Genomic DNA, 111,396 nt, shown 5'->3' on the forward strand with positions numbered 1-111,396 from the left:
CATATAAAAACCTATATAAAATCATCCAGTTACAAGCGGCTCGAATTGCCTGTCCGCAAAACAAGCAAAAATCCGCCAATTAAACCCCCTCCCTCTGTCGGCAATGCTTCGCCTGTAATATTTTATATGTTTTCGCATCACTCCAGCACATAAATTATATGTTTAAGAATGACCTTCCATGCCTAAAGTCAATGGCGCGCCGTGATCAATCGTTCACTCAAGTCTATAAGTGGTAATTTATTCCTCTATCAAAGTATAAAAATAATAATATATGTATTTTCTGGATATATATTAGTAAAATATTCCAAGCGCAAATACCCTACAAACATGATTGCCACGATCCCTGTCGAACGTTCGAAAACTGTTTTGCCAGACGGCGCAAATGTCGAGATCGTTGTGTGGAAGGTGCCCGAACCCGTTAGCCCCCACCTGTTCAAGTATCGACTGTTTTATGGCAAGGACGGCAGGCGCTTCGTCGGGTTCGACAACAAACGCGGCAAAGGCGATCATCGTCATCTTGACGGCGAAGAGCATCCCTACATGTTCACAACGACCCATGCCCTCCTGTCCGATTTTCGGAAGGAGATAATCACGAGGAGGCAGAAACCATGAGAGAAGCCTTGATTCAAATCAGAGCAGACAGCGAAGCTTCACTCGATGAGGCTTTCGACAGGGCAACCAGCGCCATGCGCTCAGGTAATCCCTCAGACCCCGTGGCAGTCTTCACCTTCTCGTCGCCCGCACAGCTTTTTTCTGTCATCACACCCAAAAGGTGGGAGTTGATTGAACATCTCCAGAAGATCGGCCCATCCAGATACGCGGACTTGCCCGATCCGTCGAACGTGACGTCAAGCGTGTGCACGAGGACGTGTCCGCGTTGTCCGACTGGGGTATCTTCGAACAAACCGAAGACGGAAAGGTTCACGTACCCTACGACGTGATCCACGCGAATTTCGACCTCAGAGCGGCAGCCCTGATCAGGGACCATACCGCAAAGCACCTATCACTTTGTGCGCCTTTCAAGGGAGGCCCGCAGCAATTCAACCAGGTCGGATCGTTGGTCGGGATTGAGTTTATCCAGATTGCGCTGCCGCCAGCGGATCGCCGGAAGTTCCGCGACATGGCTGATCCTCAATAGTGACCAGTCCGGTTCACCGAGCTCAAAGCCGATCAAAAATGCACGGTGATGATCAGGCATTCCTCCGATCAGTGTCTTTATCATTTCATGCTGCGTCTTGATAAGTTCTTCTATGGCAATGACCTCCTCGGTCATGCCCTCAAAGCCGTTGCGGTATTCATTCGCAAGGTCTTTGACGCGGCCCGACAGCACTTCACCCATCGGGCGATTGTGGCTAAGCAGATAAATAATGAACGCTTCGCGAAGTTCATCGCTCAGGCCCTCATGGGTAAGCAAACCCCGCACATCGAAAAGGTCGCGCGGATGTTGGCGGTCCAGCGCGGCAACAAGCTTGCCCGCAAAAAGGTCTTCGAATGAAACGACATTGGTTTCCGCAAAGCCGAACACCTCTTCAACGGCTTCGGTGACGGGGGCGATGAACGGTTCGTGAACGACACCCCGCAGGACGGGTGAGACTTCGATCTTCACCTGCGTTCCCTCTGCCATCACAAGAAGCCGCAAGACAGCGCCATCATGCACATTTTCGGTGACGCGTGCGCCGCGCAGATCTGCCAATGCGGAAGTCTTGATGCGTTTCATGGCAGCGTCGATTTCCACCAGCGCCTCAGACCTTTCGTGCATGGGCAAATACATCAGGTCGATATCAACGGAGAGACGCGGCAGGTCTCGCACAAACAGATTGATCGCCGTACCGCCCTTTAGAGCAAAGCATGTCTCACGGGCAACGATGGGAATGAGGCGCATCAGCAGCCGGACCTGGGCTTGGTACTGGTCACGAAACGGCATCGAGGTCCTCTGGTACGGTGATGAGATAGGCCGGATCAAGCTTGCCGCCAGGGACAAGCATACGTTTACCCTTGCCCATATCGATTGCCGTCTTATCCAGACGCTTGAGCCAGGCATGGCTGTGGCGATCCGCAAAGAAGAAGAAAAGCCGCTTGACCTTCACGCTGGTGCAATCCTTCAGCAGCTTTTGCAGCCGCCTTGGACTGAAATTTGCAGCATTTTGCATGATCATGTCGGCCTGATGAAAACTCTCGTGGCGCGGCAGTTCGTCGAGCATTTCGAGATAGGCCCGTTCGGGCCGTGAAAGCATCAGCGGCCAGTCCCAATGCCCCCACGCAACAGTGGTCAGGCCACTTCCTTGTCCATCGACGGTATGACATGCAAGGCCGCCTGGCCCTTGGCTGGTCGGATCGTTGGGGAACAAGGTCGCGCTGTTGTGATAAACAAAGCGCTGGGAAAGGTTCAGCTTGCCCAGCCAGGCAGGTGGCTTTTCAACACCGTAAAGGTGGACGGTCTTCATCTCATAAGAGAGGTAATGCGCATAGCCCTGTAGCTCCAGCGCAGTGCGGCCGCCAACGTAAAGCGGCATTCTCGAAAGCAGAGTCTGGAGCGATATGACCACCTGCTGCCAGTTCAGTTCGCCGCGCGGTTTTCTATAGACGCTGCGCACTGGCTGTTCCAACCAATCGTTCTTGACATAATAAGCGCGCAGATTGCTGGCTATGCCGCGCTCCTCAAGCCATGCGGCATCTACGACCAGTCCCTCGGGAAGATCTCGTTCAAGTCGGTTTAAAAGTGACGTGCGTTGCTCAGCCATACTGAGTATAATAATGCATATTCAAACCTGATTCAAGTTTACGAAAAACATCATAAACTCAATCAAACTGACTTAATAACCAAAATGTCAAACTAACCTGTCTTTGCCTCGCACCGTGCTGCAAGCCCTCTGTTCCCTACCCCAAGCAAGCATACCAGGTCTCCTCCGGTTACACTCAGCTTCAGATTAAACACTCAATGCTGGATTGACCTGTTATCTCCGGCGCACCCGCTGCTTGAGATGACATCATCGATATTCTGGATCGTGTCCCGCCGCGTGGTGTAGCTGACAGGGTGGTCACCGGCGTTTTCCGCTAGGGTCGGGTTGCTTAGAGCCAACCTGAGGGACACCACCGATGACCGACGACATGATGAACCTGCGCTCGCTTGTTGAGAAGAGTGCTGATGCCGATTTGCTGCGCGAGATGATCGGCTTTGCTGCCGAGAAGCTGATGGCGCTGGAGGTCGGAACGAAGACCGGCGCGGGCTATGGCGAGAAGAACGGCTTCCGACTTGCCCAGCGCAACGGCTATCGCGACCAAGATTGGGAAACACGGGCTGGCACAGTCGAGCTGCGCATTCCCAAGCTTCGCACAGGCAGCTACTTCCCGAGCTTTCTTGAACCACGCCGGATGGCCGAGAAGGCGCTGACGGCGGTCATCCAGGAGGCTTACATCCGGGGCGTTTCGACCCGATCCGTCGACGACCTCGTCAAGGCGATGGGTATGTCGGGCATCTCCAAGAGCCAGGTGTCCCGCCTGTGCGAAGAGATCGACGAGAAGGTGAAGGTCTTCCTCGACCGTCCCATCGAGGGCGAGTGGCCATACCTCTGGATCGATACCACCTACCTGAAGGTTCGTCGTGGCGGTCGTATCGTCTCTGTCGCGGTCATCATCGCCGTGGGCGTCAACACTGATGGTCGGCGCGAGGTGCTTGGCATGGAGATTGGTACTTCCGAGGCCGAGGCGATCTGGACCGAGTTTCTTCGAAAGCTGACCAGGCGGGGTCTGCGTGGCGTCAAGCTCGCCGTTTCCGATGCGCATGAGGGCATCAAAGCCGCAGTATCGAAGGTGCTCTGCCACTTGGCAGCGCTGCAGAGTCCACTTCATGCGCAATGCGCTGGCTCATGCGGGTAAGAGCGGACGGCGGGTCGTCTCCGCCTTCATCGCCACGGTTTTCGCTCAGGACACGCCGGACGCGGCAAGCAGCCAATGGCGCAATGTAGCAGACCAGATCAGGCCGAAGGTGCCGAAACTCGCCACGCTGATGGATAGTGCCGAACAGGATGTGCTCGCATACATGACCTTTCCCAAGCAGCACTGGGCAAAGCTTCACAGCACAAATCCAATCGAACGCCTTAACGGCGAGATCAAGCGACGCACTGAAGTCGTCGGCATTTCCCCCAACGACGATGCCATCATCAGGTTGGTCGGAGCATTGCTGCTCGAGCAGAATGATGAGTGGGCCGTTCAACGATCTCGCTACATGACACTGGAAACCATCGCCACGATGAGCGATGATCCACTCATCAGCCTGCCAGCAGCAAGCTGACACTCATCCGGCCCTTTGGGATAAGCCGTGGTCGTCTAAGCTACACCACGCCCTGGGACATGATCATATTCTGTGGTGGCCGACCTGGAAACAGGCGTTCAAATTCCGCCTCCGCCTCAAGCATCGGGGTTGTTTTCCACCCATCGGTTTACAGGTCGCGTCTTTCGTTTCAATACGGCCAGCCAGCACCAAAGAAAGATCCGTTCCGAGTGCGCGGACGCTCAAACAACAGCAACTGCAACAACAAAACATTCGGCGCCGCATAGGTAACGGTAACCGGACTGCGCCAATCACTACCGGAAACCGATTGCCGGCATTTCGGCAATCGACGTCTGAACAATCACCCTTGCCACGGATCGACAACGATCGCGCCGGCGCCATCGAAATCCCGAACATTCCGCGTCACAACGGCAAGAATACGGCCCTGCACGACTGGTCCAGAACGGCGACAGCATCCAGTGTGGAGACATAGCGGCTTGCAGAGATAAGGGACATCTTGAATGCCTGTAATTTTGACGTTATATTGCGTCAGTATCTTTGGCAAATTTGAGGAGGCGAGCATGGCTCTCGCACAATATGCTGACAACGGGCTGTTCGCGCCGGGAAAAATCGCCGACGTTCTCCATACAACAAGCGACGATATCGCGCGCAGTGCCGGGTTGGGCAAAGATGCGGTACAGCGCAAAGAACGCATCAAGTCGGACAAAACCCAACGGCGACTGCGCGAAATGATCGAAGTCATCAACAAGGTTGAGGCCCGTTTCGGTTCTGCGCTCATGGCATATGCCTGGTATCGTTCAGAGCCTCTCTCAGGCTTTTCTGGCCACACAGCAATGCAGCTTGTTCGAGACGGGCGCGCTCACGAAGTACTCGAATACATCGACGCGATCGACGCTGGCGTACATGCCTAACCCCTGATGAACTACCAGGGCAAGCTCTACCGAGCCCTTAATCCGGTTTACGCTCGTGAGCCGCTCTCCGGACGAGGTGCCGAGCTTTATGGCGGCAGATTCAATCCAAAAGGCATGCCTGCACTCTACACGTCAGTGACAGTCATCACGGCATTGAAGGAAGCAAATCAGGCAGGCAGCTTACAGCCCACAACTCTCGTCTCCTACGATGCGGCCATCACACCGCTGTTTGATACTCGCGATGGCGCCCTGCTTCATGATCATGGTATTGACGCTCAAACTCTCAGCACCCCGACTTGGCGAGACGACATGAATGTGTTCGGTGAAGCCCCCACACAACGTCTTGCCCGGTCTCTGAAAAACGAGGGCTTTTGCGGTTTGATCGTCAGGAGCTTTGCTCCGGGGGCGACTGATATCGACCTCAACGTCGTCCTTTGGACATGGGGAGACACCGTCCCACATCAGTTGATCCTGATTGATGATGAGCAGCGCTTGTCACGCTGAAATCGCTGTGAAATCTCCGCGGGCGGCAAGAATGCGTCTAAAACACCCATTATAATGGGTCAATTAATTGAAAATCCGCCGTAAATGACCCACTGAAATGGGCCAATATAGGCAGGCTGACGCTCATGCTGCGCGACGGCGGACATCTAGTCCGGCTCGCCACTGCATCCGATGACAGGAGCGAAGATGACGGCGCGGAAACGAGGCTGGCGCCGCCTTGCCCCGTTCTATCAAGACTTCATATTCAATAACTCAGGAAATTCGTAATACCTCAGCCGCTTGTCACGGCAGCGGTAATCGTTCTTTGAGGAGTCCACGCTCACGTTGTGTTTTAAGGCTACGCCGATATAGGACCCGAAATGCGGAGCACTACGTTCGCAGTATCCGCTCACCTTCGGCATCGAGCTCATCATGCCGCGCCGGTAAGTAAGCGAGTGAGGCGAGAATTTCGCGGTCTTCACGTTCAGTTCTCGCTATCATTTCCCCACCGGCCCGCCGTCGTCGCACTTCAATCGTCCAGGGCACGCAGGTCAGAACCCCGCTGGATAGGGTCTCCGTCTGCAGCCAATGACTCTTTCACACGCAGCATGGGGGTATTCCCGTCACCGTCACCGACCTCGATGTGTCCCGGGCATCTTCGCCAAAGAGAATGCTGCGGCGCGCAGCGTATGCGTTGACACCGCGAACCGCGTCAACCGTTGAACCGAGCGCACATGCCAGGGATTACCGGGGTCTTAACCTCGGACTTGCGCAGCCAGCTGTTCAGGCGATCTCGAAATTCAGATCTGCCCAATAGTCGAATAAAGCCCTGACCTGCCTCTTAGGTTCGACTGTGCCGCTGCGCACGAGGGAAGAATATGTCTTTCCGCAACGGGCCGATTTTTCAGTGATATACCGATGCGACGCGCCATTGCCGAGACACTCGCTCCAGGCTCCATCGCCTCAGCCACCGCTCGCTCCTTGAAATCATCGGACCAACGCCGCCGAAACTGCCGCGGCGCGCCCTCGAAACGTTTCGGAACGGCCTCGATCATATGAAAGTTTCTAGTTCCAGAGATAGGCGCAGATAGAAGCTCACAGCTGGCGGATAGTCATTACGCAATAGCTGTGCTAGCGCCACTGACGCCAGATGGGGTCAGCTTGCCGCTTACCGTCGAGATATGCAAGCCTTGGCTTCCCGAAGGCGAGCAGTGGCTCGCGAACAGCCCGTATTTCTCACGTATCACGGTCACGCGCTGCGATCGGCGGAACCTCAGACCTCAAAAATGGTTGAATTCGTGATGTAAGAAAAGGATTGACCAATGAAAATAAGCGAGCTCTCCAGAAAACTCAGCAAGATCGACTTCTGCATGTTCAACACACACGATCCCGCCGGGCAGATCAATAGTCGACCAATGAGCAACAACGGCGATGTGGAATATGATGGTGACTCATGGTTCTTCTCCTATGAAGACACGAAGAAAGTCCAGGATATAGTCAAAGACTCATCGGTTACACTGACGTTCACTGCTCCGCCCGGTATTCTTGGCAAACCTGGAATATTTGTTTCTGTCAACGGTCAGGCGAGCCTGATCAGAGAAAGGCCCGAGTTCGACGCCCATTGGACTAGTGGACTGGACAGGTGGTTTCCGCAGGGCGCCGACACACCACGTATAGTCCTGATTAAGGTGTCGGCTCGCACGATCGAGTTCTGGGATGGCGAGGAAAATGGAAAAATCGAACTGGCAAGCGATGCCGCCATGAGAGGTGCGATATGAGTGACGCAGCTTGTCGAGCTCGACCCGGGATCTCGGTAACTGAACGTCCTCAGTTGGGTTAGAGCCTGTCTACGACTAATATAGCCTGTCCGCCAACTTTCTGGGCATCCAGATCCGGGTCCGAGGAGCTTTCCCGAGCATGCCGGGTCCACGCGCCGTGATGCATCGGCGTCACATCCTGGTGCCAACTTTGGGGCCAAAAGCTCACCTTCAGGGTCTTCCGTTGACGCCCGTCAGCCGACCCGGCAACCTCACACAATGACCGCGACGGACAGTTTCATTGCCGAACTAGTCCGCGACGCCTACAGGCTCGATCACCTCGACAGCTGGCAGAAGCGTCGTATGCTCGAACGGGCCGCCATGACAATTCGCGACATGCGGGAAACAATCGGTATGCCATCCGGCCCCGGCCGTGACAGTCTCGTCGACCTCCACACCGTTGCCCTCTCCATCGAACGCGGATGGCGCGGCGATGAAGAAATTCGGAACGCACTGCTGCAACCGCCGTGATCCAGCAAAACCGAAATCAGCCTCGTCAAACCTGCCGATTGAATATCCCCTTGCTCCCAGACTTGCCCTGCTTCGTCAGCGACGCGTCATCGCCATGATCCCCGTGTCAAGGCCGTCACCAGCATGGCTGCGCAGTCTGCCAGAGCGCTGCCGTTTGCTGCACGCTCTCGCCAGCCTGAACCGTCGCGCAGACCGCGAACAAAACCGGCAGACCCCTCCCGCACAACCCTGCGAAGTTCCCGTGCGGCGGCCGGAATGGTCGCATGCCCTTTGTCGGTGACCGCCCTTTGTCATTCCGTCGGGCCCTCTGCATCGGTGCCGGACATCCGCTGGCGTAACACGGTGGATGCATGAACGCTTTTCAGGCACGGGCGGCGACAGCGATTTTAGAACCAGGGGTACGGGAGGTCGCTATGCTGGCTAAAGTCACACCGAATACCGTCAGTCGTGTAGAGCGAGACGAAGCGGACGCTCGAGGTGCGCAACCTGTCACCATCGAAGCGATCAAACGCGACTACGAAGAGCGAGGGATCGTTTTCCTCGGCGAAGATCCCATACCGTATGGTGTACCCGGGGTAAGGCTCAGCAAATAGTGAAAGGTTGAAGTTCCGCCTCTTCCCAAGTCAGACTACCGGGACTGTTTTATCGAACTGACATAAGCTCACAACCCGCGCGCTATGACGAGCCTTTCACGGAGATCAAACGGCGGAACAAAATCCGACACCCCGTCGACCTTCGACTTTGTTACCATCCAGAAAACAATTACCAGATTGCCTTGCCCTGATGTTTGCCTTCTCTGAACACTACCCGCACCTGCAGTTCAACTTTGGAATGTAGTGACCCATCCAGGATTGCAGACGTGTAGCGGCATAACGTACCATTGATGCGCACGCATTTCGACCAGAATGGCGTTCGCCGTTTAATATGGCAGGATAGGCTATTGGTATACCGCCCGGACCGGGCGCCAACTTATGTACGAACCGGACATCAATGGGGGACCGTCCTGACTCCTCTCAGCACATGAAGATGAGCCATCATGCATACATCCGCAGCGTGTGGAACGGTCTCTCTTTCCGCCCCGATAACCGCTGCTCCCAAAGCATTGCTCGACATGTTACCGCGCAAAATAAAAGAGTGGGAGAACAGGCGATTAGGCGGACTGGAGAACAGGTGAATAGGTAAACAAGAGAACAAGAGAACAAGAGAACAAGAGAACGAGAGAACGAGAGAACGAGAGAACGAGAGAACGAGAGAACGAGAGAACGAGAGAACGAGAGAACGAGAGAACGAGAGAACAAGTCAACGGGCGGACAGGTGATTAGGCAAGTAGCGTCTGGAACAAACTTTGAGAAAGCAAAGAACCCGAATTCCGGTCATCACGGCAGCCTCGACCGCTCCAGGCTCAAGGATCCCACGCTGGACTACCGGTACTTTTTCCGAACGGCGCGGGCTGAGGGAGCGAGCCGACGTGATCGGCCAGCGGTCGACGAAAAGACAAACCTCCCCGCGACAGGCGTTGGAGCAAATCGCAAACATGGAAGCGCGAGAGTCGTGATGTCGTTGAGGGTTACTCTCCCAACCTGAACCTCGTGCTTCGCTCGATTAGACTCGACCCGTCGGGACATCCCATTAGTGAAGTCCGATTTGACCGGTTTCAGACTGGTTGGAGCAACTGACACTCTAGTGGCCGTAGAACAGGACTGCGTCGCCGGATGTCCGAGGCATTCGCCTACCCAATCTTGTCGAGTTAGGATTTATCACCAAAGCCTGCTTTCTGCACAACGGCCATGCCTGCTTCGACGCGTGGGCCCAACGCGCTCGACTACCGCGATGGCCGGACGAGAAGCAGCGGCGTCGCGCCTCCAAATCGGTCGTTCATGCGGTTCCGAAACCGTCTTGAAAGAAGTCGTCCGTACGCGCCAACGCGAAGGACCAAGAAGGGCGGGCGTTTTCATGCGTGACCAGAGAGGAACTTTTCGGTAGACGGACCATATAGCTATGCACTCAGAAAACGAGCGAATGGGCTCGGGTCGGGCTCCAGCTCATCGACCACCTAATCGATCCTGAATTCTTCGACACCGCTTTCGAACGCTGTGCGTAAGCCGCTCGAACACCCTCGTCGGATCGCTGGCCGAACCAGAAATCTCCTGTGCCACCGCATCGCATCCGACGCTGACCAGTTGTGCGAGCTCCTCCACCCGTTTCAACGTTGATGCACCGCTCAGTCCAACGTCATCAGCCAGTGCCTGCCAATCGGCACGTCGCAGATCAGGCGCATGGAACCGGCCAGAAATCCCCTGAGGCAGACTTTGATCGACCTGCCGATAAGCGGCTGCGCACATAAGGTCATAGAGAGGAGCCATCTTCGCGGACCCACCGGCACCGATCAGGATCGAGTAATTTTTCGCATGCGAATCTGAATTGCAGATCAGGACATTCAAGATCACCGCGTCGAGAAGTTTCAACCGCTCGCCAGGAGAAACAAGATCGCTGACGGCGTCAAACATCATCTTCATGGTCACGCCGCGGCCGGTCGAGGATCGCTCGTATTTCTGCGACGGGAAATGTCCCGTTAACTGGCAAAGATCCTCCTGATGCAACCTGCGGATCTCCCCTTGAGGGTCGGTAAAGCGAGCACAGCGTTTCACGAGAAGATAACGTCGCTTGCCAGCTACTCCGATCGTCGCCTCGGCAGCCTCCAGACCGCAGGCACGCGCAAGCGACAGGCAAAAGGCTTCGTTCTCCACGCTCCCCGCAAGGCGTTTCGTATCAGGCTTGAGAATATGCGTTGATGGCGTCCCATCAACCGGAACTGAAATATGGCCGTGCCCGTCGACAAACACCGGCAGTTTCTCCTGGACGCCCGCAAGCGACATGGAAACACCGCGCTCTCCGACCAGAAAAGTTTGGCAGGAAGTTCACCGAGAATACGCTCCAGCGCCTGCTCATCCGGCACGGGCTGGAGGTTGACACCCGCTTTACGCGGTTCGCCGATCGACAGCGCTCCCGCCGTGTCACGTCCGATATGACCAAGCACCGACAATGTCCTGTGGAGAAACCTTGAGGCGTTGTCCGATCTAGGCAAGATGTGTTTCTGGAAGCAGATTGGCAAGCCAGGGCAGCAGCTTGGCAGTACCCACGGGCCCGGAGCGCAGCGGCATGGTGAGCGACACCGGAAAGGCCGTGCGGCGCGCTTCCCAGCCCGGATCATAGTCCAACGTCCATTCGCCATCAAAAGTCAGATGGGCGACAGGCAAGGTCTCGTAGTAGATGGTTGTCATCGATCAGCACCAAACATCGGCAAAAAGCCAAGGTCATCGTCCGGCGCGGCTGGCACAGCCTGGACCGTCTTGAGATCGCCGATCTCAATGCCGACGGTGCGCGCGACGATCAGGGCATTTTCGAGCTGGCAACTCGGCTTGCCCGATTCAAGCTCGACGATGAAGTCGTTCACCCGTTCCGGAACGGGCAGCAAGCCCGGTTTGCGTCCAGCCAAGAGATTTGCGTTTCTCCTTGATAGCATCGCCGAAATCGCGTGCGGACCTGAACATCGTGAACCTCTATCTCTTATCTTACCGTACAACTATTGTTTTCATCAACATTGCCAGATAAATTACTACACCGGCACTTACAGTAACCTTAATTATATACATTAGAAATATCGCATAAATACATAATATTCCATCCATAATCTATTATGAGTATAGCGGATAACCCTGTTCACCCCGCGTTCCGCCCTTTGGGACTGGCATCACAGTAAAGCCCCAAAACCGCAGTCCAAGGCAGCGCTGCAGGACTTCTGTTGACGCCAGCCGGCCGTCCCGGCAACCTCATACCATGACCCAGACCAACTGTTTCATTGCCGAGCTCATCCGTGATGCCAACCTGCTCGACCATCTCGACGGCTATCAGAAGCGCCGTATGCTCGAACGCGCGCTCACAACAATTAGCGACATGCGCGAAACAATCGGTATTCCATCCGGCGCCGGCCGTGACAGTCTCGTTGACCTCCACGCCGTTGCACTCTCGGTAGAACGTGGATGGCGCAGCGATGAGGAAGTGCGAAACGCTCTGCTGCAGGCAGCCGGCATGATCCGCGACCTGCATATCGTCCTCGACAGCAAAACCGAAATCAGCCTTGTCAAACCTGCCGGTTGAATGCGTTGCAGCTCGCCTGACCGGCGGCACCAGAGCCGAAACCGCCCCTGAAACCGGTGAGTAATCACAAATGCTAAGGCTCGCGCATTCCTACGCTTCAGGCGAGATCAGAGCGACCGTTGGAAAATACGATCGGTAACGAGCCACATCTCGCGTCAACAAGGGAAGGTTTTGTATTGCCGCGTGGGCGCCTATAAAAAAGTCAGGCAAAACACCGTTACGGGTACCGCCACCGCGGCGATATCGGTAAAGGCCTTTCCCGCCAGAAATAACGCCGCGCGAGGGAAAAGGCTGAACTTCAACCCCGCCTGATCAACAAAAGCATCAAGTTCTTCTATCCGCTCATATCGAACAGACAGTTCCGCGTAGACAACGTCATTGATGAACAGCGGACCCGAAACGCTCGCCAGTTCGAGCTGCTCAATCGACCAGTCGGCCCAAACCGGGTCGTCCGTCACAAGATCAAGCAGGACATTTGTATCGACAAGCGTCACTCGTCACCACGGGTCAGCGCCATGATGGCGTCGGTACCCAGACCTTCACCAGCATGTCCGCGCAGCTTGGCGAAACGCGTGAGTGGCTGTTTCTTGTCTGCCCTGACGAGAACTATCCTTCCATCGGGGGCCCGAACAAAATCGACCGAGCTACCTGGCGAAATCCCTAAAAGCTCACGTACGGCTTTTGGAATGGTGACCTGCCCTTTGGCCGTTACCGTTGTTGCCATCTCAAACTCCCGTAATACCGGCGTAGAAGATGGTATTACTTCTGTGCCTCTGTTTCAACCAATCTCGCGATGAAATCAGTCACCAACGCCCAGCCACCAAATCATACCCGACAACATTCAGCCTATCGCCGTTAGGATTACATTAACCATGCCGGACCACTCTTCCGTTAGCAACGATGGAGGTTGGCTATGGCTTACGACTGGGACCGCAATGAACGCGACGGCCGGTTCGATGAACTGGCGGCAGGACTGATATTCTTCACAATAATCACCCTGCTTCTGGCGTCAGCTTATCTCGTGACAAGCCTTGCCAGCTAGGGCGGTTCATTGCCTGCGTGCCGGCCAATATAGAATACGCCAGATTGGCAACATCGATAGCACAATGATCACATCATCATCCGCTTTATGCCTGCCAAAGGTCAGTAATGGAACATGACGGACGATCTTGGCGGCCATATCCTGCTTCTCTCCGGCCATCCCGGCTCTGGCAAGTCGACAATCGCCGGAACGCTGGCTCACTTGCCCGGCGTGCCAAAGGTGCATTTCCATAGCGATGATCTGTGGGGATATATCAAGCATGGCCGCATCGATCCCTGGCTGCCGCAATCCCATCAGCAGAACCAGATGATCATGCAGATTGCCGCCGACGTTGCCGGTCGCTACGCGAAGGCGGGCTACTTCGTGATCCTCGATGGCGTCGTGCGACCGGACTGGCTTCCGGCCTTTACGGCACTTGCCCGGCCGCTGCATTACATCGTCCTGCGCACGACAGCGGCAGAGGCGGTAGAACGCTGTCTAGCCCGCGGTGGTGACAGCCTCAGCGATCCTGATGTCGTCGCCGATCTTCACTCGCAGTTCGCCGATCTTGGTGCCTTCGAGCACCATGTCCTGTCAATGTCAGGCATGGACAAGGGTCAGGCTTTGCAATCGGTCATCAATGCGCTGCAATCGGCACGTTTCCGTATCGATGCTTTGGATGAAAGCAATCGATAACGAATGTGCAGGATGAAACAAGCGTGGCTCTACCGACCATCTACCTCCTTCGTCACGGCGAAACCGTCTGGAACTCTCTTGGCCGGTTTCAAGGACAATTGGATTCACCTCTCACGCAGCGTGGCATCGAGCAGGCGGATCATGTAGCTCACTTGCTCCGCGAAACGCTCTGCAACGATGACCAGTTGTTCCAGATGCAGATCAGTCCGCTTGGGCGCGTGCGCCAGACCGCGGACCGCGTACAGGCCAAGGTGCCACTCCCGTATATAGAAGATGACCGACTGGTTGAGGTTACGACCGGCTCCTGGGACGGGATGACGCGATTTGAGATCGACAACGAGTTTCCCGGCCATCTTGACGGGACAAACGCGTTCGACTGGTATTTCGGGGCGCCAGACGGCGAAAGTTTCGATGACGCCTGCAAGCGCGCGACGTCATGGATCTGGGATATCCGGCATCCGACCATCGTCATTTCCCATGGTCTGTTCGGGCGGATCCTTCGCGGCGTGTTTCTCGGACTTTCAAAGCGGGAGATGCTCGAACTGCCCGTTCCGCAGGATGGATTTTACCGGCTACACGATGGCAGGTGCGATCTCGTCACCGGTTCCCCGTCCATACCTGCACCTGTTCAATGACGGAGCACAGTTCGCTGTCCCAACGGACCGCGAGCAACGCGCAAACTGCTGACATCGACCTCGGCGCCGAAGCAGGCTCGACCCTTCGATCGATACGGAGAAACACATGCCGACACTTCAGGATATCTATCTTTCCTATCTCGACTGCCTCAACCGTCAGGCTTTCGATGAACTCGGAACCTTCGTCGCCGACAATGTCGAACACAACGGCCGACCATTCGGATTGTCGGGCTATCGCGACATGCTGGAAAACGACTTTGCCGACATTCCCGACCTGCGGTTCGAGGCAGAGATCCTTGTCATCGAGGCGACACGGGTTGCCGCCCGGCTTCCGTTCGATTGCATGCCCAAATCCACCTTCATGAGCCTTCCGGTCAATGGCAGGAGGGTTCAGTTCTGCGAGCATGTGTTCTACGAATTTGAGCACATGAAAATCCGCAGGGTCTGGTCGGTCATCGACAAGCCCGCAATCGAACGTCAGCTTGGCTGAGAGCCCTGGCCTTGCAAAGACATCGGCGGCCGGCAAAGGTCCGTAAAATTACCCTGACGCGCGCGAGCGCAAGCGACTTCCCACCGCGCCCGGGCAGCCTCGAATTTATGCAGACCGCTGCACGGATCGCAGGCGTTGCACAAAAGTTACATCATTTTTCAGGCAAAAAGCATATGAATGATCTCTCATGTAAGGGAGTTCAGAGACTATGAAGAAAATCGTATCGACTATCGCATTCGTGCTCGCGGCATCGACTGCAATGGCGGCCGATGCCGTATCAGAAGTTCCTGCAGCCCCGGCAGCAGAGGTTGCGCCGCTGTTCAGCTGGACCGGATTTACCGCCGGTGTCCAGGCAGGTTACGGCTGGAACAACAATGACGCTTCGATCGTCGGCCTTCCCGGCGAAACGTCCGCAGACTTCGACGGCGCTCTCGCCGGCGGTTTCGTCGGCTTCAACTATGACCTTGGCAACAGCTGGGTCGTTGGCCTTGAGGCTGACTTCGAAAAGAACTGGGGCGATGATTCCGCCACCATTCTCGGCACAGGCTTCGACTACGGGTTTGACTGGCAGGGTTCGGTTCGCGGCCGGGTCGGATACGCATTTGACCGTGCACTGGTATACGGTACCGCAGGCTGGGCCTATGCTCGCGGCTATGCGGAAGTCCCGGGCATTGCCGACGTGAAGGAAACCTTCAATGGCTACACCGTCGGCGTTGGTCTCGACTATGCATTTACCGACATGGTGTTCGGACGCGTTGAGTACCGTTACACCGACTTCGGCGACAAGGATTTCAACTTCGGTGGCGCTGCAATCAACGCGGATGTCGACCAGCATGCAATCCGCGTCGGCCTCGGCGTAAAGTTCTGATCCACCTGGACAGCAACAACAAAAGCCCGGCCTTCGTGCCGGGCTTTTTCCTGTACCTTTTTAAAAGCGGCAGCAAGGAACCGGGGCCGGCAAGTGCGGGCAACCGGTTCGTCAGCGTATCCGCAGCACAATTACTGAACATGCCGACCAGGACCGAACGCGGACGGACACGTTCCTTCTTCCGCCAGCAGACGCTCAGCCGGTCTCATCCATGATCTTCCCTTTGAGCGAATCCTCAAGCAGTTGACGATCGGCACCACGCAGCGCCATCCGCGGCAATTGACGCCGCAGCAAGTCCCACAGCATCTGCGCATCCGTCCGCCGATTTTTGCAGTTGGTAGAGCATTCTCATGCCACGCAGCACCTCCAGCAGCACCTAAAGTTCCCGTTCCTTCAAGGCCTTCTCGGAAACCGACCAGACCGAGAACCTGAAGAATCTCCGTTCCGACGCTTGTTCTGCACGGTGAAGACGACCAGATCGTTCCGATCGCCGACCTGCTGGCCCTCATCAAGGGCTGATACTTTTGTGACATCAGAATGTGGCCGATCATTCGGCCGCATTATTATTTGGGCGAGGCCAGATGGTGCCGCCAGGCGGTGCGACGGGAACCAAGGGTCAACTCGGAAGTTCACAAAACCCGCAGTGGCGTTCCGTTCAGCCATGCGACGAGATTGTCCACGGTATCTCGATAGAAAATCCGATATGAGTTTTCGGTAACAAACCCGATATGAGGCGTCGCGATCACATTGCCAAAAGTCCGAAGCGGATGATTACTGGGCAAAGGCTCATGATCAAACACGTCCACTGCAAGACCTGCGATCCTCTTGGTTTCCAGGGCAGCGATCAAAGCTCCTTCATCGACAAGCGGACCTCGTGACGTATTCACGAGCCAGGCTGTTGGCTTCATCAAAGCCAGCTGCTCCTGACCGATTACGCCCTTCGTTCGCTCCGACAGAACAAGATGCAACGTCACCCAGTCGGACTCGCGAAGAAGCGTCTCTTTTTCAACCCGTCGCACACCGGCAGCTTCTGCCGCCTCATCGGTCAGATTCTGGCTCCAGGCGATCACGTCCATACCGAAAGCAAGCCCGACCTTTGCGATCTGGCGGCCGATCCTGCCCAGACCGATGACACCCAGCGTGCTGCCCGAAAGGTCGCGCCCGACCGTGGTTTGCCAGCCACCACTCCGAAACGAGGCAATTTCTGTGGAAATATGGCGTGCCGCCGCAAGGATGAGTGCCCAAGTCAGCTCCGGGGCGCCCGATCCGTTCGCACCCGTCGCCGAAACAACGATGCCAAGATCACGGGCCGCGGCAAGGTCGATTGAGGCGTTGCGCCCTCCAGTCGTTGCGATGAACCGCAGGTTCGGCAGGCGCTTGAGAACACGTCGCGGCAGCGGCGTCCGTTCGCGCATGACGCAGACAGCATCGAACGGCAAGAGACGATCAACCAGGCGTTCTTCGTCCGCGATGTGGTCATTGAAGATCGTGATTTCGGCACAGTCTTTCAATGGCGACCAGTCGGCGCTGGTGATCGCCACATTCTGGTAATCATCCAAAACCGCGATATTTCTTACGTCATGGCGGCTCATGAGACGACGCCACCGATTTTGACGATAAGCTTACCGAAATTCTTGCCTTTCAGCATGCCGATGAAGGCGTCAGGAGCATTCTCCAATCCATCGACGACATCCTCGCGGTACCTGATCTCGCCGCTAGCGACCCTTGGGCCAATCTCCGCGAGAAAGTCATTGAAATGATCGGCCGCAAATTCGGTCTGGATGAAACCTCGAACGAGAAGGCTCTGTCTCAGGATCGCCGACATCGTTGCCGGAAGACGGTCTGCCTGCGACGAGTTTGCACCGTTATATTGAGAAACGAGGCCGCAGACGGGAACACGCCCGAACTGGTTTAGAAGAGGCAGTACCGCATCCCAGACGCGTCCTCCGACATTCTCGAAATAGACATCAATCCCGTTTGGAGAGGCCGCGTTCAGATCGCTGACAAAATTCTCCGAGCGATGATCAACCACGCTGTCGAAGCCAAGTTCATCCTTCACGAATGCACATTTGTCGGGCCCACCGGCTATACCGACTGCCCTCGCCCCGTAAAGCTTTGCAAGCTGTCCGACCATGGAACCAACGGGGCCAGAGGCTGCAGCGACAGCAACCGTCTCACCCTGCTTCGGTTTGCCAATGAACTTCAGACCACTCCATGCAGTAAATCCCGGCATGCCAAGGACGCCGATCGCGGTCGTGACCGGCGCGCCGTGCGTCTCGACCTTTCGTAGCAAGTCCCCATTGATGACCGCCCCCGTACACCAACCGGTCCGCCCGCGCACGATGTCGCCGGGCGCAAAACCGTTGTGCCGTGACTTCACCACCTCGCAGATCGTCTCGCCTTCCATGATACCGTCGATGGGTACAGGCGCCGCGTACGATTTGGCATCGCTCATACGCCCACGCATGTAAGGGTCGAGCGAAAGATAGAGAACGCGGACCGTGACATCGCCCTCGGCTGCTTCGCGCAGCTCGGCATCCTCAAGGCGGAAATTTTCATGCGATGGTTCTGCCAAGGGTCGGCTTGCCAGCACAATACGTTTTATCGTCATCATAAGGTTCGTTCCTCGTTTATTAGCCCAAGTCTTGGGCCGCCCTCGGCTTGGATATTCCACCGCTTCTCGAACTCCACGGGTGGCGGCATCCCATTCCTGATGTGCTTGCGTTTTGGGTTGTAGATCATTTTGATGTGCGGCGCTGCCTAAAGAACCGGTGATAATTGCCGGAACTCAGTCAAACCAGCAAAAATGACTGCGTTGCTTTTTCGCAAATCTCGTCATTTGATGTGAGTCCGACGCGGATTGGGGGCGCATATGGACGGTACGCATCTCTTCGAACTCGTGATCGCGATGTTTCTCGCCATCATCGTGCTGCACTACATCGCACATCGCATGGGCCTGCCGCCATCGGTAGCGCTACTGGTGGGCGGGGGAACGCTGGCGTTCCTTCCCGGCTTGCCCACGATCGCTGTCAATCCGGAACTGGTTCTTGTTATCTTTCTACCGCCACTGCTTCTCGACGGAGCGTGGTCGATCGCCGTCGATCGCCTGAAACGACACGTCTTCGGAATTGCATCTCTCGCGATCGGTGCAGTGCTGTTCACGACAATCGTCATCGCGGTCGTTGTCCACCTCCTGATGCCGTCTCTGCCATGGGCGGCCTGCGCAGCCCTTGGCGCCATCGTCTCACCTCCGGACGCCGTGTCAGCCCGTGCCGTGCTGGAAAGGGTTAAGATTCCGAGGCGTCTGCAAATCCTTCTTGAAGGTGAGAGCCTTCTCAACGACGCCAGCGGGCTCGTGCTCTTTCGTTTTGCTGTAGCGGCTGCGGCCGGAAGTACATTCAGCACCACCGACGCGATCGGCACCTTCATTTTTCTGGCCCTTGGAGGCGCCGCAACCGGCGTGGTCGTTGGCTTCGCATGGGTAAAGCTCGTCCGGCACCTTGGCGACGAGTACCTCATCATTGCCGCCACCGCAATCTTGTCATGGATCGCCTATCTTTTGGCGGAACAGATCCATGCGTCCGGTGTAATCGCCACCGTAACGGCCGGGCTGATAGCGTCATGGCATCAGCACACCGTCTTTTCTGCGGCGACGCGAATGCGCGGCACCTCATTCTGGAACGTCCTTGTTTTCCTGATGGAGGCTATGGTTTTCATCCTGATAGGACTATCGCTGCGGGACGTCGTTGAACGTGGCGGCGGCTTTGGCTCACTGGTTGGTTCGATGGCACTCCCCGCGGCCGCAATCCTCGTTTCGCTCGTCATCGCGCGGTTCGTGTGGATATTCACATCGGATCTGGTCATCAGGTTTTTTCACGGGGTCAAGGTCGCTCGCTCGACGCCCCTCGGAGCAGGAGGGGTGACGGCGCTCGGCTGGGCAGGCATGCGCGGCGTCGTGACGCTGGCACTTGCGCTCAGCCTGCCGGAGGATTTTCCCGGACGTGACTTCATTCTGGTCATGGCATTCGCGGTTATCGTGGGAACCGTTCTCATACAGGGAACGACGCTTGGGTGGATTATCGCCTGGGCGGGGCTTGGCAATATCGAACCGGAGCGCGCACCGATGACGATGAGTGAGGCTGAAGCCGCCATGGCGCAGGTCCAGCTCGCAGCCGTTCAGGGGCTTGCCTACGACGAAAGTGGGGAACTCATCCATCCCCAACTCCTGAAGAGATACGAACACCGGCTGGCAGCAAGTGTCAGATACGCCGAAAGCACCGAGAAATATTCGCCACTTCTTCATGCCCACTTCGATGTCGTTCTTCAGGCTGTCGCCGCCGGCAGAAAGGAACTTATTCGTCTGCGACGCGAAGGAAAGATCGACGATGAAACTCTAAGGGAGCTTGAGCATGATCTCGATCTTGAAGAGCTCGGCGCAATTTCTGCGAAGGCGTGACTGGCTGGATGCTTTCCAACTTAAGGAAACCAGCACCTATAAGCAGCAGGAAGCCAAGGAAAGCATCGCAACGGTAGTGCCGCGTCAGGATCAGCCCTGAAGAACACCATAATCAATGCAACCATTCGCAACGATAGGCTAGGACCGGCTTGGCGAAGCCTTTAAGCCTGTATCGATGGCCATATACGGGGACATCGGCGCTGCCATATTCCTGCAGGGTCTTGTCCGATATCAGGATCTGATCGCTATGGGCGGCAGCACAAAGCCTTGCAGCCAGTTGAACGGTCGTGCCGAAGAAATCATTGCTGTCTTCAACCGGCTCACCACAATCCAGCCCGATGCGGATGTGAATGGGTTCGCCCCTGTCGCTGTTGTAGCGATGGAAGGCGCGCTGAATATCGATTGCACAGTCGACTGCAAATGGCGTGGAGGAGAACACTGCCATTATGCCGTCCCCGGTGTGCTTTACCTCCCGTCCTGACCGTCTTACCAGACAGCCACGCACGAGCGCATCATGCGCGCGGACGAGTTCAGCTGCCATACGATCGCCCAGGCGAGCGGTCATTTCGGTTGAACCGACGATGTCAGTGAAAAGTATCGCACGGTGGCCAGCATCCATGTGTTTGGGGGCAGGCTCGAGCGGCGTCGGGTCCTGTATTCGCCCGAGAAACGCCTCCACAGCCGACAGAGCGACTTCCACAACTTCGCTGGCGACGAAACCGTGCGCTTCGCGGTGCACGCATTGCGCGGTTTCAGCATCCGGCGCATCCATGAGGCAGAAGGCGGTACCGCGCCTTTCATCGAACCAGTAGGTTAAAAACCTGACGCCATACCGGTCCTGAATGTCGATATCCTTAAGATGCGCGGCGGCAATATCGGCCGCAGAAACTCCGGCGAGCTCATGCCGGTCCATGAAGATAGGCATTGTTTCCTCCCGAGAGTATGTCGTTGCCTCATCTGGCGGCCAGATTACGACGTCACCGATTGACCGTCCACCGTTCATACGGGTGACGTGGAAAACATAGAAGCACCGAAAGAGCGATACTCATTCGCATTATATCAGGGGGTGGAGGTGCTGCGCGACTTTCGTCACCTGCGTTTGACCATGCGGCGGAGCAACGAGCCGGACCGGGCCTTCCTCGGAATGAGGTGGATATCGCTGACCAGCTTCGCGCCACCTTCCCGGCGTTCCAGCGTAATCTTGCGGCTGTGGAAGGCCTCCAGCTCAGCGCGATGTGCCACGCTGATGATCGTAGCATCTGGTAATTCGTCGATGACCGTCTGCATCATCCTGTCCTGGCTTTTTTCATCCAGGGCGGCGGTCGCTTCATCCATGACGATGATATCGGGATCGTTCAGCAGCAGGCGGGCAAAGGTGAGACGCTGTTTTTCACCACCGGAGAGCGTCTGGTCCCACGGCGCCTCTTCTTCCACCTTGTCCTTGAGGTGGCCGAGACCGACCTTGTCGAGAGCTGCGCCGATCTCGTCGGCAGTCCAGCTCTCCGCTGCCTGCGGATAACAGACCGCCCGACGAAGCGTTCCGGACGGAATATATGGCCGCTGCGGCAACATGAACAGCCGGCTACCGGCACGAAAACTGACGCTGCCGCCGCCCCATGGCCACAGGCCGGCGATTGCCCGCACGAGCGTGCTTTTTCCGGATCCGGATTCACCTGCGACGAGCACCCGCTCGCCGGGTCCGATTTCGACATCGGTTTCCTTAACGACAGCAGTACCATCGCCCAGCGAAACGGATACATCCTTGAGGCTCAGCATCGTCTCACCCTCCGTTTCACCGCGCACGATCCGGCCGAGCGTATCGCTCTGTTCGGCCCGCTCGAGGCCGTCAAGCGACATCATCAGCGATGCGACACGCCTTGCGCAGGCATTCCAGTCCGCCAGCCGGGGATAGTTATCGACCAGCCAGCCGAAGGCGGACTGAACGATGGTGAAAGCCGATGCCGCCTGCATGACCTGGCCCAGCGACATGCTTCCGTCGAGGAACTTCGGCGCGCACAGCAGGACCGGAACGACGGGCGCAATCAGCATCGATCCATGCGACACGACGGTGGTACGCATATATTGCTGCGCCATTCGTTTCCACTGATGCCGGACATTGCGGAACCTGCTGTCGAGATCGCTTCGCTCTTCTTCTTCGCCACCCAGCAGCGCAATGCTCTCGCCATTTTCCCTCACACGGGTCAGCGTATAGCGGAATTCCGCCTCGAGCTGGTTCTTGACTTCCGAGACTTTGACGAAGTTCCGGCCGATCCACGCAATCGAGCTTGAGGTTATAAGCGCGTAAATTACCGCTGCCACCACCAGAAAGCCGGGTATCGTTATCCAAACGCCGCCGATCGGCAACGTCAGCGCGCCGCCGATCGTCCACAGGACGACGATGAAGGTGGATGCCGATACGAAGGCGGCAATGACCCCTGCGACGAAATCCACCGGCGCTTCAGTGGCGATCCTCATGTCCTCCGACAGCCTCGCCTCCGGATTTTGATGGTCGCCGTCAATCAGGTTAAGCTGGTAATAGCGGCCATTTGCAATCCACCGGGAGACCAGCACCTTCGTCAACCAGGAGCGCCAGCGCCGCTGGATCCGCATCCTGACATAGACCTGCGATGTTACGATCAGGACGCTGCCCAGAACCAGCGACGGGAATATGGAAGCGAGAAAATAGACCGTGGACGCATCCCGTTTTTCAATCGCGTCGAAGATGCCACGATTCCAGACGTTGACACCGTATTGGAAAGCGACATTGATGCCGATCATCACCAACAGGCCGATGGAGAACGGCCATGCCAGGCCGTCGCCACGGCGGCTCCAGAAGCCGCGCGCGCTGATCCAGAAGCGTTTCAGCAGATATTTTTTGCGGGCCTTCTCGGCTTCCTCGGGCGTCAGGCCCTCAGCAGGTTCGATTTCCTCCGGCGGCAGCGGCTCATCGGCTGCATTCTCGACATGTACTTTCCCTGCACCATTCTTGCCGGTGCCATCGGCTCGTTTCGAATTTGCGTCAGCATCGGTCATGGACGGCTAAACGGATGGCGGTTTGAAAGGTTGCCCACCGGCAAAGATTTCCCGCGGGCAGAAAGGCGCACGACCCCCGGACACATCCCTGCGTCAACGCACGCGCCTGCGTTGTGCGCCGCACAAATTTGGACAAATAGGCATGAAATTCGGACTTTTAGATACATATCATCCAGCAAAATTCCTTTAAAACTCTCCCAACTCAAGGAGAGATACCATGACCGACACCACATCAGAGTTTGACGGGACAACAATGTCCCTCGACATCGAGGAGCAACCCGCGTGGACAGCCGCCACATGGTTCGCGGTTCTTTCGATGGCGGCCACCAGCTTTGCGCTGGTATCGGCCGAGTTCCTGCCGGCGGGACTGTTGACGCCGATGGCGCGTGACCTCGGTATCACCGAAGGGACCGCCGGACAGGTCGTCACGGCCACGGCATCCGTCGGCGCAGTGACGGCGCTGTTGAGCAACGTCCTCATCGGCAGGCTGAACCGCAAGACCGTGCTTGTCGGTCTGAGTGCACTGGCGATCGGCTCAAACCTTCTTGCTTCCTTTGCAACCGATTTCTGGCTTCTGTTGCTGGGCCGGGCCGGGCTCGGGATTGCTCTCAGCGGGTTCTGGGCGCTTTCGGTTGCCGTCGTGGCAAGGCTTGTCGGCGCAAATGCGACCGGGCGCGGCATGGCTATCGTTACCCTCGGCGTTTCGCTCGCCACAATCGCCGCGCCTTCGATGGGAGCCCTTATCAGCGACTGGCTGGGATGGCGCACGGCAATGTCGATGACGGCAGGGCTTGCCGTCATTGCCATGCTGCTGCAAATCCTCAGCCTGCCGTCGCTGCCTGCGAGCACCAGTAACAGCCTTTCCGATGTTTTCCGGCTGACGCGGCGGCGTAGCGTTCAGCTGGCCATGCTCGCGATCCTCCTGCTCATGACGGGACATTTCGCCGGATCGGTCTATGTCCGTCCCTTCCTCGAGCAGGTGACGCTCCTCGGTACAACGCCGATTGCTCTCGCACTGCTTGGATTTGGCGTCGCCTCGGTGATTGGCAACGTCGCGGGTGGCCGGATGGCTGATGCCAGTATCCGTCTCGCACTCATCGTCACCGCCGCGCTGATGGCATTTGCAACGATTTCCCTGGTTCTTTGGGGCGTCCATACCGGTGCCGCATTTGCTCTCGTCGCCCTTTGGGGCCTTGCCTTCGGCATGGCGCCTGTCGTGCTGCCGACCAACCTTTCCCGGGGCGCGCCGGATGCGCTGGAGGCGGCAGGCAGCCTGATGGTCGTTTCTTTCCAGGTGGCCATCAGCATCGGTGCAGTGTTCGGCGGCTATATCGTCGATTCCTACGGCGCCACCGCGCCGCTGGCTCTGACCGCGATCCTCGCGACATCCACCGTCGCGCTCGCGCTGCTACAGCGCGCCGATTGATATGTGTGTGCCGGCGCTTCCCTCGCCGGCACAATCGCTGCTACGATCTGATACATAAATCCCGGTTTCAGGAAACATGCCGGATACCTGCCGCGCAGATCATCGTCTGATCGTTTTCGGATCAGGCAGGATTTGTCATGAAGAACCAGATTTTCTTTGCCGTCACTCTTGCAGTTGCGGCAGCAGGTTTCGGAGCCGCTTATTCAAGCCTTGCGGACAGCGCGCCGGAAAACGCCTCACCCCTCTATGGCGTTACGCTTCCCGAGGGATATCGAGACTGGCGCTTCATCGCTCCCGCACAGGAAGCGCCGCCGCTCGATGAGCTTCGTGCCGTTCTGGCAAACGACATCGCCGTGAACGCTTACAAGAGCGGAACCCTGCCCTTCCCTGATGGCTCGATACTGGTGAAGCTTGCCTACAAGCGGCAGCAATCCGCGGAATTTCCACCAGCCACGGTGCCGGGCGCGGCAACCACCGTGCAGGTGATGGTCAAGGACTCCAGGAAATATCCTGACAGCCATGGCTGGGGCTTCGGGCGCTTCGTCAACGGCAAACCGGTCGATACCGCACAGCACGAGACTTGCCTTTCGTGTCATGTCGGCAACGTCAAGGACCACGATTTCGTTTTCACACGATACGCGCCCTGACGAGCAAAGGGCCACGCCGCCGTTACCCTTCATGGTCGACGGTCCGTCCGCTCGCCTACACTCCCATACAAAATCGCCCACACACCGACACATCAGAGATACGCGACGCCGGGAAGGTGGCGCCATTACCGGCTCACCTTCGCCGCCCGGTGCCCCTAATCCCAGCTGAAAGGAAAAGATAATGACGCTTCTGGTCGTTGCCTATCTCGGGGGCGTGCTGACAATTCTCAGCCCCTGCATCCTGCCTATTCTTCCCTTCGTCTTCGCGCGGGCCGGCCAACCGTTCCTGCGCAGCACGCTGCCGCTGCTCGCCGGAATGTCGATCACCTTTGCCGCCGTTGCGACGCTCGCTGCCATCGGCGGCAGCTGGGCGATCAACGCCAACGAATATGGCCGGCTCGCCGCCCTTTCAATGCTCTCCCTTTTCGGAATTGGGCTGATGTCACCGAAGTTCGCCTCTGTCCTGTCCCGTCCGGTCGTTGAATTCGGCAACCGACTTGCCAATGCCGCCGGCAAGCCCGATGCCGCCCCGACGGTCACTGGCTCCCTGCTGCTCGGCATCGCCATCGGGCTCCTGTGGGCGCCCTGCGCCGGCCCAATCCTCGGGATCGTGCTGACCGGTGCGGCCCTGAAGGGCGCCAATCTGGAAACCAGCCTGCTGCTTTCCGCCTATGCCGCCGGTGCTGCGACATCGCTTGCCGTCGCCGTCCTCATTGGAGGCAGGGTGTTTGCGGCGATGAAGCGTTCCCTCGGTTTCAGCGAGCGTATTCGCCAGGCAACCGGGGCAGCGGTGCTGGCAGGCGTTGCCGCCATCGCGCTTGGACTGGACACCGGTTTTCTATCGCAGATTTCCTATGCCAGCACGACATCGTTCGAACAGCACGTTCTTGATCGTCTCGACGCCGCCAGAGGGCCCGAACAGAAGGTCGAATTAGCGGAGAAAACCGCAGCCACAGCGCCGGACGGTGACGCTGCCACCATGCGCCCGGCACTGCCGGTTGAAGGCACCGCGCCGTCCCTCGATGGTGCTGTCGAATGGCTGAACTCCCCGCCGCTCGCCCGTGAAGACTTGCGCGGCAAGGTCGTGCTCATCGACTTCTGGACCTATTCCTGCATCAACTGCATCCGCACCCTTCCTTATGTGCGTGCCTGGGCGGAGAAGTACAGGGATCAGGGTCTCGTCGTCATTGGCGTGCACGCGCCCGAATTTGCCTTCGAAAAGAAGATCGACAATGTCAGACAGGCCGTCGCCGGCTTCAAGATCGAGTATCCGGTAGCAATCGACAATGATTACAGGATCTGGCGCGCCTTCGATAACAGCTACTGGCCAGCGCATTACCTGATCGATGCCAAAGGCCAGATCCGTTACCACCACTTTGGTGAGGGAGAGTACAGGGAGACCGAAGAGGCGATTCAGGATCTGCTGCGCGAGGCGGGCAGCACCGGCGCATCCGCCACCGAGACTGTGACGCCCGAGACAAAGGGGGCTGAAGCCGGCGCGGACATGAGCCACATGCTCTCCGGCGAAACCTATGTAGGCTACCGTCAGGCGCGAGGCTTTGCATCGAACGAGACAATGCGTGCAGACGCACCCCGAGACTATTCGGTCACGGCGCCTGCCCTCAATGAATGGGGGCTCTCCGGCGAATGGACGGTTGGTGCGGAAGCGGCCACCCTTGATGCGGCCAATGGCGGTATCACCTACCGCTTCAGCGCCCGTGACCTGCATCTGGTGCTGGGTCCGGTTGATTCCGGAAAGCCGGTCCGTTTCCAGGTGACCGTGGATGGCCATCCGCCGGGTCCTGATCATGGCGCCGATACGGATGCCAATGGCAATGGCGTCGTCACATCAACCCGCCTTTACCAGCTCGTTCGCCAGTCCGGCACCGTGACAGCAAAAACCTTCACCATCCGCTTCCTCGACCCCGGTGTGCAGGCCTACGCCTTCACCTTCGGTTGACCCGTTTTTATCCGGCCACATGAAAGGAATAACACGATGCATCATCGTCTCATGCCAAGATTCGCGCTCGCCTTTGCAACCGCGCTGATTGCGTTTGCCGCACAGGCAGCGGAGGTAAAGAATATCGTCATCGTCCACGGGGCGCTTGCAGATGGTTCTGCCTGGCGCAAGGCAACGGACATCCTCGAAAGCCGTGGTTTCAACGTCACCATCGTCCAGGAACCCATCACCTCGCTTGCCGATGATGTGGCAGCAACAAACCGCGTGCTCGATCTCCAGCAGGGCCCCAGCCTGCTGGTCGGACACAGCTACAGCGGCATGGTGATTTCGGAAGCTGGCAATCGGCCCGATGTGGCGGGGCTGGTGTATGTCGCCGCCTTCCAGCCGGAAAAGGGAGAGAGCCTTCTTGACCTCGCCACAGCAAAACCACCCGCCGGAAGCGGCATAAAGCAGACGAAGGATGGCGCCTTCCTCTATCTGGATCCGGCGGTCTTTGCGCAGGATTTCGCCGCCGACCTGCCCCGCGACGAGGCTGCCTTCATGGCCAAAAGCCAGGTCTTCGCTGCCAAGGCAGCCTTCGCAGCCAAGTCGGGCGAACCAGCCTGGAAAACAAAGAAAAGCTGGTCGATCATCGCGACGCAGGACAGGTCGATCAACCCCGATCTCGAGCGTGACATGGCAAAGCGCGCCGGCAGCGCGGTGACCGAGATCGCCGGGAGCCACGCAGTCTTCGCATCCAAGCCCGAAGAGGTCGCAGACGTCATCACAGAGGCTGCCCGGCGGTCCGCGAAATAAACACGGATCTGGTGGAACGCCACCACAGCCGCTCCTGACATCGGGAGCGGCTGATCTGCATTCAGAGGGCAAGCTGAATGTATCAGTCTGTATATAGAAGGCTCGCTGCTACAAAACCATTCACATCAGGTTCGCCCGGGACACATCGGGGATACACGTACAGCGTTAACTGCCTGTCATCCAAAAAGGACAGGAGAGACGAGAATGAATTCCGAGATCAATTTCCAGCGCCGCCGGTTCTTCGGCATTGCCGCAATGACTGTTGCCGCCGTAGAGTTCGGCGCGGCGGGCCTGGCCCAGGCCAAAGGCGAGGCGCCTTCAGCTACCCCGTCAGCACCAACAGGCGAAAAAACGTCCTTTGGGCCCCTGAAGCAGGTCAAAGCGGGTGTACTCGATGTCGGTTACGCCGAAGCCGGGCCCGAGGAGGGCCCGGTCGCTCTGCTGCTGCACGGATGGCCTTATGACATCTACAGCTATGTTGACGTTGCGCCCATCCTCGCTTCGGCAGGATATCGCGTGCTTATTCCCTATCTGCGCGGATACGGCACCACACGTTTTCTTTCTGATGAAACGGCACGCAACGGGCAGCAGGCAGCACTCGCGGTTGACATGATCGCCTTTCTCGATGTCCTTGGCGTGAGACAGGCCGTCGTGGCGGGCTATGACTGGGGCGCTCGCACGGCCGATATCATGGCGGCACTCTGGCCCGAGCGCTGCACCGGCCTCGTGTCGGTCAGCGGCTATCTGATCGGCAGTCAGGAAATCAACAAAAAGCCACTTCCGCCCAGGGCGGAACTTTCCTGGTGGTATCAGTTCTACTTCGCGACGGAACGCGGCCGTGCGGGTTACGCCGCGAATACCCGCGACTTCGTTCGCCTGATCTGGCAAACGGCCTCCCCGACCTGGAAATTCACCGACGAAACCTTCAATCGTTCCGCTTCCGCGTTTGACAATCCCGACCACGTGGCGATCACCATCCATAATTACCGCTGGCGGCTGGCACTTGCCGAAGGCGAAGCCAAATATGACGACTACGAGCGCCGGCTTGCGAAACTTCCCCTCATCACGATCCCGACGATCACGCTGGAAGGTGACGCCAATGGCGCACCGCATCCGGACCCCTCCACTTACGCATCAAGGTTTTCGGGCAAGTACCAGCATCGCAATATCAGCGGCGGCATAGGGCACAACCTGCCGCAGGAAGCGCCCGAGGCATTCGCCAAGGCCGTTCTCGACGTCGCAAAGCTTTAGGCTTGCCGAAGCCCGCGAACCGTTGTCTTACTGCTGTTGGCAGCGGGCAATGCAGTAGCGGGCCACTGAAACGTCCGCACGATGAAGGCATCCAATGGAACATATCGATCACATTCTCGTCGTGGACGACGACAGGGAAATCCGGGAGCTGGTTTCCAGCTACCTGAAGAAGAACGGCTTGCGAACAACGGTGGCTGCCGACGGACGGCAGATGAGAAGTTTTCTTGACGGCAATACCGTCGATCTGATCGTGCTCGACGTGATGATGCCGGGCGATGACGGTCTGGTTCTCTGCCGTGAGTTGCGGGCCGGAAAGCACAAGGCCACGCCGGTTCTAATGCTGACTGCCCGCGATGACGAGATGGACCGGATCATCGGGCTCGAAATGGGCGCCGACGATTATCTGTCGAAGCCCTTCGCCGCCCGGGAGCTTCTCGCACGGATCAAGGCAATCCTGCGCCGCACCCGGATGTTGCCGCCCAATCTGCAAATCAGCGAAGCGGGGCAGCTCCTGACCTTTGGCGACTGGCGTCTTGACACGGTGGGCCGCCATCTGCTGGACAGGGACGGTACGACCGTGGCACTGAGCGGCGCTGAATACCGGCTTCTCAGGGTGTTCATCGATCATCCCCAGCGCGTCCTCAACCGCGACCAGTTGCTGAACCTCACACAGGGGCGCGATGCCGAAATCTTCGACAGATCGATCGATCTTCTTGTAAGCCGCGTGCGTCAGCGGCTGGGAGATGATGCGCGGGAACCCACCTACATCAAGACGGTGCGTGCGGAAGGTTATGTCTTTTCCGTTCCGGTGGAGATTTCGGAGCCAAGGGCATGAAAGGCCGGCATCTGATTGCCGGCTGGTGGCCACGCTCGTTGCGGTCCAGACTCTTTCTCATCCTGCTTGCCGGGCTTGCCATTGCCTACGGGTTGTCGTTCAGCATCCTCTTTGCCGAACGGTATATGTCTGCCAAAGCAGTCATGCTCGGGACACTGGAGCAGGACCTTGCGGTATCCATCGCCATCATAGACCGCCTGCCAGCGGAAGAACGGGCGGGATGGGTGAACCGCCTCGGCCGCAGCAACTACCAGCTCATCCTCGGTCCGGGCCTTCCCGGCGTCGCCGACATGTCCGGGCGCGGGGCAGAAATCGCGCAGAGGATCGAAGAGGCCGCCGGGCACCGGTTTCCGGTCAGGGTGGAATCCATTCCCGGCGACGGCAAAAGGCTTCAGGCTCATCTGACGCTGTCGGACGGCTCGCCCCTGACAATCGACGTAACACCAAGGGGTGTCATGCCCATCGCCGAATGGCTGCCCTACGTCTTCGCCGCACAAATGTCCCTTCTCCTCCTCTGCACCTGGTTTGCCGTGCGGCAGACGACCAGACCCCTCAGCGCGCTGGCAGCGGCGGCGGAAGCGCTCGATCCGGGGGAGAAGGGGTTGCCGATGAGTGAGAGCGGCCCGAGCGAAGTTGCCCACGCGGCTCGTGCATTCAACGCCATGCGCGATCGCGTCGCACAATATCTTGAGGAACGCGTCCAAATCCTCGCGGCGATTTCACACGACCTGCAGACGCCCATCACTCGGATGCGGCTGCGGGCCGACATGGCTGATGATACGCCGGAAAAGGAAAAGCTGGTCAGTGACCTGCGTGAAATCGAACGTCTGGTGCAGGACGGGATCGCTTATGCGCGCAGCGCCCACGGCAACGGCGAGAAGTCCTCTCGCATCGATCTGGCATCCTTCATCGACAGCATCGCCTACGACTATCAGGATACCGGAAAGGCGGTCACGGTTTCAGGCATTGTGCGCGGCACGGCGTCTACAAAACCGCACGCATTGCGACGGATACTCACGAATTTCATAGATAACGCCCTCAAATTTGCTGGCAGTGCCGAAATAAAAGTGGATCGGCATGCTGAAGGCGCCGTTGTCATCACGGTGCTCGACAAAGGACCGGGCATTCCCGACGACATGCTGCACAACGCCATGCAGCCATTCTTCCGGATTGAAACATCGAGAAATCGCGACACGGGCGGAACGGGCCTCGGGCTTGCGATTGCGCAGCAGCTTGCCGGAACGATCGGCGGCGCGGTACGCCTCTATAACAGGCAGGGTGGCGGGCTGGCGGCCGAGGTTTCTTTTCCCTCACACGAAGGCAGGCCGAGCACCTCGTAACGCGCCGATACGTTTCGATACAGTTTCGCGTTTTCCGGAAACATGGCCGATACGCTGATCCCTCACAAAGCTCCTATCGCAAAACGCCGCGGCAGCGGCAATCAAAGGAGCCTCCCATGACCAGAATCGAGATTTTTCTTTATACGGGCAAGACCCGCACGACCGGCGGCCGTGACGGATCGGCGCAAAGCGACGACGGCGCGCTTTCCATCAAACTCTCGCCTCCGGGCAGCGGCAAGCCGGGAACCAATCCCGAACAGCTTTTTGCGGCAGGCTGGTCGGCATGTTTCATCGGCGCAATGACAAAGGCAGCGGCCAGGCGCCAGCTTCGCCTTCCGGCTGACACCGCCGTCGATGCTGAGGTTGACCTCGGCACGACGGGTGGCGAGTTCTTCCTGCAGGCCCGCCTGTCCGTCAGCATGCCGGGCATCGATCGTGCCGCCGCGCAGGCGATCGTCGAGGATGCGCACCAGATCTGCCCGTACTCCAAGGCAACGAGGGGAAACATCGATGTCACACTCAAACTCGCATAAACCGCTTTTCCGCCCGCGTTGGCTCGTCATCGCCCTCGTGCTCTCGGCAATATTCGCGGTGTCCTGTGTCTATGACGCAAGTTCAGACGAGCCTTCGCCGCTTGCGGGACTTCTGGGCGCGCTTTCAGCGATGTGACCCTGGGAGCGGCTCGGCGCATGTCGCAGCCGCTTCACACTTTCACCTCCGCGTGCCCCTCCAATCCACTTACGGAAGTTCCTTTGGGGGCAGTTCGCCGCGTTACGCTGCGACCATCGAACCGAACTTCCGACCTTCAATGAGGCCAGATCAATGCGAACAATAGAACAGATCTACGTCGACGGTGAATTTGTCATCCCGGTCGGCGATGAGCGGCTGGACCTTTTCAATCCGGCAACCGAAGAAAAAATCGGCGAGGTCCGTCTCGGCAACACCCATGATGCAAGGGCGGCGGTGGCAGCTGCAAAACGCGCTTTTCCGGCCATGGCGGCCTCGACCAAGATGCAGCGTATCGATATGCTGCGCAGCTTGCGCGATGTGGTCGCCGAGAGGCCGGATGAGCTTGCGCAAGCCATGACCGAAGAATACGGCGCACCCGCTTATTTTACGGCGTTCTCTGTTCAGAACGCCGCTTCAGTTTTTGATGTGATGGCCGAGACCGTTAGGAACTACGACTTTGACCGTGTTGTGGGCAAAAGCACGGTCAGGATGCTGCCCCGCGGCGTTCTTGCCGCTATCACACCTTGGAATAGCAATTTCGGATTTATCGCCACCAAGCTTGCCCACGCGATCGGCTCCGGTTCGTCCCTCGTCATCAAACCGGCAGAACAGAGCGCATTTCAGACGGATTTATTCCTGAGGAGGCTGCACCGGGCCGGCCTTCCGGCGGGGGTCTTCAATGTCATTAACGGCACGGGGCCCGTGGTCGGTGCGGCGCTGACGCAGAATCCCGACGTTGCGACCGTCAGTTTCACCGGCTCCACTCAGGCCGCAAAAATAATTCAGCGCTCCGCGATCGACGGCATGAAAAGATTGGTTCTTGAGCTCGGAGGAAAGGCGCCCACAATCATCCTTCCGGACGCCAACCTCGAAACGGCGATCCCTGTTGCCCTGATGTCAGGTTTTGCAAACAGCGGTCAGGCCTGCGTCGCGGGCACCCGCATCATCGCCCCTCGGTCCCGCCTTACAGAGATTTCGGAGAAGCTCCGGATGGAGACTGGGAAATTCAAGGTCGGCAACCCCCGCGATCCGGAGGTTCGGATAGGACCTCTCGCGAACGCTGCGCAGTGGGAGAGGATTCAGGCCTATATCCGACTCGGCATCGACGAAGGGGCGACCCTGCTGACGGGCGGCACCGGGCGGCCGGCTGGAATGGAAAAGGGCTGGTTCGCCCGTCCAACAATCTTTGCCGGGGTCAGGAACGACATGCGCATCGCCCGCGAGGAGATCTTCGGCCCGGTCCTCTGCCTTATTGCCTATGACAACGAAGACGAGGCCATCGAGATCGCTAATGACAGCGATTATGGACTTCAGGCATATGTGCTCGGATCCGACCTCAGGCGCGCCGAAAAAATTGCCGAAAGGTTGGTGGCAGGCCGTGTCGTCATCAACGGCGCTCCTCATGATCCCCGCGCGCCCTTTGGCGGTTTCAAACAGTCTGGCATTGGCAGGGAAATCGGTGCCTTCGGCCTCGATGGTATGCTCGAACCGCGCGCCATTCTCACTCCGTGACACCAATTTTTTCCAAGCCGATACCGGCGCGCTCCGGTCTGCTGCACGCCGCAGCGTCAGCCGTCTGAAAGCCGACGTTCGGTGACGCAACACCAGGTCAAACCTAGCAGCCGGGACACGAGCAACATCTACCAGTCTCGGGTGCGAATAATTGCAAAAACTCATCATATGGAGAGAAATATGACCTACATACTTCATCCGGCGGAAACCGGGCGCGGCACAGCGATGGTGCTTGGGTCTGCCATAGCCGTACTGATGGCCTTTTTCCCGGCCCTGGCAGCGGAAACTGCCAAACCATCCCAATCACAGACAGCCCGGGAAGACGATAGCATTCACCCGTTCCAAGTGCATATTGACCAATCACAGATTGACGACCTCAAGGCGAGAATCAAAAATGCACGCTGGCCGGACAGGGAGACCGTGGGGGATATCTCCCAGGGCATCCAGCTCTCGCGGGTTCAGGACCTCGTTCGATACTGGGGCAGCGCCTATGACTGGCGAAACGCCGAAAACGAGCTCAACGCATTGCCTCAGTTTATCACCAGTATCGACGGTGTAGACATCCACTTTATTCATGTGCGCTCACGCCACCCCAATGCCCTGCCTGTCATCCTTACCCATGGCTGGCCGGGTTCAATCTTCGAGTTCACGAAGGTTATCGGCCCGCTGACGGATCCGACCGCTTATGGGGGCAAAGCCGAAGACGCATTCGATGTGATCATTCCGTCGATACCCGGTTATGGTTTTTCAGGTCATCCAACAGATCTCGGCTGGGGACCGGATCGTGTTGCACGCGCTTGGGACGTTCTAGTGAAGCGTTTGGGCTACACACGTTATGTCTCCCAAGGTGGCGACCATGGCTCGGTCATTTCCGATGCTCTCGCACGCCAAGCTCCGAAGGGTCTGCTTGGCATCCACCTCAATATGCCGGCCACAGTTCCCGGAACGCTGATGAGGGGTATCAGCAGCGGTGACGCTGCGCCGGCAGATCTCTCGCCTCCCGAACGAGATGCCTACAACGCTCTGCAGACGTTTTTCGGCAGAAACGCTGCTTACGGCGCGATGATGGTCACGCGACCGCAGACGATCGGATATTCTCTCTCGGACTCTCCCATTGGTCTCGCATCGTTCATCTATGAGAAGTTCGCGCAGTGGAGCGACAGCAATGGTGAACCCGAAAGTGTTCTTTCAAGGGACGAGATGCTCAACGATATCACCTTATACTGGTTGACCAACAGCGGCGCCTCTGGCGCACGCTTCTATTGGGAAAACAACAACAACAACTTCAGCGCGGACGCCCAGAAGACCCGCGACATTAAGATCCCCGTCGGTATCACGGTGTTTCCCAAGGAGATCTACCAGGCGCCCGAGAGCTGGAGCAGGCAGGCCTATCCGTCACTCGCCTATTATCATCAGGTGGATCACGGCGGGCATTTTGCAGCCTGGGAGCAGCCCGATATTTTCTCCCGTGAGCTGCGGGAAGCTTTCCGAAAACTGCGCTGAATCCCGTCAGACAAGCGCGGGATCAGCCCGCGCTTCACCACCTATTGCGTCTGGTCTTTCTATAACGCAAAGAAGCCGCCCCCGATTTGGGGCGGCTTTATACCAAGCCGAGCCATTTCAGGCGGCAGCAGCAATCCGTTCCTTCATCCACTGATCCAGCGACAGTCGCAGGGTTAAACGTTCGACCTCATCGGTTGAGGCAATTCCAATCAGGTATCTTGCGGCATCGACGGCCATGGCGCAGCCGATCGGAAGACGATTATCTTCGCAAAACTCATTTAAAACCTTGCGGATCTCCAGGAGCGATACGACTTCGTTGGACATCACGGTTCTCCATACTTGATAGCGACGTTGTGCCAATCGATGGGCAAGTCTTGTGTCTGGAGTTTTTCGTCAAAAGCCGGGAATGTTACCCGGATGTAGTTTCACCGGTTTGCGATACAATAAACGACTGTCAACGGTGGCGATCGACGCACACGGCTGGCACTTTGGTGCTGGGACTTGACCGAGACTGCTTCAGCCCGGCGTCGCCCTCAATATCCCGCCCTGTTCTGCACGAGAGCGGAAGCTCAAGCTGGATATCCTCCATTTCCGGCAGGCTCGCGATCCCGTCACGAAGGAGAGGAGTTTCATCAGCTGGTCTGAACGGCATCGAAATCTCCTTCTCCGCGGGAACCGGCCGCCGCCCGCTTTCGCTGGCAGCGGCGCCTTACGCGATCAGCCTTTCACAAAAGCCAGCAGATCGGGATTGATAACGTCTGCATGGGTGGTGAGCATACCATGCGGGTAACCTTTATACACCTTCAGCGTCCCGTTCTTCAGAAGCTTGACCGACAATTCGGCGGAGGCCGCAATCGGCACGACCTGATCGTCATCGCCGTGAAGGACAAGCGTGGGCACCGAGATTGCCTTCAGGTCTTCCGTCTGATCGGTTTCCGAGAAAGCCTTCACGCCATCGTAATGGGCCTTGGCGCTACCCATCATGCCCTGACGCCACCAGTTCTGGATAACACCGGGATAGACCTTCGCGTCCGGACGATTGAAACCGTAGAAGGGGCCGGTCGGGACATCTAGGAAGAATTGGGCGCGATTATCGGCGACGCCCTTGCGGAAACTGTCGAAGACTTCGATCGGCAGGCCGCCGGGATTGGAATGCGTCTTCAGCATCAGCGGCGGAACAGCGGAGACGAGCACGGCCTTGGCGACACGGCCGTGCGGCTCGCCGAATTTTGCGACATAGCGGGCGACTTCGCCACCGCCTGTTGAGTGCCCGATATGAACCGCATTTCTGAGATCGAGATGTTCGACGACGGCAAAGGCATCGGCGGCGTAATGATCCATGTCGTGCCCATCGCTCACCTGCTCCGACCGGCCGTGGCCGCGGCGGTCATGCGCCACGACGCGATAACCGTTCTCTACAAAGAACAGCATCTGCGCGTCCCAGTCGTCGGATGACAATGGCCAGCCATGATGGAAGACGATCGGTTGGGCATCCTTCGGGCCCCAGTCCTTGAAATAGATATTGACGCCGTCCTTGGTCTTTACGAATGATTCAGTCATTGGAAATGCTCCTTCGGTGGGAGATGGGGTGGAGTTTGAAAAAGCTGTCGATGGTATGGCCATCGCCGTGGAAAGTGCCGCGCCCGCCAGCAGCAGGTGCCGTCTGGAAAGCGCGAGCTCGATGAGATTGCCGGCCATTTCCTTGTCCTGCGTTCAGTGCGCATGGCGCGTGGTTTCAAACAGAAACCATGTGCGCCGCTCGGTCTCGTCGATCCAGTTCTCGATCAGACTGGTGGTCGCGTGGTCGTTGAGGTCGGAGGTAAGGCTGTGCGTTTGCCGAAGGATGGCGGTCAGCTGTTTGTTATCCTCGCGCAGTTCGGCAAGCATATCCTCAGGCGTGACGAAGTCGGCGTCATTATCGAGGAGGCGCTGGAGGCGAGCGATATGTCCGATGGAGCGGATGGTGGTACCGCCGATCTTGCGCGCCCTTTCGGCGATGTCGTCGGTCATGGCAAAGATCTGGGCGCCCTGTTCGTCAAGCAGCGTGTGATAGTCGCGGAAATGCGGACCGGAAACATGCCAGTGGAAGTTCTTGGTCTTGACGTAGAGCGTAAAGACATCCGCCAGCAGGGCGGTCAACGCCGCGGCAATGTCGCGGCTTGCCTCCGCTCCGAGATCGGTCGGGGTTGCAAGTGGAAGCTTGCGGTTTCTCGAAGCTGTTGTCGTGTCCATGATCGTTCTCCTTTGGCACTTGACCGCCCGTTGTTGAGCGTCCCTGTTGCGGCTGTCTGATCGGCCTCGAGAATAGGGAGAAGAACGGGTGAGGAGAAATCGGCTGCTGGTACAGTCTACCCGATACCTAAGTGTAGTTTCGGCTAGCGCCGGCCCGGGATAACGTTTGCCCGTCGCCCCGCCCCTCGGCGATTGGCTCACAGAAGCCAGAAGCTCCGGCGTCCCCTCCCCGGAGCCGCGGATCTCCCTCCCGATCCGCAAAAGGCCGCCCCCGCCGCAGGAGGCGGCCTTTTCGTTTCGCCCTCTGGTGAGCAGGCAACCTATGCATGAGTATGATGTTTAAGCTTGCGTACGTGGGCTACCGTCGTTGCCAACGACAATCGCCAGGCTGCAAAATCGAAGGACTTCCTACATGACAGAACAACGCCCGGAAGGTATCGAAAAATATGATCATCCCGCCGGCGGCTGGGATGCGTTGAAAGCCGTCGCGAAAACCCTCGCCCACCAGCAGATCGTCGCCCAGGGCACCATGACGCTGCTCAAGGCAAATCAACCCGAAGGCTTCGACTGTCCCGGCTGCGCCTGGCCCGATCCCAAACACACCTCATCGTTCGAATTTTGCGAAAACGGCGCCAAGGCGATCACATGGGAATCGACCGCCAAACGATCCGGACCTGAATTTTTCGCACAGCACACGGTCTCCGAATTGTGGCAGTGGACCGACCACAAGCTCGAGGATGCCGGAAGGCTGACCCTTCCGCTGCATTACAAAGCCGAGAGTGATCGCTATGAGCCGATCGCCTGGGACGATGCATTCCGCCTGATCGCGCAGGAGCTCAACAAGCTTGGTGACCCAGACATGGCGGAGTTTTACACGTCAGGCCGGGCGTCCAACGAGGCTGCTTTTCTCTATCAGCTTTTCGTGCGCGCCTTCGGGACGAATAATTTTCCCGATTGTTCCAACATGTGCCATGAGGCAACCAGCGTCGGCCTTCCGAAATCCATCGGCGTCGGCAAAGGCACAGTGACGCTGGAGGACTTCGATCATGCGGATGCGATCTTCAGCTTCGGCCATAATCCGGGCACCAATCATCCCCGCATGATGACGACGCTGCACAATGCCGCAAAACGCGGTGTGCCGATCGTCGTTTTCAATCCGTTGAAGGAACGGGCTCTGGAGCGTTTCGCCGCGCCGCAGGACCCGATCGAAATGGCGACGCTCTCTTCCACTCCGATCGCCTCCGCCTATTATCAGCTGCGCACCGGCGGCGATCTCGCCGCCCTGAAGGGCATCATGAAGGCAGTGTTTCAAATGGATGCGGAAAGCCTCGATGCAGGCGGAGCCGGCGCACTGGACCGGGCCTTCATCGAGCAACATACCTCAGGCCTCGACGTGCTGCGCAGCGATATCGACGCCACCTCATGGGATACGATCTGCTCGGTCAGCGGGCTGACGAGGGAGGCGCTAGAGAGCGCTGCCCGGGTTTACGTGAACGCCTCCAATGTCATTATCTGTTACGGCATGGGTATAACACAGCACGCCAAGGGTACGAGCAATGTCCAGCAGATTGCCAATCTATTGCTTCTGCGCGGCAATATGGGCCGCCAGGGTGCGGGGATAGCGCCCATTCGCGGTCATTCCAATGTTCAGGGCGATCGCACTGTCGGCATCACCGAAATCCCGAACAAGGCGCTGCTGGATGGCATGGAACGCGCCTTCGGTTTTCGCCCCTCCGCCGAAAAAGGCCACAATGCCATAGAAGCCGTCGAGGCAATCATCGCCGGAAAATCCCGGGCGCTCATCTGCCTTGGCGGAAACCTCGCCGTCGCTATGTCGGATACCGCCGCGACCTTCGAAGGTATGCGCAAACTCGATCTCGCTGTCCACATTGCAACGAAGCTCAATCGCTCGCATCTTCTGACGGCACGGACATCGCTGATTTTGCCCTGTTTCGGGCGAACCGATCTGGATACACAAGCCTCCGGCCCGCAGGCGGTGACCGTCGAGGATTCCATGTCGATGGTGCATGCCTCACGCGGTTTCCTCAAACCGCCAGGCGAACTTGTGCGGTCGGAGCCCGCAATCATCGCCGGCATCGCCAAGGCAACCATCGGAAACCGTCACGGCATTGACTGGGACTGGCTGATTGCCGATTACGATCGCATCCGCGACAAGATCGAAGAGGTCTTCCCTGACTTCAGGGATTTCAATAGCCGGGTCCGCGTGAAGGGCGGCTTCCGCCTTGATGTCGCAGCCTCCTTCCGCCGCTGGAACACGGAGAGCGGCAAGGCCAATTTCCTTGTCGCCACCGGGATCGAGGAAGATCCGCTGATCTCCAATCCGGACGCCCTCGTGCTGACGACCATCCGCAGCCACGACCAGTACAATACAACGATCTACGGCATGGATGACCGTTATCGCGGCGTCTTCGGTCGCAGGGACGTCATCTTCATGAATCGGCAGGACCTCGCCGAACGGGGCCTGAAGGATGGCGACCGTATCGATATTCACGGTATCGCCAAAGACAGTGAGGGGCGCCACCTCGTTCAGGGTTTCACGGCTGTTGAGTACGATATCCCGAAAGGCTCGGCAGCGGGTTATTATCCCGAGATGAATGCGGTGGTGGCGCTAGACCGTTATGATCGCCTTTCGGGAACGCCCTCCTATAAAGGCGTACCGATTACGGTGAGTGCAGCAGCTGTCTGACGAGCCAAGGGCCGGTGCGCATTGCAGAGGCCATGGGTGCCTGTGGACGACAGGTCCTGGATGCATATTTTTGCATATGGCCCCGCACCCATTTCCCGCTATCCTGATGTTAAGAGGGCGGTGGCAACCAAGACCTATGTATAGGTCAGGTTGTGCTGAAAAAACCGTATTGTCGGCAAAAATCGCATCGGGGGAACAATGTCGATTGCGTCAATGATGTTTCGCGCGAGAGAGCCGGAGGATGGAGCCCACCATCTGTTTTTTGGAGTTGGCGCGCTGGTGCTGGCAGCAGGTGTATTTTACGTCGACACCTATACCGACATAGAAGGCGCGATCGCCGTTCTCTATGTGATCACGGTTCTTCTGGCCGCGCAGGCCGTGAGCTGGTCAGGACTCATCGCGACCTCCTGCACCTGCGCCATTCTATCGCTGCTGTCCTATGCGGCGACCCATGCGCAGGACGCCGACTTCCAGTCTGCCCTTCGATTGGTGGTCGCCCTTGCAGCGCTGGCCGTTACCACCATGCTGCTGCTGAAAACCGAAACCGCGCGGCTGGCGATGCTGTCCGTCAACGCGGCGCTCAAAGAAAGCGAGGAGCGCTATCGCTCCATTTTCGACCGCACGCGCGTAGCGCTCTGGGAGCGGGACTATTCGAAGCTTCACGCCCTGTTGATGGGCCTCAAGCAACAGGGCGTCACCGATATGCGCGCCCACGCACGCGCCAATCCGGGTTTTACGCAGCAATGCATCGACCTCATCACGGTCGTTGCGTCGAATGAGGCCGGAAAGGAAATGCTCGGTTACGACTCCTCTCTGCGCGGAACCCTTCAGCGGTCGATCGTTTCGTCTTCCGGAAAATTCGTCGATGTCCTGCAGGCGATCATCGACAACCGGCGTGTTTTTGAAGACAAGGTGGTGGTGCGCACGGAAAGCGGTGAAGACAAGCTGGTGCTTCTTTCCATCAGCTTTCCGGCCGAGGCCGCCGCCTTCAATCGCGTGGTGGTGAGCATGGTGGATATCACTCAGCGCGAAATGGCGCTGAAGGCGCTGGCCGAAGCACAGGCGGAGCTGACGAAGGCTTCAAAGGCCGCGGCGGTGGGCGCCATGTCGGCATCACTCTCCCACGAATTGAACCAGCCGCTTGGGGCCATCATCGTCAATGCACAGACATTGCTGCGGTGGCTCGATCGCGATCCGCCGGATCTCGCCGCGGCCCGCCGTTCGGCCGAACGCATGATCCGTGACGGCCAGCGCGCCAGCGACATCATCCAGAACACACGCAGTCAGCTCGCCCATACCAGTGGCAAGACGGAAACCTTCGATCTTGATGAGTTCATTGACGAAACGCTCAGCCTTCTCGAACACGAGCTCGAGCGCAGCGGCACCGCCGTCCACGTGGATAAACAGGCCACTCCGCCAATAACGGCCGTCAGGATCGAATTGCAGCAGGTCCTCATCAACCTTCTCACAAATGCCATTCAGGCGATGGAAGAGGCAGGCAGCACCAATCGCACCATCACGGTGCGGAAAGAACGTGAAGACGGTCACAATATCCATATTGCCGTTCACGACAATGGACCGGGTTTCCCCGCGCAGATGAAGGAAAAGCTGTTTTCACCATTCTACACGACAAAGGAGACAGGGATGGGCATGGGGCTATCGATCTGCCGCACCACTCTGGAAGCGCGCGGCGGCAGGCTGACCGGTGATAATCACCCCCTCGGCGGGGCGGTCTTTACCATTTCCATGCCGATCAGCCAGGAGATGGACCATGCCTGACCCACGCAAGCAGGCGAAGGAGCCACCCCAACCCGTCGTTTTCATCGTCGACGACGACGTGTCGATGCGTGAGGCGCTGACCGATCTGTTTCGCTCCATGAAGTTTGATGCCGAAGCTTTCGACAGCGCCACCGCCTTCCTCGAAAAAGCCAATCTGAACCGGCCGGGTTGCCTGCTGCTCGATGTGCGGCTTCCGGGCATCAGCGGCCTCGACTTCCAGATGCAGCTGGAACGCGTCGGCAACAGGATGCCGATCATTTTCATGACCGGCTTCGGCGATATCCCGATGAGCGTGCGGGCGATGAAAGCCGGCGCCGTGGATTTCCTGACAAAGCCCTTCAAGGAACAGGACATCCTGGACGCCGTCGCGGCCGCGATGGAACGGGATGCATCACGACGCCGCGAAAGCGCCCAGAACGAGGCCGTCGCCTCCCTTGCCGAACAACTGACGCCGAGGGAACGCGAGGTCATGAACGCCGTCGTTCGCGGTCTGATGAACAAGCAGATCGCCTATGAGCTAGGCATCAGCGAAGTCACGGTAAAACTGCACCGCGGCAATGTGATGCGCAAGATGGAAGCGAGATCGGTCGCCGATCTCGTTCGCAAGGCGGAACTGATCGGCGAGAAGATGCGCCCACCTGTATCTTAGTATGGTATCTTTGAGGGCGGCATGGGCGCATAGAGGAAGAAAGAAAAACAGAAAAGGTCGCTTTCATTGCCCCCCGTTCCCGTCATTGCCGTCGTTGACGACGACCCTGCCATCCGTGAAGCCATGGACGATCTCATCATGTCCTTCGGTTACCAATGCCGCCTGTTTGCTTCTGCCGAACAGTTTCTGGACGCGCAGCAGCAGGCGGACATTGACTGCATCGTTGTGGATGTGAAGATGCCCGGCCTCTCAGGCATCGAATTGCAGAGTGAATTGAACCGGCGCGGCGAGCATGCGCCGATGATTTTCGTGACCTCCTACGAGGATGACCGCACCCGCAACGCCGCCCTGAGCGGCGGCGCCCTCGCCTTTCTGCGCAAGCCGGTCAATATCGGCAAACTGATGGGATGCCTGGAATCGGTTCTCGGACCGCAGCCCTGACCTTCGGTTGACGCCTGGCGAAGACAGCCTTTCATCACGCGAGGCCTCTTCCTTCGAACCCTGTTTTTTATGCCCCGGCCCCGTGCCGCCAGGGCACGCATTGCCGTTGACGGAATTCCTCCCGGCGTTTGCCATACCGCCACGACCTTCCGCCATACCAACTAGACCTCTGTATAGGTGCCCGCAGCGCTGACCCGCCGTAGCCTTGTCCCAGTCAAACGCCTCCCTCCCGGACGGTCCTGACGACACGATCATCCATTTTGAGGAGCAGGGCATGACCTCCATCAGTCAGAAGACAGACGAGCGCAAACCTCGACATCTCAAGCTCGCAACGGTGCTGGCATTGGGCGCGACCGCAGTGCTCGCCGGCAACGCTCTCCTGATCAGGAATACCGAGCCGGCGCTTGCCGCCTCTGAAAACGTTGCATCGGCCAGCGCCTTCCGCATCCTCACGCCGCAGGCGATCGACAGGCTGGCCGGACTTTCGGGTCCTGTTGCTCCAGGGGAGGATGCGGCAACAGGCGTGTCAGCTCCGGCAGATGACGAAACGTCCTGCATCGCCATCCGCGCCGCCCGAAAAACGGACCGGTACGAGGCGCTCGAGCCAAAAGCCTTCTGTCAACTGCAGCACCGTCTCTTCAATGCCGAGCTGATTGATCGCATTGCCGCGCTCCAGCTCGCATCACAACCCGACGATACCGGTACCTCGTCGCAACTCGCCATGAACAAGGAGTTCTGAAATGGAAGCTTTGACCAGACGCGCAGTCCTCGCAATCGGCGCCGTCGGCGGCACCGCGCTTGCCGCCAGCACCGCCGGTGCTGCATCTTTCGGCAATCCCGATCAGCCTGCGGAGGGAGCAATCAACGCCGATGCCGCGGGGCTCAGCGATCCCGGCCCGAAGAACCCTGTTATCAACGACCAGTTCCCCTCCTTCCAGAGCCCGCCCGCGACGGATGTCGGCGACATGCAGCTCTTCTGGGGTTCGTTCAACAATGCCGCCAAGCGTATCCAGAACGGAGGCTGGGCACGTCAGGTGACCAAATCCGATTTCGCGATTTCGGATGCCGTGTCCGGGGTCAACATGCGACTGGGACCGGGCGGCATTCGCGAGATGCACTGGCACCGCGCCGCAGAATGGGCGATCATGACCAATGGACGCTGCCGTATCACCGTGCTCGATACCGAAGGCCGTGCTTATGTCCAGGACGTCGAGGCCGGCGATCTCTGGTATTTTCCGGCCGGTTATCCCCATTCGCTGCAGGGACTTGGTCCCGACGGGTGCGAATTCGTCATTGTGTTCGACGAAGGCGACCAGTCCGAATACGGCACCCTGCTACTGACGGACTGGCTGGCACATACCTCACCTGAACTGCTGGCGAAGAATTTCGGCGTCGAGCAGGACGTGTTCCGCAATATTCCACTGCAGAACCTCTGGATTTTTCAGGGCAAGGAGCCCGGACCTCTCTCCAGGGATCAGGAAGCCGTTGCCGGTGCAGGACTTCCCCCTTACCCCTTCACCTACAAGCTCGCGGCCTCCAAACCGCTGAAGGAAAACGCCGCTGGCGTCATTCGCCTTGCCGACAGCAGCGCCTTTACCGTGTCCAAAACCATCGCCGCCGCTATCGAAACGATCAAGCCCGGCGGGGTGCGCGAAATGCACTGGCACCCCAACGCGGACGAATGGCAATACTGGATCAAGGGTGAAGGCCGGATGACCGTGTTCGACGCCGGTCCGCGCAGCCAGACCGCCGATTTCCGCGCCGGCGACATTGGCTACGTGAAACGGAGCCAAGGCCACATCATCGAGAATACCGGCAAGACCGACCTGCAGTTCGTCGCGGTCTTCAAGACGGCAGAGTATCAGGAAGTCAGCCTCTCTTCCTGGCTCACGCATACCCCGCCGGCGCTCGTTGCCCAGCACCTGAATGTCAGCATCGAGGATGTCGCCAGGCTTCCCGAAAACCAGCCGGCAATCATGCCAGGCTGAACATCCTCTCCTTCCGTAGGGGCCGGCGTCTCGGCATATCCGATCAGCCGGCCTTCTCCCGTAAAGACAGAACGAACAATTGCCAGATCGATATCGAAAGGCAGGTACGGCCATGAAACCACTGAAAATCCGCATCGCTGGCGGCTCGCTTGCCGGGCTTTTCACCGCGATACTGCTTCAGCAGGACGGACACGATGTAAAGGTCTACGAACGCTCGTCATCCGGGCTTGCCGAGCGCGGCGCGGGACTGGTGCCTCAACAGGACCTGTTCGACGTTCTGAGGGAAATCGGCTGCGAAGACGTTGCCCAGATCGGTGTGGTTGCGAAGGAGCGCATCTACCTCGATGCCGGCGGGCACATTGCCCAGCACCAGCAAACGCCGCAGATGCAGGTCTCATGGGACTACCTCTTTGAGAGCGTATCCTCACGCCTCCTCTCCGATACCTATCGTCTCGGCCATCACGTCAACACTGTTCGCGAAGACCCGCAGGGAGTGACGCTCTCCTTTGCCGATGGCATGGAGGAACGTGCTGACCTCGTTATCGGCGCGGATGGTTTGGGTTCGGCCATCCGCAGCGCCGTCAACCGCCATTCGGAAAACACCTATGCGGGCTACGTCGCCTGGCGCGGGCTGATCCCCGAAACAAGACTGCCTGCCGACGCCGCCCTGCTGCTGGACCGTTTCGCCTTCTACATCACGTCCGGAATTCATGTTCTGGGTTATCTCGTGCCGGGATCGCGCGGCGAGACCCGGCAGGGACAGCGTCGCTATAACTGGGTCTGGTATCGTCCAACGCCTGCCGAAGATCTCGCCCGAACCTTCACGGGCCGGGACGGCAGGCATTTCGAGCATTCCCTTCCCCGCGGCGAGCTCTCCGGCAGCCGGAGGGCGCAACTGCGCGAAGAGGCTTTTTCCCTTCTGCCGCCGCAAATGGCGCTTGCCGTGGACGTAGAGGAGACGCCATCCATCCAGGGGATTTTTGATTACGAGGCGGAACACATGGTCTCCCAGCGTATCGCCCTGGTCGGAGATGCCGCCTTTGTCGTTCGTCCTCACACGGCAATGGGTGTTTCAAAGGCGGCAGGCGATGCAATGGCGCTGCGCGACGCCCTGCGGCAAACGGACGACCTTCCTGCCGCCCTTGCGCGGTATCAGAACACCCGCCTGCCAGTGGGCAAGGCAATCGCGGCCTATGGACGCCGACTTGGCGAAACCGCGATGTGAATACGGGTGAAAAATCGGCCACGCTCCCGCCTTGCGCCCCTGCGTGTTTGCGTTACGCTTGCAACCGGGGAATTTCTCATTGGAGGGAATAAGGCATGTGCAATAGCTGCGTGATCGAGAACGTCAAACAGAACATGCTGTCACGGCGTCTGCTGTTCAAGGGAGCCGTGGCGGGTGTAACGGCGATGGCGGCGGGAAGCCTCGCGGCCCCGGTTCTGGCGCAATCGCCCAGACAGGTCGTCGATCTCACCCATACCTACGATTCCACGTTTCCGACGTTCGACGGAAAACCCGGCATTGAGATGGAGTGGGCAGCAGATATCGCCAAAAGCGGCTATCAACTCCATAAGCTGACCATCTTCGAACACACCGGAACGCATATCGATGCGCCTTTCCACTTTAGCGCAGACGGCGCCAGCGTCGATCAACTCGAGCCGCAAAAGCTCGTCGCCCCTCTGGTCATCATCGACATTACGGATCGCGCGAGGGAGGACGCCAATTCCACGGTCGAGGCAGGCGACATCGAACGCTGGATATCGGAAAATGGCGACATTCCGGCAGGCGCAATCGTGGCTTTGCGCTCCGGCTGGGCAACGAAGGTGAAAAGCCCGGCCTTCCGTAATGACGATGCCGGAAAATTTGCCTTCCCCGGCTTCGGCAAGTCGGCCACCGACCTCCTGCTCACGCTGGATACAGTCGCCATCGGCGTCGACACACTCTCGCTGGATCCGGGCAATTCTGCAGACTTCGCTGTCCATAATTCCTGGCTACCCGCTGGGCGCTACGGGATCGAGGGACTGAACAATCTGGAAGCACTGCCGGCCAAGGGGGCGACCATCATCGTCGGCGCGCCTGCCCACCGAGGCGGAACAGGCGGACCAGCCCGTATTTTGGCTCTGGTCTGACGCCGGTAGAGTTTACCGCAAACCCGAAATCCGAGACGGATCCATCCGCTTGCCATCGCAGGTACAAAAGGGATTCTAAAATGAAAGGCCTTCGGAAGACCCTCGTTTTGCTCCTTTCGCCATGCCTGTTGAGCGGGGTTCAAGCTCTTGCCGCCGACAGCGTGGTCGTTCCCGGCTACGCCCCGGAAACGGGGGCGGAATATCTCTACCGTTCCCATAAAACCACCTATACCGACATGTCGTTGTGGTTCGACAGGCCGGCAGCGATCATGCGCGGAGATTTTCGGCAGCGCATGACGGTCCTGTCGCGGGATGCGGAGGGTATGCGCGTGCGCTGGTCCCTCAGCGCAGATTTGCCTCAGGACGCCGAAGGCGCTGCAGACACTTACGCAATGAACGCTCTCTATCGGAACACTCTGTCGGCCTATGGCGTCCGGCAGGTGGAATATGAAGCGGGACTTAACGGCTTTCCTGGCAAACTCGTCGGATTGGATGCGATCCTCGGCAACCTGCACAGCACCTCGGTTGTCGGACCGGATGGCAGCGTTGCGAACCAGCCAGCGGGTTTGCGCGATATTGTCGAGGGCATCAAAAGCAATCCAATCCTGGTTGTTCATAATCTCGCACCGGAGGCAGAGCTTCTTTCCACAGTACAGGAGCAGGATAGTTCCACATACGAGATCGGCCAGTCAGGTACGGCGTCGGTGGTGGAATATGCGCGGGGAACGCCCATTCCCGTCGCCATCGAATGGAGGCTCGAGACCGCAGATATCTCCGGACAAACAGCCACCTTCAGCCTCCAAAAAACCTACGACCGCGTTGCGCTCCAGCAATCACAGGCTTCTGCGGTGGAAGGAGTGATCTCAAGCTTCGGTGAAAAGGCCAAACAGCTTGGCGACGAGCAACTGGCGGCCGCCAGAAACGCAAGCAAAAACGTGCAGATGACCGTCGTCATGTCACTGCGCGATGGATCGACCCTCGAAGCGACGGAAACCGTTTTGGCGGAAAGCGGCGGCATCAAAATCAGGACCCAAACCCACGTGTGGCGTGAGGACCTGCCACGAAATCTGCCAGACCTGCCGGACTGGAACAGTCACACCGTATCTGCAGCCTCCATTGATCCGTTGCCGGAACGTGGCGCCAATGCTGCGGCCCTCACGTCAGGACTTACCGCGCCAACGGCACTTGAAGAAGGACAGGCGGCCTATGACAGCGGCAATTATGGCGCCGCCCTGCGCTCGTGGAAACCGCTCGCCGATGAGGGAAGCGCGGCCGCGCAATATAAGGTTGCCGTTCTTTACCAGGCGGGTCTGGGGGTCGACCGGGATACGGCACTCGCCGCCGCATACATCCGCAAAGCGGCGGATCAGGGCTGGGCGGAAGCGCAAAGCAGCCTTAGCGATCTCTATGCGGTCGGCCAAGATGTTCCGCAGAACCTGGAACTCGCCGTGTCCTGGGGCCGCAAAGCAGCAGAGCAAGGGCTGGCCGTCGCCCAGTACAATCTGGCGTACAGCTACGAAAGCGGCCAGGGTGTCGCTCAGAGTTATGCACAGGCGTTGATCTGGTATCGCCGTGCCGCCGACCAGGGTTTTGCAACCGCTCAGTACGCTGTTGGCCTGCTCTACGATCAGGGTCTCGGCGTTACCCGCGACTATGGTGAAGCAGTCAGCTGGTATAAAAAAGCCGCCGATCAGGGGCTTGCCGTCGCCCAGGGCAATCTAGGGAACATGTATGCAATGGGACATGGCGTTGCGCAGGATCGGGTCGAGGCCATCACATGGTTCCGCAAGGCCGCCGATCAAGGACTCGCGACTGCGCAGGAATCGCTGAAAAGGCTGGAGCAACCCTAGCTGCGGCCGGGTCGTTTTCTGACCGAGGGCCGATGATGCCCCGGTCCTCAGCCAGCTACTTTCCGCAGCGATTTTTCAATCTGCCCGCCGCAATAAGCGTCGCCATAGTCGTCAAAGGCGCGGCGGCTCAGGGCGGCCAGCGGGGCCGTCTCTTTCATTCGGCAGGAATAGGCCCAGATGACGGGCGACGTATCCTCGATTATGCGCCTGATGACTGGAAAGCGGTCTGCAACTGTCGTCCAGAGAATGGCCGTGACGACATCTGCGACGCCGGGTGTCTCCGTTCCCAGCATGAACCCCGAATCGCCGGTCAGACCGTGTCTCGCCCCCGTGTCCTCGAAAATGCGGATCCACTCCTGCAACCGGGGAACGAACGCCTCCCATTTTTCAGGGGTCCACATCTCGCGCCCACCGTCGAGCGTCAGTTCATCGATCACATCGTTGGCATCGTTTACGATCTTGGCAGTGAGCGCGCGGCCCTCGGCGCCCGGCGGCAGAAGCTGCAACCGCTCGCCGAGATAGAGGGCGATTGCGGGCATCTGCGAGAGAGCGAAATTGCGCTCTCGATCGATCAGCACCGGCGGTCCCATGAACGCTATGGGCTGCTTGCCGGCATCACGGCCCATGATCTCCTCGATTGCACTGGCATCGTGTTCGTCCCAGGTACACCCGCCATGCGCTAAAAGTCCGCGAATGAACTGGCCTCGGAACGGGACCGGCCAGTAATAGAGTTCGAAGTTGCTCATTGCGGGCTCCTCATTGCGGTGCGCGGCGCGGGCGGCAGGTACGGAATTGGCCTCCCGGTTTTGACATCACCGGTGTGAAACGCGGATCGCACCGGCGTCACCAAGGCTGCGCTGGACAGCTGCAATCCGGCTGGATGCAATATCGGCGGACACCTCGATCTCGCCCTCATGCGGCGCATCGCTGCGAGGCAGGTCACCACGTGAAGATTGGGTGCCGGTCGTATTCTGCTCTGATGTGGACTGGATGAAGATATCCGGACGGGAGATCCCGTGCTGCTGGACCAGATGCTCGACGGCGATATCGGCTGCCTCGCGTGTTTCGAAAATGGCGCGAATGGTGACGGTGGCATCGTCGGCCATGGCTGTTCTCCCTTCAGGCTTAACTCAAACACCCAAACGCCCGGAGAGGCTGGTGGTTTCCAGGCTCCGTCAGTTTTTGCTTGGAGATACGCGTCCGCAGCGGAAAAGTCGTGCGCGGATCGACGATGCGGCACGGCAACGCCGGAGCATCACTTGCTCCGGCGTTGCTTTTGTCATGCGACCAAGCCCTTGGTAAGTTCCAGAGCCTGCCGCTCGAACAACCGGCGATAAATGCCGTCATTAAGTCGGATCAGCGCCTGATGGTCGCCCTCTTCAACGATCCTGCCCTTGTCGAATACGAGCAGACGGTCCAGAGCCCTGACGGTCGAAAGCCGGTGGGCGATGACCAGCGTGGTGCGCCCTTCCATCAGGCGTTCCATAGCCCGCTGGATCTGCACCTCGCTTTCGCTGTCGAGGCTTGAGGTTGCCTCATCAAGGATCAGCACCGGCGCATCCGCCAGGAAGGCGCGGGCGATCGCGACCCGCTGGCGCTCCCCGCCCGACAGCTTGACGCCACGTTCGCCCACCATGGTCTCATAGCCCTTGGGCAGGGACATGATGAAGTCATGGGCGCTGGCCTGTTTCGCCGCCTGCTCGATTTCGCGCCGCGACGCGTCCGGCCGGCCATAGGCGATGTTTTCCGCCAGTGTGCGATGAAACAGGATCGGCTCCTGCTGCACGATGGCAATCTGCCCTCGCAGGCTCGCCTGGGTGACATCGGCAATGTTCTGCCCATCGATGCGGATTGCACCGGACCTGATATCGTAGAGGCGCTGGATGAGTTTGACGAAGGTCGTCTTGCCAGAGCCGGAGTGGCCGACCAGTCCCACACGCTCACCGGGTTTTATGGTGACTGAGAAGTCATCATAAAGCGGCGTGGCGTGCGCGCCATACTGGAAGGTGACGTGATCGAAAACGATCTCGCCTTTTCCAATATGAATCGGTTTCGCATCCGGCCGGTCCTCGACGCCAAGCGGCATCTTGGAAAGCAGCACCAGCTCTTCCATATCGTTGACGGCGCGCTGCAGGTTGCGGATATCCTGCCCCACGTCCCGCAGATATCCCTGCAGCACGAAGAACATGGCCAGCACGAAGGTGATGTCACCCGGCGTCGCCAGTCCCTGTCGCCACATGATGAGGCCGGTGCCGAGAATGCCGGCCTGCATGGAAACCATCATGAAGCTCTGGATCGTGCCGTTTATCGTGCCGCGTTTCCATGTCCTGCGCGTGCGGTTATCCCACTTCACCAGCACCTGGCCGAGCCGTGTTTCTTCACGCGTTTCCGCGCCAAAGGCCTTCACGACCGAATTGCAGCTGATGGCATCCGCCAGCGCGCCGCCAAGCTTCGTATCCCAGGCATTGGCAAGCCGTGCGGCCGGCGAAACATATCCCATGGAAAGCCCCACCGTCACACCGACATAGATCAGCGAGCCGAGACCGACGATGAGGCCCATGACGGGCCAGTAACTGCCGAGAACGATGGTGGCGCCCACCAGCATGACGAGCGATGGCAGAAGCGCGATGAGCAGGAGGTCATTGAGCGAATCGAGCGCCCACATGCCACGCGTGATCTTGCGCACCGTGGAGCCGGCAAAGCTGTTCGCGTGCCAGTCCGTGGAGAAACGCTGCACCTTGTGGAAACCGTTATTGGTAACATCCGCCATGGTTTTCAACGTCAGCCGGATGATGCCGTTGAAGATGAACCAGCGCAGCGCGACGCTGGTCAGCCCCAGCGCCACCACGATGACGAAGGCGCGCAGCGCCTGATCTGCCGCATCGCCGCCGGCGATCGCATCGACGATCCGCCCGGAGAAGACCGGCACCATGACTTCGGCCAATGTGCTGGCGATGACCAGAACGATGATGAAACCCACCAGCGCCGGCCGGTGGCTCCAGTGGTGAAAGACAAAGCCGAGCACATGGCGATAGGCATCGGCGCGGAAATCGAGCTTCTTGCGAGACATTTTTACCAGCACGGCGCCATTCTGCTCGGCGACCGGTCCTTGAAATGGAAGTTGGAAGGCACAGCCCGGGCGGGAGACAAAATGATCCCGTCAGATCAATCGGACTGTGAAGGAAAACAAAACCGCATGTCGGGCGCGCAAAAGGCGGGCCGCGAATGGATATGACCTAGTGTCTGGTCATTCCCTGCGGGAGGGTTTCGATGAATGCTGGTGTCATGCAACGCCTCCCTTGGTTCGATCTGACGCGGTAAAGAAATTTCTAGCTGAACCTGGCAGACTTGCCAAGCCGGTTTTTGCAACCTTGTGGCAAGTGATGCGAAAACGCCACATTGGCGCTTGGCGACTATATCCGTGGCCGATGCGGCCCGGCCACGGCCTTATGATGCCAGAAGCCCCGCCGCGCCCCTCTGGGGACGCAGCGGAGATCGGAAGATCGGTCTATCGAGCCCGATCAATCCATCTGGACATTTGCCGCCTTGACGACGGGTTCCCACTTGGCGATTTCAGCCGCGACGTGGGTTTTCAGCTCCTCTGGCGTGGAGGCGACGATTTTGGCGCTGAAATCCGCCATGCGGGCGGCGACGGCCGGATCGGCAAGCGCTTTCTTGGCGGCGGCATTCAGCTTGTCGACCACCTCGGCCGGCGTTCCGGCCGGTGCGAAAAGCGCGTTCCAGGTATAGGTCTCATAACCCGGTACGGTTTCGGCGATCGTCGGCAAATCCGGGAAGGATGAAGCGCGCTCGCTGGTGGTCACGCCAAGTGCGCGCAAGGTGCCGGATTTCATGTGGCCCGACGAAGATGGCAGATTGTCGAACATGATGGAAATCTGGTTGCCGAGAAGATCGTTGAGCGCCGGGCCGGAACCCTTGTAGGGCACGTGCTGCATGCTGACGCCAGCCATGCTCTTGAACAGCTCGCCGGAAAGATGAAGCGGTGTTCCGTTACCGGATGACGCATAGGCGTGTTTGTCCGGCTCGGCTTTCAGCAGAGCGATCAGTTCCTCGACGCTGTTAACGTTGAGCTTCGGGTTAACGACCAGCACGTTCGGCACCACCACCAGCAATGAAACCGGAGCAAAGTCCTTTTCGGGATCATAGGGCTTGGTCTTGAGGATGAGCGGGTTAAGAGCGTGGGTCGCCACCGTGCCCATCAGGATCGTATAGCCGTCCGGTTCCGCGCGGGCAACGCGGTCGGCGCCGAGATTGCCGCCTGCGCCGGCGGCATTTTCAACAACGATCTGCTGGCCGAGTTCGTCGCCCATCTTCTGAGCGATGACGCGGGCGACCACATCGGTGGAGCCTCCGGCCGCAAAGGGAACCACCAGCGTTATCGTTCGATCCGGAAAGCCCTGCGCGCTCGCCGTCATTCCCAACATGCCGAAAGAAACTGCCGCCGCGGCAAGTTTCAACACCATGCGCCGTTTCGAAAACCGGTAATTCATGAACCCTCCTGTAACATGGCCTCCCCGCCATGGCGGCATAGTAGCTCAAATGCACCTGAGGGCAAGCCGCCGGGAAACATTGCCCGGCGGCGAAACGCGGCTAGGCTTTCATGCGCTCCTCCACGACCCGCCAGTTGACCAGCTTGTCGAGCACGGCGCGGATGTGTTCGGCCTTGCGGTTTTCATAATCGACGTAATAGGCATGTTCCCAGATATCGATGCCGAGATAAGCCGGCCGGCCGACGGCGACAGGGTTGTTGCCATCCTCATAGCCGATCAGCGCAAGCCCGCTGTCGTCACGCGTCAGCCACACCCAGCCGGTGCCGAACACGGTGTCCGAGACATCGACGGCGCGTTTGACGAAGCCGTCGTAACCACCAAAGGCCTTGTCGATTGAGGCGGCGAGATCGCCCTGCGGCCGGTTGGGGCCGCCCGGAACGAACTGATCCCAATAGGCAACGTGGTTCCAGGCCTGGGCCGCATTGTTGAAGATCTTGACGTCCGCAGCCTCCTTCGACCGGGCGGATTCGACGACGATGCGATCGAGCTCCATATCGGCATAACGGGTGCCGGCGGCCAGCGTATTGAGCTTGTCGTAATAGGCCTTGTGATGCTTGCCATAATGCAGCCCCACCGTCTTTGCCGAAATCACCGGCGCCAGATCCGCCTCGGCGAACGGAAGTGCCGGCTGGCTGAGGGGAAGCGCCGCCCGCGCCACGTGCGGCCGGGGAAAGATGGCTGCGGCAGCGGTTGCCGCGCCGGCGGCGAGAATCGTGCGTCTGGTAATCTCCATGATGGTCCTCCTTGTCAGTGACGATTAAGGCAAACCCTGAAGGACGCCGGAGGTTGCCTGGATTTCCCCGAATTGTCCGGGCGGATATCGCCGGTCAGAAACCCCAGGGCCATTTCGCAAACAAGGAAAAGCAAAAAGGCCCTCCGGATGGAGGGCCTCGTCTGCTCAGTAGCGGTAATAATCGCGACGGTCTCGCCAGTCACGATACTCCCGCCGGTCACGCCACTCGCGCCATTCGCGCCGTGCCTGACGTTCGCGCCATTCGCGGCGACCCTCCCAGCGATCGCGCCGGTCCCAGCCACGCTCGTAGCGCGGTCCGTTCGGGCGGCAATAGCCGCGGGGTGTCAGATGAAAGCCGCGGCCGCAGGCATAGTCCACATTCTGAATGTGGGATGCCGAAGGTGCGGATGGTTGACCGACGGGCATGGCGTTCGCGCCAGTGCCCAACAGGGCGCCGAGAATTACTCCAGCGGTTAAAATCATCTTACGCATCGCATCTCCCTCCTTATGGGATAAAGCGATTTAGCGCCTCGCCGGGTGAACTGTGGCTGAATGAATCTGGGTGTTTTCGTGGCAATTCGGCGGCAGCACCGACTGATGAATTCCCGGAAAAACCGCCCTATCCCGACTTGCCGAATTCCTTTCTCAGCTTGTCTTTTGCCTCCTCCAGAACCTCCTTACGCTCCTTCGGAAGTTTGCCACCTGCCCGATTGATATAGAAAACCAGCATCGACATTGCAGAGCGGAACGGGTTGGCCTTGCGCCGTGTCGAGTGTTCCGCCGAGGCTTTCAGCGACCGGGCTATGCCGGTGGGATCCTTTTTCGTGAAAACATCCTTCTCGAGATCAAGCGCATCGCTTTCGCTGGTTACCTTCTGCGACCACTTCTTTTTCTTCTTGCCCTTTTTCATCGGTCTTCTCCCGAACCGGCGTCATTTTCGCTCCGGATCATGCGTGTGGTGGCTGTCTCGCTCGCCGCCACCACCCGAGACCTTGCTTTGGGAGCGCCTGTCGCTGTCTGCGGGCGGCTTCTTGATGTCCAGCGGCGCCTTGGCGTTTTCATGGGACGCGCCGGGGCCGCCCTGGCGGATGCTTGCCGGTGTCTTTGTCGAGGTCGACATCGTTTCCTCCTGTCCTATTGGTCGTCCTTGGTCTTCATCGCGTCGGAGACGCGTTTTTTCCTTGGATCGCGCAGATTTTCGCCCACGGCGTCCCTGTCACGTTCTGGATCGTCCTTGGGCTTCAGGTAGCCGCGCGGCCTGTTTTCTTCCGGCCCCTCCCAGCGCGGTGATTGGTCGGTGGTGCCCGGCGCACCGTCGCTTGGCGAGTTATTACCCATTTTTGCCTCCTGAGTCGTTTCGCTGATCCCGAACCACTCAGCCCGGGCAATGTTCCCGGCCCGGCGACCGGGGCGAATTTTTCGAAACCATTCCGCCGGGTCGAAGTTAGGCGGTTTTGACACAAACTGGTGGAGCACGATGATGACGGACAAACCCCATGAGCCCGATCGCATCTCCCGGATCGCGTATGAGCAACAGCAGGACTTTCTGAGGCGGTCGTCGCTGCAGTTCCTCGAATGCGCAATCCATCTCTGTGCGACGAACATGAGCATCTCCGAGCTTGCCGGGCGGCTGGAAAAGCAGGCGCAAATTTTGCGGGAATTCGGTTAGCGGCGGGCGGAAACCCGCCGGAAGCCGTCAGGTTCTGGGGACACTTCAATGCCAAGGTTTTTCTTCAGCATCGTCAGTGGCCAGCATATGCTCGATGATGACGAGGGAAGTGATCTCGCCTCGCTCGATCAGGCCATAGAGGAAGCCCACAAGGACGCCCGCGAACTGATGAGCGAGGCGATCCTTCAGGGACGCGACATCTCGGAAGGATGCGTCGTGATCCGCAATTCGGCCCGCGAGCTCTTAAAAGTGGTTCCCTTCGCCGACGCCCTCGACAGGAAGCCCTGAGGGCATGGGAATCTCTGCCCGCCATTGCGCCATCAGGCTTTCATATTCCCTTTCGGGGACACCATAGGTGACCCCTGCTATCTCCTCGAGCACCTTGCGATCGATGATTCGCACATTGCCGCGTGTTGCCCTGATGGCCCGCATGCCCTCGAGGATATGCAGCTCATTGGTGATTCCCGGCCGTCGCACCCCCAATACACTCGACATGAACTCATGCGTAATGGGCAGATCATCGGTGTCGAGCCGGTCGTGGCACATCAGCAGCCAGCGGGACAGCCTTTCACGCAGGGCATATTGTCCGTTTGCGAGGACAAGCTGACCCACCTGAAGCAGACAGATATTGATATATCCCAGCAACAGGTCGCGAAGGCGTGCGTCCCGTTCCATCTCGTGCCTGAGATCGGCTGCAGCGATGACGAATCCCTCGCCCGCGACGCCCATCGTCGTCTCGTCGGGCGTTGTCCGCGCGCCGAGCAGAACAGGCCATCCGGTCATGCCCTCGCGGCCGACAAGCATGTTCTCCATGCTTTTGCCGCCTTCCGTCCGGGCCACGGACGAAGCAATACCGCTCTCAATGAAACAGACGCGCGAGATGGGCGTGTTGGCGCCGACCAGTTGATAGCCCACGGGCAGATTGATCATCTCCATCCGGGCGACCAGCCGCGAAAAGCCCACTTCACCCAACGCCCTCAGCAATCGGTTGCGCGCAAAAATACTCGATCCAGGCATAACCGTTACCCGCTTCCCCCTCGCTCGACGACACCAAACGGGCGGCAACTTAGCAGCTTGAAATTGCAAGGAAATACCATGTACGTTTCCGTACCCTTGCACCTTTGCTGCCTTGCGATCGAACCGGGCAGAACCAGAAATCCCATCAATGCCGGCGACCTTACGGTTCGCTTATGGGTAGGTTATCAGCGCTTTGAGAAAACCCTCGGGTCGATCCCTGGTATCGTTCAGCGCCCGGTCCAGATCATTCAGAGTATACCGGTGAGTATATAATGTCGACGGATCGAGCTCGCCCGCGGCAACCGCTGCCACGGCCTTCCTCATTCCGCTGATATAGATGGCCGGATCTCGTTCATGCGCATTGATGACATCAAGCCCGCGCCAGTTCCACAATTGCATATTGATCTGGCGCGGCCCGTCCTGGTGATAGCCGGCGATGATCAGCCGGCCGCGTTCGGCCGTCAGTTCGCCTGCGAGATCAAGCGGCCACTGTTTGCCCACCGCTTCGATGACACGATCGCAGAAGCGCCCGTCAGTCAACTGCCTGACACATTCAATGATGCGCCAGTGATCATCCATCTCGACAAGCTCAGTCGCGCCCATCCGGTGCGCTACTTCAAGCGAAAAAGGCCGCCGCGATATGGCAATGACCCGTGCCCCGCGGCGGGCGGCAAGCTGCGTCAACAACGCGCCGATGAAGCCGATACCGATGATGGCGACCGTCTGCCCTGCCTCAATCCCGCTGCGTTCGAAAATGTTCATGGCGCAGCCGAGGGGCTCGCCCGGAAATGGATGACGATCCAGCTGGGACGGCAGGCGCACCACGAGGCCGGCATCGGCAATATCATGGCTGGCATAGGCGTGGTAACTCAACGCCGCGACCCTGTCGCCGACCTTGAGATCGTCGACACCCGTACCCACCCGGTCAATCACCCCCCAGCCCTCATGGCCGAGACCGCCTGGCTCCGTCGGAAACTGCATCCATTCGGGACCGGACCAGGGTGTCAGATTGGAAGCGCAGACGCCGCATCCTTCCAGCCTTATCCGAACCTGATGCGGTCCCGGCGCGGCAAGGGGATGGGCTTCGACGTGCAGCGTTCCAGGGCCAGTGACGACGGCAGCCTGCATGGTGCTGCTACGGTTATCGACGAGATTCATCACAACGCTCCTTGTCCTGATTACGGCAGGCATGCCCGTCGGAAGCAAAACAACGGGCTCGGAGGTGCCGAACAACAGTGCACGGCTTTGGTTCCGGAAGAAGTCATTGATGAAGTAGAAGACAACATTGAAGTCATTCAAGAAGGAACTTTTGCAACGGTCTGCGGTTGGGCCCCCCAATTCGCTCCCCGACGACCGGGCAAAGGATATTCCAGATGGCGACAATTCTCGTAACAGGCGGCGGCGGTTTCATCGGCCGGCATGTAGCGGCGGAACTGGCCGATCACGGTCACAGCGTTCGCATTCTCGACGCGTTCATCGACCAGGTCCACGGCAGCGGAGGCCCAGCGCCGGGAAATATCACCGACATCGTCAAGGCCGACATACGTGACAAGAACGCCGTCATTGCCGCGCTGGATGGCGTGGATGCCGTGGTGCATCTTGCGGCCGAAGTGGGTGTCGGCCAGTCCATGTACGAGATCGCCCGTTATGTCGGCAGCAATGATCTCGGCACGGCCATTCTTCTTGAAGCCATGATCGAACGTCCCGTCCGCAGGATCGTTGTGGCCTCCTCGATGAGCGTTTACGGCGAAGGGCTGTACCGCGACCGCCAAGGCGCGATCCTGGGCCACGTGCGCCGGCGCGCCGATCTGGTCAAGCGCCATATATGGGATCCCGCCGATGCCCATGGCGCCAGCCTGACGCCAGTCGCCACGGACGAGGAAAAGCCCGTCGATCTGGCCTCGATCTATGCCCTGACCAAATATTCGCAGGAGCAGCAGGTGCTGATATTCGGTCGTGCCTACGGGGTTGAAGCGGTGGCCTTGCGTCTTTTCAACGTTTTCGGAGCGGGCCAGGCGCTTTCCAACCCCTATACCGGTGTACTGGCGAATTTTGCAGCACGCCTTTCCAACGGCCAGCGCCCGATCCTCTTCGAGGACGGCGAGCAGCGCCGCGATTTCGTTCACGTGCAGGATGTTGCCCGCGCCTTCCGTCTCGCGCTGGAGAAACCCGCAGCACCCGGCCACGTCTTCAACGTCGGCAGCGGTCAAGCCTACACGATCGCCGAGGTGGCCGCCCTTCTGGCGCAGGCGATGGATTGCCCCGACCTCACGCCGGAAATTACGCTCCAGGCCCGGGCCGGGGATATCCGCAACTGCTTCGCGGACATTTCCAAAGCGCAGGAGCTTCTGGGCTTCACGCCCCGCCATCGTCTGGAAACCTCCCTTGGCCCATTCGCCGCCTGGGTGCGCAGCACAGGTGGACAGGACCGCGGCGCCCAGATGCAGCAGGAACTGCTTGCAAGAGGGCTGGTGTCATGACGGAGCGCGTCAGCAGCCTGCCGGTTCCGCCGCGGAAATTCGGTTTCGTGGAATGGTTTCGCCCTGGCGAATATGAGAGGGCGAAAACCGCCCTGCCGGATATCTGCGCCAGCGGCGCCAGCTATCTACGCACCCATCTCTCCTGGGCGGAGTATCTGGCTCCCGGTGGCGAGGAATGGTTCGACTGGCTCATCCCCCATCTCGCCGGCCAGATAGAAATTCTGCCCTGCATCCACTACACCCCGCCCTCGATGTCGCGCACCGGGCGCTCGTCCGGCGCGCCCGTGGAACTGAAATCCTATGCCGATTTTGTCGACCACATCCTTACCCGTTACGGGCGGCATTTCACCCATATCGAATTGTGGAACGAACCGAACAACCTGCTCGACTGGGACTGGCGGGAAGACAGCGACTTCATGCTGTTTTGCGAAATGGTGGGCGGTGCGGCTTATTGGGCGAGACAGCGGGGCTTCAAGCCCGTCCTTGGCGGCCCCTGCCCGTTCGATCCGTTCTGGCTGAACCTCATGGGGGAACGCGGCGTTCTTGGCGTCGTGGACGCCGTGGGTTTTCACGGTTTTCCAGGGACATGGGACAGCGAACAGGGTGCGTGGGGCGGTTGGGACATGCATCTCGGCGAAATGCGCAAGGTTCTCGACCGCTACAATCCCGGTGCGGAAATCTGGATCACGGAAACCGGTTATTCGACCTGGCGCAAAGACGAAATCGAGCAGGCAAGGCGCTTCATGGTGGCGCTCAACGTCGACGCCGACCGGATGTACTGGTATGCTTGGCAGGATGTGCCGCCCGACGTCGCTGTACAGGAGGGCCTCTGGTTTGACCCCAGACACTACCATCTCGGCGCCGTCACTCATGACAATCAGCCCAAACTCCTGGCGCGCCTGCTGACCGAAGGTGGCATTGACCGGCTGGCGGACGTAACGCGGCTCGCGACGCCGCGTCTTGCCACCCATGCGGCACCCATCGTCATTACCGGCGGCAGCGGTTTCATCGGGTCCAACCTGGCGGACAGTTTCCTCAGGGATGGCGAGGATGTCGTCATTCTCGACAATCTTCAACGCCCGGGCGTCGATCAGAACCTCGCATGGCTGATGGAGCGGCATCGCGACAGGGTTCATCCGGTTCTTGCCGATGTCCGCGATTTCAATGGTATCGACGCGGTGTTTACCGATGCAAAAGCGGTCTTTCATCTGGCCGCCCAGACGGCGGTAACGACCAGCCTCGCCCATCCGCCGGACGATTTCGAAACGAACGGGCGCGGCACGCTCAATGTGCTGGAGGCGGTGCGCAGGGCAGGTCGCAGGGCTGGCGTCATCTTCGCCAGCACCAACAAGGTCTATGGCGCTCTCGACGATCTTGACATGATCGAGGCCGGCGACCGCTATCTTCCAGCTGATGAGGATATACGCGCCGTTGGAATAGACGAGGACCGTCCGCTGGCCTTCTGCACGCCTTATGGCTGCTCGAAGGGCGTGGCGGATCAGTATGTGCTGGATTACGCCCACTCCTTCGGCATTCCCACCAGCGTGCTTCGCATGAGCTGCATTTATGGCCCGCGCCAGTTCGGTACCGAGGATCAGGGCTGGGTTGCGCATTTTCTGCTTCGGCTGCTGGCGAACGAACCGGTATCAATCTATGGCGACGGCAGGCAGGTCCGCGATGTCCTTCATGTCAAGGACGCGGTCGCGGCCTATCGTGCGGCGCTTCTGAACATCGCGACCGTGACAGGTGAAGCCTTCAATCTTGGAGGTGGTCCGCTCAACGCCGTCAGCGTCTTGGAAGTGATCCGGGAAATCGAGGCTGTGATCGGACGCGAGGCCGACATTCATTTCGGCGACTGGCGCGCCGGCGATCAGCTGTTTTTCGTCGCAGACACCCGAAAACTGCAACGGATGCTGGGATGGCAGGCCAGCACACCCTGGCGTTCCGGACTTCGCGATCTCGCGGCATGGCTGATCGAAAGCCGGTTTCGTGACATGGCCTCGCCAGTCGATACCGACAGGAGGCGCGCATGACACCGCCGGCGATTAACGGGCATATCCGGACCATTCTCGTTACCGTCGACGCGGTCGGAGGCGTCTGGCGTTACGCGCTCGATCTCGCGGCCGGGCTTGAGGACGAGGATATAAAAATTATCCTGACCGGTTTTGGTCCACCTCCAACGGCCGAACAGATCCTCGAGATACCCCGGAATTGCCGGCTCGTCTGGCTGGATGCGCCGCTCGACTGGATGGCGGACGACCCGGCACGACTCTCCGCCATACCGGCAATGATCGAAGAGGTCGTCCGACTGCACGACGTCGATCTGCTGCACCTCAACCTGCCGTCGCAGGCCGCCGGGCTTGCTGTCGCAAAGCCGGTGGTGGTGGTGTCGCATTCCTGCATACCGACGTGGTTTTCCGCCGTGCGTGGAACAAAGCCGCCGCGCGACTGGGCGTGGCATGAGGATCTGGGCCGCCGAGGCTTCAACCAGGCTGATCTCGTTCTGGTTCCGAGCCGGAGCCATGCAGAAAACGTGAGGGCGGTCTATGGGCCGTTACCCTCGCTGCAGGTCGTTTACAATGCGAGCGACAGCGTATCGCAGGCCGGGGACAAAGGCGATGTCGTCGTGGCGGCGGGACGCTGGTGGGACGAGGGAAAGAACGGTGCGGTTCTCGACCAGGCAGCGAGGGATACAGTCTGGCCCATTCTTATGGCCGGTTCGACGAGCGGTCCGAACGGCCAGCATCTGGATATCGCCAATGCCCGCCCGGCCGGGGAATGTGCACATTCCGAGATCATGAAGCTGATGCGCAACGCCGCGATATTCGTCTCACCCTCCATTTATGAACCCTTCGGCCTTGCCGCGCTCGAAGCCGCAAAAAGCGGCTGCGCGCTGGTTCTGGCGGACATCCCGACATACCGCGAATTATGGGGTGGCGCCGCACTCTTTGCTTCGCCACGCGATCCATCCGCGTTCGCCGCCGCCCTGAACCGTCTTGCGGGCGATGAATCTCTAAGGGAGAGGCTGGCGACGCAGGCGTTGCTGCGCTCCGGGACCTTCACCCGCAAGGCGCAGTGTGACGCCATGCTCGATCACTACCGCGCGGCGGCACGTTCGCCCCGCCTCCTCACAGCTGCGGAGTAGACCATGAAGTTCGTCTTTTATACGCACTCTCTGATCTCGGACTGGAACCACGGCAATGCCCATTTCCTGCGGGGGATCATGCGCGATCTCCTGCGGCGCGGACATGTCGCCATCGCGCTCGAACCCGCTGGATCGTGGAGCCGTAAAAATCTGGAGGCCGATCAGGGCAGTGCCGCTATCGCCGCCTTTCACGATACATTTCCCGATCTGCGGTCCGTCATCTATGACGAGGATTTCGACCACGAGGCGGCGGTTGATGATGCCGATGTCGTCATCGTCCATGAATGGACTGAACCGGCAACGATTGCGCACCTCGGCCGCCTGCGGCAGTCGGGCGCGACCTTCACGCTCCTGTTTCACGACACGCATCACCGTGCAGTCTCAACCGACGGCGACATTGCCGGCCTTGATCTCTCTGCCTTTGACGGTGTTCTTGTTTTCGGTGAGACATTACGCCAGCGCTATCTGGGCGCCGGCTGGGGACGCAACGTCTTTACATGGCATGAGGCCGCTGACGACACTATCTTCAGGCCGCAGCCATCGACAGAGAAAACCGGCGATCTTATCTGGATCGGGAACTGGGGCGATGACGAGCGGACGGCCGAAATCGGTGAATATCTCGTCCGTCCGGCGGCGGAACTCGGCCTCAAAACGACGGTGCGCGGGGTTCGTTACCCGCAAGACGCGCTGGATGCTCTGAAACGGGCGGGGATCGCCTATGGAGGATGGATCGCCAACGCTTCCGTGCCCGGCGCCTTCGCGCAGAACAGGGTGACCGTTCACATTCCACGCCGGCCCTACGTCGAGCATCTGCCCGGCATTCCGACCATTCGCATGTTTGAAGCCCTCGCCTGCGGCATTCCTCTGATTTCGGCCCCCTGGGATGATTGCGAAGGGCTTTTCCGTGCGGGCGAGGATTATCTATCCGTCAGTTCCGGGGAGGCGATGGCGCGACAGCTTCGCAACGTCCTTGCCGATCGTGAGCTGGCCGGACATCTCGTCAGCTCCGGTCTGGAAACCATACGCACCCGGCATACATGCCGCCACCGCGTTGAGGAGCTTTTCGAAATCCTCGGGGCCTGCGGTACTGCACGCGTCGATGACGCATTGTCCGCACGGGAGGCAGCACAATGAAGATCGCCTTTTACGGATCGAGCCTCCTCTCCGCCTACTGGAACGGCGCCGCCACCTACTATCGCGGATTGCTCAAGGCCCTGGCGACCAGAGGTTACGATATCACCTTCTATGAGCCCGACATATTCGACCGGCAGAAGAACCGCGATATCGATCCGCCGGACTGGTGCAGGGTCGTTGTTTATGAAGGAACCGTCAGCGCGCTGCGGCAGGCTGCAAGCCGCGCGGCGGAGGCCGATATCGTCGTTAAGGCAAGCGGCGTCGGGTTTGAGGATGATCTGTTGATGGCCGAGTTGCTGGATCACGCCCGCGAGGATGCGCTGACGATTTTCTGGGATGTCGACGCCCCGGCCACGCTTGCCGAACTGCGGACCTCCCCGGACCACCCGTTGCGCCATGCGCTGGCGCAGACGGATTTTGTGCTGACTTATGGCGGCGGCGAGCCGGTGATCGACGCCTATCGGTCGCTCGGCGCCAGAGACTGTATCCCCGTCTATAATGCACTCGATCCCGAAACCCATCACCCCGTTCCACCCGACCCGCGCTTCGCCGCCTCTCTGGGATTTCTCGGAAACCGCCTTCCGGATCGTGAGGAAAGGGTCGAGACATTCTTCCTCGAGCCGGCCGCACGTCTCGACAAAGAAACCTTCCTGCTCGGCGGATCGGGCTGGCACGGGAAGGCGATGTCCCCGAACATCCGCTATGTCGGACATGTTTCCACCCGCGACCACAATGCCTTCAACGCGACGCCGAAAGCGGTCCTGAACGTCTCGCGCGCTTCGATGGCTCAGAACGGGTTCTCGCCCGCCACCCGTGTTTTCGAGGCCGCGGGGGCTGCTGCCTGCATCATCACCGACCATTGGGACGGTATCGACCTTTTTCTGAAACCCGAGGAGGAAATCCTGATCGCACGCGACGGCAAGGATGTCGTCGATATCGTATTGGCGCTCACCCCGGCAAGGGCGGCCGACATCGGCGAGCGCGCCTCGGCAAGAGTGCGGCACGAACATACCTATGAACATCGCGCCGAGGACGTGGACCGATTGTTTCGCGCCCGCAGCGCCATGAGCGTGGAGGCGGCGGAATGACAAAGCCGCTCGACATCGTCTTCCTGGGCCTCAGCCTTTCGTCATCATGGGGTAACGGCCATGCCACAACCTTTCGCTCGCTCATTCACGGTCTCGCCGCGGCTGGCCACCGGGTGCTCTTTCTGGAGCGCGACACGCCGTGGTATGCGACAAAACGCGATCTGCCCGCTCCTGATTTCTGCGAGCTCGTCTATTACGAGGATCCTATCGCCGTGACGCAGGAGTATGCGCAGCGGCTGCGGCGGGCGGATGCTGTCATCGTCGGATCCTATGTGCCGGATGGGGTCGGCGTCATCGACGCCGTCAAGGCGCTCGGACCGAAACGGCTCTGCTTCTATGACATCGATACGCCGGTAACTCTTGAGAAACTCAACAGGAACGACGAAGAATATCTCGCCCGAAGGCAGATCCCCCTGTTCGACATCTATTTTTCCTTCACCGGCGGCGACACATTACATCGCCTTGAACGGCACTATGGCGCGCAGCGCGCGGAAGCGCTCTACTGCTCTGTCGATGCGGCCCGTTACCGGAAGTCTGGCGACGAAACCCGGTGGGATCTCGGTTACCTCGGCACCTATAGCCGGGATCGCCAGCCGAAACTTGAAGCGCTGCTGATCGAACCGGCACGCCGGTTGCCCCACATGCGGTTCGTTGTCGCCGGCCCGCAATATCCCGGCAACATCGACTGGCCGGAAAATGTCGAGCGCATCGAACATCTGCCGCCTGAAAAACATTCGGCATTTTATAGCTGCCAGCGTTTCACGCTGAACATCACGCGCGCCGATATGGTTGCGGCCGGCTGGTCGCCGAGCGTCCGTCTTTTCGAGGCCGCTGCATGCGGCACGCCGATCATTAGCGACTTCTGGCCGGGCCTCGCAGACCTTCTGCCCGAAAATGAAGCCGTTCTCATTGCCCGCAACACGGAACAGGTGGTGCATGCACTAACTTCCGTAGGGGCAGAACGCAGACAAGCCATGGCGGCTCACGCCCAGCGACGGATTCTCGAGCACCACACCGGCGAAACAAGGGCCGCCGAACTGACATCATATCTCACCGGAATACCGGCGAGGGTTCCGGAAACGGCGAAACACCCCTTCAGGCTCCAGAACAGGGAGAGCGAGTATGCCGCAGCGAAATCAAGGTACTAGAACGGTTGTTGTCGCAGGTGGCGGCGGCTTTGTGGGTTCGCATCTCTGTGACGCGCTGCTTGCACGCGGCGACAGGGTCATCTGCGTCGACAGCTTCCTGACCGGTTCGAGGTCGAATGTCCGCCCGCTTGTCAATCATCCACGTTTCCGGCTTATCGAATCCGACATATGCGAATTGCGGGACATCGATGAACCGGTTCAGCAGATCTATAATCTCGCCTGTGCGGCGTCCCCGCCGCAATATCAGGCCGATCCCGTTCATACGATGATGACCTGCGTTTCAGGCACCGGCAATCTTCTTGCTCTCGCGCAACACCATGGCGCCTCCTTCCTCCAGGCTTCCACGAGCGAAGTCTATGGCGACCCGGACGAACATCCGCAGCGCGAAGACTACCGCGGCAATGTGAGCTGCACGGGCCCCCGTGCCTGTTACGACGAAGGAAAACGCGCGGCGGAAGCGCTGTGCTTCGATCTTTTGCGTGCGGGCAAGGTCGACGCACGCATCGCCCGGATATTCAACACCTATGGGCCGCGCATGCGACCGGATGACGGGCGTATCGTGTCCAATCTGCTCGTGCAGGCGATTGCGGGCGAGCCGCTGACAATCTACGGGACGGGCGAGCAGACACGTTCTTTCTGTTATGTGAGCGATCTCGTCACGGGTTTGATCGCACTCATGGATGTCGACCCCAATCCGGGCGTTCCCGTCAATCTTGGCAATCCCGGCGAATTCACGATCAGACAGCTGGCCGACCTCGTTCTTCTGACAGTTCCCACGCGGTCGGTACTGGTACACCGTCCCCTCCCGACTGACGACCCGCGACGGCGGCGGCCGGATATTTCCCGCGCCCGGGAACTGCTTCGCTGGGCGCCGCAAGTGCCGCTCACCGAGGGCCTTCGCCACACAGCGGACTGGTTCGCCTTCGCCCTGGCTGGCGGAAACTCCAAGGCAGGAGCGCCCCCGGCAGGCAGCGGAGCAATCGCCGCCGGCGCGGTGCTGGGACCATGACCATGCGCCGGAAACTGGAAAAGCAGATCGAGGATCTCGGGCCCTGGTTCCAGAACATGGCGATCGCAGGCGTGGAAACAGCGCCAGACCACTTTCTCGGCAACTACCCGGCATTTAAGTGGGAGGGGTTTCGCCACATCATTCCAGAAGATCTCGGCGGTCGCAGCGTTCTCGATATCGGATGTAATGCCGGGTTTTACAGCGTGGAAATGAAACGTCGCAATGCCGGGCGGGTCGTCGGCATCGATGCCGACCCGCACTATCTCGCCCAGGCCCGCTTTGTCGCCGAGCAATCCGGACTCGACATAGAGTTCCGGCAATTGTCGGTTTATGACGTGGCCAGGCTTGAAGAGCGTTTTGACCTCGTGATTTTCATGGGCGTATTTTACCATCTGCGGCATCCGCTTCTGGCGCTCGATCTCATCCACGAACATGTCGCAGCCGATATGATGCTCTTCCAGTCGCTTCAGCGGGGTGACGGGAGAATACCCGACCTCGAAGAAGATTACCCGTTTTCCGAATGGGCCATGTTCGAGGACCCCGCTTATCCCAAACTGTTTTTCGTGGAGGAACGGTATGCGGCTGATCCGACGAACTGGTTCATACCCAACAGGGCCGCGGTGGAGGCAATGCTTCGCAGCGCCGGCTTCATCATAGAGCGACATCCGGAACGGGAGGTTTATCTATGCCGGCGCGGGGCACGCCACTATGCGGCAGAGCCGCCGCCGGGAGAATAGACCCGTGCCGACCGCAGCCCGCAAGAACCGCCCCCCACCGGCCTTTCAGCCCGATCATGCCGAAGCGCCTTCACTCGCTGCATTGCACAGGCAGGCCGAAGGCTGCGAACGTTGCGATCTTTACAGGAATGCGACCCAGCTGGTTTTTGGCGAGGGCAGAAACGATGCGAGTGTCGTGCTTGTCGGCGAACAGCCCGGCAATGACGAAGACCTGAAGGGCCATCCATTTGTCGGCCCCGCGGGCCGGCTGCTCGACGCATGCCTGCAGGAAGCAGACGTCGATCGCTCGCAATGTTATGTCACCAATGCCGTCAAGCATTTCAAGTTTGAACAAAGAGGCAAACGGCGGCTCCATGCGCGCCCCAACAGCGGGGAAGTGCAGCGCTGCGCCTGGTGGCTGGGAGCGGAACTGCGGTTACTCAAACCAGAGCTGATCGTCGCCATGGGCGCGACGGCTTTTTATTCGCTCACCGGCCGTACCAGCGGAGTGACCACGGAGCGGGGGCATTTCTCCACCACCCCTGGCGGAACACGCCTTCTCGTGACCATTCACCCTTCCTACCTGCTGCGCCTTCGCGACCGCGACGAGGCGCGACTACAACGGCAGGCCTTCGTCGCCGATCTGCGCAAGATAAGGAAATTTCTGGCGGCGGCAGAATAAGCGGTCTGCTGGCAGCAATCATTTCCAGCCGCGGGAACAAGCTTCTTCAAGCGTGGTTAGGCACTGCCGAAAGGGAGGATTGATGGCAATGAAGAAGAAGATCGAATGTGAGATCATGGCACATGAAAATGGCTGGGCCGTTCTGGTCGGCAATGTCATGGAGGCTGTTTATCCAAGCCGTTATCTCGCGGTAACATCGGCGAAGACGCGGCACATGGACTTCATCCTTGTGGACGAAGCCATGCCACTGCGTCACTCGACGACGGACGTCATGGCGACCGACCGGGCGGTATCGCGCCGAAACGGTGAAGCGTTCCGGCTGACAGTCGCCGCGCCTTACCAGGTGGACATTCCCTTGAAACGCAGGCGCGGGGAAATAAACACGCCGGTCTCGATTGAAGGCCGGGACCTGGTCACTGGAAAATTTTGAGGGATACGGTATGGATGCCGTCCGGAAAAGATGCCGGACGGCATCGCTCCATCTATCCGCCAGGCGCCGGTTCAGCCGGCCAGCAGCCAGACGAGGAAGCCGCCGATAAGGATGAAGACCAGGATGACGCCAAGCAATCGCGCCAGCCCCTCATTGGTATTGGTGTCTGCGCCGACAATCGTCCAATAGATCGATTTTTCGTCTGTCCGTTCGCTCATCTGCCACTCCTCGCGGGATACTTGTCAGGATACGCGGCCAGGATGCGTACCGACAAGGAAACATAATGCAATCACGATAGCCAGTGCGAAGATAACCAAAGCATAGATCATCATCCTCTTCCATGTTCGCTTCCGTCCGCGAAAGGCACCGTCATCGACGCCGACGGGAGAATATTTGGAAACGAACTCCTCACTGACAGGGCGATTGAGGTCCTCTTCCGGTTTTATGCGGTCGCGTGGCTCGGCCATCTTGTCCTCGTGCTTTCTGTTCCGGGTCTTAGCGTCGGGGCGCGGCCGCCAAACTCCCTTTGCCGCCAGCTTTCGCCCCCGGAAAGAGCGGCAGCTGAGTATTTTCGATACCTGACGATGGGCCAAGCGGAATACCGGCCTCCAGGCATGCTGCAATCAAATGCTCTCTCGCAACCGCCGAAGAGCCGTTTCTCAACATGGCCAGGCGGCAACTCCTCAAAGCCCGAGCGTAATGGACGCCTGCCTTTTCAGGCCATTCCTCCTCCAGCAAACGAACCGCCTCATCCACGCCAGAAACATTGAAGCAGCGGCCGCCCAGAAAAATTTCAAGCGGATATGCGCCGAGCAGCGGAATTGTCGTCATCTTTTTCTCCATCGCCGTGGCATTTGCCACGCGGTCGTGGACCATGCAGGGTTCGGACGCGGAAATAGCCCGCGCCGTCACTTACGGGTCGACTTCCGCATCCTACAATACGGAAGACGGACCCAGCGCTATTTCCGTCAGGCCGCTTTCTGGCTTTTCGGGTTGGCAACCGTCGCGGCGAGTTTCGTCAGCTTTTTGTCGGTTGCGCCTTCTTCGTCGAGGTTTGCCTGAAGCAGCGGAACGGCTTCATCGATGCCCAGCTGACCCGCCCACGCCACCAGAGTGCCATAACGGGCAATCTCGTAATGTTCGACGGCCTGCGCGGAGGCAATCAGGCCCGCATCGAGCGCCGGCGAATCCTTGAAGGATTCGATGATTTCCTCGGCTTCCGCAATAATGCCCTGAATGGCCTCGCACGTCTTGCCGCGCGCATTCTTGCCGATGATTTCGAACACGCGCTCCAGACGCTCGATCTGGCCTTGCGTCTCATCCCGGTGCTGCAGGAAACCCTGTTTCGCCTCTTCGAGCTGCGCGGCGCGCGCCATTTTCGGCAAGGCCTTGAGTATCTGTTTTTCCGCATAATAGATGTCCTTCAGGCCATCCAGAAACAGATCGTCGAGCGTTTTTTGACTAGCCATTTACGTCTCCTTGAGTGAACGACGCCCCGAACCCCGCGTGCCCACAATTGTTCCGCTCTGGCTGAAAAGACCTGAAAAAAGCGCATCCGGACGTGCCGCGTTCATCGTCGGTGCATGTTCAGAACTACACAGTAGTGCCGTCTCGCATATATTTGATGAAATCGAATGAACCGACTACGGTTAGTTAGACATTATAGTATTGAATAGAGATACGCATTGCCGGTGGCGTGCGAGGAGCAAGGCATGCAGACTATCAAGCGTCTCCCTATAATGGTCATCGGCGCGGCCGACACAGTCACACCGGAAATAGCAAAAGCCTGGTCCCGAGCGCAGGTCGGTCTGATAGGTCCCTACCCGGCCGACGTTATGGAAAATGACGATACGCTGCTGTTTTCCGCCGCTATCATCGATGTCCGCTACGAGGCGGAGATCATGCTTCGTGTGACCGATCAGCTTGAAGAGAAGGCCGTTCCCTACCTGTTTTTCGTGCCCCGACCGGTCTTCGAGAGCGAACCGGGACCTTTTGTGCTCTCCGCACGTTCAGAGGACATAGACAACATTGTCTCCGCCTTGATGGCGCAGGGAGGGGGCATAAGACACTAGCGAGGCAAAGTGTTATGCTGGAGCGGAGCAACGGGCGAGAAGAAACGGGTTTCCTCCTTTCCCTTCTTGATGCGGAAATCCGGAGCGAGGTGCTGAAGGCGTCGACATCGTTGACACTTTCGCTTGGCGACAAACTTTTCTCAGCCGGTCAGCGCATCGATCGCGTGCTTTTTCTCGCCTCGGGCATAGCATCCATCGTGGTAGTTTCGAGATCAGGACGGAAAACCGAGAGCGGCATCGTCGGACATGAAGGTTTCATACCCACCGGTGCACTCGCCGGCGCGGAGGAGAACTTAACCGAGATCGTCGTTCAGGCGCCGGGCAAGGCGGTGGCTATGGACATGGAGGTTTTCCGCAGCCTGATGGCGAAACATCAAATATTCTCGGACATCGTGATCTGCGCCTCGCACGTCGCGAGGACGCAGGTGGAATGCACGGCCGCCGCCAACGCCACCGGCACGGTCAGCCAGCGCCTGGCGCGTTGGCTCCTGATGTGTCACGACCGCGTGCGTGGCGACCAGCTACAGTTGACCCACGATTTCCTGTCGATGATGCTGGCGGTGAGGCGCCCGAGCGTGACGGACGCCCTGCACGTCCTCGAAAGCGAACGCCTGATCCGCGCCGAGAGAGCGAAAATCACCATAAGGGACCGGCAAGCGCTGGAAACGTATGCGCAGGAATATTACGGGCTGGCAGAGGAGGAAAGTGCGCGGGTATTCGCGCGCTTTCATGCGCAGATACCCGAAGTGGCCGGAAGACATAATCTCGCATTATAGGCAGATCGGCGCCTTCGGTACGGTCACGACCATTTACCTCCACTCTTTTCCGTATAAGATAGACACGTGATCCCTTTTTCGGCCTCGCAAACGCAGCCGCCAAGGAGGTGAAATTGTCCGCCTATCGCGCCTATCAGAGTTCGGGTATCTTCCTGAATGACGATATCAATACGGTCAAGTCGGCTTATGACAGCGTCCTGGCCGGAGAGCACGATCCCAGCCTTTGCTTGGAGGACCTCGCCCGTTACGTCCTCAAAATGTATAATCGCGGCATTGTCGATCCCGGCAAGCTCCATGAAATGTCGGCGCTTTATTTCAGAATGAGGCGCACCGGCCAACGCCGGGCGTAGGCCCTTGGGTCGTCGATGCGGCCGGGCTAAGGCGGCCGTGCGGGGCGGAACTTTCGGCGGACCGGATTGTTAGCTGACCGTAGCTGACCCACAAATCATTCGGACATTCCCATGAATTCTGAAGAGGGCCTCTTTCCTCGGTGGTGTCATCTTTGCATCGACATGCAGCGCATGTTTGCGGAAGAGACGCCATGGCACGTGGACTGGATGCCGCGCATCATCGACAATGTCGGGCGGGTGGTTGAGAACTCGCCGCACACGACCATTTTCACCCGCTTCATCCCACCGCCGGATGCCGACGCCGCCTCGGGGCGGTGGGGGCGTTATTATGAGAAATGGTGGATGATGACCGGCGAGTACCTTCGCCCCGAAATGACCGATATCGTCCGCGAGTTCGCGGGCTACGTTCCACCTGCGGAAGAATTCCTGAAAACCACCTATTCCCCCTGGACGGATGGTCGCCTGCACCGAAAACTCGTAGGCCAAGGGGTCGGCACGCTTGTCATATCCGGTGGGGAAACGGATGTCTGCGTACTCGCAACCGTGCTAGGGGCGGTGGATCTGGGGTATCGCATCTTCCTTCTTGAGGACGCCGTCTGCAGCGCACGCGATGCAACGCATGATGCCTCGCTGACGGTATTGAGGGGCCGTTTCGCGGCACAATTGACCCTCGTCAGCACGCAGGACTGGCTTCAGGCCAAAGAGGAATTCCTGCGCAGCGATTAACCCCGAAGACGCCGCGCGGAAAATTAGCGACCGCGACGAAACGGACGGGAACAATCGCTCGGAAGCAGGGTTCGAGTCGTTCGATCGAAACGATCAGCACCAGATGCGAACGAGGTTCAAAATGACCAGAAAAACGCTCCCCATTCCGAAAGACAACCAAACGGACAAGGGCCCGGGCGACAATGAGCGCCTCAATGCGGAGGAAGCCTCTTCTGCGAAGGAGAAGAACGCCTCCACCCGCACGGGACGACAGGCCAACATAAAAATCAACACCACCCATCAGGGACATCAGCAGGATCGATAGCGTTCCTCGGCGCCAAGGCAGAATTGCGGATCGGCCGTCCTTCTGAGCGCCGCCGCCTGCCCCCCGTGATGCGGCACACCACTAAAGCGGCGAGAGGCTTTGCAAACACTAGAAGCCCCGCGTCTCCTCACGATGACAGATCGACGAAATGCGGAGGCATTCATGCACATTCTTGCCGTCACGGCCGAGATGTTCCCTTTCATCAAAACCGGCGGGCTGGCCGATACGACGGGAGCATTGCCGGACGCGCTTACCAAACTCGGTGCGGAGGTGCGCACGCTGCTGCCGCTCTATCGCAAACTGCGTCCCCTCATCCGCGGGCATCAGCCCTGCTTTTCCGGGAGCGTGCTGGGACAGGACGTTAAGGTATATTCGCTCGTTGCCGACCAGAAGAATTTGCTGCTGCTCGATGCGCCCCATCTCTTTGACCGGGATGGGCATCCTTACGGCGAAAAGGACCATCCGTTTCCGGACAACGACCTCCGGTTCGCCGTCCTGTCCAAGACCGCGGCGGACATTGCCCTTGGATCAATGCCCGGTTGGAGGCCGGATATCGTCCACGTTCACGACTGGCACGCCGCCTTGACCTGTGTCTATCTCGCCGACGCGGCGCCGGGCGAGGTGCCGACCGTCCTGACCATTCACAACCTCTCATTTCAGGGTCAATATCCTTTTTCGCGCGCAAGGGTTCTGGGGCTTCCGGACGAGCTCTGCACGGTGGAATGCCTCGAATATTACGGCGACATCTCTTTTCTGAAGGGCGGCCTGACGACAGCATCGGCCGTTACCACGGTCAGTCCAACCTATGCGCGCGAAATCCTGACACCGGAAGCCGGCATGGGCATGCATGGCGTGTTCGGCACGCGAAGCGAAAGTGTGCGCGGCATCGTCAACGGCGTCGATCAGAATGTCTGGAATCCCGCGACCGATCCCTTCATTCTCGCGAATTTCATGTCGGCGACCGTGGCAAGGCGGAGCCTGAACAAATATGCGCTGCTTCAGGCTCTGGGCCTTGCCCACACACAGGGTCCGGTATTTGGTGTGGTGAGCCGTCTCACCTGGCAAAAGGGCGTTGATCTTTTGCTCGATGTTGTTCCCCTCATCATCGCGCGGAAAGGCAGACTGATCGTTCACGGAGAAGGAGACGGGCAACTGGAAGATGGCCTGCGTGACCTGTCGAAAAGATATCCGGAAATGGTCTGTGCCCATATCGGGTATGACGAACGTCTGGCCCACATGATCCATGCGGGGTCGGATTTCATCATCCAGCCTTCGCGCTTCGAACCATGCGGCCTGACCCAGCTTTACGCATTGCGATATGGCGCCTTACCCATCGTCAGCCGCACCGGAGGTTTGGCCGAGACGATCATCGACGCCAACGACGCCGCCATAGATGCGGGGGTTGCTACCGGCTTTCAGTTCGAACCGGCAAATATCGACGACCTGCGGGCGGCGCTGGAGCGCGCCATCGCTGCGTTCAACAACAGGGAACTCTTCAAGCGCCTCCAAGCCCAGGCCATGCGTGCCAACTTTTCCTGGGAAAAGAGTGCGGCGCAATATCTGGCGCTTTTTGAAGGGCTCGTCAGCAAAGAGCCGCAGGAGTCGCTTTCGTTTCCCGACATATTGCCGGACGCATTTGCGAGAATGCGTATCGAGCGGCGGCAGGCCAGACAATAAGGCAAACGCCGACTTTACCGCGCATCAGAGGAGCCGGTCCTGTTTCCAGCGGACATAGGGAGCGAGCGACTGGCCAGGAAACCGGTTTTCGATCTCCGTGGCTGTCAAATCCACCAGTGCTTCCACTTCCTCAAGCCCCTCCTTCTCGCTCTTTGCTTCAAGTTCGCGCATCTTGTGGAATAATTCGTCGTCCGTTGCCACGCGGAGAAAGTCGGCAAGGTCGGTTTCCTGTGTCATGTCACCGTCTCTTTCTGTCTTCAGGTCAGCGATCGGGCGGCAAGCTGATGCCCGCCGAGCCGTCGTTTTGGCTGTTCAACGGCGAACGACGGCCAAACCCGTTTGTTCCTTTCATCAGCATATTCCCGGTGCGGAGGCAGCAACCGACCGACGGCGATCCGGTTAGGACCAAACGAGGCTGACTGGAGGTTCCGTGAATGTTCAACGCAATGAAATACCGCAAATGGGGCGTGCAATTCGATGCTGCAGGAGATGCGCGCTTTCGCATCTGGGCGCCCGGTTCTGATGCGCCGAGGCTCGTTATAAACGGCGCGGAATACGAAATGCGGTCTGAGGGGAACGGCTGGTACGAAGCCGTTGCAGCGGATGTGAGTGGCGGCGCCACCTATCACTTTGTTCTGCCGGACGGGCGTGAAATCCCCGATCCGGCCTCACATTGGCAGGAAGGCGGCCTGGACGGCCCGTCAACCATCATCGATCACGACTTTGCGTGGCGGCATGAGAACTGGATCGGCAGGCCGTGGCACGAGGCTGTGATCTACGAGATTCACATCGGCACATTCACGGAAGAAGGGACTTTCCGGGCAGCCGAAAAGAAGCTGGAACGACTGGCTGAACTCGGCATCACCGTCATTGAGGTGATGCCGCTCGCGAGTTTTCAGGGAGATCGCGGCTGGGGCTACGACGGCGTTCTGCAATTTGCGCCGCAGCGGGATTATGGATCGCCGGACGACCTCAAAGCCTTTATAGACGCGGCCCATGGCCTGGGGATGATGGTTTTGCTGGATGTGGTTTACAATCATTTCGGGCCGGAGGGGAACTTCCTTCAAACTTATGCGCCCGACTTTTTTCAGAAAAACGAAACGCCCTGGGGCCCTGCTCCCGATTTCGACAGCGTGGATGTGCGATCATATTTCCTGCAAAACGCTCTTTACTGGCTTCAGACCTACCGTTTTGACGGGTTGCGGATCGATGCCGCCGACCATCTGGCCGGCGGCGGCGGCGAGGTGGATTTCCTGACAGAGCTTGCCCAGACGATCAGGCACAAGGTGACGGGCAGGCATGTGTATCTTGTCATAGAGGATGCAAGAAACACGGCAAAGCCGATGACGCCCGAAGAAGATGCCCCACCGCTGGTAGACGCCCAGTGGAACGACGACTTTCATCACGTCGTTCACGTCATGACGACCGACGAAGATGGCGGTCTTTATCAGGATTTCGTTTCGAACCCGGAGAGCCTGCTTCGTCGGTCGCTTGCGACCGGCTTCGTTTATCAGGGCGATCCGCGCCCTTCCCGGGACTTTGCGGCGAGCGGCGAACGCAGCGACCATCTATCCCCGCAAACCTTCGTGAATTTCCTTCACAATCACGATCAGGCCGGAAACCGGCTTTGCGGCGAAAGACTGCGTGCCCTGCTCGAACCAGCTCTTTTCGATATACTAGAGTGCATTCTCCTGCTCTCCCCCCAAACGCCGCTGATGTTCATGGGCGACGACCACGCATCGACGCAGCCCTTCTACTTCTTTTCCGACCACCCGCAACACGATCGGGAAGCCGCGATAAAAGGGCGGTTGCGGCAGGCTGAAATGTTTCAGGGAGCTCTTCCCGAAAACGCGCGCGATCTTGTCCAGGACCCCAATGATGTGCGCACGCGGCTCCTTTCTACCTTGAACTGGCGTCAGGCCGATGAGGAAGATGGGAGACGGGCAAGCGAGATCCTTGCGGGATTGCTTGCAAAGCGCCGGCAGTATGTCTGGCCCCTGCTCGCTTCGGAATTCGGAGGCGGGACGGCACTCGGTTCGCCTGCGCGAACGCTTGCCATAGACTGGGCGTTTGCGGCCGGCCGGTTGCAGCTCAGGGCCAATTTATCCGATGCTCCGGCGGATCTGCCCCCGGTGGAAGGGGAAATCTTCCACCGGCGTGGCGACATCGACGGGCGAACGGGGAAATCCTGCAGCTACAGTGTGCTGTTCGCGGTAGCCCGCTGATGTCAGGCGAGATTGCGCCGCAGGGATTCGCGGGCGCGGTTGACGCGGCTCTTGATGGTGCCCACCCTGCAGCCGCAGATGGAGGCTGCATCGGCGTAGCTCGTTCCTCCGGCAACGAGCAGCAGCGCCTTCTTCTGATCCGCATCCAGATCGCGGATTGCGCGCATGACTTCATCGTGCTCCATCCGCCATTCCTGACTGGCGGGGACCGACATCGTTTGCTCTATTCCCGCCGGCAGCCCGACGCATTCGCGCCTTGCAACCTTGTATCGGGTACAGAAGGTGTTCCGCAAAATGGTGAACAGCCACGATTTCAGGGCTGTTCCGGGGGTGAAGCGGTGCAGGGAACGAAGCCCCCGCATCATGGTTTCCTGAACGAGATCGTTGACATCCTCGTCATTTCTGACGAAACGACGCGCAAACGCCGTCAGCGCTGGCGCGAGATCGGCAATTCCGATACGCAAGGTCTCAAGTTGCGCTTCGCTTAGTGCGGGGCCGGACTCTTCATTTATAGCGTGTTTGGCCATGGTCCTTCCTTTCACATTGAAGGGAAATGGCCCATCTACCGCTTGGTTGCCGTACGCCAACGTACAATGCGTATTTTTTCGGCGGTGCCAGAGGTCCTAGTGACCCGAAAGGGACGCGGTCTTCTCAGACGTCTCCGTCGACGAGCGGGAAAGACGCAGCAGACGAAAATACCCGGTTGGGGGGATCGTCCTGTTTTCCGCCAGATGGAAAGACGGGTTGCGGCGCAGCCAGTCCTCAATCCCGTCCAGACGAAATGCCGAACTGAGCCCTATGTTATGGGCCACCGGCGAGACCATCTGTTCTATGCGGCGAACTGCGCCGCTGCTGTCGGTGATCTTGCTGACGATGACGATCTCGCCACGCGGCTTCAGCACTCGGGCGCATTCGGAAAGCAGCCGGCCGGTATCGGGAATGAGCGTGATGACGAAGGGCAGCGAAATCACGTCGAAGGACGCATCCGGGAACGTGGTTTCGCAGGCATCCATCACATGCAGTGCCTTCACATGCGGCAGTGAACCGCCCGCCGCCTTTGTTTTGGCCTTCCGGAGCATGTCCGCTGAAATGTCGATCCCGGTCACGTTGCTGGCCGGAGGATAAAGCGGAAGGACCAGCCCCGTGCCGACGCCGATTTCGAGAATGTCGCGACCGGCACCACCCACACGTCTGGCCAACTCCATCTGCGCCCGCTTGAGAAAGAAGCCGTAGACACGGTCATAAACCGGGGCCCAGAACCGATATGCCTTTTGCTGCTGTGCCCGGTTCGGGATGCTCGATACCGTTTCGTCGCTCACTCGCCTCTCCCTCAGCGTGAAATGAACTTGTTGAAGCGGCTCTCGCCGCCCGACGTTCTGTCCTGATAAAGGAATGCCAGCTTCCTGTCCTCGAAGATTTCAAAAAACTCGTCCCATGATATGGCCTTCAGCGCATCCTCCGGCTCACCGAAATCGATCCTGAGAATCCCTCCATCGCCCGAGATGTCCACTTTGGCAGGGTGGCCATCGCGCTGCTCCGCCCATTTCCGTATCGTGTCATGATCGGTGGTTGTTGCCGATTCCGTCATCGTTGTTCTCCTTGTCTTCGTCGCGTCCATACCGGGAGCGCCTTTCGCGTTCGGCGTTTTCTGTCGCCTTTTCACGGTCTTTGCGGCTTTCATCGCTTTCAGTCGAGCGTGCGTCATCGGTGCCGGGTTCGGGCCTGACATCGTCCTGTGATCGGGTCATCGCGGAGGCCCCTTTTTTTAAAACATCCAGCAGCGCAGACCCTGCGGTCCGCTCTCTCCTCCTAACCCCGGGAGCAAAAAGCGGTTCCGTACTAATGGTTCGAGGGAACAGCATCGGCGTAAAAAGGTTAGGGACAGACAGGAGGATGCCATGACGAAGAAAGACAAGCTCGAGCAGATTCACAAGGACAGCGTGCCCCAGTTTGCCCCCGGCAAAAAGACCTCGACCAACAACGGCGTTGCGAGCGCGAAGCCGAGGGTCATTACAGGCTCGGACGACGCAACCGCCAACAAGCTGCCGCCAGGTACAAAAAAGCCGGAAAAAGACTGGGACATCAATTACGACGAGCGGGAAAGCAACGAGGGCGACTTTCGCGGCTAGAGACGCGGCGCCCTTGCCGCGCCGAGTGTTCGCGAAGCGGCTAGCGAGCCAGGTCCTCGACAACCAGTTCGATGGATTGCGGCTCGGCGCCCTCCTTCGTCTGCACGCTCAGAACACTTCCGGTGTTCAGCACCCCTTCGAGGAGCGTTCGACCGTCGATGGTGATTTTGACCACCTTGGGGGTTGCGGCCTCTATGTTCAGGCTGTTGCAGGTCTCGTGATCAGTTTCCGGGTCCACGTGCCGACCTCCATTGGGATTGAACATGCCGGCCTAACCACGGTCGGCTCCGGTTGTTCCCGAACGGCGGCCATGACTGGCGACATGATTGCGCGGGAACCACAAACGGCATGCGAAGTTCGATAGCGGCGGATCAGCCGTGCGGCCGGAACCCGGCGCAATCATAAAAGTATGCTCTGACGATGGACCTTTCCGATGATGGTTCGCGAGACTCCCGGTTTTCATCTGTCACTTCAGGCAGGCCGGCTGTTGATATGGTGTCTCGCAGCGGCGGCCTGCCTGGGAGCCTGGCTTCTGACCACGCCGAAGCCGGTCTTCGGACCGAACGACATCGGATCATCGCCCGGCGATCCGCAGCTGGGAAGACTTGTATTTCTGGCATCAAGCTGCGGGTCCTGCCATGCCACGCCGGGACACCCGGACTCGCTCGTGCTCGGAGGCGGATTGGCGCTTTCCTCCTCCTTCGGCGTTTTCCGTCCGCCGAATATATCCCCCGACATTGCAGACGGGATCGGCTCCTGGTCCGTTGAAGATTTCGCAAATGCGCTGGTCGCCGGCATATCGCCTGACGGCCGCCATTATTATCCGGCCTTTCCCTATACGAGCTATACGGGAATGAAGATCGAGGACATAAAAAACCTTTACGTCTATCTGCGGACCCTGCCGCCTGTTTCCGGCAAAGCGCCGCCGCATGATCTGTGGCCACCCTTCAGGTTGCGCCGTGCCGTTGGCGTCTGGAAGCTTTTGTTCTTTGACGAGGTCGGCAAGCCGCAGGCCATCACCGGCGATCCCGTTCTTGATCGCGGCTCCTATCTGACGGAGACGCTTGCCCACTGTGCCGAATGCCATTCCAGCCGTAATATCTTCGCCGCCATCCGCCCGGAAACCCGTTTCGCTGGTGGTCCCGACGCGGAAGGCACGGGTTTTGTGCCAAACATCACGCCGGCACGTCTCAGCGGGTGGACGCAGACCGACATCTCTACCATGCTCGCAACAGGCCAGACGCCACAGGACGGACATGTCGGGTCCGCAATGGTGGACGTGGTCGCCAATCTTTCGCAGTTGCCACAGGAAGATCGCGACGCGATTGCCCGCTACATCAAGGCCCTGCCGGCAAGGCAAACCCCGCATCCGTGACCCGTCAGTGAGCATAAAGATAGGCCGCGACATGGCGCGCTTCGGCCTCGGTGATACCGGTTTCGGGCATGGCGCTCTGCCGCGAGAAATGCGTCGGCGAGACGATCCAGCGAATGAGGTTGTCCGGTGTGTTGTTGAGGCCGTCACCGATATAGACCCGCTGGCGAAGTGAACGTAGTTCGCCCCCCACCTTCCCGTCCGCACCGGCAACGCCGGGGATCGCGTGGCAGCCCGTGCAGCCGTAGCGCCGGAAAATCCCGGGCGCCAGGCGGCGCGCATCACCGCCAGTCATTGCCGTGGCAACGGCGCCGCGCTGTGACACGTTCTTGACGATTGCGACCGCAATGCCCGTGGCAAGCGCCGCCGAAAGCACCGCAACAAGTATAAGGCCGGTTCTAGAGAAGGGACGCGCCATATCGGTCCTCCCTGCCCGACCGGGAAATCCACATCGCCAGCATCGCGAGCGCCGCCCCGGCATAGATGACACCGCCGGGCACCCACATCAGGAGACCGGCAAGCTGCTGGTCCTCGAAGGGCGTCAGGCCCCATGCCTGCGCGTCTCGGGTCTGGGCCACGTAAATCACCTGTGGCGCCAGCGCGATCAGGGCGCCGAGAATGCTGGTATGCATCATCGTGACAAACAGGTGCCAGGCCGCAAGCCCCCGGTCCGCGCGCCAGAAAACTGCCCACCAGAACAGGATCGCGGTCAGAAAGAAAAAGAGATGCTGTATCCGGTGCAGTGGCACGTTGCTCACCGTCGCATCGAAGAGCGCAGGCGCATGCCAGCCCCAGATGGCAAGCCCGTGCAGAGATGTTGCCACAGCCCCGCCGGCAAGAACATTCCAGCTGGCCCGCACGCGCCTGTCTGTCATCACCGCAGCCAGACGACGACGAACCATGCGCGGCATGCTCCAGAGAAGGATACCGACGGGGCGCGCCAGAACGATCAGCGGCGCGGCAACCGCCATTACCATCTCGTGCTCTATCATGTGGAACGTAAACAGGTGCTCGCCCATGGAATGGATCGGAGAGACAAGTGCAGCAACCAGAACAAGCCAGCCGCCGGAAAAGGCGAAGGCGGACCTCGCCATCCACCGGCGGGTGCCCGACCGTCTCCGCAGCCGAAAAAAACCGGTACTGAAAAGGCCGGCTGCGACAAGGAGCGGTCCGATAATCCAGCCGTCGAAAGTCCATATCATCGCCGTCGGATGCGCCTCCCCCTCATGGGCCGAAAGCGGCCCGGCGCTGACCAGCAACAGAAAGATCAGTGTCAGCGCGCGCATGGGTTCAGCAGCAATGTCGCTGCCCCCTGAAGAAGGAGCGCGAAGGCAAAAACCAGCGCGACGAGGACGCCCAACGACATCAGGAACATCGCCATCCGCGATGCCGTGGAACTCCGGCCCCTTTCCGAAATAACGCCGCAGGTAACCGCTGTCCCGGCAGAGAGGAAGGCAGCGACAGCTGTAAAGCCCGTCCGGCTGCCGCAATCGACCGCCGGCAAGATCTGGCCGGGTTGCGTGTTGAACGCCCAGATCAGGGGAGCGCCGAACAGTCCGGCAATATCGAGGGTTTTCAGGGTCATAGCCGTGGTATCCAGTAAAGGCAGGCGTAAAGCGGAAGCCAGGTCACGACGACAAAATTCCAGTAGAGCGCGTTGTCCTCTACATCGCCGTAACGGCGGGCGCTGTCGCCATGCCGGGTAAACATCAGGCAGGTCAGGACGATGGTATCGATGAGGTCGGTGAGAATATGGGTCGTATGCAGTCCGAGGATCGTCCACACGATCGATCCGTAGGCATTGTCATCCCACTTCACCTGGAGGGCTGGGAACTCAAAGGCGCGCACCGCCAGCAGGACAAACCCGATTGCGGACATGACGACTAAACCGAAACGGACGTGAACAAGCCGCCTCTGCCTGGCCCAGCGACTGACGAGGACATTCGGAACGACGCTGACGACAAGCAGCGCTGTCAGCACCGTGCCTGCTGAAAGATCCGGCGGCGGGGCGTCGATCGGCCATCGTGGTGCCAGGCTCATCAGGTAGAAATAAACGGCGACCGCCAGCGCGAAGCCCGTTCCTTCGATCAGCATGAAGGCGCAGGTTCCCCACCATGTGGGGCTGGCGGTGCCGTTGCCGGACATCGGCAGCTTGGAGACATCGAGCGCGACACGTTCCTTCATGCTTCCTCCTCCGCCATACCTTTCGGCCAGAACCAGCCGATCAGCGCTACAGCAATCGGGATCGATCCCCAGACGACCGCCCAGGGCGAGAACATGGACCAGATGAGCATGATGGACGTTGCGATGGCCGCCCAGAACGGCCACACGGAGTCTGTCGGGGAAGCCTCGCGGGCTTCGGGCAGCGCCTCGACGACGCTGGTGACCAGAATTTCACGGCGATCCACCCGCATCCCCGCGACAACAGGCAGTTCTCCGGTGTTCTCCCACAGTGGATCGCGGCTACCCACCACGGGTATGGAGCGGAAATTGAAGGTCGGCGGCGGAGAGGCGGTTGCCCATTCCAGCGTGGCGGCGCCCCATGGATTGTCCCCCGCGGGACAGCCTTTGGCGAAGCTTCGGACGACATCGATGAAAAAGACGAGAAAACCTGTCGCCAGCACGACGGCGCTGAGGCTCACGAAGAGGTTGAGGCCCGCCCATGGCATCTCCGGCTGGTAGGTATAGATGCGTCGCGGCATTCCCTGCAAACCGAGAATATGCATTGGAAAAAACGTCAGGTGGAAGCCGACGAAGATCAGCCAGAAGCTGATGCGGCCGAGCGTTTCGCTCATCATCCGGCCCGTCATTTTCGGAAACCAGTAATAGACGGCTCCGATCAGGGGAAAAACGGCGCCCCCTATCAGGACATAGTGAAAATGCGCGACCACGAAATAGGTGTCGTGAACCTGTGTGTCGAAGGGCACGGACGCCACCATGACGCCCGTCAGACCGCCGATGACAAAGGTGACGATGAAGCCGATGATGAAAAGAAGCGGGGTCTTGAAAATCGGCCGCCCGGCCCACAATGTTGCCAGCCAGCAGAATATCTGCACGCCGGCCGGCACGGAAATCGCCATGCTGGAGGCAGTGAAGAAACTTTCTCCGAGTTTCGGCAGGCCAGCCACAAACATGTGATGCACCCAGAGACCGAAAGACAGGACACCGGTTGCGACAAGCGCCATGACCATGGGCATGTAACCGAATATCGGCCGGCCGACAAAGGCGGGCAGGATGGTGGAGACCATGCCCACAGCCGGCAGGAAGATGATGTAGACCTCCGGATGTCCGAAAAACCAGAAGACATGCTGCCACAGGAGCACGTCCCCTCCTTCGGCCGGATTGTAGAAATGGGTGCCGACGAGACGATCCATGATCATCGTGGAACTGGCGAACATGATCGCGGGCATGGCGATGATGACGAGAAAGGCCATGACCACCATTGCCCAGACGAGAAGCGGAATCCGGTCGAGCGACATGCCGGGGGCGCGCTGCTTGAAGACCGTCACCACGATTTCCACCGCAATGGAGAGCGCGGAAAGCTCCGTAAAGGTTATCATCTGAGCCCATATGTCGGCGCGTTTGCCCGCGCCATATTCCGGACCCGCGAGCGGCACATAGGCGAACCAGCCGACATCAGGCGCGCTGTCCAGCACGAACGAGACCCAGAGAAGCAGCCCGCCCACAAGGAATACCCAGTAGGAATAGGCGTTCAGCCGGGGAAAGGCGATGTTGCGCGTCCCGACCATCAATGGCACGAAATAAACCGCCATCGCCTCCATGACCGGCACGGCGAAGAGGAACATCATGTTCGCGCCATGCATGGTGAATATCTGATTGTACCGGTCCGGGTCGATAAAACGCGCTTCGGGCGTTGCCAGCTGCAGGCGCATGACGAGAGCAAGCAGGCCGCCGAGTATCAGGAACACGAAGGCCGTGACGATATATCGCCGGGCTACCACCTTGTGGTCGACAGTACCAATCGCGCCCCAGAAACCGCGGCTCGACCCCCATGTTTTTTCGAGCGCGCTCTCCATGCCGGGAACCGGCAGATCGGTATCCATGAGGATGGAGGCCTGTTTTCCCGCCATCAGTCGAGCCCCTCCATATAGGCGGAAACCTGCCGCAACTCTTCCCCGGAGAGCGGCACCAGCGGCATGTTGTTGCCCGGTTTCAACGTCTGTGGATCGGCGATCCATGCGGCAAGCGAGCCGCGTGTGGTCTCCAGCAGGCCTGCGCCGATCGTCCGGCGGCTGCCGACATGGGTAAGATCAGGCCCCGTGGTGCCGGCGGCGGGCGTTCCCCTGACGGTGTGGCAGGCGGCGCATTGCTTGCGCAGGAACACGGCCTTCCCGGCCAGAGCATCTGCGTCTTGCGGCATGGCGGCCTCCGCCTTCTGCTTATTGGCCCACCGGCGATAGGTCGCCTCGTCATCGGCCATGACCATGAAAGCCATGTGGCTGTGCTGAAGGCCGCAGAACTCCGCGCATTGGCCCCGGTAAACACCCGGCCTGTCAGCGCGAAACCCAAGCGTATTCTCCCGTCCCGGAACGAGGTCCATCTTGCCGGCAAGGCTGGGCACCCAGAAGGAATGAATTACATCCGGGCTTTCGAGCAAGACCCGGACATTCCGCCCGACCGGGATGTGCATTTCGTTGGCGGTCTGAAAACCGCCATCCGGTGTCGCATCTTCGTATATGAACTGCCACCACCATTGCTGGGCGCGAACACGTATCGTCAAGTCTGCCTCGCCGGTGAAGCTGATGGCCCGCGTTGCAAGAAAGCTCGTAAGCGTCAGGCCGGCGACAATGAAAACCGTCATCATCACCGCGCCCGTGACGAAAAGCTGCAATCGCTTGCCACTTGCCGTCTCGTCCTGCGCCACCCGCCGGCTTCTGACGAGAGACAGGATCAGGATCGCGATCACTGCCAGCCACACGACGAGGCTCACCACCACGATGAAGAGGATCAGATTCTTCAACATCGACGCTGACGGCCCTGCAGCGTTCAGCACCGACTGAACGTCGCCGCACCCCGAAAGCAGGGTAAGGACAGCAAGGAGAGCGGCGACGATCTTCAAGGCACCGGCTCCTCCGGTCTTTTCCACGCCGACCCTTCGTTGAAGAGGATGGCAGCAGGCGCCCGGTTCTCAGCCGGACGGGTCTGACGGTCGTCATTACGGGCCGGGGCCGCCACCGATGGCGAATAGGCCCCGATGGTTCTCACATATCCTGCAAGCTGCCAGATCTCTTCAGTCGTCATTCTGGCGCGGAAAGGCGGCATGCCGTGCGGCCGGCCATCCCTGATCGACGCCGCGACAGAGACCATGGATGGTCCATAAATCCATTGACCGTCGAGAAACGATGGACCTTTGCCGCCTTCGCCTTCACCGTGGCAAGCCGGGCATCCGAACCATGAATAGAGGCGTTTTCCCTGGGAAAGATCATAAGCACCGTTTTCGAACGGCCTGCCGAGAGCAAAATAAACTTCCGGCGGCGCGCCGGCCACGGGAACGGGCATGAAGCGCAATCGCTCAAGCGCTGCCGTTACGGGAGGGTCGCTGCGGAATGTTCGCGGTTCACGCCAGTAACCCATGATCGCCGCTGCCCCGATCAAAGAACCGCAAAGAGCGGACCATAGAAGTGTCGCTGAACGATTGGCCTTTTCCGTCCTCCGCATCCCGCACCTCGAGTATCCTCAGTTGGAAGGAACCGTGGTTGACGGCGTCAATCGGACGGGCAGCAGCTTGTATGATGGCGTCTTTGCTTTCGGACTATGATGGCTCAGCGGAAACAACGGGTTGGTTTCCGGAAAATAGCCAGCACAACAGCCATGGGGAATATCATAGGCAACGATCCTGAACCCGCGGACCGCCCTTGGCGTCTGCGGCTCGATTGCCGTAACGATATCGACGATATCGCCGTCGGCAAACCCAAGCAGGGCGATGTCATCGACATTCATGAACAGAACCTGCCGCGTTCCTTCCACGCCGCGAAAACGGTCACTATAGCCGTAGACGGTCGTGTTGAACTGGTCGTTGGATCGCAACGTCGACAGGTGCAGGACGTCCGGACCCGACGCCTCAGGCGGAAATTCGGGGAACAGGCGGTCGGGCGTGAGGAAATTCGCCTTGCCGCTTGAGGTTACCCATTTTCGCTCCCTTGCGGGCAATGGGCGCGGGATGCCCCCGGGTTTGAAAAGCCGTTCATTGAAGTTCCTGAAGGTTTCCGGATAGGTTTGCTCTATGGCGTCGCGAATGCGCGAATAATCGTGAACCCATTGCTGCCAAGGTACGTTGCCGCGCGTCAACGTCGCCACGGCCATGCCGGCAATGATCGCCGGTTCCGAGAGCAACTCCCGGCTGGCCGGCTTTGCCCTGCCACGCGAACCATGGAAATGCGCAACGGAACTTTCCATGGAGACGGCCTGGGGCCCTGTCGCCTGTTCATCGATTTCGATGCGTCCGAGACAGGGAAGCAGAAAGGCGATCTCGCCGTGAATGACGTGGCTGCGATTGAGTTTCGTTGCGATCTGGACCGTCAGCCGCAGCTTGCGCCACGCGGCTTCCATCGCCTCGGTTTCCGGCGCTGCCCGCAAAAAATTGCCGCCGAGGCTGATGAAAGCCTTTGTTTCCCCACCGAGAATGGATTTGCAGCTGTCAACCGTCGAGTGGCCTTCCCACGCGGGCGGCTGGAACTGGTATAGGTCGGCGAGCTTGTCCAGCGGCACGAGGCCGGGTTTTTCCGTAATGCCGACTGTACGCTGGCCCTGCACATTCGAATGGCCCCTGACGGCACAGATATTTGCACCCGGCTTGCCGATATTGCCGCGCAGCAGCGCGAGGTTGGCAACCATGTGAACGTTCTCCACGCCCATCACATGCTGGGTGAGGCCCATGCCATAGACCATCATCACCGCGTCGGAATCCGCATATATGGCGGCGGCTTCCATCATCTCCTCGCGGGTCAGGCCTGAAACGCGCTCCAGCTCCTCCCATTCATGGCGGCGGGCTGCAGCGGCGAAATCGTCAAAACCCGCCGTGTGCTCGGCAAGAAAATCATGATCGAGCACATGCTTCTTGTCAGCAGCGGCAATGGCGGCGGCAAATGCGACCGCCGCCGCATTGGCCGGATCGCGCGGCTGCCCATCCGAGCCGGAAACCTTGCTCGCGGCACTCGCATGCAGCACGTCGTCTGCCTCGACAAGCGCCTTGCAGATACCGAAAAGGGCAGCGATATCGCCGCCATTCTTCACTTGGTAATACTTCGTCGAGATCGGCGTCGCGGGGGTCGCCAGCATCTGGCCGGGCGACTGCGGGTTAACGAAGCGCTCCAGCCCCGGCTCCCGCAGCATGTTGAATGTCAGTATCTTCACGCCGCGGTCGACCGCATCCTGCAGATCGTGCAGCAGTCGCGGCGAGGATGTTCCGACATTCTGCGCCATATAGAAAATGCAGTCGCAATTCTGGAAATCCGAAAGGATCGCCGTTCCCACGGAAGCGCCGATGCTTTCGGGCAGGCCGACGGACGAGCTTTCATGGCACATGTTGGACGAGTCCGGCAGATTGTTACTGCCATAGATGCGGGCAAAGAGCTGGTACATGTAAGATGCTTCCAGCGAGGCGCGGCCTGAGGTGTAAAACTCCGCCTGCTGCGGCGCGATAGCGCGCAGCTCCCGGCCGATCTCCTCGAATGCGGCCTGCCAGCTGACCGGCAGATATCTATCCGTGGCCGCGTCCCAACGCATCGGCTGGGTCAGCCTGCCCTGCTCTTCCAGATCGTGGTCACGCCAGCCCTCCAGTTCGGCAAGGGTGTGTCTGGCGAAAAACGCACTGTCGGCGCGTCGGTTCGTTATTTCCCACGCGGTGGCTTTCGCGCCATTTTCGCAAAATTCCAGGGGATGGGTCTTGGCCGGTTTCGCCCAGGCGCAGCTGACGCACATGTATCCCTGCGGCTTGTTCTGGTGTTTCAGCAATGTCGGACCGGACAGGGGAACATGTTCCCTTAACAGCACCTCTCCCACCGACTTGGCCGATCCCCAGCCGCCGGCCGGACCGGGCTTAAACCCAATATCGGGAGCTGCCTTGCGTCGTGATGTCATGATCGATGAACTCCCGAATTGCTGAGTAACCGAACCTCTGAAAGCGCGGCGGGTTTCCATTCTCTAAAAAAAATTCCGCCCTGCCTTGCCGCCGGAGAGCTAGAAGGTCCCGGTGCCGCGTGGAACTTTCGCGCGGACACCCGGTTAGGCACCCGCTCGACAAAGGGCGGCTTCTGACAACCCAGCAGACAATGAAGGTGAGCGACATGAAGGCACTGACCTGGCACGGCAAACACGACATTCGCTGCGAAAGCGTTCCCGATCCGAAAATCGAGCATGGGCGCGATGCGATCATCAGGGTCACGGCCTGCGCGATCTGCGGCTCAGACCTCCACCTCTATAATGGCATCATGCCGGACATGCACAGCGGCGACATCATGGGCCACGAAACCATGGGCGAGGTGGTTGAGGTCGGTAAGGACAATACCGCGCTCAAGGTCGGAGACCGCGTGGTCGTCCCCTTCACCATCGCCTGCGGCGAGTGCTTCTTCTGCAAGCGTGGCTATTATTCCGGCTGCGAACGCAGCAATCCCGATCCGCACAAGGTGCGGAAGATGTGGGGCAATTCGCCCGCCGGCCTGTTCGGTTACACCCATCTTCTCGGTGGCTTCAGCGGCGGCCAGGCGGAATATATGCGGGTGCCTTACGCCGATGTCGGGCCGATAAAGGTTCCGGACGGTCTGACCGACGAGCAGGTCCTCTTCCTGTCCGACATCTTTCCGACCGGCTATATGGCCGCGGACTTCTGCAACATCCAGCCGGGCGATACGATTGCCATCTGGGGCTGCGGTCCGGTGGGTCAGATGGCGATCCGTTCCGCCTTTCTCCTCGGTGCGGAACGGGTCATCGCCATCGACGCCGTGCAGGAGAGGCTCGATCTCGCGGCGAAAGCCGGCGCGATGACGCTCAATTACCTCGACGAGGACATTTACGACCGCATCATGGAACTGACCCATGGTCGCGGCGCGGATGCCTGTATCGATGCGGTAGGAACGGAGCCCGATCCCGCGGCAGGATGGGATTCGAGGATCGACCGCATCAAGGTCGCCACCTTCATGGGGACCGACCGGCCGCATGTACTTCGTCAGGCAATCTATTGCTGCCGCAATTTCGGTACGGTCTCGCTGGTCGGCGTCTATGGCGGTCTTCTTGACAAAATTCCCATGGGTTCCGCCATCAATCGCGGCCTGACGTTCAAGATGGCGCAGACGCCCGTCCAGGCCTACCTCCCCAACCTCATGGGCCGCATCGAAAGAGGCGAAATCGACCCGTCCTTCGTCATTACCCATCGCGCCACCCTCGATGAGGGACCCGATCTCTACAACACCTTCAGCCACCGCGACGATGGCTGCATCAAAGTCGTCCTCAAGCCATAGGAGGTGATCATGAGCAGGGAAGAATCCACCAAGGGCCTTGCAGTCGTCACCGGCGCTTCGTCCGGCATCGGTTATGAGCTCGCCCGGTGCGCCGCGCGGGATGGTTACGACCTCATCATCGTGGCCGATGAAAATGACATCGATGCCGCGGCCACCCGGCTGCGCGCGGCCGGCACGCAGGTAGAGGCGGTGCGGGCCGATCTTTCGACACAGGCGGGCGTGGAGGAGCTTCTCACGCGCATCACCGCCTCGTCGCGGCCAGTCGATCTTCTGTTCGCCAACGCAGGACAGGGCCTGGGCGATGGCTTTCTCGATCAGAGAATGGAGGACATCCAGCGGGTCATCGCCACCAATATCAGCGGCACGATTGCGCTGGTTCATGCCCTTGCAGGCGGAATGCGCCAGCGTGGCAATGGACGTATCCTGTTTACGGGTTCCATCGCCGGTTTCATGCCGGGCACGTTTCAGGCGGTCTATAACGCCACCAAAGCGTTCATCAATTCCTTTTCCTTCGCGCTGCGCGAAGAGCTTGATGGCACGGGTGTCACGGCAACCTGCCTGATGCCGGGGGCGACGGACACGGAGTTCTTCGAGCGTGCGGACATGCTCGACACCCCCGTTGGCAGACAGAAGAAGGACGATCCCGGTTTCGTGGCCAAGGCCGGCTATGAGGCGATGATGAATGGTGAGGGCGATGTCGTGTCCGGCTGGAAAAACAAGCTGATGTCGGCGATGGCCAATGTAACGCCGGCGGAAACGCTCGCCAGACAACACCGCAAGATGGCAGAGCCGGATGGGAAATAGCCTCGCAGCACTTCCGGCGCCACGAAGCCAGATCCGGCCCGACCGAACGTCACCTCAATCATCCGTGCCGCGCTCGTGGTGCGGGCTTTCCTGATTTTCACCGCGCAGCATCTGGCGATCATCCTTATCCGCTAATTCCGCATTGCCACCGCGAAGTTTCTCCGCCCCTCGGCGGGCATCCCGTTCGTCCTTCGACCGCTTCAGCTCCGCCTCGGCGTCAAAATCATCATCGGCATTAGCGGTGTTCTCGCGTTTTTCGATGATGCGGAGCTGTTGTTCATGCGTTTTTGGACCGGCCATCGTTGCGCCTCCTGTCATCTGTTCGTGCGTCCGCGCCGTCGTTCAAGACAAAGCCCCCTTCCCGTGCGATCACGAACCACGGAGGGCGACAGAAGTTCCGGAACGAAAAGGCATGGGGGAAGTTCGGGAGCGACGGTGGCGGCTTCGACTGCCGCAGCAGCCCGTCCAACGCCAAGAGGAGGCGATAATGGCACATGCAGACAGGAAACACTTCGGAAAAGGCACGCAGGGGAAAGGTACCGGCGCAGGCGCAATGACCGAGCTGGACAAGGGAAGCATTGAGGAAAACCAGATCCTTTCCAACCGCGACAAGAAGCAGCATTCGAAAGAGCGGGGCCAGGACGGTGCTGCCATCAAGAACGATCAGGAACAGGACCACGCCGCCAACAGGCGTCCCTGGGATAAACGCTGACGGGTGCGGTCAGACTTTGGGATCCACCCCCCTCTGCCTTTCACCCGCCGGTCTCGCTATGGGGTGCTGCCACAGGTTTGGATTCGGGCGACCGCCTGAATCGCAGGAAGATGGACAGGACGATCAGGACTGCGGTGGAGAGGAACTCCGACTGCCAGTTCTGGAAGGACTCGAACCAGAACTCAACGCTTCCCAGATGCGCCATCAATGTCGTCGCCGGTTCGCCGTGCAGGCGTGCCTCCACTGCCGCGGCATCGGCGCTGTATCTCAGATGCAGCAGGAAGCTCGCTACAAAAAGAACAAACAGCGCCACGCCGAGCGAATAGGAATAGACGACGCGAATGATGCCGCCGGCCCTGACCGCCCATGGTGCATCAGGGTCGTTTTTCTTGCGTGAAGGGTCCTCGTCTTGCGCTTTCGGCTCATCGGGATCCTTGGATTCTGCGGACCCGCGCTGGAACAGGAATGCCGTCAACACCACATAGGCCGACATCTGCAGAAATTCGCTTTCCCAGTTTTCGAACAGCGCCGAGAGGAAATGCCCGCTCGTGGCGTAGGACAAAAGCGTGAGCGGTTTATCATGATGTTGCACGAGTTCATCATTGTGAACGACCCAGCCTGTGGCGAACATGCCGCCGATCGTCAGCAGTGATGCAAGGACAAGGACGATGGTCAATCCGTTGTCGCGGACAAGCTTCATAATCAGACCTCGCTTTGGACAAGACCTCCGGGTGAGAAGTGCCGCCAAATGTGGCGGCACTTTCGTCTGCCGGTGCTGCGGCGCACTGGCCGCGGGCGCGGCGCTCCCTCAAACGATGAGGGCACGCCGCCGGTTGCGTTATCCGTTAGCGACAGGGACTGATGCCTTCCCAAGCTTGACCGACGGTTCGCGCGCCCAAACGCGCAACTTGCCGAGTTCGGAAACAAAGGCTGCCAGCCCGTCTTCTCCCGGCAGAGGCAAGACGCCTTCATCCATGGCATCGGCAATTCCGGCCTTTTCCAACAATGGCAGGGCCGACTGGTCATAACCGATGAACTTGCAGTGCTGGAACGCATCCGCGACAAAATCCCGGGCCGTCGCTTCCTTGACGAGATCGTCGATGGCCTCTGCCGATGTCAACAAGGCCACCGCATCAAAGAGAACCGAAGGACCGCCATCGATCATGTAATGCGCTTTAATGAGAGTGCCGTCCGAAGCCACGGCGCCCCCGACTTTAGGCGCGATCAACTCGACGACGGCCTTCTCGGCCGTAACAGCCTCGGTCAGCCCCTGCAGCAATTTTGCGTCGACGCCATCCGTAATGAGAATGCCGAGCTTGCGCCCTTCGAAACGTTGCGGCCCTCGATTGACGATGCTGAGGGCGGGTGAAGGCTCCAGGTCCTGTCGGGTCGGCACTGCCGCCTCCGCCGGTTTAGGCATCGTCTGGAAACCAAGCTTCTGGGCAACTGTCGACGCAAGCGTTTCATCGATATGGAGGAGATGCGACACCATCCGTTCACGTATGGCGACCGTCTCCACCCTGCTCAGCTCGAAAGTGAGGGCGGAGGCGATATGGCGCTGTTCGGGAGGAGTCTGGCTGAGATAGAATTGCCTGGCCTGACTGTAGTGATCTGCGAAGCTCTCCGGCCGCAATCTCGCCTTGGCGCCCTGCTCTTCGCCTGCAAAATGTGTAAAGCCGCGCGCTGGCGATTCTCGCGGGCCTTCGCCAAAGGAGTTTGGCTGATAATTGGCGCGCCCCGTTGGATTGCGCATCGCCATGTGGCCATCCTGCTGGAAATGTGCGAAGGGACACTTGGGCGCATTGATGGGCAGGTGCGTGAAGTTCGGCCCGCCGAGACGCTTCAATTGTGTATCGAGATAGGAGAAATTTCTTCCCTGCAGCAGCGGGTCGTTACTGAAATCGATCCCCGGCGGCACGTTCTGCGTCATGAACGCCACCTGTTCGGTTTCGGCAAAGAAGTTGTCTGGCATGCGGTCGAGAACCAGCCTGCCGACCGGCTGCGGCGGCAATATCTCCTCGGGAATGATTTTGGTGGGATCGAGGACATCGAAATCGAAGCTGTCGGCGAAATCCTGGTCGAAAAGCTGGACCTGCAACTCCCATTCCGGAAAATTGCCGGACTGGATGGCCGCCCAGAGATCGCGACGGTGGAAATCGGGATCGGCACCATTGATCTTCACCGCCTCGTTCCACGCCACGGACTGGAGACCCAGCTTCGGCTTCCAGTGAAACTTCACGAAAGTCGACTGGTTTTTCGCGTTGATGAAACGGAAGGTGTGCACGCCGAACCCTTCCATGAACCGGAACGACCGCGGAATGGTGCGGTCGGACATGATCCACATGACCATGTTCATGCTTTCGGGCGTGAGGCTGATGAAATCCCAGAACGTATCATGAGCCGTTTGCGCCTGCGGAAAGTCGCGGTCTGGCTCCTGTTTTGCGGCATGGATGAGGTCGGGAAATTTGATGGCGTCCTGGATGAAGAATACCGGGATATTGTTGCCGACGAGATCCCAGTTGCCTTCCTGCGTATAAAGCTTGACGGCGAAGCCGCGCACGTCGCGCGCAAGATCGAATGAGCCCTTATTGCCGGCCACGGTCGAAAAACGCACGAAAGCCGGGGTTTTTTCGCCCGCACGCTGGAAAAGATCCGCTTTCGTGTAGGCGGCTAGGGAATCGTAGGTCTCGAAATAGCCATGGGCCCCATAACCGCGGGCATGAACGACACGTTCTGGAATTCGCTCATGATCGAAATGAAAGAGCTTTTCCCTGAAATGGAAATCGTCCATGACAAGCGGGCCACGAGGACCGACGCGAAGCGTATTCTGGTCATCGGCGACTGGCCCGCCCTGCGCGGTCGTCAAGACGGGTGCGTCGCCTTCGGCGGTCTGGTGCAACTCGCCGCCCTCGCCGCGGGAAAGTTTCTGGTCGTGGATCGTAACAACGTCGCTTTTTCCCGCCGATGCGGTGGTTTCCGGTTTTTTGGCCATGGTAACTCCTGAAAGCTTTTCGCAAGGGCGTGGCAGGACGCCACGCCCGGTGGGCGGTGAGGAATGCTCCTGTCAAAGCGCCGAGCGGCGATATCGGTTCCGCTCCTGCTCAACATCTTCAGCGGCGTAGGGCCTCGACGTTTCGTCAAAACGCGTCCAGCCCTCCTGACCATAGGCCGAACGCCGTTCGAAGGGATCGACCCAGTTCGAGCGTCGGAGGATAGCCTCCGCCTCAGGCACAAAATCGTCTTCAACCCGCGCAGTGACGAGAGTTCCGCCTCTGCGCACGCCCTCCGCATAGACATTGGCGTCCTCTTCCGAAACGCCTGAGCGGGTCATGGCTCCGATCAATCCGCCAGTGGCTCCTCCGGCAACAGCACCGCCTGCCGCACCGACGGCGGTGGCGGCCAGCCAGCCAGCGGCGACGACGGGTCCGACACCGGGTATAGCCATCATGCCGAGGCCCGTCAGCAGGCCGCCGGCGCCGCCGACAATGGCCCCGATGCCGGCACCGGTGCCGGCACCTTCAGCGGCTTTGCTGTCCTCGCCGTGGCGTCTGTCGGCGTTACTGGCCACAATGCTGATGTCGCTTGAGCGGATGCCCGCGCGCTCGAGTTCGCTGACGGCGTTACTTGCATCATCATAATCATCAAAAAGTGCAGTTACGGTTCTCATCATGTTTCTCCCAAAAGTCCGTGCGCTTAAGTCCTGCCCTCACCTGGCGACGACGTTGCCCTGGTAATCGAGTGCTATGGCCACGGTTTTTCCGTCTTTCATTCCCGATGCCATCCACACGCCCTTGTCATTCTTGGTGAGGCCTGTGATCCCGGTGTAACCGGACTCCTCCATCCGCTTCTTCGCCTGCGCCTCCGTGAAGCTGTTGGCGCCTTCCACCGGAGCCGTCGGATTTTTCGTGTCCGGCGTCACAACCGCCGGCGTATCACCACCGGGATTGGCTGTCGTAGCCTGCTGGGCAAAGGCCGATACAGCCCCGGCTCCAACAAACAACGCCATGAAAAAAGTCTTCTTCATTTGGGTCTTCCTCCCTTTTCACCATCAGCCATACTTCCCGTCGGAAACGGTGCCTTTCCGGCCCGGGAAAGGCGCCTTCCGAACAAAGCGGGAGGCGGAGAGTTCCAAAAAATAATGAGGGGGGGGTGCCGCTTGAACCGTCGCCTCCGCGCGGCGACCGAGGCGGTGCCTGTTCACCAGCCGGAACAAGACCCGCACTACTGATCGCTGCCGGGATACGGGGAATTCCTGAGAAGAGCCGCCAGGTGCGCGGTATTGCGCACCAGCATGCTGACCATGGTTTTGACGGCATCGGGCGTCTTCTCCAGATCGACGAAATTCGTCGACCCCATCGCTTCCCCGACCCAATAGGCAACCGCATTGGCAGGGATGGTGAAACCGACGTCATTCAGCGCCTGAAAGAGCTCCGCCGAGACATGATGGGCGCCGTCTTCATTTCCGACAACCGCGACAGCCGCAACCCGGCCATAAGAAACCATCCGACCCTCATCATCGGTTTCCTCCAGGAATGCATCCATGCGCTCCAGCGCTCTCTTGCAAACGCTCGAAGGTTGGCCAAGCCAGATCGGTGTTCCCATGAGCAGGATATCGGCCTTCAGTATTTTTTCCCGAATGGCCGGCCAGGCATCGCCGTCGCCCTCGTCTGAACTGACGCCCGGCTTGATATCGTGATCGGCGAGCCTGATCGTCTCGGCCTTGATATCCTGGCGGGCGAATTCCCGTAATATGAGGTCCAGCAGCTTCTCGGTGGAGGATGGTTCGGACGTGGCCGACGGTTTGAGCGTCGCGTTCAGAGCAAGAACGGTGAGTGGCATGGTAACTCCTTCTGCCATACGGTCTTTCCAGGATTTGGAAAGTGTTGTGAACAATTATCGGCCATCGATCAGGGCCGGTGACTAACGCCGGGAAAGCAGACGATCCATGGCGTGATGGGGCGGCGGCTTGTTGCTTTCCCGCCCGTTTTCTTTTTCGAGACGGGTCCGGATCTCCTCGATCTCGTCCTCCGTCAGATGCTCGATGCCGATGAAGTCGGCGCGCGCCTGCTCTACGGCCCGCAGCAACTCGTCCAGTTTCGCCTCCATCGCGGCGGAATCCCTGTTCTGGGAATTCTGTACGAGAAAAATCATCAGGAAGGTGACGATCGTCGTGCCGGTGTTGATGACGAGTTGCCAGACCTCCGAAAAGTCAAACAGGGGTCCGCTGATGCCCCAGATGAGGACGGTGGCGAGCGCCACGACAAAGGCGCTGGGCGAACCTGAGAAAGATGCGATACGGCTCGCAAAGCGAGTGAAGAACTTGTTCATGACACGCTGAACCCTGCGGCTCGACACGAAAGCAAAGCCCGGTAAGGACCGTGGCTTTCCAGTGAAGCTAACAATCGAGGGCAGCGATTGTTCCGTCATGTAGAAACGCACACGGAAAGGAATTCTGTGCCGCGCTTTATCTTCGCCCAATGTTTCAAGCCCGGGTGCGATGTTCACATTTTGCCGGAACCCGATCTGCCTTCGCACATTTACAGGTGCAGACCAAAAACAGTGGGAGGATCCAATGGATTGGAATCGTGTTGAAGGCAACTGGAAGCAGATGAAGGGCAAGGTCAAGGAGCAGTGGGGCAAACTCACCGACGACGACCTTGACGTCATCAACGGCAAGCGCGAACAGCTGGAAGGCAAGATTCAGGAGCGCTACGGTTACGAGAAGGACCGCACCCGAAAAGACATTGACGACTGGTATGGTCGCCAGACCTGGTAACGGAAACCCCGCTTCGGCGGGGTTTTTCTTTATGCTCCGTCGCGAATAGGCGCGATACGAGCGCGCGGCTCCGAGGCGTCGCGGGCGGACTGTCACGAAAGCGTTATGGAAAGACATTAGAACCGCCGCCGGCTGGTCCAAAAATGCACGGCTGTGCAACGACTGGCCTTCGCCTACCAGCCCCTCGGGCAGCGCTCGACAGTTCCACTCGCGCCGACAATATCGGAGACATAGATGAAACGCCGCACCTTTATGATGTCCGCCGCAGGCGCCGCCGCCGGTCTCGCCCTTGCACCGCGCATGAGCTTCGCCGCTGCGGGCACGATCGACTGGTACACCAGTTCGGATACAAACATCCTCGATTTCTGGTCCAACACGATCAAGCCCGCCTTTGAAGCCGCCAATCCTGGCCTGAAGCTCAATCTGGTCGACGCCGGCGACGGCGCCGGCATTATCGCCATCGGCGAGCGCGCCGTTGCCGCGAAGCAGACCGGTACCGATCCGCAGGCCGATTATTTCGAAACGGCCGATCCACTGCTGCCTGCCGGCGCCATCGAAGCCGGTATCTATGTGAACATGGCGAAGGCCGGCCTTTCCAACTATTCGCGTGTCAACCCGCTCGCTATCCAGAGCGAGTACAGCCTGCCCTATCGCGGCAGCCAGGTCCTGCTCGCCTATGACACGAGCAAGCTGAAGCCGGCGGATGCGCCGAAGACATGGGATCAGCTCGTCAGCTGGATCAAGGCCAATCCGGGTCAATTCGTTTACAACCGCCCCGACAAAGGCGGTTCGGGCGGCAATTTCGTTCGTCGCGCCATCCATCAGGCGAACGGCCTTGACCCCAAGGCATTCACTGTCGACAATTACACGCCGGAAGCAGGCGACAAGGCGCTCGGCAAGGCATGGGAACTGCTTAAGGACATCGCACCGTCGCTTTACGACAAGGGCGCCTACTCGTCCGGCAACACCCAGTCGTTGCAGCTTCTTTCCCAGGGCGTCGTCACCATGACCCCGGTCTGGTCCGACCAGGTGCTTCAGGCCATCGACCAGGGCGTTCTGCCGAAGGAAACCGGTCTGGTGCAGCTTCAGGATCTCGCGCTGTGCGGCAATTTTTCGCGTGCCGTCGTACTGGCGAACGGCGCCAATCGCGATGCCGCCCTGAAGCTCGCGAATTTCGTGCTGTCGGAAGAAATCCAGGGGGCAATCCTCACCGAACTTGGCGGCTTTCCTGGCGTTTCCTGGGACTTTGTGCCGGCAGAACTGCGCAAGCGTTTCGCCGACATCATCCCCCAGACTATTCCAACCTTCCCGGCCGGCAAATGGGAAACCGCCATCAATGATGGCTGGTATCGCAACGTCGCTCCCAACGTTGACCGCAAGTCGTGACCGAAGTCGCAGAAGGAGCGGCTCGCACGCTCATGGACAATACGTCAGGCAGGAGGCCAAGCGGCCTCCTGCTCGTTGCCATACCCGTATTCCTGATGATCTGGCTCGTTATATGGCCAGCGATCAACGCCATCGGCCGCACTGTCTGGCGCATCGACGCCAATGGTGAAACGCGTTTCGACCTTTCCAGCTACGCCTTTTTCTTCTCGGACCGCTACAGTCTCGACAATCTTGCCGTGACATTGTGGACGACGATGGTCTGCGCGATCCTCCTGCTGGTCATCTGCCTGCCTATCGCGCTTTACCTGCGCTTTTCGCAGGGCCGCCTCTCGGCCTACGTGCAGGCGCTGGCCATATTCCCGATGTTCGTGCCCTCCATCATCCTCGCCTTCGCCTTCATCCGCGTTCTCGGTCCGAACGGCATGGTTGACATATTGCTCAACGCCGTCGACCTGCCGAAAATCCGCACGCCCTATCTCACGCCCTGGGGACCCGTCATCGGTCTTGTCTGGGACAATATTCCGCTGACCGTGCTTATCCTGCTCGCGGGGCTGGGAAGCGTTGCCAACCAGTCGGTAGAGGCGGCGCGGGATGTCGGCGCAAACGCGCTGCAGGTTTTCTGTCACATCATCCTGCCACGCATTACCAATTCCATTCTCGTGGCGCTTTCCTTTTCGGTGCTCGGCATTTTTTCCTCCTTCACCCTTCCATATCTTCTCGGACCGGCCTCTCCCGAAATGCTTGGCCCTTTCATGCAGCGCACGCTGCGCGAAGTGCAGGATCCCATCGGCGCCATGACACAGGCCGTCATCGCTTTCGGTTTCTGCATTGCTTTCGGCCTGTTTTATGTGCGTTCGGTCGCGCGCAACCAGGGGAAATGACATGACGACGATGACGCGGGCTCGAGCCCGCATGGACTGGCCAGGCATTTTTTTTGCTACGCTTCTCACCATCGCCATCGTCGGGCCGCTGCTTGTTGTGGGCACATGGGCATTCACCGAGGTCTGGCGTTTCCCCAATGTCATCCCACAACAGTTCGGTTTCCGGTTCTGGGGCCAGACACTTGGCCGCGCTGACGTGTGGAACGCTTTGATGCTGAGCCTGCGGCTGACGACGGTTGTGACGCTGCTTTCGGCGGTGATCTGCCTTCCTGCCGCATACGCCTTCGCGCGTATGAGCTTTCCCGGCCGCAACCTCCTGTTCTTCTCCTTCCTCGCCGGCCACGCCTTTCCGAAATTCGGGCTTCTGGTGGCAATTGCCGCCATTTTCCTGCAGCTCAACCTCATCGGTACCTTCTGGGGCGTCGTTCTCATCCAGCTGGTCGGCACGCTGATGTTCATGATCTGGATTCCCGTGGCGGCCTTCCAGGCCGTCGATCGGCGCATGGAAGAAGCCGCCCGGGATGTCGGCGCCAGCCCGCTCAGGGTCTTCTGGTCAATTACCCTGCCACAGGCGGGACCGACTATTGCCGCCGCCGTTATGCTGAGCTTCGTTGGTACTTTTTATGAGACCGAAGGTGCATGGCTGATCGGGGCGCCCGGCATTCGCACGATGCCGGTCTTGATGATCAGCTACATCAACAACCAGATGGTCATCCAGTATGGTGCAGTTCTGTCCGTCCTGCTCTGGGTGCCATCCTTCATCGCCCTCATGTTCGCCCGCCGCGTCATCGGAGGCGGCGCATTTGCCCGCGGTTTCGGCGGTTAGGAAATCTACATGTCCGTACTCCACATTCGCCAGGTCACGAAAAGCTTTTCCGGTGGCACCAAGGCAGTCGACAGTTTCTCGCTCGATGTCGCTGATGGCGAACTCGTCTGCCTTCTCGGCCCCTCCGGTTCGGGAAAATCGACGCTGCTGCGCATGGTTGGCGGGTTCGAGCAACCGACAGGCGGGCAAATCACCATAGATGGCGAAGACGTCACCCGCCTGCCTCCGGAGCGGCGGCCGACCGGCATGGTATTCCAGAGCCACGCGCTCTGGAGCCACATGAATGTGTTCAAAAACCTTGCTTTCGGCCTCAAACTGCGCCGCATGCCGGCTGCCGTGATCAGGGAGAAAGTGGAGGCCGTGCTCGAACTCGTCGGTCTCTCCGGTTATGGCGAGCGAGCCACGAGCCAGCTTTCGGGCGGCCAGCAGCAGCGTGTGGCGCTTGCCCGCTCGCTGGTTCTGGAGCCGAAAATCCTGCTTCTCGACGAGCCCTTCGCCAGTCTCGACCAGCATCTGCGCGAAAGGCTGCGGGAAGAGGTTCGGGATATACAGCAGCGTCTCGGCATCACCACGCTGTTTGTTACCCACGGCCAGGATGAAGCGCTTTCCATGGCAGACCGCATCGTCGTGATGGCGAATGGCAAGACCGAACAGATCGACCGGCCGAATGTGATCTACCGGGAGCCGAAGACCCCGTTCGTCGCCGGCTTCATCGGCACCATGAACCTGATTGAGGGCATGGTTTCAGGTGGGAACTTCATGCGCGCTGGCTTCACCTTTCCGCTTCCCGTCTCTGATGGCCCGACCATTCTCGCCGTTCGCCCGGAAGCCATCGATCTGGCGACCTCCGAAACACCGGAGGGGAGTGTGCACCGGGTGACGGATTATGGCACCCATGGCCTTGTCGACCTTGATCTGACCGATGGTACCAGGATCAAATCCATGGTCTCCCATCCGGATATGTTCCGGGCGGGACAGGGGGTACGGATTTCGCCCCGTTCCATCACGGCCTATCGCGACAACCGCCCGATCTACCGGAGCTGACATGACCCATCCGATAGTCATCGACCGCAACGGCCACAAAACCTGGCTCAAATGGCACCGCGGCCGCCGCCGTGCTTCCGATCCGGTCTTTACGGGGGAGCGCATCATCGAAGCGATGCGGCTCGGTGCAAGCATCGAAGTCGATCTCGTCATTCATGCCGATCACGGTTGCGCCGTTTTGCATGACCGGACGCTGGAGCGGGAAACCACTGGCACCGGCCGGGTACGAGATACATCCGCCGCAACCCTGCGACAGCTTCACCTGCGCGATAATGACGGCCAGCCAATCGCTTCGAAAGTGATGTTGCTCGAAGACCTTTGCGCCCTGCTTGCGGACGACACCGTTCATCCCGACGCCCTGCTACAGCTCGATTTCAAGGAAAACCGGCAGGCGCTTGCCCCACAGGTAGTCGCCGGCTTCGGGATAAGCGTTTCACCCATCGCAAAGTCGGTGATCCTGTCAGGCGGCGATTTCGACGCTATTACCGCGCTGGCTCGCTCGGCCCCCGGCCTTCGCACTGGCTATGACCCCTGCCATCGCGGCACCCTTGCAGAGTTGAAGGCAAGCGGAAACTATCTGGGCTTCATCGAAGACGCCCTTGCCACAGCACCCGATGCGGACATGATCTACCTCGCGTACGAGATCGTGCTTGCAGCTGCGGATGCTGGTGTCGATATCATCGCCCCGATCCATGCCGCGGGCCGCCGTGTGGATGTTTGGACGATCAACAGCGTCACGCCGCAATCCACTGATGCAGTCGAGCGGCTCTTGAGGCTGAAGGTGGACCAGATCACCACCGATGACCCGGAAGGGCTCGCAGAGGTTTTCAGAAAATGACAGTCAATTACAGCGCCATCCTCGAGCACATGGTCGCCACCGCCCGCGAAGCCGGCGCACTGACGCTCGACCATTTCCGGCGCTTTCGCGACATCGAGATTGGCGTCAAGGGGCCGGGAGACTTCGTTTCCGACGCCGACAGGGATTCCGAGACGCTGATCCGAAAGCGTCTGCTCGGCCAATATCCCTGGGGACTAACCGGCGAGGAATTTGCGCCTGTGGAAGGAGCCGATCAGGATCATCGCTGGCTGGTCGATCCAATCGACGGCACCACCAATTTCCTCTTCGGCCAACATTACACGATCACCATCGCGCTCAGGCGCGGCAACGAGACCATATGCGGACTGGTCTACAATCCCGTCTCCGACGAAATGTTTACGACGATCAAGGGCGACGGCGCCTATCTCAACGGCGAGCGCCTGCAGGTCAATGCCAGCACGGATGTTGCCTTGATGTGCGTCGGCACCGGCCTGCCGACGCCCAATCTCCAGCTTTATACCGGCGCCTATCAGCGCCTCGACGCAATCCGCGCCCCCATCGGCGCGGTCCGTGTGGTCGGTAGCGCCGCCAATTCATGCGCTTACGTGGCCTGCGGCCGGCTGACCGGTTATTATGAGGAAACCGGTTTCGTCGACACCGCAGCCGGCATCCTGCTGGTGCAGGAGGCGGGCGGAATCGTGACCGACTGGTGGGGTCGCGGTCCGGAATTCTACGAAAAGACGGGCACGCTGATCGTCGCCAATCCCGCGACCCATGCTTACTTGATGGAGCACCTGCGAGGCGTTCCGCTCAAGAACCCGGCATAAAAGCTTCTTCTTCGAATCATTGATACCGCAGCACCCGCCTCAGGCCACCTGCACCAGATGGCCGGGCGATACCGTCCTGTAGTTTCGCGCAGGTGTTTCATATCCCATAGCCCGTATCGGGCTCTTCAGCTCGTCATTGGATATGCCACGCCTTATCCCCCGCCTCGACGGATCGGGCACTGGCACAGCCGCCATTAGCTTTTTTGTGTAGGGATGCTGCGGATTGTCAAAAACAGCGGCCCGCGGGCCTATCTCGACGATCTCCCCCAAATACATCACCGCGACACGATGGCTGACACGCTCCACCACTGCCATGTCATGCGAGATGAACAGAAAGGCGAGGTTGAGGCTCTGTTGCAGGTCGAGCAGCAGGTTGCACACCTGCGCCTTGATCGAGACATCGAGCGCCGACACACTTTCGTCGGCGACGATAACCTTCGGATCGAGGGCGAGCGCACGGGCAATGGCGATGCGCTGGCGCTGGCCGCCCGAAAATTCATGGGGGTAGCGATTGGCCATGTCGGCTGAAAGCCCGACCTTTTCGAGAAGATCGGCGGTCTTTTCCTTCGCCTGTTTCGCGGTGCCCAATTTATGCTTGATGAAGGGTTCGGAAATTGCCGTACCCACCGTCATGCGCGGATTGAGCGAGGAGAACGGGTCCTGAAAGATCATCTGCACGGATTTGCGCATGTTGCGGAGCCCGACCGTATCGAGACGCATCACATCATAACCATCGAGTGACACATCGCCGGACGACGGCTCCACAAGCCGCATGATCGAGCGGCCGGTGGTGGATTTGCCGCAGCCGGATTCGCCCACAAGCGACAACGTTTCACCCTGAAAGAGATCGAAGGAGACGTTTTCAACGGCGTGAACCGCACCCGTCTGGCGCGCCAGCAGGCCGGACCGGATGGGAAAACGCGTCACGAGGTTCTTCACCGACAGGACCGGCGTCTGACCGCTCGCAACGGTCTCCGCCACCTCCTGAGGCTCGGCCGAAAGACCGGTCTTCATGTCGAGCACGGGAAAACGCGTCGGCCATTGCCGGTCACGCATCGAGCCGAGCTTCGGCACCGCCGAAAGCAGCGCCCGTGTATAGGGATGCTTGCCGCGTTTGAATATCTCCTCGGTCGGCCCGGTCTCGACCTCGTCGCCGCGATACATCACGATCGTCCGGTCGGCGATTTCGGCCACGACGCCCATGTCATGCGTGATGAAGAGCACCGACATGCCCTCATCTTCCTGCAGCAGTTTTATCAGGTCGAGGATCTGGCCCTGGATGGTCACGTCGAGCGCCGTCGTCGGCTCGTCGGCGATCAGCAGTTTCGGTCGTGAGGCGAGCGCCATGGCGATCATCACGCGCTGGCGCATGCCGCCTGAAAACTGGTGCGGATATTCGTCGAAACGGCCCGCCGCGTTGGGAATTCGGACCTTTTCCAGAAGCCGCACCGTCTCGGCCCGCGCCTCGTGTTTCGAAAGCCCCTTATGGCGAATGAGAACTTCCGAAATCTGACGGCCGATGGTGAAGATCGGATTGAGCGACGTCATCGGCTCCTGAAAGATCATCGAGATATCGTTGCCGCGTACACCGCGCATTTCCTTTTCGGAAAGCGAAAGCAGATCGCGGCCGTTAAGGAGCACCTCGCCTTCTATCCGGCTGGAGGCCGGGGCAAGCAGGCGCATCAGCGACAGCGACGTCACGGATTTGCCGGAACCGGATTCCCCGACAATGGCGACGGTTTCACCGGGCGCGACATCAAAGGAGACATCACGCACGACACTCTTCCATGCGCCATCGACAAGGAAGGAGGTGGTGAGGTTGCGGACGGAGAGGACTGGTTTTGTCTCCATGGTTTCACCGTCCTACCGCATAGGCCTGCATCAACCGCGGTGTTGCGGCGGCGCGCAGCAGGCCGTCCGCATCGCGGCGCGCCGCGGTGAGCCGCCCCACCGACCAGGCATCGGCAACGGTAACCCGGTGGCCACGACGGCGAAGCTCGGCGAGCGTTGCCTCGCCCACTGTGCCCTCCACCATGATTTCACCCGGTGAACTGGTGCGCGGATAAAACGAACCCGGAAAATGCGAGGTATGGAACAAGGGCATGTCGATCGACGCCTGCAGGTTCTTGCCGTGGTGGGCATAACGCAGGAAGAAGGGCAGCTGCCACTGGTCCTGCTGGTCGCCACCCGGCGTACCGAAGACCATGGAAGGCCGGCCCTGATGCAGCGCAAGCGAGGGCGTCAATGTGGTGCGCGGGCGTTTACCCGGCGCAAGCGAGGTCGGCAGGCCTTCCTTCAGCCAGAACATCTGGGCGCGGGAATTGAGCGCGAAACCGAGGCCGGGCACTATGGGGGATGACTGCAGCCAGCCGCCCGATGGCGTGGTGGAAACCATGTTGCCCCAGCGGTCGATGACATCGATATGCACGGTGTCACCGCGCTTTTCGGTCAGATGCGACATGGTCGGCTCGTAGACGGTGCCCTTGCCGCTCATTTCCGCCAGCATCGCCATTGTCGCGTCCACCTGCTTTTCGTAACCCGGCACGATGCCTGGGCGCAGCTCCAGCGAGGCCTCGCTGCCAATCAGCGCGCGACGTCCGGCATTATAGCCTTCCGACAGGAGATATTCCGTCGGAATCTGCCCGAATTCCGGATCGCCGTAATAGACTTCGCGGTCAGCAAAGGCGAGCTTCATGGCTTCGACGATGGTGTGGATGAAATCGGGACCGGACGGGTCCATGGCCGCAATGTCGAAGCCCTTCAGCAGCGCAAGCGATTGCAGCAGAACCGGACCCTGCCCCCAGGCTGGCGTCTTGGCAATCGTCCAGTCGTGATAATCGAGCGTCTGCGGCGCTTCCACGGTAGCGCTCCACCCGGCCATATCCTGCGCGGTCAGCACACCCTTGTGCCTTGTGCCGCTGGCATCCATCACCTCTGAAGTGCTGACGTAACTGTCGATGGCTTCCGCAACGAAACCCCGGTAGAAGGCATCGCGCGCCGCCTCGATCTGGTTTTCGCGGCCAGAACGCGCTTCAGCTTCAGTGATGATCCGCTGATAGGTCGCCGCCAGAACAGGATTACGAAAATTGGCGTGGGGCTCCGGTGCGGCCCCGCCCGGCAGCCATGTTTCGTAGGAAGTCGGCCATTCCTTTTCGAAGAAATCGGCTAGCCCCTTGATGGTGGCAGAGACACGCGGCAGCGTCGGATGCCCTTGTTCGGCATAATAGATGGCCGGTTCCAGCACCTCACGAACGGTCATCGTGCCATAGTCGCGCAGCATCAGCATCCAGCCATCGAAGGCGCCGGGAATGACGGTGGCGAGCAGCCCGTCGCCCGGGATGAGTTTCAGACCTTCCGAAGTATAATGTTCAATCGTCGCACCGCTCGGAGCCGGGCCCTGGGCGCAGATGACCTCCACCTTGTCCTTCTGCTTCGAATAAAACACGGCGGGCATATCACCGCCCGGACCGCACAGATGCGGCTCGACGATCTGCAGCACGAAGCCGGTGGCGACGGCGGCGTCGAAGGCATTGCCGCCCTTCTCGAGGATTGCCATGCCAACCGCCGAGGCGATCCAGTGGGTTGAGGTGACGACGCCGAAGGTGCCAAGGATTTCAGGGCGTGTGGTGAAATCAGTCATTCCGATATTCCTTGTAAAAAATCATGCTTCGCGCGGATCGAGCGCATCGCGCAGGCCATCGCCCAGAAGATTGAAACCGATGACGACGAGGAAGATGGCAATGCCGGGCCACATCGTCATCCATGGCGCCTGGCTCAAGAAGTTCTTGGCGGTGTTCAGCATTGAACCCCAGGAAGGTGCGGGCGCCTGCTGGCCAAGGCCGAGGAAGGAAAGGCTCGCCTCCGCGATGATCGCGGTCGCCACCGTCAGCGTCGCCTGCACGATGATCGGGGCAAAGACATTCGGCAGGATGTAGCGGGTCATGATGTCGATGTGGTTGAGGCCGATAGACCTTGCACCCTCGACATAATCCTCCATCTTGACGGCCAGCACCTGCCCGCGCGTCAGCCGCACGAAGATCGGCATGGCGGAAAGGCCGATGGCGATCATCGCATTGGTAAGGCTCGGGCCGAGGAAGGCGGCAAGCGCAATCGCCATGATCAGGAACGGCATGGCCAGCAGCGCTTCGGTAATGCGGGAGATAACCATATCCACCCAGCCGCCAAAATAACCGGAGATCAATCCGAAGGGGACGCCGATCACCACGGCGATCATGACGGAGACGACGCCGGCCATCAGCGAAGCGCGGGCGCCATAGATCATGCGCGAGAGAATATCGCGGCCGAGATCATCCGTGCCGAGCCAATGGGCCGCCGACGGCGCCTTGCGGATGGCCGACCAGCTGGTCGCGACGGGGTCGGCAATCGGCAGTATCGGCGCGGCAATCGCCAGCACGGCGAAAAACACGACGATGATCAAGCCGGCGAGCGCCGACTTGTTGCGCTTCATCTTTTTCCAGGCGCGGCTTTCCTGCCGTGTCGCCGGTATCGAAAGGTTTTGATCCAGAACGGTCATGATATCAGGGCCTTAGATTGTCGCCCTGAGGCGGGGGTTGAGCAGGACATAGGCAATGTCGGCCAGCAGGTTCATGAGGATGAAACCGACGGCGGTGCAAAGCACGATGCCCTGCACGACGGCATAATCACGGGTGAAGACCGCATCCACGGTCATCTTGCCAAAGCCCGGGATCGTGAAAATTTGCTCCGTCAGAACCGCACCGGCCAGCAGTTCGCCGAAGAGCAGCGCCAAGAGCGTGATAACGGGCAGAAGCGCGTTGCGGAAACTGTGAGACAGGATGATTTCGCGCGGGGAAAGCCCCTTGGCGCGGGCGGTGCGGATGTAATCGGAGCTCAACACCGCCACCATCGCCGAACGTGTATGGCGCATCAGCGTCGCCGCCAGTGCATTGCCCAGCACGAAGGCGGGCATGATCATGGTTTCGATGGAGCGGACAGGGTCTACGAAGATCGATTCGTAACCCGATGCCGGCAGCCAGCCGAGTTTCACCGACACCAGCAGAATGAGCATGATGCCGAGCCAGAAATTCGGGATGGACAGGCCGGAAAGCGCCACGATATTGGCCGTGTAGTCAATCCACGTATTCTTCTTGACGGCGGCCAGAATGCCGATGGGAATGCCGATGATCATCGCAAAGAACATCGCCATGACAGCCAGCTGAATGGTCACCGGCAGCTTCTGGCCAATCAGTTCCAGAACCGGCTGGTTCCCGCGTAGCGAAATGCCGAAATCACCCGTCACCACGCCGCCGAGCCAGTTGAGATATTGCATCGGCACGGGGTCGTTGAGGCGATATTTTTCCCGCAGGAATTCAATCGTGGCGGGGTCGCGCTCTTCGCCAGCCATCGCCAGGATGGGATCGCCCGGCAGGAGTTTCTGCAGGGAAAAAACGAAAATGGAAATGATCAGAAGCGTCGGGATCGCGACCAGCAGTCGCTTGCCGATATAAACAGGCATGGCATTGCCCCCGTTTTGGTCCGGTCTTGGCGGCCGCACGGCAAGCCGTGCGGCCTATGCGAAGGGATCAGTCCTTGGAAACGCCGAGAAGACGGATCATGCCGTCAGGCGAAGGCGCCCAGCCCTTGACCTTTTTGGAGATGGCATAGGCATAAGGCTGGTGGCCGAGATAGATGATCGGCATGTCATCGTTGAGGATGACGCTTGCGGCGTCGTATTTTTCCTTGCGGACTGCGTCGTCGGTCGAAGCGCGGGCCTCGTTCAGCAGCTTGTCCACTTCAGCATTGCAATATTTCACATCGTTAATGCCGCCCTTGCAGGTGACGAACTGGTGCAGGTTGCCATCGGGATCGATACGTCCCGACCAGTCGGAGCGGCTGAGCTGATAATTGCCGGCAGTCTGTTCGGAAAGAAGCGTGGCAAATTCCGTGGCCTTCAGAGTGACGTTGAAGCCGGCCTCCGCCACCATGGACTGGATGACCTGCATCATCTGCGTCTGCGTGGTGTTGTTGGCATGCTGAAGCTCAACATCCAGGGTCTCGTAACCCGCCTCCTTCATCAACTGCTTGGCCTTGTCGATATCACGCGGCGGAACCGGCAGGTTCTGGTTGAACCAGGGGCTTGTGGGCGGATATGCCTGATTGCCGGCCTTGGAGGTGCCTTCAAAAACAATCTGGCCGATCGCTTCGCGATCGATCGCGTAGGAAAAGGCCTGACGCAGACGCTTGTCCTTGCCGAGCGGATTGTCAGCGCGTGCCCCATTGTTGATGTTGACATACATGGCCATGTAGCCCGGTCCGATGACATCGGCATAGTTCAATTTGGGATCATTCTTGACGGATTCCGCATCGGAAGCCGAAATGCGCTCGGCGATATCGAGATCGCCGGCACGAAGGTTCGCAAGCTTCACGGTCGTATCGGGGATCGGCAGATACACGACCTTGTCGACGAGGATTTTGTCCTTGTCCCAATAGTCAGCAAATTTTTCGAGTACGATGCGATCCTGCTGGATGCGCTCGACAAATTTGAACGGTCCGGCGCAGACTGGCTTGGAACCGAAATTAGCGCCCAATTCCTTCGCCGCTTTCGGTGCGACGATCATGCCGGCGCGGTCGGAAAGCTGTGCCAGCAGGGTAACGTCGGGCGTCTTCAGGGTGAATTTGACTTCCAGCGGCCCGGTCGCCTCGACTTTCTCGACAGACGACAACTCGCTCTTGCGGCGAGATTCCGGCAGCGTCATGTTGCGCTCGATGGTGGCGACAACCGCCGCCGCATCAAGTGTTTCGCCATCGTGGAACTTGACGCCATCGCGGATTTTCATGGTCAGAACCTTGCCGCCTTCGGACCAGGCCCATTCGGTGGCAAGCTGCGGCACGATCTTCATGTCCTGCGAGATATCAACCAGCTTGTCGCACATGGCGGTGTAAACGATGCGGCCGACAAAGGTGCGCGATTGCGCGGGGTCGAGCACATCGGCATCGTCATTGAGGCCGATGCGCAATTCGGACGATAGCGCCGGCGAGGCCAGAAATACGCTTGCCAACAGCGCCACAGTCAATGTCTGGATTTTCTTCATGTTCGTTCCTCTGGTCAGGTTATTTTGACTTTTTGTCATTGGCCGCCCGTAAGGGACGACAGTTTTCATCCGTGGCCTCAAGAGGCCTCAGTCATAGAACTAACAGCTTCGGCCGCATTGCCCTTCCCGACGCCTTCCTCCAGGAAGCCGAGAGACGTGGCGCGGATCAGCCTTTCCTGATGCATGAGAAGATGCTGACGCATGGCTTCACCGGCTCTGGCGGGATCACGGTCGGCGATGGCGTCGACAATGGCCATATGCTGTTCGAAAGACGCCCTGCCGTTTGCGCCGCTGCGCCGGGCAAGCTCCCGTATCGACTGCCAGGCATCATCCTGACGTACGCGGTTGATGACATCGAAGATGGACAGGAAAAGCTTGTTGCCAGCGCTCTGGGCAATCTGGCGATGGAGCGAGCCATCCCATAATTCCTTGGCATCGGCATCCGTGCTCTGGCCGGTTTTTTCGACAAGGGCGCGCATGCGCTCCACCTCGTCCGGCTTGGCGCGCATGGCCGCGAGCTGCGCCAGCTGCGGCTCGATGCGCAGGCGCACTTCCATGATTTCCATGAAATCCGTCCCGGCGACCAGTTCCGTGACCTGGGCGGACCAATCATCCGGTTTTTCACCCACAAAGGTTCCGGCCCCCTGCCGCCGCCATATGAGGCCTTCGGCTTCCAGAACCTCAAGGGCGCGACGAACCGCACGACGGCCGACATTGAAGGTTTCCGCGAAGGCCCGCTCCGTGGGCAGGCGACGGTCTTTCGCAAGATCCTGCGTCTGAACGTACTCCCGCAACTTCGCAAGCGCGTAGTTGGAGTTGTCGTTGGGGTTCACCGTCACGTCGCACCATTTACCGAACCAATCTTACATTGGTTCATTTGGTGAGAAATTTTCGCCGTCGTCAAGCTTATTTTTAAGCGGCAATAACTGACGCTCAAAATATGGGCATGTGGCGTTTTTGAAGGTGAACGGCGGGCGCTGGGCGATTGGGCGCTATAGACGCACCCGCCCCTCCTGAAGATCGATGGAGAGCCTGATGCGCCCCGACAGGCGCTCGCCGGGGCCGACGGTCATCAGACCCTGCCCTTCCCGCTGCGCCTGAGGCAGGCCAAGCGCTCCGGCGGCCATGGAAACGGGCTCAAGACAGAGATAACGTTCCATGCGGTGTACGGCGAGATGGCCGAAAACCGCATCGGCTTCGAGCCGTAGTGAAAACCTGTC

Annotated in this window: 117 protein-coding genes and 5 pseudogenes (1 of these 122 only partly in view); 65 read left to right on the top strand and 57 right to left on the bottom strand. The window is 59.4% G+C overall.

Features of this window, described 5'->3' with window-relative positions; genetic code table 11:
• Positions 1-327: 327 nt before the first annotated feature.
• Entirely contained in the window at positions 328-612 is a 285-nt protein-coding gene (locus WA845_RS16225) for a toxin-antitoxin system TumE family protein (RefSeq protein WP_022563989.1), read from the top strand.
• Between the two features lie 74 nt (positions 613-686).
• Positions 687-883: pseudogene (locus WA845_RS25290) on the top strand (HVO_A0114 family putative DNA-binding protein); the annotation flags it as partial.
• A gap of 120 nt (positions 884-1,003) precedes the next feature.
• On the opposite strand, the gene WA845_RS16235 reads toward WA845_RS25290, so the two are convergent.
• Positions 1,004-1,924 (bottom strand): nucleotidyl transferase AbiEii/AbiGii toxin family protein, encoded by a 921-nt coding sequence (locus WA845_RS16235; RefSeq protein WP_077985963.1) that lies wholly within the window; start codon positions 1,922-1,924, stop codon positions 1,004-1,006.
• On the bottom strand, positions 1,911-2,741 hold the full coding sequence (locus WA845_RS16240) for a type IV toxin-antitoxin system AbiEi family antitoxin domain-containing protein (protein WP_022563986.1): 831 nt from the start codon (positions 2,739-2,741) through the stop codon (positions 1,911-1,913). Before WA845_RS16240 ends, WA845_RS16235 begins: the two co-directional genes overlap by 14 nt.
• A gap of 355 nt (positions 2,742-3,096) precedes the next feature.
• Between WA845_RS16240 and WA845_RS16245 the strand changes: the two are divergent.
• From WA845_RS16245 to WA845_RS16255, 3 genes and pseudogenes are all read left to right on the top strand, one after another.
• Positions 3,097-4,291, top strand: a pseudogene (locus WA845_RS16245) (IS256 family transposase).
• 560 nt (positions 4,292-4,851) lie between these two features.
• Positions 4,852-5,202, top strand: a complete 351-nt coding sequence (locus WA845_RS16250; RefSeq protein WP_022563984.1) for an MbcA/ParS/Xre antitoxin family protein — start codon at positions 4,852-4,854, stop codon at positions 5,200-5,202.
• 6 nt (positions 5,203-5,208) lie between these two features.
• Entirely contained in the window at positions 5,209-5,706 is a 498-nt protein-coding gene (locus tag WA845_RS16255; RefSeq protein ID WP_045535503.1) for an RES family NAD+ phosphorylase, read from the top strand.
• Between the two features lie 779 nt (positions 5,707-6,485).
• Here WA845_RS16255 and WA845_RS16260 read toward each other — a convergent pair.
• A complete protein-coding gene (locus WA845_RS16260; protein ID WP_174150412.1) occupies positions 6,486-6,740 on the bottom strand; it encodes a transposase in 255 nt (84 codons plus the stop codon).
• Between the two features lie 267 nt (positions 6,741-7,007).
• Here WA845_RS16260 and WA845_RS16265 point away from each other — a divergent pair, with 267 nt between their 5' ends.
• Both WA845_RS16265 and WA845_RS16270 read left to right on the top strand, forming a co-directional pair.
• Complete coding sequence (locus WA845_RS16265; protein ID WP_072495394.1) at positions 7,008-7,463, top strand: pyridoxamine 5'-phosphate oxidase family protein; 456 nt, start codon at positions 7,008-7,010, stop codon at positions 7,461-7,463.
• Between the two features lie 258 nt (positions 7,464-7,721).
• Entirely contained in the window at positions 7,722-7,973 is a 252-nt protein-coding gene (locus tag WA845_RS16270) for a hypothetical protein (RefSeq protein ID WP_174150413.1), read from the top strand.
• 2,042 nt (positions 7,974-10,015) lie between these two features.
• On the opposite strand, the gene WA845_RS16275 is transcribed toward WA845_RS16270, so the two are convergent.
• The 3 genes and pseudogenes from WA845_RS16275 to WA845_RS16285 form a co-directional block, all read right to left on the bottom strand.
• Positions 10,016-10,849, bottom strand: a complete 834-nt coding sequence (locus WA845_RS16275) for a HipA domain-containing protein (RefSeq protein ID WP_234899131.1) — start codon at positions 10,847-10,849, stop codon at positions 10,016-10,018.
• A 201-nt stretch (positions 10,850-11,050) separates the two neighbouring features.
• Entirely contained in the window at positions 11,051-11,254 is a 204-nt protein-coding gene (locus tag WA845_RS16280) for a HipA N-terminal domain-containing protein (protein ID WP_022563974.1), read from the bottom strand.
• Positions 11,251-11,524, bottom strand: a pseudogene (locus WA845_RS16285) (helix-turn-helix domain-containing protein). The gene WA845_RS16280 and the pseudogene WA845_RS16285 overlap by 4 nt, the downstream one beginning before the upstream one ends.
• 286 nt (positions 11,525-11,810) lie before the next feature.
• Between WA845_RS16285 and WA845_RS16290 the strand changes: the two are divergent.
• The gene (locus WA845_RS16290) at positions 11,811-12,131 is read left to right on the top strand and encodes a hypothetical protein (RefSeq protein WP_337322452.1); all 321 of its coding nucleotides are present in this window, start codon (positions 11,811-11,813) and stop codon (positions 12,129-12,131) included.
• Between the two features lie 90 nt (positions 12,132-12,221).
• Here the strand turns inward: WA845_RS16290 and WA845_RS16295 are convergent.
• Positions 12,222-12,625, bottom strand: a pseudogene (locus WA845_RS16295) (type II toxin-antitoxin system VapC family toxin).
• Complete coding sequence (locus WA845_RS16300) at positions 12,622-12,855, bottom strand: AbrB/MazE/SpoVT family DNA-binding domain-containing protein (RefSeq protein WP_006700634.1); 234 nt, start codon at positions 12,853-12,855, stop codon at positions 12,622-12,624. Before WA845_RS16300 ends, WA845_RS16295 begins: the two are co-directional and overlap by 4 nt.
• Before the next feature lie 189 nt (positions 12,856-13,044).
• On the opposite strand from WA845_RS16300, the gene WA845_RS16305 reads away from it, so the two are divergent.
• The 6 genes and pseudogenes from WA845_RS16305 to WA845_RS16330 all read left to right on the top strand — a co-directional run.
• Entirely contained in the window at positions 13,045-13,173 is a 129-nt protein-coding gene (locus tag WA845_RS16305) for a hypothetical protein (protein WP_267900252.1), read from the top strand.
• Between the two features lie 114 nt (positions 13,174-13,287).
• A complete protein-coding gene (locus WA845_RS16310) occupies positions 13,288-13,848 on the top strand; it encodes an AAA family ATPase (RefSeq protein WP_045535492.1) in 561 nt (186 codons plus the stop codon).
• A 23-nt stretch (positions 13,849-13,871) separates the two neighbouring features.
• A complete protein-coding gene (locus WA845_RS16315) occupies positions 13,872-14,483 on the top strand; it encodes a histidine phosphatase family protein (RefSeq protein ID WP_162719085.1) in 612 nt (203 codons plus the stop codon).
• Between the two features lie 106 nt (positions 14,484-14,589).
• Positions 14,590-14,973 (top strand): ester cyclase, encoded by a 384-nt coding sequence (locus WA845_RS16320; RefSeq protein ID WP_034497755.1) that lies wholly within the window; start codon positions 14,590-14,592, stop codon positions 14,971-14,973.
• A gap of 208 nt (positions 14,974-15,181) precedes the next feature.
• Positions 15,182-15,841 carry an outer membrane protein gene (locus tag WA845_RS16325; RefSeq protein ID WP_022563966.1) on the top strand — a complete coding sequence of 220 codons (660 nt, stop codon included), beginning with the start codon at positions 15,182-15,184 and terminating at the stop codon, positions 15,839-15,841.
• 395 nt (positions 15,842-16,236) lie between these two features.
• Positions 16,237-16,336, top strand: a pseudogene (locus tag WA845_RS16330) (alpha/beta fold hydrolase); the annotation flags it as partial.
• Between the two features lie 134 nt (positions 16,337-16,470).
• On the opposite strand, the gene WA845_RS16335 reads toward WA845_RS16330, so the two are convergent.
• Together WA845_RS16335 and WA845_RS16340 are read right to left on the bottom strand one after the other, a co-directional pair.
• Positions 16,471-17,433 (bottom strand): D-2-hydroxyacid dehydrogenase family protein, encoded by a 963-nt coding sequence (locus WA845_RS16335; protein ID WP_022563964.1) that lies wholly within the window; start codon positions 17,431-17,433, stop codon positions 16,471-16,473.
• Positions 17,430-18,455: an NADP-dependent oxidoreductase gene (locus WA845_RS16340; protein WP_112552915.1), complete on the bottom strand. Its 1,026-nt coding sequence runs from the start codon at positions 18,453-18,455 to the stop codon at positions 17,430-17,432. The genes WA845_RS16335 and WA845_RS16340 overlap by 4 nt, the downstream gene beginning before the upstream one ends.
• Before the next feature lie 258 nt (positions 18,456-18,713).
• Here WA845_RS16340 and WA845_RS16345 point away from each other — a divergent pair, with 258 nt between their 5' ends.
• Positions 18,714-20,297, top strand: a complete 1,584-nt coding sequence (locus WA845_RS16345) for a Na+/H+ antiporter (protein WP_022563962.1) — start codon at positions 18,714-18,716, stop codon at positions 20,295-20,297.
• A 112-nt stretch (positions 20,298-20,409) separates the two neighbouring features.
• Here the strand turns inward: WA845_RS16345 and WA845_RS16350 are convergent, their stop codons facing one another.
• Both WA845_RS16350 and WA845_RS16355 read right to left on the bottom strand, forming a co-directional pair.
• On the bottom strand, positions 20,410-21,222 hold the full coding sequence (locus WA845_RS16350; protein ID WP_022563961.1) for a nickel-binding protein: 813 nt from the start codon (positions 21,220-21,222) through the stop codon (positions 20,410-20,412).
• A 164-nt stretch (positions 21,223-21,386) separates the two neighbouring features.
• Positions 21,387-23,330, bottom strand: coding sequence for an ABC transporter ATP-binding protein/permease (locus WA845_RS16355; protein ID WP_112552913.1), 1,944 nt, complete (start codon positions 23,328-23,330; stop codon positions 21,387-21,389).
• Positions 23,331-23,547: 217 nt separating this feature from the next.
• On the opposite strand from WA845_RS16355, the gene WA845_RS16360 reads away from it, so the two are divergent.
• The 10 genes from WA845_RS16360 (at position 23,548) to WA845_RS16405 (ending at position 35,328) form a co-directional block, all read left to right on the top strand.
• A complete protein-coding gene (locus tag WA845_RS16360) occupies positions 23,548-24,756 on the top strand; it encodes an MFS transporter (protein ID WP_034497759.1) in 1,209 nt (402 codons plus the stop codon).
• Positions 24,757-24,893: 137 nt separating this feature from the next.
• The gene (locus WA845_RS16365) at positions 24,894-25,403 is read left to right on the top strand and encodes a cytochrome P460 family protein (RefSeq protein WP_337322453.1); all 510 of its coding nucleotides are present in this window, start codon (positions 24,894-24,896) and stop codon (positions 25,401-25,403) included.
• Between the two features lie 181 nt (positions 25,404-25,584).
• Complete coding sequence (locus WA845_RS16370; RefSeq protein ID WP_162719084.1) at positions 25,585-27,363, top strand: redoxin domain-containing protein; 1,779 nt, start codon at positions 25,585-25,587, stop codon at positions 27,361-27,363.
• Positions 27,364-27,399: 36 nt separating this feature from the next.
• Entirely contained in the window at positions 27,400-28,158 is a 759-nt protein-coding gene (locus tag WA845_RS16375; protein WP_022563956.1) for an alpha/beta fold hydrolase, read from the top strand.
• A 204-nt stretch (positions 28,159-28,362) separates the two neighbouring features.
• A complete protein-coding gene (locus WA845_RS16380) occupies positions 28,363-29,409 on the top strand; it encodes an alpha/beta fold hydrolase (RefSeq protein ID WP_112552909.1) in 1,047 nt (348 codons plus the stop codon).
• Between the two features lie 94 nt (positions 29,410-29,503).
• The gene (locus tag WA845_RS16385; protein WP_022563954.1) at positions 29,504-30,244 is read left to right on the top strand and encodes a response regulator; all 741 of its coding nucleotides are present in this window, start codon (positions 29,504-29,506) and stop codon (positions 30,242-30,244) included.
• On the top strand, positions 30,241-31,584 hold the full coding sequence (locus WA845_RS16390) for an ATP-binding protein (RefSeq protein WP_112552908.1): 1,344 nt from the start codon (positions 30,241-30,243) through the stop codon (positions 31,582-31,584). The genes WA845_RS16385 and WA845_RS16390 overlap by 4 nt, the downstream gene beginning before the upstream one ends.
• A 116-nt stretch (positions 31,585-31,700) precedes the next feature.
• The gene (locus WA845_RS16395; RefSeq protein WP_112552906.1) at positions 31,701-32,117 is read left to right on the top strand and encodes an organic hydroperoxide resistance protein; all 417 of its coding nucleotides are present in this window, start codon (positions 31,701-31,703) and stop codon (positions 32,115-32,117) included.
• A gap of 289 nt (positions 32,118-32,406) precedes the next feature.
• A complete protein-coding gene (locus tag WA845_RS16400) occupies positions 32,407-33,825 on the top strand; it encodes an aldehyde dehydrogenase family protein (protein WP_174150417.1) in 1,419 nt (472 codons plus the stop codon).
• Between the two features lie 180 nt (positions 33,826-34,005).
• Positions 34,006-35,328, top strand: coding sequence for an epoxide hydrolase family protein (locus WA845_RS16405; RefSeq protein WP_112552902.1), 1,323 nt, complete (start codon positions 34,006-34,008; stop codon positions 35,326-35,328).
• A 117-nt stretch (positions 35,329-35,445) separates the two neighbouring features.
• Here WA845_RS16405 and WA845_RS16410 read toward each other — a convergent pair whose 3' ends face one another.
• From WA845_RS16410 to WA845_RS16420, 3 genes are all read right to left on the bottom strand, one after another.
• Positions 35,446-35,652, bottom strand: a complete 207-nt coding sequence (locus tag WA845_RS16410) for a hypothetical protein (protein ID WP_034497773.1) — start codon at positions 35,650-35,652, stop codon at positions 35,446-35,448.
• 393 nt (positions 35,653-36,045) lie between these two features.
• The gene (locus WA845_RS16415; RefSeq protein WP_034497775.1) at positions 36,046-37,026 is read right to left on the bottom strand and encodes an alpha/beta fold hydrolase; all 981 of its coding nucleotides are present in this window, start codon (positions 37,024-37,026) and stop codon (positions 36,046-36,048) included.
• A 15-nt stretch (positions 37,027-37,041) separates the two neighbouring features.
• Entirely contained in the window at positions 37,042-37,560 is a 519-nt protein-coding gene (locus WA845_RS16420; protein WP_112552898.1) for a Dps family protein, read from the bottom strand.
• A gap of 412 nt (positions 37,561-37,972) precedes the next feature.
• On the opposite strand from WA845_RS16420, the gene WA845_RS16425 reads away from it, so the two are divergent.
• The 9 genes from WA845_RS16425 to WA845_RS16465 all read left to right on the top strand — a co-directional run bounded on the left by WA845_RS16425 (position 37,973) and on the right by WA845_RS16465 (position 49,104).
• Positions 37,973-40,267, top strand: coding sequence for an FdhF/YdeP family oxidoreductase (locus tag WA845_RS16425; protein ID WP_022563947.1), 2,295 nt, complete (start codon positions 37,973-37,975; stop codon positions 40,265-40,267).
• A gap of 198 nt (positions 40,268-40,465) precedes the next feature.
• Positions 40,466-42,046 (top strand): PAS domain-containing sensor histidine kinase, encoded by a 1,581-nt coding sequence (locus WA845_RS16430; RefSeq protein ID WP_107340434.1) that lies wholly within the window; start codon positions 40,466-40,468, stop codon positions 42,044-42,046.
• Positions 42,039-42,695: a response regulator transcription factor gene (locus WA845_RS16435; protein ID WP_107340433.1), complete on the top strand. Its 657-nt coding sequence runs from the start codon at positions 42,039-42,041 to the stop codon at positions 42,693-42,695. Before WA845_RS16430 ends, WA845_RS16435 begins: the two co-directional genes overlap by 8 nt.
• A gap of 66 nt (positions 42,696-42,761) precedes the next feature.
• The gene (locus WA845_RS16440) at positions 42,762-43,136 is read left to right on the top strand and encodes a response regulator transcription factor (RefSeq protein ID WP_004444449.1); all 375 of its coding nucleotides are present in this window, start codon (positions 42,762-42,764) and stop codon (positions 43,134-43,136) included.
• Between the two features lie 274 nt (positions 43,137-43,410).
• Entirely contained in the window at positions 43,411-43,875 is a 465-nt protein-coding gene (locus WA845_RS16445; RefSeq protein ID WP_022563945.1) for a hypothetical protein, read from the top strand.
• Between the two features lies 1 nt (position 43,876).
• Positions 43,877-45,124 (top strand): oxalate decarboxylase family bicupin, encoded by a 1,248-nt coding sequence (locus tag WA845_RS16450; protein WP_174150422.1) that lies wholly within the window; start codon positions 43,877-43,879, stop codon positions 45,122-45,124.
• A 112-nt stretch (positions 45,125-45,236) separates the two neighbouring features.
• Positions 45,237-46,349, top strand: a complete 1,113-nt coding sequence (locus WA845_RS16455; RefSeq protein WP_337322454.1) for an FAD binding domain-containing protein — start codon at positions 45,237-45,239, stop codon at positions 46,347-46,349.
• Positions 46,350-46,444: 95 nt separating this feature from the next.
• Positions 46,445-47,254: a cyclase family protein gene (locus WA845_RS16460; protein ID WP_022563942.1), complete on the top strand. Its 810-nt coding sequence runs from the start codon at positions 46,445-46,447 to the stop codon at positions 47,252-47,254.
• Positions 47,255-47,334: 80 nt separating this feature from the next.
• Positions 47,335-49,104: a tetratricopeptide repeat protein gene (locus WA845_RS16465; RefSeq protein WP_202048942.1), complete on the top strand. Its 1,770-nt coding sequence runs from the start codon at positions 47,335-47,337 to the stop codon at positions 49,102-49,104.
• 47 nt (positions 49,105-49,151) lie between these two features.
• Here the strand turns inward: WA845_RS16465 and WA845_RS16470 are convergent, their stop codons facing one another.
• The 9 genes from WA845_RS16470 to WA845_RS16510 all read right to left on the bottom strand — a co-directional run bounded on the left by WA845_RS16470 (position 49,152) and on the right by WA845_RS16510 (position 55,746).
• Entirely contained in the window at positions 49,152-49,850 is a 699-nt protein-coding gene (locus WA845_RS16470; RefSeq protein WP_337322455.1) for a glutathione S-transferase, read from the bottom strand.
• A gap of 66 nt (positions 49,851-49,916) precedes the next feature.
• Positions 49,917-50,210 (bottom strand): hypothetical protein, encoded by a 294-nt coding sequence (locus WA845_RS16475; RefSeq protein ID WP_080823111.1) that lies wholly within the window; start codon positions 50,208-50,210, stop codon positions 49,917-49,919.
• A 173-nt stretch (positions 50,211-50,383) separates the two neighbouring features.
• Positions 50,384-52,174, bottom strand: a complete 1,791-nt coding sequence (locus WA845_RS16480) for an ABC transporter ATP-binding protein (RefSeq protein ID WP_112552888.1) — start codon at positions 52,172-52,174, stop codon at positions 50,384-50,386.
• A 451-nt stretch (positions 52,175-52,625) separates the two neighbouring features.
• The gene (locus tag WA845_RS16485) at positions 52,626-53,615 is read right to left on the bottom strand and encodes a Bug family tripartite tricarboxylate transporter substrate binding protein (protein ID WP_443111969.1); all 990 of its coding nucleotides are present in this window, start codon (positions 53,613-53,615) and stop codon (positions 52,626-52,628) included.
• A gap of 100 nt (positions 53,616-53,715) precedes the next feature.
• Positions 53,716-54,408, bottom strand: a complete 693-nt coding sequence (locus tag WA845_RS16490; protein WP_064264266.1) for a superoxide dismutase — start codon at positions 54,406-54,408, stop codon at positions 53,716-53,718.
• Between the two features lie 165 nt (positions 54,409-54,573).
• Positions 54,574-54,900, bottom strand: coding sequence for a GCG_CRPN prefix-to-repeats domain-containing protein (locus WA845_RS16495; RefSeq protein ID WP_022563936.1), 327 nt, complete (start codon positions 54,898-54,900; stop codon positions 54,574-54,576).
• 127 nt (positions 54,901-55,027) lie between these two features.
• Positions 55,028-55,318 carry a DUF3175 domain-containing protein gene (locus WA845_RS16500; RefSeq protein WP_004444471.1) on the bottom strand — a complete coding sequence of 97 codons (291 nt, stop codon included), beginning with the start codon at positions 55,316-55,318 and terminating at the stop codon, positions 55,028-55,030.
• Positions 55,319-55,339: 21 nt separating this feature from the next.
• Complete coding sequence (locus WA845_RS16505) at positions 55,340-55,528, bottom strand: hypothetical protein (protein WP_006700510.1); 189 nt, start codon at positions 55,526-55,528, stop codon at positions 55,340-55,342.
• Positions 55,529-55,542: 14 nt separating this feature from the next.
• Positions 55,543-55,746 (bottom strand): hypothetical protein, encoded by a 204-nt coding sequence (locus tag WA845_RS16510; protein ID WP_022563935.1) that lies wholly within the window; start codon positions 55,744-55,746, stop codon positions 55,543-55,545.
• 142 nt (positions 55,747-55,888) lie between these two features.
• Here WA845_RS16510 and WA845_RS16515 point away from each other — a divergent pair, with 142 nt between their 5' ends.
• Both WA845_RS16515 and WA845_RS16520 read left to right on the top strand, forming a co-directional pair.
• On the top strand, positions 55,889-56,077 hold the full coding sequence (locus WA845_RS16515) for a hypothetical protein (protein ID WP_006700508.1): 189 nt from the start codon (positions 55,889-55,891) through the stop codon (positions 56,075-56,077).
• Positions 56,078-56,125: 48 nt separating this feature from the next.
• Positions 56,126-56,365: a DUF6894 family protein gene (locus WA845_RS16520; RefSeq protein ID WP_034497809.1), complete on the top strand. Its 240-nt coding sequence runs from the start codon at positions 56,126-56,128 to the stop codon at positions 56,363-56,365.
• Here the strand turns inward: WA845_RS16520 and WA845_RS16525 are convergent.
• Together WA845_RS16525 and WA845_RS16530 are read right to left on the bottom strand one after the other, a co-directional pair.
• Positions 56,321-57,094, bottom strand: a complete 774-nt coding sequence (locus WA845_RS16525; RefSeq protein WP_162719083.1) for a Crp/Fnr family transcriptional regulator — start codon at positions 57,092-57,094, stop codon at positions 56,321-56,323. The genes WA845_RS16520 and WA845_RS16525 overlap by 45 nt on opposite strands.
• Before the next feature lie 171 nt (positions 57,095-57,265).
• Positions 57,266-58,252, bottom strand: coding sequence for an MDR/zinc-dependent alcohol dehydrogenase-like family protein (locus tag WA845_RS16530; protein ID WP_112552943.1), 987 nt, complete (start codon positions 58,250-58,252; stop codon positions 57,266-57,268).
• A gap of 215 nt (positions 58,253-58,467) precedes the next feature.
• Between WA845_RS16530 and WA845_RS16535 the strand changes: the two genes are divergently transcribed.
• The 10 genes from WA845_RS16535 (at position 58,468) to WA845_RS16580 (ending at position 68,926) form a co-directional block, all read left to right on the top strand.
• Entirely contained in the window at positions 58,468-59,574 is a 1,107-nt protein-coding gene (locus tag WA845_RS16535; RefSeq protein WP_337322456.1) for an NAD-dependent epimerase/dehydratase family protein, read from the top strand.
• Positions 59,571-61,607, top strand: coding sequence for an NAD-dependent epimerase/dehydratase family protein (locus WA845_RS16540; protein ID WP_112552882.1), 2,037 nt, complete (start codon positions 59,571-59,573; stop codon positions 61,605-61,607). Before WA845_RS16535 ends, WA845_RS16540 begins: the two co-directional genes overlap by 4 nt.
• The gene (locus WA845_RS16545) at positions 61,604-62,719 is read left to right on the top strand and encodes a glycosyltransferase (RefSeq protein WP_112552880.1); all 1,116 of its coding nucleotides are present in this window, start codon (positions 61,604-61,606) and stop codon (positions 62,717-62,719) included. Before WA845_RS16540 ends, WA845_RS16545 begins: the two co-directional genes overlap by 4 nt.
• 3 nt (positions 62,720-62,722) lie before the next feature.
• On the top strand, positions 62,723-63,853 hold the full coding sequence (locus WA845_RS16550; RefSeq protein ID WP_112552878.1) for a CgeB family protein: 1,131 nt from the start codon (positions 62,723-62,725) through the stop codon (positions 63,851-63,853).
• Positions 63,850-64,941, top strand: coding sequence for a CgeB family protein (locus tag WA845_RS16555; protein ID WP_112552876.1), 1,092 nt, complete (start codon positions 63,850-63,852; stop codon positions 64,939-64,941). The genes WA845_RS16550 and WA845_RS16555 overlap by 4 nt, the downstream gene beginning before the upstream one ends.
• Complete coding sequence (locus WA845_RS16560) at positions 64,938-66,089, top strand: CgeB family protein (protein WP_112552874.1); 1,152 nt, start codon at positions 64,938-64,940, stop codon at positions 66,087-66,089. Before WA845_RS16555 ends, WA845_RS16560 begins: the two co-directional genes overlap by 4 nt.
• Positions 66,064-67,098, top strand: a complete 1,035-nt coding sequence (locus WA845_RS16565) for a UDP-glucuronic acid decarboxylase family protein (protein WP_022563925.1) — start codon at positions 66,064-66,066, stop codon at positions 67,096-67,098. Before WA845_RS16560 ends, WA845_RS16565 begins: the two co-directional genes overlap by 26 nt.
• A 2-nt stretch (positions 67,099-67,100) precedes the next feature.
• Positions 67,101-67,835, top strand: coding sequence for a TIGR04290 family methyltransferase (locus WA845_RS16570; protein WP_077987606.1), 735 nt, complete (start codon positions 67,101-67,103; stop codon positions 67,833-67,835).
• 4 nt (positions 67,836-67,839) lie between these two features.
• The gene (locus WA845_RS16575) at positions 67,840-68,496 is read left to right on the top strand and encodes a UdgX family uracil-DNA binding protein (RefSeq protein ID WP_048902942.1); all 657 of its coding nucleotides are present in this window, start codon (positions 67,840-67,842) and stop codon (positions 68,494-68,496) included.
• An 82-nt stretch (positions 68,497-68,578) separates the two neighbouring features.
• Complete coding sequence (locus WA845_RS16580; RefSeq protein WP_022563922.1) at positions 68,579-68,926, top strand: hypothetical protein; 348 nt, start codon at positions 68,579-68,581, stop codon at positions 68,924-68,926.
• Between the two features lie 71 nt (positions 68,927-68,997).
• Here the strand turns inward: WA845_RS16580 and WA845_RS16585 are convergent, their stop codons facing one another.
• The 3 genes from WA845_RS16585 to WA845_RS16595 form a co-directional block, all read right to left on the bottom strand.
• Complete coding sequence (locus WA845_RS16585) at positions 68,998-69,144, bottom strand: hypothetical protein (RefSeq protein WP_004444478.1); 147 nt, start codon at positions 69,142-69,144, stop codon at positions 68,998-69,000.
• 277 nt (positions 69,145-69,421) lie between these two features.
• Positions 69,422-69,802, bottom strand: coding sequence for a DUF982 domain-containing protein (locus tag WA845_RS16590; protein ID WP_112552870.1), 381 nt, complete (start codon positions 69,800-69,802; stop codon positions 69,422-69,424).
• A 92-nt stretch (positions 69,803-69,894) separates the two neighbouring features.
• The gene (locus WA845_RS16595; protein WP_112552868.1) at positions 69,895-70,395 is read right to left on the bottom strand and encodes a YciE/YciF ferroxidase family protein; all 501 of its coding nucleotides are present in this window, start codon (positions 70,393-70,395) and stop codon (positions 69,895-69,897) included.
• A 243-nt stretch (positions 70,396-70,638) separates the two neighbouring features.
• Here WA845_RS16595 and WA845_RS16600 point away from each other — a divergent pair, with 243 nt between their 5' ends.
• The 6 genes from WA845_RS16600 to glgA all read left to right on the top strand — a co-directional run bounded on the left by WA845_RS16600 (position 70,639) and on the right by glgA (position 74,831).
• Complete coding sequence (locus WA845_RS16600) at positions 70,639-70,998, top strand: hypothetical protein (RefSeq protein WP_112552866.1); 360 nt, start codon at positions 70,639-70,641, stop codon at positions 70,996-70,998.
• A gap of 14 nt (positions 70,999-71,012) precedes the next feature.
• Positions 71,013-71,774 (top strand): Crp/Fnr family transcriptional regulator, encoded by a 762-nt coding sequence (locus tag WA845_RS16605; RefSeq protein ID WP_072493714.1) that lies wholly within the window; start codon positions 71,013-71,015, stop codon positions 71,772-71,774.
• 113 nt (positions 71,775-71,887) lie between these two features.
• Positions 71,888-72,124: a hypothetical protein gene (locus WA845_RS16610; protein WP_034497819.1), complete on the top strand. Its 237-nt coding sequence runs from the start codon at positions 71,888-71,890 to the stop codon at positions 72,122-72,124.
• A 111-nt stretch (positions 72,125-72,235) separates the two neighbouring features.
• Positions 72,236-72,850 (top strand): cysteine hydrolase family protein, encoded by a 615-nt coding sequence (locus WA845_RS16615; RefSeq protein ID WP_112552864.1) that lies wholly within the window; start codon positions 72,236-72,238, stop codon positions 72,848-72,850.
• Positions 72,851-72,971: 121 nt separating this feature from the next.
• Positions 72,972-73,154, top strand: coding sequence for a hypothetical protein (locus WA845_RS16620; RefSeq protein ID WP_004444486.1), 183 nt, complete (start codon positions 72,972-72,974; stop codon positions 73,152-73,154).
• Between the two features lie 162 nt (positions 73,155-73,316).
• Positions 73,317-74,831, top strand: coding sequence for a glycogen synthase GlgA (gene glgA / locus WA845_RS16625; RefSeq protein ID WP_174150425.1), 1,515 nt, complete (start codon positions 73,317-73,319; stop codon positions 74,829-74,831).
• 24 nt (positions 74,832-74,855) lie between these two features.
• Here glgA and WA845_RS16630 read toward each other — a convergent pair whose 3' ends face one another.
• Positions 74,856-75,068 (bottom strand): hypothetical protein, encoded by a 213-nt coding sequence (locus tag WA845_RS16630; RefSeq protein WP_044458872.1) that lies wholly within the window; start codon positions 75,066-75,068, stop codon positions 74,856-74,858.
• A gap of 197 nt (positions 75,069-75,265) precedes the next feature.
• On the opposite strand from WA845_RS16630, the gene treZ reads away from it, so the two are divergent.
• Positions 75,266-77,056: a malto-oligosyltrehalose trehalohydrolase gene (gene treZ / locus WA845_RS16635; protein WP_337322457.1), complete on the top strand. Its 1,791-nt coding sequence runs from the start codon at positions 75,266-75,268 to the stop codon at positions 77,054-77,056.
• A gap of 2 nt (positions 77,057-77,058) precedes the next feature.
• Here treZ and WA845_RS16640 read toward each other — a convergent pair whose 3' ends face one another.
• The 4 genes from WA845_RS16640 to WA845_RS16655 all read right to left on the bottom strand — a co-directional run bounded on the left by WA845_RS16640 (position 77,059) and on the right by WA845_RS16655 (position 78,804).
• Entirely contained in the window at positions 77,059-77,583 is a 525-nt protein-coding gene (locus WA845_RS16640; RefSeq protein ID WP_004444493.1) for a sigma-70 family RNA polymerase sigma factor, read from the bottom strand.
• Between the two features lie 96 nt (positions 77,584-77,679).
• Entirely contained in the window at positions 77,680-78,375 is a 696-nt protein-coding gene (locus WA845_RS16645) for a class I SAM-dependent methyltransferase (RefSeq protein ID WP_337322458.1), read from the bottom strand.
• A gap of 11 nt (positions 78,376-78,386) precedes the next feature.
• Positions 78,387-78,644, bottom strand: coding sequence for a hypothetical protein (locus tag WA845_RS16650; protein ID WP_112552857.1), 258 nt, complete (start codon positions 78,642-78,644; stop codon positions 78,387-78,389).
• Entirely contained in the window at positions 78,613-78,804 is a 192-nt protein-coding gene (locus WA845_RS16655) for a hypothetical protein (protein ID WP_022563909.1), read from the bottom strand. Before WA845_RS16655 ends, WA845_RS16650 begins: the two co-directional genes overlap by 32 nt.
• 150 nt (positions 78,805-78,954) lie before the next feature.
• On the opposite strand from WA845_RS16655, the gene WA845_RS16660 reads away from it, so the two are divergent.
• Positions 78,955-79,185 carry a hypothetical protein gene (locus tag WA845_RS16660; RefSeq protein WP_337322459.1) on the top strand — a complete coding sequence of 77 codons (231 nt, stop codon included), beginning with the start codon at positions 78,955-78,957 and terminating at the stop codon, positions 79,183-79,185.
• A gap of 40 nt (positions 79,186-79,225) precedes the next feature.
• Here the strand turns inward: WA845_RS16660 and WA845_RS16665 are convergent, their stop codons facing one another.
• The gene (locus WA845_RS16665; RefSeq protein WP_022563908.1) at positions 79,226-79,423 is read right to left on the bottom strand and encodes a hypothetical protein; all 198 of its coding nucleotides are present in this window, start codon (positions 79,421-79,423) and stop codon (positions 79,226-79,228) included.
• A gap of 195 nt (positions 79,424-79,618) precedes the next feature.
• Between WA845_RS16665 and WA845_RS16670 the strand changes: the two genes are divergently transcribed.
• Complete coding sequence (locus tag WA845_RS16670) at positions 79,619-80,560, top strand: c-type cytochrome (RefSeq protein ID WP_112552854.1); 942 nt, start codon at positions 79,619-79,621, stop codon at positions 80,558-80,560.
• A gap of 4 nt (positions 80,561-80,564) precedes the next feature.
• On the opposite strand, the gene WA845_RS16675 is transcribed toward WA845_RS16670, so the two are convergent.
• From WA845_RS16675 to WA845_RS16710, 8 genes are read right to left on the bottom strand one after another with little or no spacing between them, the layout of a single operon-like run.
• Positions 80,565-80,975: a cytochrome C gene (locus WA845_RS16675; protein ID WP_112552852.1), complete on the bottom strand. Its 411-nt coding sequence runs from the start codon at positions 80,973-80,975 to the stop codon at positions 80,565-80,567.
• On the bottom strand, positions 80,956-81,843 hold the full coding sequence (locus WA845_RS16680; RefSeq protein WP_112552850.1) for a cytochrome c oxidase assembly protein: 888 nt from the start codon (positions 81,841-81,843) through the stop codon (positions 80,956-80,958). Before WA845_RS16680 ends, WA845_RS16675 begins: the two co-directional genes overlap by 20 nt.
• Entirely contained in the window at positions 81,831-82,142 is a 312-nt protein-coding gene (locus WA845_RS16685; RefSeq protein ID WP_112552848.1) for a hypothetical protein, read from the bottom strand. Before WA845_RS16685 ends, WA845_RS16680 begins: the two co-directional genes overlap by 13 nt.
• Complete coding sequence (locus WA845_RS16690) at positions 82,139-82,741, bottom strand: cytochrome c oxidase subunit 3 (RefSeq protein ID WP_044458879.1); 603 nt, start codon at positions 82,739-82,741, stop codon at positions 82,139-82,141. The genes WA845_RS16685 and WA845_RS16690 overlap by 4 nt, the downstream gene beginning before the upstream one ends.
• Complete coding sequence (gene ctaD, locus WA845_RS16695; protein ID WP_112552846.1) at positions 82,738-84,648, bottom strand: cytochrome c oxidase subunit I; 1,911 nt, start codon at positions 84,646-84,648, stop codon at positions 82,738-82,740. Before ctaD ends, WA845_RS16690 begins: the two co-directional genes overlap by 4 nt.
• Positions 84,648-85,637: a cytochrome c oxidase subunit II gene (gene coxB / locus WA845_RS16700; protein WP_174150431.1), complete on the bottom strand. Its 990-nt coding sequence runs from the start codon at positions 85,635-85,637 to the stop codon at positions 84,648-84,650. Before coxB ends, ctaD begins: the two co-directional genes overlap by 1 nt.
• Positions 85,634-86,236 (bottom strand): c-type cytochrome, encoded by a 603-nt coding sequence (locus tag WA845_RS16705; protein ID WP_174150432.1) that lies wholly within the window; start codon positions 86,234-86,236, stop codon positions 85,634-85,636. The genes coxB and WA845_RS16705 overlap by 4 nt, the downstream gene beginning before the upstream one ends.
• An 18-nt stretch (positions 86,237-86,254) precedes the next feature.
• Positions 86,255-88,657, bottom strand: coding sequence for an FdhF/YdeP family oxidoreductase (locus WA845_RS16710; protein ID WP_112552939.1), 2,403 nt, complete (start codon positions 88,655-88,657; stop codon positions 86,255-86,257).
• Positions 88,658-88,863: 206 nt separating this feature from the next.
• Between WA845_RS16710 and WA845_RS16715 the strand changes: the two genes are divergently transcribed.
• Positions 88,864-90,033 (top strand): zinc-dependent alcohol dehydrogenase, encoded by a 1,170-nt coding sequence (locus WA845_RS16715; RefSeq protein WP_112552937.1) that lies wholly within the window; start codon positions 88,864-88,866, stop codon positions 90,031-90,033.
• Positions 90,034-90,042: 9 nt separating this feature from the next.
• Positions 90,043-90,837 carry an SDR family NAD(P)-dependent oxidoreductase gene (locus tag WA845_RS16720; protein ID WP_337322460.1) on the top strand — a complete coding sequence of 265 codons (795 nt, stop codon included), beginning with the start codon at positions 90,043-90,045 and terminating at the stop codon, positions 90,835-90,837.
• A 54-nt stretch (positions 90,838-90,891) separates the two neighbouring features.
• Here the strand turns inward: WA845_RS16720 and WA845_RS16725 are convergent, their stop codons facing one another.
• Complete coding sequence (locus WA845_RS16725) at positions 90,892-91,137, bottom strand: hypothetical protein (protein ID WP_112552842.1); 246 nt, start codon at positions 91,135-91,137, stop codon at positions 90,892-90,894.
• A 187-nt stretch (positions 91,138-91,324) separates the two neighbouring features.
• Between WA845_RS16725 and WA845_RS16730 the strand changes: the two genes are divergently transcribed.
• Positions 91,325-91,549: a hypothetical protein gene (locus WA845_RS16730; protein ID WP_112552840.1), complete on the top strand. Its 225-nt coding sequence runs from the start codon at positions 91,325-91,327 to the stop codon at positions 91,547-91,549.
• A 40-nt stretch (positions 91,550-91,589) separates the two neighbouring features.
• Here WA845_RS16730 and WA845_RS16735 read toward each other — a convergent pair whose 3' ends face one another.
• The 6 genes from WA845_RS16735 to WA845_RS16760 form a co-directional block, all read right to left on the bottom strand.
• Entirely contained in the window at positions 91,590-92,249 is a 660-nt protein-coding gene (locus tag WA845_RS16735; protein WP_162719082.1) for a DUF6766 family protein, read from the bottom strand.
• A gap of 138 nt (positions 92,250-92,387) precedes the next feature.
• Complete coding sequence (catE, locus tag WA845_RS16740; RefSeq protein ID WP_112552838.1) at positions 92,388-94,541, bottom strand: catalase C; 2,154 nt, start codon at positions 94,539-94,541, stop codon at positions 92,388-92,390.
• Between the two features lie 72 nt (positions 94,542-94,613).
• Positions 94,614-95,216, bottom strand: coding sequence for a general stress protein (locus tag WA845_RS16745; RefSeq protein WP_112552836.1), 603 nt, complete (start codon positions 95,214-95,216; stop codon positions 94,614-94,616).
• Between the two features lie 39 nt (positions 95,217-95,255).
• On the bottom strand, positions 95,256-95,573 hold the full coding sequence (locus WA845_RS16750; RefSeq protein WP_112552834.1) for a PepSY domain-containing protein: 318 nt from the start codon (positions 95,571-95,573) through the stop codon (positions 95,256-95,258).
• Between the two features lie 197 nt (positions 95,574-95,770).
• A complete protein-coding gene (locus WA845_RS16755) occupies positions 95,771-96,388 on the bottom strand; it encodes a flavodoxin family protein (protein WP_112552934.1) in 618 nt (205 codons plus the stop codon).
• An 81-nt stretch (positions 96,389-96,469) separates the two neighbouring features.
• A complete protein-coding gene (locus WA845_RS16760; RefSeq protein WP_034497847.1) occupies positions 96,470-96,877 on the bottom strand; it encodes a low affinity iron permease family protein in 408 nt (135 codons plus the stop codon).
• A gap of 244 nt (positions 96,878-97,121) precedes the next feature.
• On the opposite strand from WA845_RS16760, the gene WA845_RS16765 reads away from it, so the two are divergent.
• The 7 genes from WA845_RS16765 (at position 97,122) to WA845_RS16795 (ending at position 103,106) form a co-directional block, all read left to right on the top strand.
• The gene (locus WA845_RS16765; protein WP_004444538.1) at positions 97,122-97,325 is read left to right on the top strand and encodes a CsbD family protein; all 204 of its coding nucleotides are present in this window, start codon (positions 97,122-97,124) and stop codon (positions 97,323-97,325) included.
• Between the two features lie 234 nt (positions 97,326-97,559).
• The gene (locus tag WA845_RS16770; protein ID WP_034497849.1) at positions 97,560-98,711 is read left to right on the top strand and encodes an extracellular solute-binding protein; all 1,152 of its coding nucleotides are present in this window, start codon (positions 97,560-97,562) and stop codon (positions 98,709-98,711) included.
• A 32-nt stretch (positions 98,712-98,743) separates the two neighbouring features.
• Entirely contained in the window at positions 98,744-99,592 is an 849-nt protein-coding gene (locus WA845_RS16775) for an ABC transporter permease (protein WP_004444540.1), read from the top strand.
• 1 nt (position 99,593) lies between these two features.
• Positions 99,594-100,418, top strand: a complete 825-nt coding sequence (locus tag WA845_RS16780; RefSeq protein ID WP_004444541.1) for an ABC transporter permease — start codon at positions 99,594-99,596, stop codon at positions 100,416-100,418.
• 9 nt (positions 100,419-100,427) lie between these two features.
• Positions 100,428-101,462 (top strand): ABC transporter ATP-binding protein, encoded by a 1,035-nt coding sequence (locus WA845_RS16785; protein WP_034497853.1) that lies wholly within the window; start codon positions 100,428-100,430, stop codon positions 101,460-101,462.
• Between the two features lies 1 nt (position 101,463).
• Complete coding sequence (locus WA845_RS16790) at positions 101,464-102,300, top strand: glycerophosphodiester phosphodiesterase (RefSeq protein ID WP_174150438.1); 837 nt, start codon at positions 101,464-101,466, stop codon at positions 102,298-102,300.
• Positions 102,297-103,106: an inositol monophosphatase family protein gene (locus WA845_RS16795; protein WP_034497857.1), complete on the top strand. Its 810-nt coding sequence runs from the start codon at positions 102,297-102,299 to the stop codon at positions 103,104-103,106. The genes WA845_RS16790 and WA845_RS16795 overlap by 4 nt, the downstream gene beginning before the upstream one ends.
• A gap of 39 nt (positions 103,107-103,145) precedes the next feature.
• On the opposite strand, the gene WA845_RS16800 is transcribed toward WA845_RS16795, so the two are convergent.
• The 7 genes from WA845_RS16800 to WA845_RS16830 form a co-directional block, all read right to left on the bottom strand.
• Positions 103,146-104,957: an ABC transporter ATP-binding protein gene (locus tag WA845_RS16800; protein ID WP_337322461.1), complete on the bottom strand. Its 1,812-nt coding sequence runs from the start codon at positions 104,955-104,957 to the stop codon at positions 103,146-103,148.
• Between the two features lie 4 nt (positions 104,958-104,961).
• Positions 104,962-106,746, bottom strand: coding sequence for a gamma-glutamyltransferase family protein (locus WA845_RS16805; RefSeq protein WP_112552828.1), 1,785 nt, complete (start codon positions 106,744-106,746; stop codon positions 104,962-104,964).
• Between the two features lie 21 nt (positions 106,747-106,767).
• A complete protein-coding gene (locus tag WA845_RS16810) occupies positions 106,768-107,640 on the bottom strand; it encodes an ABC transporter permease (RefSeq protein ID WP_162699385.1) in 873 nt (290 codons plus the stop codon).
• 12 nt (positions 107,641-107,652) lie between these two features.
• Positions 107,653-108,600, bottom strand: a complete 948-nt coding sequence (locus WA845_RS16815; RefSeq protein ID WP_337322462.1) for an ABC transporter permease — start codon at positions 108,598-108,600, stop codon at positions 107,653-107,655.
• Positions 108,601-108,667: 67 nt separating this feature from the next.
• On the bottom strand, positions 108,668-110,176 hold the full coding sequence (locus WA845_RS16820; protein ID WP_034497869.1) for an ABC transporter substrate-binding protein: 1,509 nt from the start codon (positions 110,174-110,176) through the stop codon (positions 108,668-108,670).
• Between the two features lie 77 nt (positions 110,177-110,253).
• The gene (locus tag WA845_RS16825) at positions 110,254-111,015 is read right to left on the bottom strand and encodes a FadR/GntR family transcriptional regulator (protein WP_034497871.1); all 762 of its coding nucleotides are present in this window, start codon (positions 111,013-111,015) and stop codon (positions 110,254-110,256) included.
• Between the two features lie 153 nt (positions 111,016-111,168).
• Positions 111,169-111,396, bottom strand: partial view of an aldose 1-epimerase gene (locus WA845_RS16830; RefSeq protein WP_112552826.1) — the final stretch only. 660 nt of this gene lie beyond the right edge of the window; only the last 228 of its 888 coding nucleotides appear in the window; the start codon falls outside the window, past its right edge — the gene reads right to left on this strand; the stop codon is at positions 111,169-111,171.

Source organism: Agrobacterium sp. CMT1 (assembly GCF_037203725.1).
GTDB classification, from domain to species: Bacteria; Pseudomonadota; Alphaproteobacteria; order Rhizobiales; family Rhizobiaceae; genus Agrobacterium; species Agrobacterium pusense.

What these genes read in the sequence shown, in the direction of transcription:
- WA845_RS16655 (WP_022563909.1), bottom strand. Translation starts at nt 78,804, where the DNA reads ATGACCCGATCACAGGACGATGTCAGGCCCGAACCCGGCACCGATGAC.
- WA845_RS16240 (WP_022563986.1), bottom strand. Translation starts at nt 2,741, where the DNA reads ATGGCTGAGCAACGCACGTCACTTTTAAACCGACTTGAACGAGATCTT.
- WA845_RS16730 (WP_112552840.1), top strand. Translation starts at nt 91,325, where the DNA reads ATGGCACATGCAGACAGGAAACACTTCGGAAAAGGCACGCAGGGGAAA.
- WA845_RS16775 (WP_004444540.1), top strand. Translation starts at nt 98,744, where the DNA reads ATGGACAATACGTCAGGCAGGAGGCCAAGCGGCCTCCTGCTCGTTGCC.
- WA845_RS16690 (WP_044458879.1), bottom strand. Translation starts at nt 82,741, where the DNA reads ATGAAGGAACGTGTCGCGCTCGATGTCTCCAAGCTGCCGATGTCCGGC.
- WA845_RS16280 (WP_022563974.1), bottom strand. Translation starts at nt 11,254, where the DNA reads ATGACAACCATCTACTACGAGACCTTGCCTGTCGCCCATCTGACTTTT.
- WA845_RS16455 (WP_337322454.1), top strand. Translation starts at nt 45,237, where the DNA reads ATGAAACCACTGAAAATCCGCATCGCTGGCGGCTCGCTTGCCGGGCTT.
- WA845_RS16675 (WP_112552852.1), bottom strand. Translation starts at nt 80,975, where the DNA reads ATGGCGCGTCCCTTCTCTAGAACCGGCCTTATACTTGTTGCGGTGCTT.
- WA845_RS16415 (WP_034497775.1), bottom strand. Translation starts at nt 37,026, where the DNA reads ATGGCCGGCAATCTCATCGAGCTCGCGCTTTCCAGACGGCACCTGCTG.
- WA845_RS16605 (WP_072493714.1), top strand. Translation starts at nt 71,013, where the DNA reads ATGCTGGAGCGGAGCAACGGGCGAGAAGAAACGGGTTTCCTCCTTTCC.
- WA845_RS16400 (WP_174150417.1), top strand. Translation starts at nt 32,407, where the DNA reads ATGCGAACAATAGAACAGATCTACGTCGACGGTGAATTTGTCATCCCG.
- WA845_RS16540 (WP_112552882.1), top strand. Translation starts at nt 59,571, where the DNA reads ATGACGGAGCGCGTCAGCAGCCTGCCGGTTCCGCCGCGGAAATTCGGT.
- WA845_RS16790 (WP_174150438.1), top strand. Translation starts at nt 101,464, where the DNA reads ATGACCCATCCGATAGTCATCGACCGCAACGGCCACAAAACCTGGCTC.
- WA845_RS16265 (WP_072495394.1), top strand. Translation starts at nt 7,008, where the DNA reads ATGAAAATAAGCGAGCTCTCCAGAAAACTCAGCAAGATCGACTTCTGC.
- WA845_RS16395 (WP_112552906.1), top strand. Translation starts at nt 31,701, where the DNA reads ATGACCAGAATCGAGATTTTTCTTTATACGGGCAAGACCCGCACGACC.
- WA845_RS16290 (WP_337322452.1), top strand. Translation starts at nt 11,811, where the DNA reads ATGACCCAGACCAACTGTTTCATTGCCGAGCTCATCCGTGATGCCAAC.
- WA845_RS16555 (WP_112552876.1), top strand. Translation starts at nt 63,850, where the DNA reads ATGAAGATCGCCTTTTACGGATCGAGCCTCCTCTCCGCCTACTGGAAC.
- WA845_RS16580 (WP_022563922.1), top strand. Translation starts at nt 68,579, where the DNA reads ATGGCAATGAAGAAGAAGATCGAATGTGAGATCATGGCACATGAAAAT.
- WA845_RS16470 (WP_337322455.1), bottom strand. Translation starts at nt 49,850, where the DNA reads ATGAGCAACTTCGAACTCTATTACTGGCCGGTCCCGTTCCGAGGCCAG.
- WA845_RS16560 (WP_112552874.1), top strand. Translation starts at nt 64,938, where the DNA reads ATGACAAAGCCGCTCGACATCGTCTTCCTGGGCCTCAGCCTTTCGTCA.
- WA845_RS16710 (WP_112552939.1), bottom strand. Translation starts at nt 88,657, where the DNA reads ATGACATCACGACGCAAGGCAGCTCCCGATATTGGGTTTAAGCCCGGT.
- WA845_RS16650 (WP_112552857.1), bottom strand. Translation starts at nt 78,644, where the DNA reads ATGACGGAATCGGCAACAACCACCGATCATGACACGATACGGAAATGG.
- WA845_RS16595 (WP_112552868.1), bottom strand. Translation starts at nt 70,395, where the DNA reads ATGGCTAGTCAAAAAACGCTCGACGATCTGTTTCTGGATGGCCTGAAG.
- WA845_RS16660 (WP_337322459.1), top strand. Translation starts at nt 78,955, where the DNA reads ATGACGAAGAAAGACAAGCTCGAGCAGATTCACAAGGACAGCGTGCCC.
- WA845_RS16760 (WP_034497847.1), bottom strand. Translation starts at nt 96,877, where the DNA reads ATGAACAAGTTCTTCACTCGCTTTGCGAGCCGTATCGCATCTTTCTCA.
- WA845_RS16720 (WP_337322460.1), top strand. Translation starts at nt 90,043, where the DNA reads ATGAGCAGGGAAGAATCCACCAAGGGCCTTGCAGTCGTCACCGGCGCT.
- glgA (WP_174150425.1), top strand. Translation starts at nt 73,317, where the DNA reads ATGCACATTCTTGCCGTCACGGCCGAGATGTTCCCTTTCATCAAAACC.
- WA845_RS16765 (WP_004444538.1), top strand. Translation starts at nt 97,122, where the DNA reads ATGGATTGGAATCGTGTTGAAGGCAACTGGAAGCAGATGAAGGGCAAG.
- WA845_RS16425 (WP_022563947.1), top strand. Translation starts at nt 37,973, where the DNA reads ATGACAGAACAACGCCCGGAAGGTATCGAAAAATATGATCATCCCGCC.
- WA845_RS16780 (WP_004444541.1), top strand. Translation starts at nt 99,594, where the DNA reads ATGACGACGATGACGCGGGCTCGAGCCCGCATGGACTGGCCAGGCATT.
- WA845_RS16670 (WP_112552854.1), top strand. Translation starts at nt 79,619, where the DNA reads ATGATGGTTCGCGAGACTCCCGGTTTTCATCTGTCACTTCAGGCAGGC.
- WA845_RS16680 (WP_112552850.1), bottom strand. Translation starts at nt 81,843, where the DNA reads ATGCGCGCGCTGACACTGATCTTTCTGTTGCTGGTCAGCGCCGGGCCG.
- WA845_RS16420 (WP_112552898.1), bottom strand. Translation starts at nt 37,560, where the DNA reads ATGGACACGACAACAGCTTCGAGAAACCGCAAGCTTCCACTTGCAACC.
- WA845_RS16685 (WP_112552848.1), bottom strand. Translation starts at nt 82,142, where the DNA reads ATGACCCTGAAAACCCTCGATATTGCCGGACTGTTCGGCGCTCCCCTG.
- WA845_RS16510 (WP_022563935.1), bottom strand. Translation starts at nt 55,746, where the DNA reads ATGGGTAATAACTCGCCAAGCGACGGTGCGCCGGGCACCACCGACCAA.
- WA845_RS16705 (WP_174150432.1), bottom strand. Translation starts at nt 86,236, where the DNA reads ATGCGGAGGACGGAAAAGGCCAATCGTTCAGCGACACTTCTATGGTCC.
- WA845_RS16630 (WP_044458872.1), bottom strand. Translation starts at nt 75,068, where the DNA reads ATGACACAGGAAACCGACCTTGCCGACTTTCTCCGCGTGGCAACGGAC.
- WA845_RS16530 (WP_112552943.1), bottom strand. Translation starts at nt 58,252, where the DNA reads ATGAATCTCGTCGATAACCGTAGCAGCACCATGCAGGCTGCCGTCGTC.
- WA845_RS16360 (WP_034497759.1), top strand. Translation starts at nt 23,548, where the DNA reads ATGACCGACACCACATCAGAGTTTGACGGGACAACAATGTCCCTCGAC.
- WA845_RS16820 (WP_034497869.1), bottom strand. Translation starts at nt 110,176, where the DNA reads ATGAAGAAAATCCAGACATTGACTGTGGCGCTGTTGGCAAGCGTATTT.
- WA845_RS16525 (WP_162719083.1), bottom strand. Translation starts at nt 57,094, where the DNA reads ATGCCTGGATCGAGTATTTTTGCGCGCAACCGATTGCTGAGGGCGTTG.
- WA845_RS16465 (WP_202048942.1), top strand. Translation starts at nt 47,335, where the DNA reads ATGAAAGGCCTTCGGAAGACCCTCGTTTTGCTCCTTTCGCCATGCCTG.
- WA845_RS16375 (WP_022563956.1), top strand. Translation starts at nt 27,400, where the DNA reads ATGCATCATCGTCTCATGCCAAGATTCGCGCTCGCCTTTGCAACCGCG.
- WA845_RS16370 (WP_162719084.1), top strand. Translation starts at nt 25,585, where the DNA reads ATGACGCTTCTGGTCGTTGCCTATCTCGGGGGCGTGCTGACAATTCTC.
- WA845_RS16600 (WP_112552866.1), top strand. Translation starts at nt 70,639, where the DNA reads ATGCAGACTATCAAGCGTCTCCCTATAATGGTCATCGGCGCGGCCGAC.
- WA845_RS16795 (WP_034497857.1), top strand. Translation starts at nt 102,297, where the DNA reads ATGACAGTCAATTACAGCGCCATCCTCGAGCACATGGTCGCCACCGCC.
- WA845_RS16475 (WP_080823111.1), bottom strand. Translation starts at nt 50,210, where the DNA reads ATGGCCGACGATGCCACCGTCACCATTCGCGCCATTTTCGAAACACGC.
- treZ (WP_337322457.1), top strand. Translation starts at nt 75,266, where the DNA reads ATGTTCAACGCAATGAAATACCGCAAATGGGGCGTGCAATTCGATGCT.
- WA845_RS16435 (WP_107340433.1), top strand. Translation starts at nt 42,039, where the DNA reads ATGCCTGACCCACGCAAGCAGGCGAAGGAGCCACCCCAACCCGTCGTT.
- WA845_RS16460 (WP_022563942.1), top strand. Translation starts at nt 46,445, where the DNA reads ATGTGCAATAGCTGCGTGATCGAGAACGTCAAACAGAACATGCTGTCA.
- WA845_RS16340 (WP_112552915.1), bottom strand. Translation starts at nt 18,455, where the DNA reads ATGATGACGATAAAACGTATTGTGCTGGCAAGCCGACCCTTGGCAGAA.
- WA845_RS16495 (WP_022563936.1), bottom strand. Translation starts at nt 54,900, where the DNA reads ATGCGTAAGATGATTTTAACCGCTGGAGTAATTCTCGGCGCCCTGTTG.
- WA845_RS16585 (WP_004444478.1), bottom strand. Translation starts at nt 69,144, where the DNA reads ATGAGCGAACGGACAGACGAAAAATCGATCTATTGGACGATTGTCGGC.
- WA845_RS16505 (WP_006700510.1), bottom strand. Translation starts at nt 55,528, where the DNA reads ATGTCGACCTCGACAAAGACACCGGCAAGCATCCGCCAGGGCGGCCCC.
- WA845_RS16390 (WP_112552908.1), top strand. Translation starts at nt 30,241, where the DNA reads ATGAAAGGCCGGCATCTGATTGCCGGCTGGTGGCCACGCTCGTTGCGG.
- WA845_RS16535 (WP_337322456.1), top strand. Translation starts at nt 58,468, where the DNA reads ATGGCGACAATTCTCGTAACAGGCGGCGGCGGTTTCATCGGCCGGCAT.
- WA845_RS16345 (WP_022563962.1), top strand. Translation starts at nt 18,714, where the DNA reads ATGGACGGTACGCATCTCTTCGAACTCGTGATCGCGATGTTTCTCGCC.
- WA845_RS16260 (WP_174150412.1), bottom strand. Translation starts at nt 6,740, where the DNA reads ATGATCGAGGCCGTTCCGAAACGTTTCGAGGGCGCGCCGCGGCAGTTT.
- WA845_RS16590 (WP_112552870.1), bottom strand. Translation starts at nt 69,802, where the DNA reads ATGGTCCACGACCGCGTGGCAAATGCCACGGCGATGGAGAAAAAGATG.
- WA845_RS16300 (WP_006700634.1), bottom strand. Translation starts at nt 12,855, where the DNA reads ATGGCAACAACGGTAACGGCCAAAGGGCAGGTCACCATTCCAAAAGCC.
- WA845_RS16485 (WP_443111969.1), bottom strand. Translation starts at nt 53,615, where the DNA reads ATGAATTACCGGTTTTCGAAACGGCGCATGGTGTTGAAACTTGCCGCG.
- WA845_RS16450 (WP_174150422.1), top strand. Translation starts at nt 43,877, where the DNA reads ATGGAAGCTTTGACCAGACGCGCAGTCCTCGCAATCGGCGCCGTCGGC.
- WA845_RS16800 (WP_337322461.1), bottom strand. Translation starts at nt 104,957, where the DNA reads ATGGAGACAAAACCAGTCCTCTCCGTCCGCAACCTCACCACCTCCTTC.
- WA845_RS16520 (WP_034497809.1), top strand. Translation starts at nt 56,126, where the DNA reads ATGCCAAGGTTTTTCTTCAGCATCGTCAGTGGCCAGCATATGCTCGAT.
- WA845_RS16410 (WP_034497773.1), bottom strand. Translation starts at nt 35,652, where the DNA reads ATGTCCAACGAAGTCGTATCGCTCCTGGAGATCCGCAAGGTTTTAAAT.
- WA845_RS16565 (WP_022563925.1), top strand. Translation starts at nt 66,064, where the DNA reads ATGCCGCAGCGAAATCAAGGTACTAGAACGGTTGTTGTCGCAGGTGGC.
- catE (WP_112552838.1), bottom strand. Translation starts at nt 94,541, where the DNA reads ATGGCCAAAAAACCGGAAACCACCGCATCGGCGGGAAAAAGCGACGTT.
- WA845_RS16545 (WP_112552880.1), top strand. Translation starts at nt 61,604, where the DNA reads ATGACACCGCCGGCGATTAACGGGCATATCCGGACCATTCTCGTTACC.
- WA845_RS16255 (WP_045535503.1), top strand. Translation starts at nt 5,209, where the DNA reads ATGAACTACCAGGGCAAGCTCTACCGAGCCCTTAATCCGGTTTACGCT.
- WA845_RS16745 (WP_112552836.1), bottom strand. Translation starts at nt 95,216, where the DNA reads ATGAGAACCGTAACTGCACTTTTTGATGATTATGATGATGCAAGTAAC.
- WA845_RS16270 (WP_174150413.1), top strand. Translation starts at nt 7,722, where the DNA reads ATGACCGCGACGGACAGTTTCATTGCCGAACTAGTCCGCGACGCCTAC.
- WA845_RS16770 (WP_034497849.1), top strand. Translation starts at nt 97,560, where the DNA reads ATGAAACGCCGCACCTTTATGATGTCCGCCGCAGGCGCCGCCGCCGGT.
- WA845_RS16430 (WP_107340434.1), top strand. Translation starts at nt 40,466, where the DNA reads ATGTCGATTGCGTCAATGATGTTTCGCGCGAGAGAGCCGGAGGATGGA.
- WA845_RS16355 (WP_112552913.1), bottom strand. Translation starts at nt 23,330, where the DNA reads ATGACCGATGCTGACGCAAATTCGAAACGAGCCGATGGCACCGGCAAG.
- WA845_RS16640 (WP_004444493.1), bottom strand. Translation starts at nt 77,583, where the DNA reads ATGGCCAAACACGCTATAAATGAAGAGTCCGGCCCCGCACTAAGCGAA.
- WA845_RS16805 (WP_112552828.1), bottom strand. Translation starts at nt 106,746, where the DNA reads ATGACTGATTTCACCACACGCCCTGAAATCCTTGGCACCTTCGGCGTC.
- WA845_RS16250 (WP_022563984.1), top strand. Translation starts at nt 4,852, where the DNA reads ATGGCTCTCGCACAATATGCTGACAACGGGCTGTTCGCGCCGGGAAAA.
- WA845_RS16380 (WP_112552909.1), top strand. Translation starts at nt 28,363, where the DNA reads ATGAATTCCGAGATCAATTTCCAGCGCCGCCGGTTCTTCGGCATTGCC.
- WA845_RS16570 (WP_077987606.1), top strand. Translation starts at nt 67,101, where the DNA reads ATGCGCCGGAAACTGGAAAAGCAGATCGAGGATCTCGGGCCCTGGTTC.
- WA845_RS16620 (WP_004444486.1), top strand. Translation starts at nt 72,972, where the DNA reads ATGACCAGAAAAACGCTCCCCATTCCGAAAGACAACCAAACGGACAAG.
- WA845_RS16515 (WP_006700508.1), top strand. Translation starts at nt 55,889, where the DNA reads ATGACGGACAAACCCCATGAGCCCGATCGCATCTCCCGGATCGCGTAT.
- WA845_RS16550 (WP_112552878.1), top strand. Translation starts at nt 62,723, where the DNA reads ATGAAGTTCGTCTTTTATACGCACTCTCTGATCTCGGACTGGAACCAC.
- WA845_RS16325 (WP_022563966.1), top strand. Translation starts at nt 15,182, where the DNA reads ATGAAGAAAATCGTATCGACTATCGCATTCGTGCTCGCGGCATCGACT.
- WA845_RS16365 (WP_337322453.1), top strand. Translation starts at nt 24,894, where the DNA reads ATGAAGAACCAGATTTTCTTTGCCGTCACTCTTGCAGTTGCGGCAGCA.
- WA845_RS16275 (WP_234899131.1), bottom strand. Translation starts at nt 10,849, where the DNA reads ATGTCGCTTGCGGGCGTCCAGGAGAAACTGCCGGTGTTTGTCGACGGG.
- WA845_RS16310 (WP_045535492.1), top strand. Translation starts at nt 13,288, where the DNA reads ATGACGGACGATCTTGGCGGCCATATCCTGCTTCTCTCCGGCCATCCC.
- WA845_RS16785 (WP_034497853.1), top strand. Translation starts at nt 100,428, where the DNA reads ATGTCCGTACTCCACATTCGCCAGGTCACGAAAAGCTTTTCCGGTGGC.
- WA845_RS16735 (WP_162719082.1), bottom strand. Translation starts at nt 92,249, where the DNA reads ATGAAGCTTGTCCGCGACAACGGATTGACCATCGTCCTTGTCCTTGCA.
- WA845_RS16725 (WP_112552842.1), bottom strand. Translation starts at nt 91,137, where the DNA reads ATGGCCGGTCCAAAAACGCATGAACAACAGCTCCGCATCATCGAAAAA.
- WA845_RS16385 (WP_022563954.1), top strand. Translation starts at nt 29,504, where the DNA reads ATGGAACATATCGATCACATTCTCGTCGTGGACGACGACAGGGAAATC.
- WA845_RS16815 (WP_337322462.1), bottom strand. Translation starts at nt 108,600, where the DNA reads ATGCCTGTTTATATCGGCAAGCGACTGCTGGTCGCGATCCCGACGCTT.
- WA845_RS16235 (WP_077985963.1), bottom strand. Translation starts at nt 1,924, where the DNA reads ATGCCGTTTCGTGACCAGTACCAAGCCCAGGTCCGGCTGCTGATGCGC.
- WA845_RS16810 (WP_162699385.1), bottom strand. Translation starts at nt 107,640, where the DNA reads ATGACCGTTCTGGATCAAAACCTTTCGATACCGGCGACACGGCAGGAA.
- WA845_RS16750 (WP_112552834.1), bottom strand. Translation starts at nt 95,573, where the DNA reads ATGAAGAAGACTTTTTTCATGGCGTTGTTTGTTGGAGCCGGGGCTGTA.
- WA845_RS16715 (WP_112552937.1), top strand. Translation starts at nt 88,864, where the DNA reads ATGAAGGCACTGACCTGGCACGGCAAACACGACATTCGCTGCGAAAGC.
- WA845_RS16445 (WP_022563945.1), top strand. Translation starts at nt 43,411, where the DNA reads ATGACCTCCATCAGTCAGAAGACAGACGAGCGCAAACCTCGACATCTC.
- WA845_RS16305 (WP_267900252.1), top strand. Translation starts at nt 13,045, where the DNA reads ATGGCTTACGACTGGGACCGCAATGAACGCGACGGCCGGTTCGATGAA.
- WA845_RS16500 (WP_004444471.1), bottom strand. Translation starts at nt 55,318, where the DNA reads ATGAAAAAGGGCAAGAAGAAAAAGAAGTGGTCGCAGAAGGTAACCAGC.
- ctaD (WP_112552846.1), bottom strand. Translation starts at nt 84,648, where the DNA reads ATGGCGGGAAAACAGGCCTCCATCCTCATGGATACCGATCTGCCGGTT.
- WA845_RS16490 (WP_064264266.1), bottom strand. Translation starts at nt 54,408, where the DNA reads ATGGAGATTACCAGACGCACGATTCTCGCCGCCGGCGCGGCAACCGCT.
- WA845_RS16755 (WP_112552934.1), bottom strand. Translation starts at nt 96,388, where the DNA reads ATGCCACTCACCGTTCTTGCTCTGAACGCGACGCTCAAACCGTCGGCC.
- WA845_RS16480 (WP_112552888.1), bottom strand. Translation starts at nt 52,174, where the DNA reads ATGTCTCGCAAGAAGCTCGATTTCCGCGCCGATGCCTATCGCCATGTG.
- WA845_RS16350 (WP_022563961.1), bottom strand. Translation starts at nt 21,222, where the DNA reads ATGCCTATCTTCATGGACCGGCATGAGCTCGCCGGAGTTTCTGCGGCC.
- WA845_RS16615 (WP_112552864.1), top strand. Translation starts at nt 72,236, where the DNA reads ATGAATTCTGAAGAGGGCCTCTTTCCTCGGTGGTGTCATCTTTGCATC.
- WA845_RS16335 (WP_022563964.1), bottom strand. Translation starts at nt 17,433, where the DNA reads ATGAGCCGCCATGACGTAAGAAATATCGCGGTTTTGGATGATTACCAG.
- WA845_RS16405 (WP_112552902.1), top strand. Translation starts at nt 34,006, where the DNA reads ATGACCTACATACTTCATCCGGCGGAAACCGGGCGCGGCACAGCGATG.
- WA845_RS16225 (WP_022563989.1), top strand. Translation starts at nt 328, where the DNA reads ATGATTGCCACGATCCCTGTCGAACGTTCGAAAACTGTTTTGCCAGAC.
- WA845_RS16320 (WP_034497755.1), top strand. Translation starts at nt 14,590, where the DNA reads ATGCCGACACTTCAGGATATCTATCTTTCCTATCTCGACTGCCTCAAC.